The organism is Pseudomonas sp. SJZ103, from assembly GCF_007828335.1.
GTDB lineage: Bacteria > Pseudomonadota > Gammaproteobacteria > Pseudomonadales > Pseudomonadaceae > Aquipseudomonas.
Genome location: NZ_VIUN01000003.1, coordinates 172,440 through 287,782, shown reverse-complemented (window position 1 = coordinate 287,782; position 115,343 = coordinate 172,440). Strand labels below are relative to the sequence as shown.

Genomic DNA, 115,343 nt, shown 5'->3' with positions numbered 1-115,343 from the left:
CGATCTAGGCGAGCGCAGCTACCCGATCCATATTGGCGAAGGTCTGCTGGACCAGCCTGAATTGCTGGCACCGCATATTGCCGGGCGGCAAGTGGCAATCATCTCCAATGAAACGGTCGCGCCACTGTATCTTGAGCGTCTGAGCCGCAGCCTGGCGGCGTACTCAGTGATCTCCGTGATATTGCCCGATGGCGAAGCCCACAAGAACTGGGAAACCCTGCAACTGATCTTTGATGGCCTGCTGACCGCGCGCCATGACCGCCGAACCACCGTGATTGCTCTGGGCGGCGGTGTGATCGGCGACATGGCCGGCTTTGCAGCGGCCTGTTACCAGCGCGGCGTGGACTTTATCCAGGTGCCGACCACCCTGTTGTCCCAGGTCGATTCGTCGGTGGGCGGCAAGACCGGCATCAACCACCCGCTGGGCAAGAACATGGTCGGCGCGTTCTACCAGCCTCAGGCCGTGCTGATCGACACCGCAACCCTCAACACCTTGCCACCGCGCGAACTCTCGGCGGGGCTGGCGGAAGTCATCAAGTACGGGTTGATCTGCGACGAACCCTTCCTGACCTGGCTGGAAGAGCATGTGGACGCCCTGCGCGCACTCGACCAGGTGGCGCTCACCGAGGCGATTTCCCGCTCCTGCGCCGCCAAGGCGTTGGTGGTGAATGCCGACGAACGGGAGTCCGGTGTACGGGCCACGTTGAACCTGGGCCACACGTTCGGCCATGCGATCGAAACGCACATGGGCTATGGTGTGTGGTTGCATGGGGAGGCCGTAGCGGCTGGCACAGTGATGGCGTTGGAAATGTCGCAACGCCTGGGTTGGATCAGCGCCCAGGAGCGGGATCGCGGTATCCGCCTGTTCCAGCGTGCCGGTTTGCCGGTTATCCCGCCGGAAGAGATGACCGAGGCGGACTTCCTCGAACATATGGCAATAGACAAGAAAGTGATCGACGGTCGACTGCGACTGGTGCTGTTGCGCCATATGGGCGAAGCGGTAGTGACCGACGATTATCCGAAAGAGATTTTACAGGCCACGCTGGGAGCGGATTACCGCGCCCTGGCTCAGCTGAAAGGTTAATAAGATCCCGATGACTAGTTTGCATGCCGACGAGGCGTTCCTCGGCCATTACCAGTTAAGCCACGACCCTTTTGCTCCACGGGTGCCTGGTTTCAAATTTTTCCCGGCCCAGCGCAAGCCGGTGCTGGGGCAACTGCACCATCTCGCGCGCTACAGCCAACTGCTGCTGGTCGTCACGGGCCCGCTGGGCAGCGGCAAGACCTTGCTGCGCCAGGCCCTGGTGGCCAGCACCAACAAACAGTCCGTACAGAGCGTGGTGGTGTCTGCCCGTGGTGCCGGTGATGCGGCGGGCGTGCTGCGCCAGGTAGCCCAGGCGCTGGATGTCGCCACTGCCGAGCCGAATGCGATCCTCAAGCAGGTGGTGCAACTGGGTCTGACCGGCCAGGAAGTCTACCTGCTGGTGGATGACGCCGAGCAGCTCGACGAATCCGCCCTGGAAGCGCTGCTGGCGCTGGCGGCGGGCACGCCGGAAGGTCGCCCCCATGTGTTCCTGTTCGGTGAATCGTCGTTGATCGCCGATCTGGAGCAGATCAGCGGTGATCAGGAGCTGTTCCACGTCATCGAACTGCAGCCGTACGAAGAGGAAGAAACTCGCGAATACCTGGCCCAGCGCCTGGAAGGCGCAGGGCAGGGCATCGAACTTTTCTCCGCTGCGCAGATCTCTGATATTCACGAAAGCTCCGACGGCTGGCCTGGCACCATCAACCAGGTCGCCCGCGATGCCATGATCGAAGCCATGATTGCCAGCCGCTCTGCGGTCAAGCGTCCAAAGATGGGGTTCACTATGCCTAAGAAGCACGTATTGGCAATTTCCGCCGTTGTCGTGGTCGCTGTAGCCGCTGCCTGGTTGATTCCGGGTCGCAGCAAGGCACCGACCACTGCGGGCGCGCCAACCGAACAGGCGCAGTTGCCACTGGGCAAGCCCACGCCAAACGTTGAATTCGCGAACTCCGGTCAACCGACCAATCTGCCGATGGTCGGCCAGCCAGTGATGCGCGGCCCGCTCGCCGAAGAAGCCGGTGGTATCTCCGAAGGCGATGACGGCGTGCCGGTGGAAGGCTCCAGTGCCACACCGCCGACCGTGACGACTACTGCGCCACCTGCCGGCGTCCCCGCAGGTACGCCAGCAACTCCTGTTGCGCCAGCCGCCAAGCCGACCCCGGCACCGACCGTTGCCACCGCCAAGCCTGCGGCGCCAGTGGCCAAGCCGGCTCCAGCGCCAGCCGCCAAGCCGGCTGAAAAACCAGTCGCCACCGTTGCCAAGGCTGGCGCTGCCGGCAGCAGCTGGTACAGCAGCCAGCCCACCGGCAACTTCGTCGTGCAGATCCTCGGCACCAGCTCCGAAGCCAACGCTCAGGCGTTCGTGAAAGAGCAGGGCGGCGAATACCGTTATTTCAAGAAAGTGCTCAACGGCAAGCCTCTCTACGTGATCACCTACGGCAGCTTCCCGAGCCGTGCCGCAGCTGATTCCGCCATCAAAGCCTTGCCAGCGAAGGTTCAGGCTGGTAAACCTTGGCCTCGCACTGTCGCCAGCGTTCAACAAGAACTGGCAGCAACTCGCTGAAGATCCGGCGGCCTTACCCAGGCCGCCCTCCCGGCACCTCAAAAAAGATCGCAAGGCGTGCAGCCCCTCCAGGCCGCGCGCTTTGTGGTGTCTGCGTTACAGTAGCTTTTGAGTCGTAGCGGTCAGAATTAAAAAAGTTTTGACTAGCACAGCATATCGCTTTAAACCTTTCATAAATGCGACATAGATTTGCGACATTTCGTCGCTAAATTTGTGAGCGTCTGTGTCGGTGTGTACAATGACCTCCCTTTTGCCCCCGCTAAGTCGGCGTACGTTCGGCGTGGAAGGTAACCGGTTGAATTGAAAAGAAATTTGCCTCGATATAAGAGGCAGCCTGGTGAGAAAGTGTCTATGAAAGCAGGTCTGTACCAACCCGATGAATTCAAGGATAACTGCGGTTTCGGCCTGATAGCCCATATGCAGGGCGAGCCCAGTCATACCCTTTTGCAAACGGCCATCGAGGCCCTGACCTGCATGACCCACCGCGGTGGGATCAACGCCGACGGCAAGACCGGTGACGGTTGCGGCTTGCTGATTCAAAAGCCCGACCAGTTCCTGCGCGCAGTCGCCAAAGAGCATTTCGCTGTCGACCTGCCCAAGCAGTACGCCGTGGGCATGGTGTTTTTCAACCAGGACCCGGTCAAAGCCGAAGCCGCTCGCGAGAACATGAACCGCGAGATCGTCGCTGCCGGCCTGCAACTGGTCGGCTGGCGCAAAGTGCCGATCGACACCAGCGTGCTCGGCCGCCTGGCCCTGGAGCGCCTGCCGCAGATCGAACAAGTGTTCATCGCAGGCGACGGCCTGAGCGACCAGGACATGGCGATCAAGCTGTTCACGTCCCGTCGTCGCTCGTCCGTGTCCAACGCGGCGGATGCAGACCACTACATCTGCAGCTTTTCCCACAAGACCATCATTTATAAAGGCCTGATGATGCCGGCGGACTTGACCGCCTTCTATCCAGACCTGAGCGATGAGCGCCTGCAAACCGCCATTTGCGTGTTCCACCAGCGCTTCTCCACCAACACCTTGCCGAAATGGCCGCTGGCCCAGCCATTCCGCTTCCTCGCCCACAACGGCGAGATCAACACCATCACCGGCAACCGCAACTGGGCCGTGGCCCGTCGCACCAAGTTCGCCAACGATTTGATGGACCTGGAAGAGCTCGGCCCGTTGGTCAACCGCGTGGGTTCCGACTCCTCCAGCATGGACAACATGCTCGAACTGATGGTCACCGGCGGCATCGACCTGTTCCGTGGCGTGCGCATGATCATTCCGCCTGCGTGGCAGAACGTCGAGACCATGGACCCCGATCTGCGGGCGTTCTATGAGTACAACTCGATGCACATGGAACCGTGGGACGGCCCGGCCGGCGTGGTCATGACCGACGGTCGCTACGCGGTGTGCCTGCTCGACCGTAACGGTCTGCGCCCGGCACGTTGGGTCACCACCACCAACGGTTTCATCACCCTGGCGTCGGAAATCGGCGTGTGGGACTACAAGCCTGAAGACGTGATTGCCAAGGGCCGTGTAGGCCCTGGCCAGATCCTCGCCGTGGACACCGAAACCGGGCAGATCCTCGACACCGACGCCATCGACAACCGCTTGAAGTCCCGTCACCCGTACAAGCAATGGCTGCGCAAGAACGCCCTGCGCATCCAGGCGACCATGGAAGACAACGACCACGGTTCGGCTTTCTACGACATCGACCAACTCAAGCAGTACATGAAGATGTACCAGGTCACGTTCGAAGAGCGCGACCAGGTGCTGCGTCCACTCGGCGAGCAAGGCTACGAGGCCGTCGGTTCCATGGGCGACGACACGCCGATGGCCGTGCTGTCCCAGCGCGTGCGTACGCCGTACGACTATTTCCGCCAGCAGTTCGCCCAGGTGACCAACCCACCGATCGACCCGCTGCGCGAAGCCATCGTGATGTCCCTGGAAGTCTGCCTCGGTGCCGAGCGCAACATCTTCCAGGAGTCGCCTGAGCATGCCTCCCGCGTGATCCTCAGCTCGCCGGTCGTGTCTCCGGCCAAGTGGCGTTCGCTGATGACCCTGGAGCGCCCGGGTTTCGACCGCCAGATCATCGACCTGAACTACGACGAGAGCCTCGGCCTTGAAGCCGCTGTGCGCAACGTCGCCGACCAGGCCGAAGAAGCCGTGCGCGCCGGTCGTACCCAGATCGTGCTGACCGACCGTCATATCGCTCCAGGCAAGTTGCCGATCCACGCTTCGCTGGCCACCGGCGCGGTGCATCACCGCCTGACCGAAAAAGGCCTGCGCTGCGATTCCAACATTCTCGTGGAAACGGCCACCGCCCGCGACCCGCACCACTTTGCGGTGTTGATCGGCTTCGGCGCCTCGGCGGTGTACCCGTTCCTCGCCTATGAAGTGCTGGGTGACCTGATCCGTACCGGTGAAGTACTGGGCGACCTCTACGAGGTGTTCAAGAACTACCGCAAGGGCATCACCAAAGGCCTGCTGAAGATCCTGTCGAAGATGGGCATCTCCACCGTCACCTCCTACCGTGGCGCGCAGCTGTTCGAAGCCATCGGCCTGTCGGAAGAAGTTTGCGAGCTAAGCTTCCGTGGCGTGCCGAGCCGCATCAAGGGTGCGCGTTTCGTCGACATCGAAGCCGAACAGAAAGCCCTGGCCGCCGAAGCCTGGAGCGCGCGCAAGCCGATCCAGCAAGGTGGCCTGCTCAAGTTCGTGCACGGTGGCGAATATCACGCCTACAACCCGGACGTGGTGAGCACCCTGCAAGCCGCCGTGCAGCAGGGCGATTACGCCAAGTTCAAGGAATACACCGCGCTGGTGGATAACCGCCCGGTGTCGATGATCCGTGACCTGCTCAAGGTGAAGACCCTGGACACGCCGTTGGCCATCAGCGAAATCGAACCGCTGGAATCGATCCTCAAGCGCTTCGACTCTGCCGGTATTTCCCTGGGCGCCTTGTCGCCTGAGGCCCACGAAGCCCTGGCCGAAGCCATGAACCGCCTGGGTGCGCGTTCCAACTCCGGCGAAGGCGGTGAAGACCCGGCGCGCTACGGCACCATCAAGAGCTCGAAAATCAAGCAGGTTGCCACTGGCCGTTTCGGCGTGACCCCGGAATACCTGGTCAACGCCGAAGTGTTGCAGATCAAGGTTGCCCAGGGCGCCAAGCCCGGTGAGGGCGGCCAGCTGCCGGGCGGCAAGGTCAACGGCCTGATCGCCAAGCTGCGTTATGCGGTACCCGGCGTGACCCTGATTTCGCCACCGCCGCACCACGACATCTACTCGATTGAAGATTTGTCGCAGCTGATTTTCGACCTGAAACAGGTCAACCCGCAGGCCCTGGTCTCGGTGAAACTGGTAGCAGAAGCGGGCGTGGGCACCATCGCCGCCGGCGTGGCCAAGGCCTATGCCGACCTGATCACCATCTCCGGCTACGACGGCGGCACTGGCGCATCGCCGCTGACCTCGATCAAGTACGCCGGCGCGCCGTGGGAACTGGGCCTGGCGGAAACCCACCAGACTTTGCGCGGCAACGACCTGCGCGGCAAAGTGCGGGTGCAGACCGACGGCGGCCTGAAGACCGGCCTCGACGTGATCAAGGCCGCCATCCTCGGCGCCGAGAGCTTCGGTTTCGGCACCGCGCCGATGATCGCCCTGGGCTGCAAATACCTGCGCATCTGCCACCTGAACAACTGCGCTACCGGCGTCGCGACTCAGAACGAGAAGCTGCGCAAGGATCACTACATCGGCACCGTCGACATGGTGGTGAATTTCTTCACCTACGTCGCCGAAGAAACCCGTGAGTGGCTGGCCAAGCTGGGCGTGCGTTCGTTGGAAGAGCTGATCGGTCGCACCGATCTGCTGGACATCCTCGAAGGCCAGACCGCCAAGCAACAGCACCTGGACCTGACGCCATTGTTGGGCAGCGATCACATCCCGGCAGACAAGCCACAATTCTGCCAGGTGGATCGCAACCCGCCGTTCGACAAAGGCCTGCTGGCCGAGAAAATGGTCGAAATGGCCGGTTCCTCGATCAACGACGCCAGCGGTGGCGAATTCGCCCTGGATATCTGCAACTGCGACCGTTCCATCGGCGCACGCATCTCCGGCGAAATCGCACGCAAGCACGGCAACCAGGGCATGGCGAAGGCGCCAATCACCTTCCGCTTCAAAGGCACTGCGGGCCAGAGCTTCGGCGTCTGGAACGCCGGCGGCCTGCACATGTACCTGGAAGGCGACGCCAACGACTACGTAGGCAAGGGCATGACCGGCGGCAAGCTGGTCATCGTTCCGCCCAAGGGCAGCGTCTACAAGACCCAGGACAGTGCCATCATCGGCAACACCTGCTTGTACGGCGCCACCGGTGGCAAGCTGTTCGCCGCGGGTACGGCCGGTGAGCGTTTCGCCGTGCGTAACTCCGGTGCCCACACCGTGGTTGAAGGCACTGGCGATCACTGCTGCGAGTACATGACTGGGGGCTTTGTCGCGGTATTGGGCAAGACCGGTTACAACTTCGGTTCGGGCATGACCGGCGGTTTCGCCTACGTGCTCGACCAGGACAACACCTTCGTCGACCGGGTCAACCACGAGTTGGTCGAGATCCAGCGGATCAGCGGCGAAGCCATGGAGTCCTACCGGAACCACTTGCAGCACGTGCTGGACGAGTACGTCGAGGAGACCGGCAGCGAATGGGGTCGTAACCTCGCCGAAAACCTCGATGATTACCTGCGTCGTTTCTGGCTGGTCAAGCCCAAGGCTGCCAACCTGAAATCGTTGCTTTCCAGCATCCGTGCCAACCCGCAGTGATATGCGCCTGAAGAGTTTGATGAGGTTTTAACATGGCTGAACGTCTGAATAACGACTTCCAGTTCATCGATGTCGGGCGCAAAGATCCGAAGAAGAAACTGTTGCGTCAACGCAAGAAAGAGTTCGTGGAAATCTACGAGCCCTTCAAACCCCAGCACTCGGCCGACCAGGCCCACCGCTGCCTGGGTTGCGGTAACCCGTATTGCGAATGGAAGTGCCCGGTGCACAACTTCATTCCCAACTGGCTCAAGCTGGTGGCCGAGGGCAACATCCTCGCCGCCGCCGAGCTGTCGCACCAGACCAACACCCTGCCGGAAGTCTGCGGCCGGGTGTGCCCGCAGGACCGTCTGTGCGAGGGCGCGTGCACCCTTAACGACGGCTTCGGCGCGGTGACCATCGGTTCGGTGGAGAAGTACATCACCGACACCGCGTTTGCCATGGGCTGGCGTCCGGACATGTCCAAGGTCAAGCCGACCGGCAAGCGTGTGGCGATCATCGGTGCGGGCCCGGCGGGCCTGGGCTGTGCCGACGTGCTGGTGCGTGGTGGCGTGACCCCGGTGGTGTTCGACAAGAACCCGGAAATCGGCGGCCTGCTGACCTTCGGCATCCCCGAGTTCAAGCTGGAAAAAACCGTACTGAGCAACCGTCGTGAAGTGTTCACCGGCATGGGCATCGAGTTCCGCCTGAACACCGAAATCGGCAAAGACGTGACCATGGAGCAACTGCTCGCCGAATACGATGCCGTGTTCATGGGCATGGGCACCTACACCTACATGAAGGGTGGCTTTGCCGGTGAAGACCTGCCGGGCGTATATGACGCGCTGGATTTCCTGATTGCCAACGTCAACCGCAACCTGGGCTTTGAAAAGTCGCCGGAAGATTTCGTCGACATGAAAGGCAAGAAGGTCGTAGTACTCGGCGGTGGCGACACCGCGATGGACTGCAACCGTACCTCGATCCGCCAGGGCGCCAAGTCGGTGACCTGTGCGTATCGTCGTGACGAAGCCAACATGCCCGGTTCGCGCAAAGAGGTGAAGAACGCCAAGGAAGAAGGCGTGAAGTTCCTCTACAACCGCCAGCCGATCGCCATCGTTGGCGAAGACCGCGTCGAAGGCGTGAAGGTGGTCGAGACCCGTCTCGGCGAACCGGACGCCCGTGGCCGTCGCAGCCCCGAGCCGATCCCGGGCTCCGAAGAGATCATCCCGGCCGACGCCGTGGTCATCGCCTTCGGTTTCCGTCCAAGCCCGGCGCCGTGGTTCGAGCAGTTCGAGATCCAGACCGACAGCCAGGGCCGTGTCGTGGCCCCGGAACAAGGCCAGTACAAGCACCAGACCAGCAACCCGAAAATCTTCGCCGGTGGCGACATGGTGCGCGGGTCTGACCTGGTGGTGACGGCGATCTTCGAAGGCCGCAATGCCGCCGAAGGGATCCTGGACTACCTGAACGTCTAACCCTGATCCCAGGTTGAAATGGGATCAAAATGTGGGAGGGGCTTGCCCCCGATAGCGGTGGTTCAGTGACAGATTCTGAGACTGACACACTGCAATCGGGGGCAAGCCCCCTCCCACATTTGATTTGCGCAGGTTCAAGATATTGTCGTAAATCAACCCGATAGACAAAAGGCACCGCTCTTGCCGTGCCTTTTGCGTCGCGCTCTGAGAAAATGCCCGCACTTTTTTTGCGGATGCCGACATGACTGCCCTCAAGAACGACCGTTTCCTTCGTGCCCTGCTCAAGCAACCCGTGGACGTCACCCCCGTGTGGATGATGCGTCAAGCCGGTCGCTACCTGCCGGAATACCGCGCCAGTCGCGCCCACGCCGGCGACTTCATGAGCCTGTGCATGAACCCGGAGTTCGCCTGCGAAGTCACGATGCAGCCACTGGACCGCTACCCTCAACTGGACGCGGCCATCCTCTTCTCCGACATCCTCACAATCCCTGACGCCATGGGCCAAGGCCTGTACTTCGAGACCGGCGAAGGCCCGCGTTTCAAGAAAGTCGTCAGCACCCTGGCCGATATCGAAGCCCTGCCGATCCCCGATCCACACAAAGACCTCGGCTACGTGATGGACGCCGTGAGCACCATCCGCCGCGAGCTGAACGGCCGCGTGCCGCTGATCGGCTTCTCCGGCAGCCCATGGACCCTGGCCACCTACATGGTCGAAGGCGGCTCGTCGAAAGACTTCCGCAAGACCAAGGCCATGCTCTACGACAACCCGCAGGCCATGCACCTGTTGCTGGACAAGCTGGCCCAGTCGGTCACGTCCTACCTCAACGGGCAGATCATGGCCGGTGCGCAAGCCGTACAGATCTTCGATACCTGGGGCGGCAACCTGTCGGCGGCGGCGTACCAGGAGTTCTCCCTGGCCTACATGCGCAAGATCGTCAGCGGCCTGATCCGTGAACACGAAGGCCGTAAAGTGCCGGTCATCATGTTCACCAAGGGCGGTGGCCTGTGGCTGGAAAGCATCGCCGATGCTGGCGCAGATGCATTGGGCCTGGACTGGACCTGTGACATTGGCGACGCCCGTCGTCGTGTCGGTGACAAGGTCGCGCTGCAAGGCAACATGGACCCGACCGTGCTGTACGCAAAGCCGGAAGCGATCCGCACCGAAGTCGGTCGCATCCTGGCCAGCTACGGCAAAGGCAGCGGCCACGTGTTCAACCTCGGCCATGGCATCACTCCGGAAGTGAACCCGGAGCATGCCGGCGCGTTCCTGCGTGCGGTGCATGAGTTGTCGGCGCAGTATCACGAGTAATTGCAGCCCAATAAAAAACGCCCGGCTTATGCCGGGCGTTTTTGTTTGAGGTCAACGGATGAAGCGCAAGCCTGTTGCGAAAAAAACGCTGTGAAGCGGTTTTTTCAGCAGTACTTCAAGCTGCTGTTCGCCCCAACGGTGGCAACTTCGCCAGCTTCAACGCCACCAGCAACGCACCTATCAACAGCGCCACGATAAACGCGCCGATGCCGTTCCATCCACCGAAGTGCCAGAAGAACCCGCCCGCGGTGCCGGCGATGCTCGATCCCACGTAATAGCAAAACAGATACAGCGACGACGCCTGCCCCTTGGCTTTCACTGCGCGGCGCCCGATCCAGCTGCTGGCCACCGAGTGGGCGCCAAAGAAGCCGAAGGTGAAGATCAGCATGCCCGGCACCACCAGCCACAGCGGGGTGAACAGAGTCAGGGCCATGCCGGCGAGCATCAGCACAATGGTGGCCCACAGCACGCGGCGGCGGCCGAGGCGGTCGGCCAGGGAGCCGACTTTCGCCGAGCTGTAGATGCCCGAGAGGTACACCAGTGACAGCAGGCCCACCACGGCCTGGCTCAGATCGTACGGGTCCGCCAGCAGGCGATAGCCGATGTAGTTGAACATCGTCACGAACGCACCCATCAGCAGGAAAGCCTCAAGGAATAGCCACGGCAGGCCGGCGTCCTTGAAGTGCATAACGAAGCCATCTACCAGGCTGCGCGGCTTCAGGCTGCTGGCGCGGAAGTTGCGCGATTCGGGAAGGATCTTCCAGAACACCGTGGCGGCAATCAGCGCCAGGGCGCCGATGATCAGCATTGCGGTGTGCCAGCTGACGAAGTCGATCAGTACGCCGATGATCAGGCGCCCGCTCATGCCCCCGATGGCGTTGCCGCCGATGTACAGGCCCATGGCCAGGCCGATGTGCTGGGGGTGGATCTCTTCGCTCAGGTAAGTCATCGCCACGGCAGCCAGGCCGCTCAAGGACAGGCCCACCAGCGCACGCATCAGCAGGATCCCTTCCCAGGACGGCATCAAGCCACTGGCAATGGTCGCCAGCGCGGCGCAGAACAACGCGGCGACCATCACCGGCTTGCGCCCCAGGGTGTCGGAAATCGGCCCGGTAATCAGTAGACCCAGCGCCAGCATCGCCGTGGACACCGACAGGATCAGACTGCTCTGCGCCGCATTGATCGAGAACTCGTGGGACAGTGCCGGCATCATCGGTTGCACGCAATACAGCAGGGCGAACGTGGCGAAACCGCCGGAGAACAATGCCAGCACCGTGCGCATGAACATCGGCGTGCCTTTTTCGATATACGCGTCGTTGAGCTGCGCCACTACCTCATCCAGTGCGGTGGGTGGGACTTCTTGAGCGTATGGAGCGACAGCAGATTTCACGGGGACCTCGGGGAGGAAGGGCGTGCCAGGACCGGCAATGTGAAAAAGAATATAGCTGGCTAATGATTCTTTCCAATATATTGTTCGACCTGTTTGATAGCTTTTACGACCTAATGAGGCTGGTATGGAATTACGTCACCTGCGGTACTTCATCGCCGTCGCCGAAGAGCTGCACTTCGGCCGCGCCGCGCAGGTGCTGGGCATCTCGCAACCGCCGCTGAGCCAGCAGATCCAGGCGCTGGAGCAGGAGGTGGGCGCTCGGTTATTCGAGCGTACCAATCGTCGGGTCGAGCTGAGCGAGGCCGGGCGCCTGTTCCTGCACGAGGCGCGGCTGGTACTGGCCCAGGTCGACAAGGCGGCGGATGTGGCCCGCCGTGCACAGTTGGGTGAACTGGGCGAGTTGAAGATCGGCTTCACCTCGTCGGCGCCGTTCAACTCCAGCATCCCGCAGGCGATCTTTGCGTTTCGCCAGGCCTTCCCGGCCGTGCACCTGAACCTGCAGGAAATGAGCAGCACCGAAGTGGCCGAATCGCTGGTGGATGAGTCGATTCAGGTTGGGCTGATGCGCCCGTTGCCGTTGCCGGATTCATTGACCGTCATCGAGCTGATGCGTGAACCGCTGGTCGCTGTGTTGAATGCCGGTCATCCGTTGGTGGAGGGCAGCGAGAGCGGCCTGCACTTGGCGCAACTGGCGCAGGAGCCGTTTGTGTTTTTCCCGCGCACTTACGGCAGTGGCCTGTATGCCCAACTGCTGAACCTGGCCCGCGATGCCGGCTTCAGCCCGCACTTCGCCCAGGAAGCGGGGGAGGCGATGACCATTATCGGTTTGGTGGCGGCGGGCTTGGGTGTGTCGGTTTTGCCGGCGTCCTATCAACGGATACGGATCGATGGTGTGGTCTATCGCACGTTGCTGGATCAGGAGGCGGTGACGGCGGTATGGCTGGTGCAGCGCAAAGGCGCACAAACGCCGATGGCGAAGGCGTTTGTGGAGTTATTGACGCGCAAGGCGGTGCAATAACTCACCGTGAACGGGCACGCCACAGAGCTTGTGCCTGGCTTTGGTTTTACTTTGAGGTGCCCGTCTGCTCGAACAACTGCGCCGCCGACCCTGCCTCACCACTCACACCATTGCTGCGCAATCCCGCCATGATGTCGCTGTCCAGATTGTTCACCCAACGGTTGTAGTTGCGATGGATCTTGCCGTCCTTGTAGCCCAACTGGCGGCTGTCGCGGTAGGTGATGGCGTAGCTGTTGCGGGTGTAGCGGATGTCGATGGCCGCGTAGTACTGGTTGCGCACGGTGATCTCGGCCTGCACCAGCTGCGGGCTCAGGCGTTGCACCGTCCACTCGCGTTTTTGCAGGGCGTTGACGATCACCGTTTTCATTTTCTCTTCACTGACCTGGGCATCGGCCGGCAGGTCGTGCTGGGTGTTGAGGACCGGTTTGCTGGTACAGCCGGCGGTGGTCAGCAGGGCCAGGGTGATCAGCGTAGCGCGTAGCAAGGAAGACATTCCGTATTCTCCAATCGATTAAAAAGTCAGGACCAGCGGCGGAAGATCAGCGACGTATTGACGCCGCCAAAGGCAAAGTTGTTGTTCATCACGTAGTCGTGGTGCATCTCGCGAAATTCACCCTGCAGGTAATCCAGCGCGCCGCATTGCGGGTCGACGGAATCCAGGTTGAAGGTGTGCACGTACTGGTCGCGGTTCATCATCTCGATGCTGAACCATGACTCCAGCGCCCCGCAGGCGCCCAAGGTGTGACCGAGGAAGCTTTTCTGCGAGCTGATGGGCATGCGGCTGCCGAACAGGCTGCTGGTGGCCTGGGTTTCGGCGATGTCGCCCTGGTCGGTGGCGGTGCCGTGGCCGTTGACGTAGCCGATGGCGACAGGCTCCAGGCCCGCATCTTCCAGGGCCAGTTCCATGGCGCGGCGCATGGTTTTCTGTTCCGGGCGGGTGGTGTGCTGGCCGTCGGCATTGCTGCCAAAGCCGACGATCTCGGCATGGATATGCGCACCCCGCGCCAGTGCGTGTTCCAGCTCTTCGAGCACCAGCATGCCGCCACCTTCGCCGATCACCAGGCCATCGCGGCCGCTGTCGTAGGGGCGCGGGCTGGTCTGCGGCGCATCGTTCTTCAGGCTGGTGGCGTAGAGCGCATCAAACACCATGGCTTCGGTGGGGCACAGTTCCTCGGCGCCGCCGGCGAGCATCAACGGCAGGCGACCGAACTTGATCGCCTCATAGGCGTAGCCGATGCCCTGGCTGCCGCTGGTGCAGGCGCTGGACGTGGGGATCAGCCGCCCGGTGAGGCCAAAGAAAATGCTGATATTCGCCGCCGTGGTGTGCGGCATCATGCGCACGTAGGAATTGGCATTGAGCCCCTCGGCCACCGAGTTCAGCAGCATATTGCCGAACGCCTTGATCTCGTCGGTGCTGCCGGTGGATGAGCCGCAAGCGACGCCCATGCGCCCGTCCTTGATCGACTCGTCACCGAGTAAACCCGCGTCCTGCAACGCCTGCTCCGCGGCCCATACCGCCAGGCGCGAGACGCGGCCCATGCTGCGCAGCTGCTTGCGCGTCCAGTGGGCGGGCACGACGAAATCATCGATCGGCCCGGCCAGGCGCGTGTTCAATTCGGTAAAGCGATCCCACTCGTCCATGCGCCGGATGCCGCTGCGGTTGGCGCGAAAGTTGGCGGCGATGGTGTCCCAGTCGCTGCCCAGGGAGGTCACGCCGGCCATGCCGGTGACGACGACGCGCTTCATCAGCACAGGCCTCCATTCACGGCCAGGACCTGGCGCGTGATATAGCCGGCTTCGGCCGACATCAGGAAATTCACCGCACTGGCGACTTCTTCCGGGGTGCCCATGCGTTGCGCCGGGATCATCTTCATCAGTTCTTCCACTGGTACGTTTTCATCCAGCATGGCGGTGTCGATCAAGCCGGGCGCAACGCAGTTGACGGTGATCTTGCGCTTGCCCAGCTCGATGGCCAACGCCTTGGCCGCACCGATCAGGCCGGCCTTGGAGGCGCTGTAGTTGACCTGGCCACGGTTGCCGATCAGTCCCGAGACCGAGGTGATGCAGACGATACGCCCGGCCGCGCGACGCCGAATCATCGGCATCATCACCGGGTGCAGCACGTTGTAGAAACCATCGAGGTTGGTGCGCATCACCACGTCCCAATCGTCTTCCGACAAGGCCGGGAAGGCGCCGTCGCGGGTCAGGCCGGCGTTGAGCACCACGCCGTAATAAGCGCCGTGTTGCTCCACGTCGGCTTCAAGGATTTCCTTGCACGCGGCGCGGTCGGCCACATCGAATTGCAGCACCCGCGCCTGGCGGCCCAAGGCTTGAATCTCGAGCTGTACCGCGCAGGCTTCGGCCCGCCCGCTGCGGCAATGCAGCACGATGTCATGCCCGGCCTGGGCCAGGCGCAGGGCAATGGCGCGGCCGATGCCACGGCTGGAGCCGGTGACCAGTACGGATTCAGTCATGGCGTTTCGTCCTTCGAGTCATCTAAATAGTTGGCCGCCTGGGGCGGTCGAAATACGTTCAGGCGCGCGCTGGCCTGGATACCGTCACCGCTCAAGTGGCATTCGAACACACCCATGCCGTTGTCGTCTTCCAGGGAGCGCAGGCCGTGGATGTTCAACTCGGCGCCGGCCGGGAAGTGTTCCACGTTGCACTCGAACTTGCGTGTGCCGAGCAGGAAGCCCAGTTCCACCTCTTCACCCTTTTGACGGGCGCGACAGCCGGCGTAGGCGGCGACGCTTTGTGCCATCAGCTCGATACCGACCCAGGCCGGCAGGCTGCCGTCAGGGCGATTGAACAGGCCGACCGGCTTGACGGTGAGGCGGGTGTGGATCTGCTCTTCATCGAACGACAGCACCTGGTCGATCAGGATCATGTCGCCCGCGTGGGGCAACAGTTCGGCGAGTGGCCAATCGGTCATGGGGCGGCTCCGATTATCAGGCTGACGTTGTTACCGCCGAAGGCAAACGAGTTGCTCATCAGGCAGGGTTTATCCAGGGTTTCGTCGCTGAGAGCCCATTGCAAGGCGGGCAGTGTGGGGTCGGCCTGGCCGTCCCACACATGGGGCGGCACCCGGCCGTGGGCCAGGCTCAGCCAACAGAACGCGGCTTCCAGCGCACCGGCCGCGCCCAGGGTGTGGCCGCTCATGGGTTTGGTCGACGAGCAGGCCACGCCTTTGGGGAACAGGCTGGCGACGGCCAGGCTTTCCATGGCGTCGTTGTGTTGGGTGGCGGTGCCGTGCAGGTTCAGGTAGCCGATCTGCTCGGGTGCAAGCTTCGCGCTGGCCAGCGCCTTGCGCATCGCTTGCAACGCGCCTTTGCCGGTGGGTTCCGGCGCGGAGATATGGTGCGCATCGCTACTTGCACCGCAGCCCAGCAGGGCAATGGGCCCAGGGGCTTTGCTCATCACAAACAGCACCGCCGCTTCACCGATATTGATGCCGTTGCGGTTCACCGAAAATGGATTGCAGCGCTCGTTGGACACTGCTTCCAACGCGCTGAAGCCGTTGAGGGTCAGCTTGCACAGGCTGTCCACGCCGCCGCAGATCACCGCATCGCATACCCCCAGGTCGAGCAGGCGCTGGGCGCTCATCAGCGCGCGGGCGCTGGACGTACAGGCGGTGGAGATCACATAGGCCGGGCCGCTCAGTTGCAGCCAGTCGGCGAGGAAATTCGCCGGCGCGCTGAGTTCCTGTTGCTGGTAGTCATAGTCGCCGGGGAAGTGCTTGTCGCGTAAATACTGGGCGATGCCGCGGCTGGCTTCATCGATGCCCGAGGTGCTGGTGCCCAGCACAATGCCGACCCGTGAGGCGCCGTAGGTGTGGATGGCCTGGCGAATCTCGCTTTCGATCTGCAACGCCGCTTCCAGCAGCAACTGATTGTTGCGGCTGCTCTGCTGGCCGAGCTCCACCGGGATAATCGCCAACTCGCCGTGCACACCCGCCACCGGCAATACGCGCTCCGGCACCCAGCCACTTTCAGCGCGCATGCCTGAGCAATCACCGGCAAACAGGCTGCGGCTGACTTCAGCCGGGTTCCGACCGAGGGCGCAGATCACGCCGAGGGCGTTGAGGTAGGCGGTCATCGGGCGGCACCGAGTGGCGTAATACGGTAGCTCAGGGGCTGGCCTGCCATGTTCACGCTGAACACCTCTGAGGATTGATAGACGATTTGCCAATGGCCCGGCAGGGTGCGCGTGAGGCCCATCGCCTGGGCGCCGGGATAGAGTGCGCGGACCTCATCCGCCGAGCTCAAGGCAAACAACAGGGCGGCAAACAGCTCACGCGCCTGAGGATTGGGCGGCAGCAGACCATCGGCCTGCCACTGGCCATCGATCAGTTTTTGCCGAGCCTGGGGGATGCCCAGCGGGTCCATCATCGACCAGCGAATGCCAGCGCCTTCGCGTTGGATCACCAGCAGCCAGTCCTGGCTCTGGCCGCCTTCCAGGCGCTGCACATGCAATTGCAGCGGCAGGGTCAGGGCCGGGGTTTTTTCAGGCAGCGGCGGCTGGCTGGCGCAGGCACTCAGCAGCAACAGGCAACCCATCAACAGCAGGCGGATCATGGTGTGGTGCTCGCCAGGGGTTTGCGCGCCACGCAGTTGACCAGGGTTTCTTCGCGTTGGCCCACCGGCGGCGCCTTGCGCAACCCCCAGCGTTCCAACAGGCCGAAGTCGCTGGAGCGGCTCCACCACAGGTACGGGTACGAGATGTTCTGCGGGCCGAAGGTGAAGCCTTGCTCGCGGAGCATCTCCAGGTATTCTTCGGCGCTTTTTTGCACGTGCATCGGGTGGCGGAACAGCCAGCGGATCACCCAGGTGTCGATATAGGCTTCGGTGGATTCGGCAAACAACAGGTAACCGCCAGGCTTGAGCACCCGATAGAACTCGCTCAACGCACGTTTCTGTTCGACCAGATGATGGAAGGTCTGGTGACAGAACAGGATGTCGATACTGGCATCCGGCACGTCGAGGGTGGCGCAGTCACTGCCGATCAGCTCGACGTCCAGGCCTTGGCGAGCGGCTTCCTGGCGGCTCAGTTCCAGGCTGTGCGGGTCGGCATCCAGGCCGATCAGGCGGGAAGGCGCAAACACCTGCTGCAGCAACTTGAAGGATTTGCCCTGGCCGCAACCGGCGTCCAGCAACACCGGGGCCTCGGGCAGGGGTTCGCTGAAGCGGCTGCGCAAGTCATTGATCGCCACGCGCAACACATGGTGCTGCCACGTGTGGCTGCGTAGGAACCAGAAGCCGAACTTGGTTTCCTCAACATAGTTCTTACTTAAGTACCGACTGCTCACGCGGGATCCCCTGCACAAATTTCCGACAACATCCGCAACCGCCGCTTGGGCTCACTGACGAAGGGGTTGCGCTCGTCCCATGCATAGCCAGCGAGGATCGAGCTGATCATCCGGCGAATTTCCGGTGAGCTGCCGGCGTGGAAAATCACATCCTGGAACGTACCGGCGTACCAGCCTTCGACGTAGCAGCGGAAGGTGTCGACACCGCGCTTGAGCGGCTCGGCAAACTCGGTTTGCCAGTCTACGGTCTCGCCTTTGAGCTGACGATGCAGCACGCCAGCGGCCATGCTCGCCGAACGCATGGCGATGGTCACACCGGAGGAGAACACCGGGTCGAGGAATTCCGCCGCATTGCCCAGCAGCGCAAAGCCCGGGCCGTGCAGGGTTTTGACGTTGGCCGAGTAGCCGCCGATGGTGCGCGCTGGCGTGTCCCATACGGCGTTATGCAGCACGCCGGACAAGCTCGGGGTTTCGTCGATAAAGCCGCGCAGGCAGGCGTCGAGGTCAGCGTCGCGACCGTCGAAATGCTCCTTGGCCGCAACCACGCCCACCGAGCAGCGACCGTTGCTGAACGGGATGGTCCAGAACCAGATGTCGCGCTTCGTAGGGTGTGTGGTTATCAGGATCTTGGTGCGGTCGAAGCCTGGGTGTTCGATGCGGTCTTCAACGTGGGTGAACACCGCCTGGCGCAGCGGGAAATTCGACGGTGCCTCCAGGTCGAGCAGGCGCGGCAGCACACGGCCGTAGCCGCTGGCATCGAGCACGAACTTGGCCTTGATGTGGTACTCGCTGCCGTTCTCGCGGCGCACATGCAGGTAGCGGCACTCACCGGAGAAATCCACGCCGACGATGGTTTCGCCGTAGCGGATGTCGACGCCTTGCTGGGCTGCCTGATCGGCCAGCAACTTGTCGAACTCGCCGCGCTGCACCTGGAAGGTGGTCGGCTTGCCGTTGCTGAAGGTGTCACCGAAATCAAATGCGCTGTAACGCTCGCCCCAGGCAAACGCGGCACCGGTTTTTACCTGGAAACCCGCGGCCTGCACGGCGTCGAGCATGCCGGCTTCTTCGATGAAATCGATGCAGTGCGACAGCAGGCTTTCACCGATCGAGAAGCGCGGAAAATGCTGGCGCTCGATGATCAATACATCATGCCCTTTGCGCTTCAACAGCGCGGCGGCAATCGCGCCGGATGGCCCGGCACCAATCACCACCACCTGGCGACGTTCCATTTCAACTATGGGCACGAGGGCTCCTTGCCGCTTTGGCGATAACTACATTCATGAGGCATGTTTCCGTTGGCCGGCCCAGGGCGCCAGCATAAAGCTGAATGCCAGGCCCAGGCTGACCGACAGGCCGAAATTACTCACTGCGGGGGTGCTGGACACCGCCAGCAGGCCGAATGACAACCAGGTTGTCAGTGCCGCCAGCAGTGTGCCTAAAAGGCTGACAGCAGGGCCGCCGATCTGTTCGCGCATCAAAATCGCATAGTCGACACTGATGGCCGTGACCAGCAGCAACCCGAACAGGCTGAACAGGGTCAACGGCTGGCCCAGCCAACCCAGGCTGGCCAGGCTGCACAGCGCCGCCAGCAACGGCAGGGCGACGATGCGCAAGGCACCACCAACGCCGAACGGCAGGATCAGTAACAGCACGATCAGCACGCACGACATCAACTTCAATTCGGCGGCGCTGATCTGCGTGTCGGCGAATACACGGTTCAAATCACCGAGGCGATCCACCAACTGCACGCCGGGCAGATCCACGGCCTGCACCCGCAGCAGCGCCGGGTTGTTCAAGCCCTGCAGGCTGACCATGGCCGCCACACCGCCGTCCACCGGGCCGAGCCACAGCGTGCGCCAGGGTTCGGCCAACGGCCCCACCAGCGCAGCGTCGATGTCTTCGGTAGGTAGCGCTTGCAGTTGCGCGACTTCGGCTTGCAGGGCGCTGGCGGGCACGCCGAGGTCCAACAGTGGCTGCCAATGGTGTGGAAGTGCGCTCAGGGCATCGCGCAGCTGCTGTTGTTCGGCGGGCAGGCTGACCAGTTGGTTGAGCGCCAGGTAACCCTGGAGCTTGTCCATATTCACCAGTTGGTCCAGGCGTTGGCCCAGGGCGGCTTGCCGCTCCAGCAACTGCGGCTGGTTATCCGCACGTATCAGGAAAAACTGGCTGGTGGGCTGGAAACCGGTAATGCGTGCCACCGCCTGTGCCTCTTGCAGCAACAGCGGCGGCGCGCCGATCCACTGGCGAATATCGTTTTTGCTGTTCAGCTGCCACAGGCCACCGGCGCAGAACAACAGTACCCACGCCAGCAAAAATGGGCTCGGCACGCGCTTGAGCAAGGAAGCCCGCACCAGCCACAGGCACTCGGCGATGCGCAGCGGCCACTGCGCCGGGCGCAGTTCGACACCCTTGAGCAGTGCCGGCAGCAGGCACACCGCTGACAGGTAGGCGCCGATCAGACCCGCGGCGGAGAACACCGCGATTTGCGTCAAGGCCGGAAACGGCGTCCAGGCCAACGCCAGGTAGCCAATGCAACTGGTGGCCAGGCTCAGGCTCAGCCCTGGCAGCGTCAGGCGCAATGCCGGCCAACTGCGCCAGGGGTTCATGCTCCAGCTTTTCGACAGGTAGTGCAGCGGGTAATCCACCGCGACGCCGATCAGGCTGGAGCCGAGCACCAGGGTCATCACATGCATATGGCCGAACAGCGCCACGCAAGCGACGGCACCAAACAGCATGCCCACCAGCACCGGCACAAACGCCAGCAGCACTCGCCAGCGGCGGAACGCCAGCAACAGCAACAGCAGGATGCCGACGGTGGCGCCACCGCCAACCCAGGTGATTTCCCGCGTGGCCTGTTGCTGCCCATTGGCGGCGTAGAGCAAACCGCTGGCGGCGAGCAATTGCGCGCCGTGTTCGCTGGCCTGCGTGCGGCTGGCCTGGAGCAAATCCGCTACTTGCAGCGGCAGTTTCATGTCGAAGGCATTGCCGGTGGTGCGTGCGCGCAGCAGCACCCAGCTCTTGCCGTCGGCATCGGCGATCAAGGCGCCGCTGCCGATGTCCAGTTGCACCGAGCCGTGTTGCGGCTGGCTGTTCTGGATGCGCCCGGTCAGGCCGAGCCAGTCGTCCTGGCTCGGCACCAGGCTGAAGCCGGTAAAGGGGTCGAACAGCGACTGCACCCGTTGCTGGATGAACGCGTCGGGGTGGTCGATCAGTTGTTCGCGGTCCTTGGCCGAGAGCATCGCCAGCCGCCCGCGCAGCAACTGCTCACGCAGCGCCGGCAGGTCGGCTTGCAGGTTCCATTGGACCTTCTCGAACAAGCCGCTGGCCTGCCAGCGTTCGCCCAATTGCTGCGCCACGGCCACCGCTTGCTGGCGATCGGCGTGCCCCACCAATACCAGTATTTCGCGGTTGAGCGGCTCCTGCATGCGCTGTTCGGCTTGCAACTCCAAGGCGTCCGGCGTGCTGCCCGGCACCAGCTCCATCAGGTTGGCCGACAGCGGTGCGCCGTGGCGCCACTGCCAACCGGCCAGGGCCAGCACGGCCACCAGCAGGATCAGGAACAGGCGCGGCAATAGACGCTCACTGGGCAAAGTCGTGTTGCTCCGCGTCGCTCAATGGCTGGCCGGCGGTGCTGTCCTGCATGCGCAGTACGGTGCTGTCGCCTTGGGTTTCCAGCAGTTCGATGGTGTGTACCAGCTCACCGCCGTCGATATTGATCTGGGTGAATACCTGCTTGAGCAGCAGTGAGCGCGGGATCAGCGTGAGCTTCCATTGCCGGGCTTCGCCTTGCAGTTGCAGCTCGAAGTCACGCTGCAAGCCGCTGCTGTCGCCCTGGAGCACGGCGAGGAACAGACGGTTCTGTTCGGCACCGGCGCTCTTGTTCGGCAGCAGTTGCCAGCCGTTGGCGTCACGACGGGCGATGCCCTGGGCGCTGATGCGGTAGTCCTGTTGCAGCGGGGTTTTCAGCAGCCACAGCAGGCCGTGGTCCTTGGCCAGGACGAAGGTGCCCTTGCTGACCAACGGTTGCGGCAGCGCACGCAGGTGTTTTTCCTGGGTGAAGCTGCCGTGGATCACTGAGGGTTTGGCCAACTGGTCGCTGAGTTGTTGCAGGTCGAAGGCCTGGGCTTGAAGCGACAGCAGCAACGCGCCGAGGAAGGTGATCAGTTTCATGACAAGGCCCTGTCGACGGCGTCGGTGAATATTTTGGGCGAGGCCAATTGCATCTCGCGACTGGCGATTTCCACCGCTACCTGCACAGTGCTGGCGCGGGTCAGACGCTCGCCGCTGGCCAGGTCGGTGATCAGGTAGTTGACCTTCAAGCGGTTCTCCCACTCCACCAGGCTGGCGCGCACGTTGATCGTCTGGCCGAACACCGCACCGCGCACATAGCGCAGTTGCATGTCGATCACCGGCCAGGCGTAGCCGGCTTCGAGCATCGCCGTGTAGTTGTGGCCGATCTTGTCCAGCAGCGCGCAGCGTGCGACTTCCAGGTACTTCACGTAATGCCCGTGCCAGACGACGTTCATGGTGTCGACGTCAAAAAACGGCACGAGGATTTCGGTGTCGCTGTGCAATACGCCAGGGCTACGCATGCAGCCTCCAGTGTTGCTCGGCGATGCGTTGCAGGCACAGGCGCAGTTCGCCTTCGAGGGCGCGGTCTTCGATGACCGGCGGGAAGTCCTGGGCCAGCTCTGCATGCATGGCCGCCAGCGCCGGTGGCAACGGCCGTGCGTCGTCGGCCTGGGCACGCAGCCACACGCCCTGGTTGGCGGCGAGCAGAGTGGCGGCGGCGACCTGTTCGGTCAGTTCCAGCACGCGGATCGCATCGCGGGCGGCGATGGTGCCCATGCTCACCTTGTCCTGGTTGTGGCACTCGGTGGAGCGCGAGAACACGCTGGCCGGCATGGTGTTTTTCAGCGCTTCGGCGGTCCAGGCGCTGGTGCCGATCTGCACGGCCTTGAAGCCATGGTTGATCATCGCGCGGTCAGCCGGTGCGCCGGACAGGTTGCTCGGCAGACCGTGGTTGTAGCGCACATCCACCAGCAGCGCGAGCTGGCGGTCGAGCAGGTCGGCGACGTTGGCCACCAGGGTCTTGAGGCTGTCCATGGCAAAGGCGATATGCCCACCGTAGAAATGCCCGCCATGCAGCACGCGCTCTTCCTCAGCGTCGATGATCGGGTTGTCGTTGGCGCTGTTCAGCTCGATCTCGATAAACGAGCGCAGCCAGTTCAGGCTGTCCGCCAGCACGCCGAGGACGTGGGGCGCGCAGCGCAGCGAGTAGCGATCCTGCAGGCGATGCAGCGGCGCGGTCGGCGCGTCGATCGCCAGGTCCTTGCGCAGCCAGGCGGCGACTTGCATCTGCCCCGGATGTGGCTTGGCGGCGAACAGACGCTCGTCGAAGTGTTCCGGATTGCCTTGCAGCGCCACCACGTTCAGCGCGGTGATGCGTGTGGCCAGTTGCAGCAGGTAGTCGGCACGGGCAAAGGCCAGGCAAGCGATGCCGGTCATCACCGCGGTGCCGTTCATCAGCGCCAGGGCTTCCTTGGGACGCAGTACCAGCGGCTCCCAGCCGAGTTCGCGGTGCACGTCGGCGGCCAGGCGACGCTCGCCCCGGAACAGCACTTCGCGCTCGCCGGACAGGGTCGCGGCCACGTAGGACAACGGCGTCAGGTCACCGCTGGCGCCCACCGAGCCTTCTTCCGGGATCAGCGGCAGCACGTCGTGTTCGAGGAACCCATGCAGGCGCTCCAGCAGTTCCACGCGCACCCCGGAGACACCGTGGCACAACGACTGCAAGCGCGCCGCCAGCACCGCACGGGTGGCTTGGGCGTCGAGCAACTTGCCCAGGCCGCAACCGTGGAAGGTGTACAGGTGACGGGGCAGGGCCTCGACATGTTGCAACGGCACCGCGACCACGCAGGAGTCACCGTAGCCGGTGGTTACGCCGTAGATCACGCCTTCCTTGTCCAGCAGCGAGTCGAGGAACTGCGCGCCCTTGGCAATGCGTTGGCGATACGCGGCATCGCTTTGCAGCTGGGTAGGCACCTGACGGTTGGCCAGGGCCAGCACGTCTTCGATGCGCAGGGGGCGTTCGCCAAAGGTTACCGGCTCAAGATGCGTCGTCATCGGTCTTCCAGAAAGGGTAAAAGTTGAACCATTGTTGGGGCGCTTCCAGGCAGAACTGGCCCAGGCGTGCGGCGTAGCGCGCGGTCCACAGGGCGATGACCTGCTCGCGGGTGCTGCGTTTCCATTCGATCAATTGCGCGAAGGGCTCGATGGTCAGGCGATAGCGGCCCTGGTGTTTCAGGCACATCAGCAGGTTGACCGGGCATTTCAGCAGGCCCGCCAGCAGCCACGGGCCTTGGGGGAAGGCCGCGTCATGGCCGAGGAAATCCACGCGCACCGTGCGCCCGCCATGCAAGGGCACGCGGTCGCCGGCAATCGCCAGCCACTCGCCGTCGTCCAGGCGCTGGCTGAGCAGCAGCATGGTGGCAGGGTCCAGCTCACTGACCTGTATCAGGCGCAAGTGGGTGGCACCGGCTTCGCCCAGCAGGCGGTTGAAGCGTTCGGCGTGCTTGGTGTGCACCAGCACGTTCATGGTGACCTTTTCGCCGATTTCCGCCAGCGCGCGGCACACTTCGAGGTTGCCCAAATGTGCGCCGACCAGCATCTGGCCGCGCTCGCCGCGCAGTTGCCCGCGCAGTTTCGCCGGGTCGTTGATCTCGATCTGTTCCAGGCGCAGCTTGCCGTTCCACACGTCGAGTTTGTCGAGCAGGGCGTCGGCGAAGGCCATGAACTGGGCGAAGACTTTGCGCTGGCTGGGGCGCAGTTCGTCGCGCCCGCTCCAGTCGGCCAGGCGCTGCTGGTATTGCCAGGCGCTCTGGCGCGCGGTGCGGCCGAACAGGAAGAAGTACAACACGATGCCATACAGCACCGGGCTCAGCAGGCGGCGGCCGAGGACCTTGGCGGCGAGGGCGGTGAATTTCATCAGCCAGTAGCTGCCGCGCTCTTCGCGGTCGGCCCAGTGCTTGGTGCTGTCACTCATGCCTGCCACCGTCGCCACAGGATCAGCGGTGCACGCACCAGCATGCCGAAGAACAGTCGGGTGTGCATGGCGCTGATGCGTACGTTGTCGCGGAACAGGCGGAAGTGCGACAGGCCGTCGGCAGGGTAATGCACCTGGGTCGGCAGCCAGCGCATCGGCTGGTTACGCCAGGCCAGGCGCACCAGGATGTCGGAGTCGAAGTCCATGTGCGTGCCGATGTAGGCCGAGTCCATCAGGGCCAGCACCGGGGCCAGCGGGTACACACGAAAGCCGCACATCGAGTCGCGGATCTGCAGCGACAGGGTGTTGATCCACACCCACACGTGGGTCAGGTAACGCGCGTACAAACGGCCTTTGGGCACGCTTTCGTCGTATTCGGGGTAGCCGCAGATGATTGCGTTGGGCTGCCTGCGGGAAGCGTCGATAAACGTCTCGACTTCACGCAGGTCGTGCTGGCCGTCGGCGTCGACCTGCAAGGCGTGGCTGAAGCCCAGGCGTGCCGCTTCGCGAAACCCGGCCATCACCGCGCCGCCTTTGCCTTGATTGTTCGGCAGGGTCAGCAGGGTGACGTTATCCAGGTCCGCCAATTGCGCCAGTACCGCTGCGCAGGCTGGGCTGCTGCCGTCGTCGACCAACAGGCACGGCAGGCCGCTGCTCAACAGGCTGTGGACCACGGCGGGCACAGCGGCCTCGTGGTTGTAGACCGGGATCAGGGCGCAGGGGTTATGCATGGGCGGCTTCCAATTGGATCCGGCCGCTGGAGCAGGCCGCGACGCCGTTGCGATAGGCGAAATACAACTTGCTGCGTTCCTGGTCGAAGCGCAGGTGCAGTTCGATGCGGTCGCCGGGGCGTACCAGTTGCTGGAACTTGAGCACTTCCATGCCGGCAAAGGTCGCGGGCAGGTCGAGCAGTTGCTGGCCCAGGTTGAATGCCCATTCCACTTGCACCACGCCGGGCAGCACAGGTGTGACCGGAAAGTGCCCGCTGAAGTAGGCCAGGTCCGGCGGGACGATCATCTGCACGGTCCATTCGCCATCGACTTCGATTTGCTCCAGCACTTCCGGTGCTTTTGGCCGGGGCGCCAGCAGCAATGCGGCTACATCGGCCTGGGGCAGTTTGCCCTGGGCATTCAGCGGCAGCTGGCGCAGCAGCCGCCAGCGGCGCGGCAGCGCCAGGGCTTCGCAATGCTGGCTTAAATGTTGGCGCAGGGTCTGGGTGACGGTGCGTCGGCCCTGGTTGCGCAGGGCGTGCAGGCCGTCGGCACTGAGCACCACCAGCGCGCCGAGTGAGGCGCGGTTTTCCTGCACCACGCCCAGGCGCGTTTCGGCGACCCACGGGTGGGCCATCAGCGCCTGTTCGAGCATGGGCAGGGAGATGCGTTTTTCTTCCAGCTTGACGATACGGTCCAGGCGCCCGAGCAGCTCGAAGCGACCATCGGCATGGATGCGCGCCGCGTCAGCGGTTTGCTCTATATGCCCGACGGGCAAGTAAGGCGAAGCGATGCGCAGTGCACCGTCGGCATCCTGGCTCAGGTGTATATCGGCGAACGGCTGCCAGGGTTGCGCGCCCTGGCGCCAGGCGATGCCACCGGTTTCCGAGCTGCCGAGAATCTCTGTCGGCCATTGCTGCAAGCGCTCGTAAAGACTGCTGGCCGCCTCGATGGGCAAGGCACCGCCCGACGAGAACACCCGCGATACCTGGCTAAGCGCTGGCCAATCGAGGTTGTCGCCCATGCGCTTGAGCAGCGCCGGGCTGGCGACCCAGGCGAATTGCGGGTATTCGCGGCTGGCGCGTTGCATGTCTTCCGGAAAAGCCAGCTGGCGGCGCACAAAGCTGCGCCCGGCGCACAGCGGCCACAGCACGCGGAACAGCAAACCGTAGATGTGCTGGGTGGCGACGCTGCCGATGATGCAGGCGTCTTTAAGGTCTGCACCCCACAACGCTTCCAGGGCCTTGACCTCATTGGCCAGTTGGCGCAGGGTCTTGTCGATACGCTTGGGTTCGCCGCTGGAACCGGAGGTGCACAGGCTCAGTTGGCAGGTGTCCAGGTCGAGGGCGGCCGGGCTCAACGGCGCTTGATACAACGCGTCCAGGTCTGGCGCTTCAGTCAGCCAGGCGTCGACAACCGCGTCCCAGCGTTGGCGGGTCTGGGGTTGCAGATCGGCGGGCAGCAGCACGCTGGCCCCGGCGCGCCAGGCGCCCAGCAGTGCAATTGCCAGCAGGCCTGCGTCTTCCAGGTGCAGGGCCAGGCGCTGGATGCCACGCGCTTGCAACCCGGCCGCCAGGCTCAGGGAGTGTTCCCACAGCTGGGCGTGATTCATCGCAGGTTCGGTGGTCACCAAACGCTGTTCCAGCGGCTCGAGCAACAGGTGCTCAAGATTCAACCCATTCATACGCGGCCTCGAACCCTTTGTCGTACCAGCCATTCCACGGCAAACAACAGCCCCATCAGCCCATAGGCGATCAAGCCGTTGTACAACGTCCACCAGCTCAACGGCGCCCATAGGGTGAGGGCAGCGGCGAGCAGGCCATTACACAGAAAAAACACGCACCACACCACGGTGACCTGGCGCGTATACACAATCGCGTTTGGCGGCAGTACCGGGTCGGTCATGCGCGCCAGGCGCTCTACCATCGGCGGGCCGTATTTCAGGCTCAGGCCGAACAGCGCCAACATGAACGCACTGACCAGGCTCGGGTACCAGCGCAACAGGTGCGGGTTATCGAACCAGGCCAGGGCCAGGCAAAACACGATCACTGCCAACGCCATCCAGCGGCTGCCGGGGCGGCGGGCACCGGTAAACGCGCGGAGCAGCCACAGGCTGCCCAGCAGCAACCCGAACTGCCACGGCGCAAAGTGCTCGGTGCCGTAATACACCGCAAAGGGGTACAGCAGCCCCGCCAACAACAGGCCAAGGCCGATCAGCCGGCTCATGCGGCGGGTTGGACCAGACGGTACACCGCCTCAACCACGTCGTTCACGGTGCGCACGGCCTTGAACTCTTCGGCAGCGATCTTCTTGCCGGTCTGGCGCTTGATATGGTCAATCAGGTCCACGGCATCGATGCTGTCGATTTCCAGGTCCTGGTACAGGTTGGCGTCGAGGGTGACGCGTTCCGGCGGCAGTTCAAACAGTTCCACCAAGGCATCGCGCAGGGTGTTGAAAATATCGTCACGAGTTTGCATGGTCCGGTCTCAAGCTGCCTGTCTGGCCGTGACGAACGCCGCAAGGCTGGCCACGTTGGTGAAGTGATCGCGTGTGTCCTTGGCGTCGGCATCGATCTTGATGCCGTACGTTTTCTGGATCGCCAGGCCCAATTCCAGGGCGTCTACCGAATCCAGGCCCAGGCCTTCGCCGAACAGGGTCTGGTCGCTGCCGATGTCGTCGGCGCTGATGTCTTCCAGGCCCAGGGCCTCGATGATCAGTATCTTTATGTCGTGCTCAAGGCGTTGTTGGTCGCTCATCTTCGGCGAGCTCCTTAATGAAATAGTGGTGCAGGTAATCGTTGAGCTTGCGTGAGGCCTGGGGCGCGGGCCCCAGTGTTGCGAACGCCTGTGGTTCTATATCGGCACCCACCCGCAAACTGAAGTGAAAACGGCGTTTCGGGATGCGATACCAGGGTTCGGCCTTGGTCAGGGTGGTGGGGCTGACCTTGATCACCACCGGGGTGATGATTGTCGCACCACGCAGCGCAATGGCAGCGGCCCCGCGATGAAAGGCGGGCGCCACGCCGGGTGTGGTGCGGGTGCCCTCGGGAAAGATGATCAGCGTCTGGCCTTCTCGCAGGGCGTCGGCGGCGGCGTCGAGCATGTCCGCGCTGCCGTCGTTGCTTATATAGCTCGCGTCGCGCACCGGGCCACGGGTGAACGGGTTTTGAAACAGGCTCTGCTTGATCACGCAATTGGTCTGGCGCATCAGGCCGATCAGGAACACCACGTCAATCAGCGACGGGTGGTTGGCGATGATCATCTGGCCCGGCTGGCCGAGCCTTTCGGCGCCTTCGACGCTGTAGGTCAGCACCCCGGCGCGCTGCATCATGCGGATAAAGAACCAGAACAGCTTGCTGATGGTATGACGGGCGCGGCGCTGGTGTCTTTCGACGTTGCCCGGCAGGCAACTGAGCAAGGGAAACACCAGCAAACGCAGGCACAACCCGCCGACGCCAAACACGAAGAAGCTGGCGGCAGTGGCGAACAGGCGCCAGTAGTAGGCATCCCGTGGCTTTTCGTTCACGGCTTGCGTTGCCAGTTCCATACACGGTTCTTCCAGGCATGTTGGCAGGCGCCCTGTTCGGTGAGCAGGGTGCGCAGCAGGTTCAGGGCGTGGGGCCACTGGGTTTGAGTGAGTTGGACAGTGCTCGCGGTGAGTTCCAGTTGCCACTCGTCGCCTGGTGTCAGCAGCAGGCCGAGGGCGTAGGGGAAGGGCACGTCAACGATCCAACTGGCGTAGGCCTCGGGTGGCTGTTCTTCGGTGATCACGAGCAATACTGCCGGGGCGCCTTCATTGAGCAGCGCGGCGGCTTCGAGCATGCCGTGCTCCAGGCCATCGCCTGCAGCGGCGAGGGCCGTCATCTCGCTGGTTTCATTGCGCAGGATCGACCATAGGCCAATCACCGCGTTATGCACCGACAGGCTGAACTGGGTCGGCGACAGCGGCTGGTCGTTGGCCAGGTCACTGAGGATGTCCAGGGTGCGCGGGGTTTCGCCATGCCGGGAAATAAACACCAGCGGCAGGTCTTGCAGGCCTTCGGCCAACGGCCAGCCCACGCTGAATGCCATGCGTGCCAGGCGGCTCAGGCGGCGGCGCTGCATGGCCGGCAGGAATGACACGTCGGGGGACGCATCGCTGGCAGGCAGCAACACCGGGGCCTGGCACCAGGCGTGCCAGTCGTCCGTGCTTTCCAGGCCAGGAGCCCAGGCACGCCATTGGGCGATGTTGAAGTTGATCACTGAGAAGTTATCCCGCCCCTGCGGGCTTCCATGTGCGGCTTTTGGCCCCGAATACCGGGACAGGGAGCAATCGCCGAATGACGCGCATTATCCCGGTGCCGTGGGGTTCTAGCAAACTTTGGTAAAGAAATGTGCACGGCCGATTACAAATAGTGGGGAAGATTTACAGATTGTCCTTCAATGGGGGGCAAGTTGGATCGTCGGACACTTCCTTTTCACTTGTCCGCGACGTATGACAGGGCAGATGCGATGCAGCAATGCATCGATGAACGAGGTAGCTAACAGGCGCTTTTGCCCTCTACACTCGGACATTCATTGATACACGGAGGTTTTTCCATGCGGCGCGTGGTGTTCAATCAAAAAGGCGGTGTTGGTAAGTCCAGCATTGCCTGCAACCTGGCGGCGGTCAGCGCCAGCGAAGGCTATCGAACCCTGTTGGTGGACCTCGATGCACAAGCCAACTCGACCCAGTACCTCACCGGGCTGACCGGGGATGACATCCCTATGGGGATCGCGGACTTTTTCAAGCAAACCCTGTCTTCCGGGCCGTTTTCGAAGAAGAACAAGGTGGATATCTACGAAACACCCTTCGACAACCTGCACGTCATCACCGCGACCGCCGAACTCGCGGACTTGCAGCCCAAGCTTGAAGCCAAGCACAAGATCAACAAGCTGCGAAAGCTGCTGGATGAGCTGAGCGAGGATTACGACCGGATCTACCTGGATACCCCGCCAGCCCTGAACTTTTATGCGGTTTCGGCGCTGATTGCCGCTGATCGTGTGCTGATCCCCTTCGATTGCGACAGCTTCTCGCGCCAGGCACTGTATGGCCTGCTGGCCGAAATCGAAGAATTGAAGGAAGACCACAACGAAGGCCTGGAAGTCGAAGGTATCGTGGTCAACCAGTTCCAGGCGCGGGCGAGCCTGCCGCAGCAAATGCTCGATGAGTTGATTGCCGAAGGCTTGCCGGTGCTGCCGGTGTACCTGGCCAGCTCGGTGCGCATGCGCGAGTCGCACCAGGAGAACAAGCCGCTGATCCACCTGGACCCACGGCACAAGCTCACTCTGCAATTTGTGGAGTTGCATAACCTGCTGGAAAACGCCTGATTTTGCTGGCGACACAAAACCTCTGTGGGAGGGGGCTTGCTCCCGATGGCGGTGTATCAGTCACGAGTACTTTGACTGACTCACCGCCATCGGGAGCAAGCCCCCTCCCACATTTGAATTGCATTTCAGTCGGGGATTGGATTTTTCCCACAGAGGCTGTAGGAAGGGTCTGGCTAGAGGGGGTATGGCTTGTATCGTTGCCTACAGGTACGCCAGAATCCGCCGGCTTGTGCGTCTGGATGGGCATCTCTAAGGTTCTGCGGTCACCGAATGTTCAGTGATCGGGTTTAGTAGCCCGAGGTGAGACGTACGGCAATTCGTCGATCAGGAGCTTCCTGAATTTGATGGTGGCTGTACGGAGGGCGCTTTCGAGCGCGCCGGTTGCGTCTCCCCGGTCTACTAACCTGCGTACAGCTGCCACCCTCCGTTTAGTAGCGGCCGGTTGCGGCTCCACTACTCGGAGACGATCCATGGTTAACCTCTATACCGTTACAGCCAACCTCCCCACCGAAACCCTCATCCTCAACAGCTACGAAACCTTCTCCTCCGTCCGCACCCTGTTACTCAACCTGTCCAACGACCTCACCGGCGAACACCGCGACGTGGCCCTGGCTATCCACCAATTGAGCGAACTTGGCGTAATGCTGGTCGGCCAGATAATGGACCGCGAAGCCCCCGTGGCCTGAAGATAACACTCGGTCAAATGTGGGAGGGGCGGTGCGACGATTCGACTTGCCCCCTCCCACACTGTCCAGCCTTGTTCTCAAGGCCCGGTTACACCCCCTGGCTACGCAACCAGCTCATCAACTGCGGCAACGGAAACGCCCCGCTCTGGCGCGCCACTTCGCGGCCGTTCTTGAACAGAATCAGACTGGGGATCGACCGGATCCCCAGTTGCGCCGACAGCTGCTGGTTGGCCTCGCTGTCCAGCTTGGCCAACCGGCACTTGCCTTCCAACTGCCCGGCCGCCTGCTCGAACACCGGGGCAAACGACTTGCACGGCCCACACCAATCGGCCCACACGTCCACCAGCAACGGCAAGTCGCCCTTGATCTGACTGGCGTAGTCGCCTTGCTTCAGCTCGAAAGGCTTGCTCAGTAGAACCGGTTGCTTGCAACGCCCGCACTTGGGCGTATCACCCAGGCGTTCGCCGGGGATGCGGTTGAGGCCATTGCAATGGGGGCAGGGGATAACGAGAGGGTCGGACATGGTGGGCTCCTGAGTATGGCCAATAGTCTCTATTTGGAGTCAGCGCCGATAGTTATCAAGATAGATACATGACTGTGGCGAGCGGGCTTGCCCCGCGTTGGGCTGCGCAGCAGCCCTGCGGGAGTAAGCTCTCTCGCCACAGCCTCTCTGTCTTACGACGAACAACTGATCTCCAAATGCTTGCCCCAATCCGGCGGTCGTTGCGCGTACTGCTCCATTCCCGCCTGCTCCTCGAACGGTTTGGAAAGCACCTCATGCAACCGTCGCACTTCGCTGTAATCGCCTGATTCGGCGGCAGCGATAGCGTTCTGTGCGAGGTAGTTACGCAGGATGTACAGCGGGTTCACTGCGTGCATCCGCACACGGCGCTGTTCCTCGCTGTAATCCCCATCCCGCTCAATACGAGCCTTGTACAGTCCTGCCCAGGCATCAAAGCCGGCGAGGTCGACAAAATCATCGCGCAGCTTCGCCACCGCCAGCGCTGCCGGTTCATCCCCCAGCCGCCGGAAGAACAGCGTGTAATCCACACCGCTGTTCTGCATCAGCTTCAGCAACTGCTCGACCAGCTTCTGGTCCTCGTCTTCGGCAGTGGTCAGCCCCAATCGGCGGCGCATCAGGTCCAGGTAGTGGGCCTGGTACAGCGGCAGATACAGGCCAAGGGCTTCTTTCAAGGCGTCGACGCTGATAAAAGGCGTGAGCGCCTGGGCCAGCGCGCTGAGATTCCACTGGCCGATGGGCACTTGGTTACTGAAGGAATAGCGCCCTTCATGGTCCGAGTGGTTGCAGATGAAGTGCGCGTCAAAGTCGTCGAGAAACGCAAACGGCCCGAAGTCGAAGGTGATGCCGAGGATCGACATGTTGTCGGTGTTCATCACCCCGTGGCAGAAACCATAGGCCTGCCATTTGGCGATCATCTCGGCGTTGCGTTCGACGATTTCGCGGAACATCGCCAGGTAGGGCTCGGGCTGTTCCCGGCACTCGGGGTAGTGCAGGTTCAGCACGTGTTCGGCCAGCTCGGCCTGCTGTTCGGGCTTCTTGGTGTAGTAGAAATATTCGAAATGACCAAAGCGGACATGGCTGGGCGCCAAGCGTAGCACCATCGCCCCACGTTCCTGCTTCTCCCGCCAGACCGGGGTGCTGGAGCCGATCACGCACAACGCGCGGCTGCTGGGGATGCCCAATGCATGCAGCGCTTCGGAGGCCAAAAACTCCCGGATTGACGAGCGCAGCACCGCGCGGCCATCGCCCATGCGTGAGTAAGGTGTCATCCCGGCGCCCTTGAGGTGCAGGTCCCAATGTTCGCCGGCCGCGTTGTACACCTCGCCCAGCAGCAACCCGCGGCCATCGCCCAACTGCGGGGTGTAGCCGCCAAACTGATGCCCGGAGTAGACCATCGCCCGCGGCTCGGCTTCGGCCCACAGTTTGTGGCCGCTGAACAGCTCGGCGAATACCGGCGTGTCGGCCACTGCAGGGTCGAGGTCGAGCAGGGCCATGGCGGCATTGCTTGCCACCACCAGGCGCGGTTCGTCGAGGGGCTCGGGCAATACGTGGGTCGAGAACGCGTCGCCCAGGCGTGCGAAGCGGTTGTCGAAGGTCAGTTCGTCGAGGGCTTTCACCGGCCATCTCCAGCAGAATGTCCGAGCATTCTGCTGGGGATAGGGCATTTAGTCGAGTTTGCTCGGCGGTGGCTCGGGTGCATCCGCCACTTTGCCCGCCGGCGGCTCTGGCACATCTTGCGCCTCGGCCGGCCCGACGATGGTTCTCTTCTCGTCTTCCACCGGCACCAGCTTGTATTCCTGGCCGTGGAGGTTTTTGAGGTACACCTCCATCTGCCGGAAGGAGATGTTGATGTGGTGGTTCTTGAACTCGCGGTTGATAAAGCGGTTCACTTCGTCGATCACCGGGTTGCGGTCGCCGAGGTCGCGCACGTGCATGCGCAGTTCGTGGTCCAGTGTACTTTCGCCGAAGTTGAGGAAGTACACGTGGGGTTCCGGTTCCTTCAACACCCTCGGGTTTTCTCGCGCGGCCTTGAGCAACAATTCCTTCACCAGGTCCAGGTCGGAGCCGTAGTCCACGCCCAGCTTGAGGGTGACGCGGGTGATGGTGTCGGTCAGCGACCAGTTGATCAGTTGCCCGGTAATGAACGTCTTGTTGGGGACAATGATGTCCTTGCGGTCGAAGTCGGTGATGGTGGTGGCGCGGATGCGGATCTTGCTCACCGTGCCCGACAGGTTACCGATGGTGATGGTGTCGCCGATCCGCACCGGGCGTTCGAACAGGATCATGATGCCGGAGATGAAGTTGGCGAAGATCTCCTGCATCCCGAAGCCCAGGCCCACCGACAGCGCGGCGACCAGCCACTGCAACTTGTCCCAGCTGACGCCGAGGGTGGACAGTGTGGACACGAAGCCCACGCCGGCGATCACGTAAGACAGCAATGTGGTGGTGGCGTAGGCGCTGCCCTGGGCCAGGTCGAGCTTGGACAGTACGAGTACTTCCAGCAAACCCGGCAGGTTACGCGCCAGTGCGAAGGTGATGCCGATGATGATCAGCGCGCCAAGCAAGTCGCCGATGCTGATCGGCACCATGCTGATATTGGCACCGGTGCCGCTGGTGTATTCGTACAGGGTGACGTTATCCAGGTACGAAAACACCGAGATCAGGTCCGACCACACCCAGTACAGCGCGGCGATAAAACCGCCGAGCAGGGCCAGGCGAATCAGGCGCATGGACTGTTCGTTGACCTGCTCGATGTCCAGGGTCGGTTCTTCGATCACCGCTTCGCCGTCACCCGCTTCCTTGGCCGCCTGGCGTTTGGCCAGGGCGCGGGAATAGGCCAGGCGCCGGGCGGCAACGCCGAGGCCGCGGACGAAGGTGGCTTCGATCACCAGCCAGAACATCAGCAGGTACAGGGTGTTGATCAACCGGTCGCTGAGCTTGAGCGCGGTGTAGTAGTAGCCAAAGCACACGGCGATAAACAGCGCGATAGGCAGCGCGGTGAACACCAGGCCCATGGCTTTGCGGAACAGCGAGGCTTTTTCGTGGGTCGGGCTGTGGAGCAGCAGGCGCCCCAGCAACCAGGCCATCAGGGCGTAGCAGGTCAGGACCACGGCGATGCCCAGCACGTCGTCGGCCAGTGCTGCCGGTTGGTGCTCGGCGATGGCCACCACGGCCACCAGGGCCAGCACCACCAGCCCGAGTTTGCGCACCCAGCCTTGGAGGAATTCGACTTGGGGCTTTTCCCAGCGGAAGTGCAACTCGGCCACGCCGCCCGGCGCCAGGATGCGGTAGGCGGTGTAGAACACCAGCCACGCCTGGGCCAGTTGCAGCAGGGCTGAACCCAGGTTGGCGTTTTGCCCACGGGCGTCGATCTGCAGCGCGTAGCCGCACAGCGCCAGCCCCAACGATACGGGCATGGCCAGCAGGATATTGATCAAGATCGCTTGCGGTGTGTGCCACTGGCTGTCGCGCTTGAAGTGACCGATGTCCAGGTGGACCTTGTTCAGGCGTTGGTACAGGGCCTTGCGTCGCCACAGCAGCGCGCCGATCAACAGCAGCAACGGCAGGAACAGCAGCGGGCGCTGGGTCAGGCCGTCGTACAACTCGCTGACGCTGGAAGCCCAGGGCAGGGTGGCAACCTGCTTGCTCAGGTGCGCCGGCACGGTTTCCAGCCACTCGGTGTCCAGAGGCTTGTTGCTGGGGATCCAGAACATCTGTTCATCGAGCGTCGCGCGCAGGGTGGTGGCGGTGCTGAGCAGTTGTTTCTGGTTCAGTTGAAGGGTGATGGATTCGTTAAGCAGCGCGCTCAACTCTCGGCTCAGGCGCTCCAGCAGGTCGCTGCGGGTAATCGCCAGTTCCAGCAGCGTGCGCCGCAGTTGCGGGGTGACGTCGGCCGGCGGCTGGTTGGCCAGCAGGTTGTCCACATAGGTGCTGGGGGAGCTGATCAGCTCGCGCTGTTGGTTGACCTCAAACTGGTACAGGCGAATGTTGGCGATGTCGTCCGCCAGGTCGCGGTCCACGGTCAGGCGGGGCAGTGCTTGTTTCTGCTTATACAGAATCTTCGACAGCAGCAGGCTGCCCTTGAGCACGTTGATTTGCTCGTCCAGGGCCGAATCGCTCTGGGTCACTGTGTCCAGTTGCTGTTTGGTCTGCAGGTTCTTCTGGGTCAGGTCGTTGAGGCGGTCGGTGCTCTTGAGCAGGTAGTCGGACAGCTTCAGGTTGGCCGCGCTTTCCGTGGCCAACAGGCTGCTGCCGCCGGCCTTTTGCGCTTCGATGGACTGCTGGGTAACGGTCTGTTGGGACTGGGCCAGGCGTTTCTGGTTGATCAGGGTTTGCAGGTCCTGGATCTCTTGTTCCAGGCGCGCGGTCTTTTCCACCACCAGGTCGTGCTGGCTGTTGCCCAGGTCTTGCAGTTGGCTGTTGCCGGCCAGTTCCTGGCGGCGCAGGGGAATCAGGGCATTCAGTGCGGCAAGTTCGGCATTCAGCTGGTTGCGCTGGTCGCCGCTGAGGGCTTTGCCATTGTCCTTGCCGGCCTTGAGGGTCGAATTGATCTGCTGGATGCGCGTCTGGCTGCTGCTGATTTCGGTCTGGGCGCGCTCGGGGCGGGTCTGGGCCGCGATGGTCAGGCTGTTGGCTTCGGCCAGGTCTTTTTGCAGGTCGCCTTGCTGGGTGGTGCGCTGCACCAGCAGTTGCTCGAGCTGCGGTACCGGCAGGGTGGCGTAGCGCTGGGCGACCGGAATGATCTTGGTGGCCTTGAGCCGGGTCAGTTCGCGCTGGTTCTCGCTGGTCTGGCGCGGGGCGTCTTCCAACTGGCGTTTGAGGTCGACCAGACGCTGTTCGTAATCCTGCTTGTTGCCCAGGTAGGTCAGGGTCTGTTGCAGGATCGACTGCAGCGCCTTCATGTCGGCGTCGGGCAGCTTGCGATCAGGCAGCTTGTCCAGGGTTTGCTGGATGGCGTCGGCGCTGGGCGGGTCGGCGGCGTAGACGCTGCCGACACAAAGGGTCAGGCCCAGCAGGGCAGTGGCGAGAAAAGTGCGCAGGGTTGGCATAGAGACCGATCGAGCAAGGTGAAGAATCGGGGGCGTGCTGTCGCCCCGCAGTTTAGAGGAAGAGTCCGGGGGCCGGGCGACTTCCTTCGGGGAATCTGACGCCGACTTTGCCAATCTTGTTCCCGTCCATGACCGCGACGGTCCAGATGGTGTTGTTCCACTCCACCTGGTCGCCCACCACCGGCGCGCCGCCGACTTTCTGGGTGATGAAGCGGCTCAGCGGCATGTCCGGGTCGATCCCTTCGAGCTTGAGGCCATACAGCGCCGAAACCGCACCCAGCTGGGCGTCGCCTTCGAGCACGAAGTCGCCGAAGAAGCGCAAATCCAGGCCGCGTTGCGGGGCCTGGCTGAACAGCTTCCCCAGCGCCGGCAGGTTGTGTTCGTGGCCGATCACGCAGAGCAAATCGCCAACTTCCAGCACCGTACTACCCGACGGATGGAGCAGTTGCTGGCCACGGAACAGGGCAGCGATGCGCGTGCCTTCGGGCATTTTCAGCTCACGCAGGGCCGCGCCAATGCACCATTTTTCTGCGCCGAGGCGGTAGACGAACAGCTCCCATTCGCTGGTGACGTGCACTTCCAGGGCGGCGCGGGAGATCGGCGCCGGGTCCGGCGGAACGGTCACTTTCAGCAGCTTGGCCACCCACGGCAGGCTGGTGCCCTGTACCAGCAGCGACACCAGTACGATAAAGAACGCCAGGTTGAAGTACAGCTGCGCATGGGGCAGCCCCGCCATCAACGGGAACACCGCCAGGATGATGGGGACCGCGCCACGCAGGCCGACCCAGGCGATAAAGGCCTTTTCGCGGCCATGGAACGCCTTGAACGGCAGCAGACCGACCATCACCGACAGCGGCCGCGCGAACAGGATCATCCACAGCGCCAGGCCCAGGGCCGGCAGGGCAATCGGCAGCAAATCATGGGGCGTGACCAGTAGGCCCAGCACCAGGAACATACCGATCTGTGCCAGCCAGGCCATACCGTCGAGCATATGCAAAATGCCATGACGGCTACGCACCGGGCGATTGCCGATCACCAGGCCGCACAGGTACACGGCGAGGAAGCCGCTGCCATGCAGGGCGTTGGTCAGGGCGAAGACGAACAGGCCACCGGCGATCACCAGGATCGGGTACAGGCCGGTGGCCAGGTTGATGCGGTTGACCATCTGCAGCATCAACCAGCCGCCGCCGAGGCCGACGATGCCACCGATGCCGAACTCGCGCACCAGGTGGGTCAGCAGGCTCCAGTGCAGGCCGGTCTGGCCGCTGGCGAGCATGTCGATCAAGGTGACGGTGAGGAACACCGCCATCGGGTCGTTGCTGCCGGATTCGATCTCAAGGCTGGCGGTCACCCGTTCGTTCAAGCCCTTGCCGCCCAGCAGCGAGAATACGGCTGCGGCGTCGGTTGAGCCGACAATCGCACCGATCAGCAGGCCTTGAATAATATTGAGGTCAAACAGCCAGGCCGCCGCCATGCCGGTGAGGCCGGTGGTAATCAACACCCCCACCGTGGCCAGGGACAATGCCGGCCAGAGTGCCACGCGGAAACTCGCCACCCGCGTGCGCAAGCCGCCGTCGAGCAGGATCACTGCAAGGGCGAGGTTGCCCACTAGGTAGGCAGTCGGGTAATTGTCGAAGATGATGCCGCCGCCATCGACGCCGGCGACCATGCCCACGGCCAGGATGATCACCAGGATCGGGATGCCCAGGCGCGAGGAAAGAGAACTCACCAGAATGCTCGCACTCACCAGCAACGCGCCGATCAAGAACAGGCTGTTGATGGTCGTCGCATTCAAAGGCAGTACTCCATGAGCAAATAAGACGGGACGCAAACTGACCATGCAGTCTGCGTGCCAGGGATTCTAACCTGTTGAATTGCTGTGCTGTCAAAAAGCTTTTTCTGATTGGCGCATAACTAAATGTGGGAGGGGGCTTGCCCCCGATGGCGGTATGTCAGTCAGCTTATCTGTAACTGACCCACCGCTATCGGGGGCAAGCCCCCTCCCACATTTCAAGCCAGTGCAGGCAGTTAGAGGCGGAAGCGGCCAACCATCCCATTCAAATCCACCGCCAGGCGCGACAGCTCATTGCTCGCCGCACTGGTCTGGCTGGCACCGGTCGCCGACTGCACCGACAGGTCACGGATATTTACCAGGTTGCGGTCCACTTCCCGCGCTACCTGCGCCTGTTCTTCCGCTGCGCTGGCAATGACCAGGTTGCGCTCGTTGATCTCGACAATCGCCGTATTGATGGTATCCAACGACATTCCCGCGCCTTTGGCGATGTTCAGCGTCGATTCCGCCCGCTCGGTGCTGTTGCGCATCGAGTCCACCGCGTGCTCGGTGCCGGCCTGGATACTGCCGATCATCCGCTCGATCTCGCTGGTGGACTGCTGGGTGCGATGGGCCAACGCCCGCACTTCATCGGCAACCACCGCGAACCCACGCCCTGCTTCGCCGGCGCGCGCGGCTTCAATCGCCGCGTTCAGGGCCAGCAGGTTGGTCTGGTCGGCCAGGCCGCGAATCACGTCCAGTACTTTGCCGATATCGCGCGACTCATTGGCCAGTTCGCCAATCAGTGTGGCGGTCGCTTGCACATCGCCGCTCATGCGCTCGATGGCGCTGACGGTCTCTTGCACCAGATCACGGCCGTCACCGGCAGAGGTGGTGGCGTTGCGCGAAGCTTCAGAGGTGCTCACCGCATTGCGCGCGACTTCTTCGACGGCGCTGGTCATCTCGTTAACGGCGGTGGCCGCTTGTTCGATTTCGTTGTTCTGCCGGGTCAGGCCACGGGCGCTTTCGTCGGTGACGGCGTTCAGCTCCTCGGCGGCGGAGGCCAGCTGGGTGGCGGAGCCGGCGATGCGTTGCAACGTGTCGCGCAGCTTTTCCTGCATCTTGGCCATGGCGGCCAGCAGGCGTCCGGCTTCGTCGTTGCCGTCGACCTTGATCGGCCGCGTCAGGTTGCCTTCGGCGACTTCTTCCGCCGCTTCGAGCGCTTGGGAAATCGGCAGGGTGATGCTGCGGGTCAGCAGCCAGGCGAACAACATCGTCAGCGCCGTGGCGATCACCAGCAGGCCAATCACCCAGTCAAAGGCCATGTTGTACTGGTCTTCGGCCTGTTGATTGGTGGCCAGGGCGGCCTTGTTGTTGTAGTCCAGCAGGCGGTTGAGCACCATGTTGACCTGCTCGGAGTTGTTCAACAGTTCTGTGTTGAGAAGGTTGCGCAGCTCATCGATCTGGTTGGCGCTCGACAGGCTCTTCATACGCGCTTCAATCTGCTGGTACTGGGTAAGCAGGCGTATATATTCGTCGTAGATCGAGCGTTCTTCGCCGCTGTCGATCAGTTTCTCGTAGACGCCCTGGGCGGTGCGGATCTGCTGGTTGCGCAGTTCGAAGGCTTCCAGGGTCTTTTGCTGCACGTCCGGCTCGCGGTTGGTCAGCAAGCGGTACGACAGCACGCGCAGGCGCAGGGTCAGTTGGGTGAACTCATCCAAGGCGCGAATGCTTGGCACGCTGGACTGGGTGATGTCTTGGGTGGCGCCACGGATCTTGCTCATCTGGTTCAGGGCGAACACGCCTAGAAACAACATCAACGCGCCAATAAGCGAGAAGCCGAGGAAGGCCCTCGGAGCGATATTCATATTACGAAGCGACATGCGGAAATCCTGGGAGAGGCGCGATCCGTGCGGTCATGAGACGGGGTGTGCCTCTCTATCGGGCATACGACTAAAGTCTATAGGGGGCTGTGCGTTTTTGTCGCACCTGACGAGGGGTTGCGCGGATTCAGGAACCAGATGGGGGAAATGCAGTCACTAAGGCTCGAAAGCGTGGCCCGGCCCTTAAAAAACGGGCTGCGCGCCAGGGATAACCCTGGCATCCGAGGTGAATTTTCTTTATCGTCACCGCCCTTTGAAAAAGCCCGAGAAATCAAAATGTTAGAAGCATCCCTCAGCCAACTGGAACAACTGGTCAGCGACCTGGTACAGCAGAATCAGGAGCTACTGGGCAGCAACGAATCCCTCAAGGCCGAACTGGCTCGCGCCAAGGATGAGAACGACAGCCTGCAACTGAACCTGATGGAACAGGAAGAAAAGCACGGCGCGACGGCAGCGCGTATCCAGGCGCTGGTTGAGCGCGTGAGCGCAGGCCCTGTCAGCGCATGAATGAAGGGATAAAGGTCGTTTCGATTCTCGGAGAGGATTACTCGATCAAGGCCCCGGCCGGGGAAGATAAAACCCTGATGCACGCCGTGACCATGCTCAAGGCCTCCCTGGCCACCACCAAGAAAAAGTACCCGACCCTGATCGGTGACAAGCTACTGGTGCTGGCGGCGCTGAACCTGTGCGCCGAGCAGATCGAAATGCAGCAGGCTCACCAACAGGAACTCGACCGTTACCAAGAGCAAGTCAGCGCCACGGTCGAGGTGATTTCCAAGGCGATCCAGCCCTAGAACCACTCATCCTGCATCCCCAGGCACGTATCATCCCGTGCCTCCAGAATCGCCAGTTCATGATGGCAGCCCGGTACTTCCCAGGTCAGGAAATACCGGGCGGCCTGGAGCTTGCCTTTATAGAAGGCGACATCGGCCACATTGCCCTTGGCCAGCCCTTCTTCGGCGCGAATCGCCTGTTCCAGCCAGCGCCAGCCAATTACCGTGTGCCCGAATACCTTCAGGTACAGCGCCGAGTTCGCCAGGCTGCTGTTGACCTTGCCCTGGGCGAGATCCGTCAGCAGGCCGATCGTCACGCTTTGCAGACGGGCCACGAGGTGTTCCAGCGGTTCTCCTAACGCCGTCAGGCCTGGATATTCCTGTGCCCGCGAGCCCGTGTCGGCGATCAGCCGGATCAGTTGCTTGAGCCCCGCGCCGCCGTTCTGCGCCAATTTGCGCCCCAGCAAGTCCAGGGACTGGATGCCATGGGTGCCCTCGTGGATCGGGTTCAGGCGGTTGTCGCGGTAGTACTGCTCCACCGGGTATTCGCGGGTGTAGCCGTGGCCGCCGAGGATCTGGATTGCCAGCTCGTTGGCCTTGAGGCAGAACTCCGAGGGCCAGGATTTGACGATGGGCGTGAGCAGGTCCAGCAGTTCGTGGGCCTGTTTACGCTCTGCCTCGGTTTCCAGCGTCGTGGTGTCATCGAACAGGCGCGCGGCGTACAGGCCCAGGTCGAAGGCGCCTTCGACGTAGGCTTTTTGCGTTAGCAGCATGCGCTTGATATCGGCGTGCTGGATGATCGAGACCGGCGCGGTGGACGGGTCTTTGCTGTCGGGCAGGCGACCTTGCGGACGTTCGCGGGCGTATTCCAGCGAATAGAGATAGCCGGCGTAGCCGAGCATCACCGCGCCCATGCCCACACCGATGCGCGCCTCGTTCATCATCTGGAACATGCAGCTCAGGCCCTGGTGCGGCTTACCCACCAGATAGCCGACGCAGTTACCGTTATCGCCGAAATTCAGCGCCGTCGACGTGGTGCCCCGCCAGCCCATCTTGTGAAACAGCCCGGCCAGCAGGACATCGTTACGTTCGCCCAGGCTGCCATCATCGTTGACCAGGAACTTGGGCACGATAAACAGCGAAATGCCCTTCACCCCGGCCGGCGCGTCCGGCAGTTTGGCCAGCACCATGTGCACGATGTTTTCCGACAGCGGGTGGTCGCCTCCGGAGATAAAGATCTTGTTGCCCTTGAGTCGATAGCTGCCGTCAGCCGCTGGTTCGGCGCGGGTACGAATATCTGACAGCGATGAGCCGGCGTGGGGTTCGGTCAGGGCCATGGTGCCGAAGAAGCGGCCTTCGATCATCGGTTGCAGGAAGCGCTGTTTCTGCTCCTCGGTGCCGAAGCTTTCGATCAGGTTGGCGGCGCCCATGGTCAGGAACGGGTAGGACGTCGAGGCCGCGTTGGCGGATTGGAAGTGAGCGAAGCAGGCTTGAGACAGCAGGGTCGGCAACTGCATGCCACCGGCTTCGAAGCTGCGGGCCGCATTGAGGAAGCCGGCTTCAAGGAACGCATCCACCGCCGGTTTCACTTCCGGAATCAGAATCGCCTTACCGTCCTCAAAACGTGGTTCGTTCTCGTCGTTTTTGCGGTTGTGTGGCGCGAAGTACTTCTCTGCAATGTTGCGGGCCGTGCTGATGGCCGCATCGAAGGTTTCGCGATTGTGCTCGGCAAACCGCTCGCGCTGGGTCAGGCCCTCGGCATCGAGGACTTCGTACAGCTCGAAAGCCAGATTGCGGGAACTGAGCAGCGTCTCGGACATGGCGGCTTACCTTTGGAGGAATTGGCCTGAGTCTAAGTGCGCGAATAAAGACTGGATAGCAAGATTGATCTGGGTGATGAAGAGGCAGAACGAGGGGAGGGGAATTGAAATGCGATCAAATGTGGGAGGGGGCTTGCCCCCGATAGCAGTGTGTCAGTATCAGATGTACTGGTTGACACTCCGCTATCGGGGGCAAGCCCCCTTCCACAGGGTTACCGCATTTTCAGGGTTAGCCGATGGTCATCAGGCTGGCATTACCGCCGGCAGCTGCGGTGTTAACGCTCAACGCACGCTCGATCACCAGGCGCTCCAAGGCAATCGTGGTCTCGCCTTGGGACAAACCATGTACCCCGACAATCGCGCCACCACGCTGCGCCACTTGCTGGCACACCGCACGCAGTTGGTCGGAATCCCCGTGATGGAGAACGGCGTCAAACACCACCTCGTCCTTGGTCCAATCCGCCACGCGCTTGATCTTCGCCTGAATTTCCTTGGGCAAGCGTGGGAACACGGCTTTGGTCAGGTCGGTTTCCGGCCATACCGCCGAACCGCCGACGGCCAATACCGCCGCCAGTTGAGTCAACAGATCGCCTTCCACGTCCGCCAGGCACAGTACGTGCTCGCGAGGCAGGATGGCGTAGCTGTTGCGCTCGCCGGTCGGGCCAGCCAACTGACGGGTGATACCGCTTTGGGATTGCGCGGCGAACTGGCTGCACAGGGCACTCAGCTCGCTGAACTTATTGCTGTCGGCCCAGGTTTTCAGGGCGGTCAGCGGTTGACTCATGGCGTCGCGCAGACGTACATCCGGTGCCGCCAGTTTGTCGCCACGTACGAAGGATTGCTCGATCGCATCGGTAGGACGGGTCGACAGCAAGCGGTACAGGTACAGCGGACCACCGGCTTTCGGACCAGTGCCCGACAGGCCTTCACCGCCGAATGGCTGCACGCCGACCACGGCACCGACGATGTTGCGGTTCACATAGACGTTACCGGCATTGACGTTGTCGATCACCTTGGCGATGGTCTCGTCGATACGGGTATGCACGCCCAGGGTCAGGCCATAGCCGGAGGCGTTGATCTGGCCGATGAGCTGGTCGATCTCCTTGCGCTTGTAGCGCACCACGTGCAGCACCGGGCCGAAGATCTCCCGTTGCAGTTCGTCGAAGCTTTCCAGCTCGATCAGGGTGGGCATCACGAAGGTGCCGCGCTTGATTTCTTCACCGTCGGCAATCGCCACCTGGTACACATTGCGGCCTTTGTCGCGCATGGCCTGGATGTGTTTCTCGATGCCAGCCTTGGCTTCGGCGTCGATCACCGGACCGATGTCCACCGACAGGCGCTCCGGGTTGCCCAGGCGGCATTCAGCCATGGCGCCTTTGAGCATTTCGATCACGCGATCTGCCGAATCTTCCTGCAGGCACAACACGCGCAGGGCCGAGCAACGTTGACCGGCGCTGTCGAAGGCCGAGGACACCACGTCGATGACCACTTGTTCGGTGAGTGCCGAGGAGTCGACGATCATTGCGTTCTGGCCGCCGGTTTCGGCGATCAGCGGGATCGGACGGCCCTGGGCATCCAGGCGCCCGGCGACATTGCGTTGCAGCAGGCGCGCGACTTCGGTGGAGCCGGTGAACATCACGCCTTTGACGCGATCATCACCCACCATGCGGGCACCGACGCTTTCACCCTGGCCCGGCAGCAATTGCAACACGCCTTCCGGAATACCCGCTTCCAGCAGGATGCGCACGGCTTGGGCGGCGACCAACGGGGTTTGCTCGGCAGGCTTGGCCAATACCGGGTTACCGGCGGCCAGTGCGGCAGCCACTTGCCCACTGAAAATCGCCAGTGGGAAGTTCCACGGGCTGATGCACACCACAGGGCCCAATGGGCGGTGCGCGTCATTGGTGAAGTCGTTGCGGGCCTGCACCGCGTAGTAGCGCAGGAAGTCCACGGCTTCACGCACTTCGGCGATGGCGTTGGCGAAGGTCTTGCCGGCTTCGCGAGCCAGCAGGCCCATCAGTGGCTGGATCTCGCCCTCCATCAGGTCGGCGGCACGTTCCAGGATCGCGGCGCGTTCGGCGGGCGGAGTGGCCTGCCAGATCGGGCCTGCGCTGATGGCGCACTGGATCGCGTTGTCGACGTCTTCGACGGTGGCTTCTTGCACGTGGCCGACCACGTCACGCAGGTCGGACGGGTTCAATACCGGTGCCGCCGCTTGATCGCTGGCGGCGCAACCGAGCATCGGCGCGGCCTTCCAGTCGTTGTGCGCGGTGGCCAACAGGGCGCAGGACAGCGATGCCAGGCGGTGTTCGTTGGCCAGGTCGATACCGGCCGAGTTGGCGCGGTCGCTGCCGTACAGGTCACGCGGCAGCGGGATACGCGGGTGCGGCAGGCCGAAGCCGCCTTCCAGCGTCGCCATCTGCTCGATGCTGGCCACTGGATCGGCCACCAGCTCCTGGATCGATATGGACTGGTCGGCGATGCGGTTGACGAACGAGGTGTTGGCGCCGTTTTCCAGCAGGCGACGCACCAGGTAAGCCAGCAGTGTTTCGTGAGTGCCGACCGGTGCGTATACGCGGCATGGACGGTTGAGCTTGCCTTCGGAAACCTTGCCTACTACCTGCTCGTACAGCGGTTCACCCATGCCGTGCAGGCATTGGAACTCGTACTGGCCGGGGTAATAGTTCTGACCGGCGATATGGTAAATCGCAGACAAGGTATGGGCGTTGTGCGTAGCGAACTGCGGGTAGATGACTTCCGGTACCGACAGCAGTTTGCGTGCACAGGCAATGTAGGAAACGTCGGTGTACACCTTGCGGGTGTATACCGGGTAGCCTTCCAGGCCTTCGACCTGGGCGCGCTTGATCTCGCTGTCCCAGTACGCGCCTTTTACCAGGCGGATCATCAGGCGATGGCGGCTGCGGCGCGCCAGGTCGATTACGTAGTCGATCACATACGGGCAACGCTTCTGGTAGGCCTGGATCACGAAGCCAATACCGTTCCAGCCGGTCAGTTGTGGCTCGAAGCACAGGCGCTCGAGCAGATCCAGCGACAGCTCCAGGCGGTCGGCTTCCTCGGCGTCGATGTTCAGGCCGATGTCGTATTGCTTGGCCAGTAGGGTCAGGGACAGCAGGCGCGGGTACAGCTCATCCATCACCCGTTCGTACTGCGCACGGCTGTAACGCGGGTGCAGTGCCGACAGTTTGATGGAGATGCCCGGGCCTTCATAAATCCCACGGCCGTGGGAGGCTTTGCCGATGGAGTGAATGGCTTGTTCGTACGAGGCCAGGTATTTCTGCGCGTCGTGTTCGGTGAGTGCGGCTTCACCGAGCATGTCGTAGGAGTAGCGGAAACCCTTTGCTTCGAATTTGCTGGCGTTGGCCAGGGCTTCAGCGATGGTTTCGCCGGTCACGAACTGCTCGCCCATCAGGCGCATGGCCATGTCGACGCCCTTGCGGATCATCGGCTCGCCGCTTTTGCCGATGATGCGGCTCAGGGAGGAGGTGAGGCCGGCTTCGTTATGGGTGGCGACCAGTTTACCGGTCAGCAGCAGGCCCCAGGTGGCGGCGTTGACGAACAGCGACGGGCTGTTGCCCAGGTGCGGATGCCAGTTGCCGGTGCTGATCTTGTCGCGGATCAGGGCGTCGCGGGTGCCTTTGTCCGGGATCCGCAGCAGCGCTTCGGCCAGGCACATCAGGGCCACGCCTTCCTGGGACGACAGCGAGAATTCTTGCAGCAGGCCCTGAACAATACCGGCACGGCCGCCGGCACTCTTCTGATTGCGCAGTTTTTCGGCAATCGAAGCGGCGAGCTTGTTGGTGGCTTCGGCCATTTGCACCGGCAGGCGAGCCTGCTCGATCAGCATTGGCACCACTTCCGGCTCAGGGCGACGGTAAGCGGCGGTGATCGAAGCGCGCAGGACGGATTGCGGCAGGATGCTCTCGGCGAACTCAAGGAAGCACTGGTGGGCGTGGTCGGCCTGGACTTCGCCGGCGTCCTCAGCATCCTTGTTGCTCAAGCCATTGAGCTCGGTCAGGGTTGCGCCACCCTCCAGTTTCTCCAGGTAATTGAAAATCGCCTGCTTGATCAGCCAGTGCGGCGTGCGATCAATGGAGGTCGCGGCCGCCTTCAGGCGTTCGCGGGTCGGGTCGTCGAGTTTGACCCCAAGGGTGGTCGTAGCCATTTTCTTATCCTCATGGGTGCCACTACCGAGTGGCATCAGCTGGCGGCAAGATTAGCTTTGCGCAGGAAGAGGTGCAACCGGGTGCAACCCATTTTGTTCATGATTTTTTCGACAGTTGATCGGAAAAAAACCGGCCTTCGACGGAATCCGCTTTGCCTTGGTGCGTTTGCTTCTGAGATCGGCTGTTCTTGCTCCGAAAAGGAGCAAAAAAGCGGCGTTTTACGTGTTTTACACTTGGGTGCAACTTATTTCCAAGAAACTGGTTGCACCTTATTTGCTTTGTTGAATAGCATTCGCGCCCAAGGTGCAACCGACTGTGTGGTCTGGTTCATCGGCTGGCGGCTTTCCTGGGGAAACGTCAGTCATAAATGCGCGGCACTCAGTTACGTTTACCTACTTCCAGTAGGTGGCCTTCTGACAGACCGCCGCTACATAAAAACAAAGCCAGGGCGTCACTCATATGAGCGTTAGTAATCCAACCCTGATCACGTTCGTGATCTACATCGCAGCAATGGTGCTGATCGGCTTCATGGCCTATCGCTCCACCAACAACCTTTCCGATTACATCCTGGGCGGTCGCAGCCTTGGTAGCGTGGTGACTGCCTTGTCAGCCGGTGCTTCCGATATGAGCGGCTGGTTGTTGATGGGCCTGCCGGGCGCGATCTACATGTCCGGCCTGTCGGAAAGCTGGATCGCCATCGGCCTGATCGTCGGTGCCTACCTCAACTGGCTGTTCGTGGCCGGTCGCCTGCGGGTACAGACCGAGCACAACGGCGACGCCCTGACGCTGCCGGATTACTTTTCCAGCCGTTTCGAAGATAAAAGCGGCCTGCTGCGGATCATCTCTGCCGTAGTGATCCTGGTGTTCTTCACCATCTACTGCGCTTCCGGCATCGTGGCCGGTGCCCGCCTGTTCGAAAGCACCTTCGGCATGTCCTACGAGACCGCGCTGTGGGCCGGCGCTGCGGCGACGATTGCCTACACCTTTGTGGGTGGTTTCCTGGCAGTCAGCTGGACCGACACCGTACAAGCCACGCTGATGATCTTCGCGTTGATCCTCACGCCGATCATTGTGCTGCTGGCCACCGGTGGCGTCGACACCACCTTCCTGGCCATCGAAGCCAAGAACCCCGACAACTTCAACATGCTGAAAAACACCACCTTCATCGGCATCATCTCGCTGATGGGCTGGGGCCTGGGTTACTTCGGCCAACCGCACATCCTCGCGCGCTTCATGGCGGCGGATTCGGTGAAGTCGATCGCCAACGCGCGTCGCATCTCCATGACCTGGATGATCCTGTGCCTGGGCGGCACCGTGGCGGTGGGCTTCTTCGGTATTGCTTACTTCTCGGCGCACCCGGAAGTGGCAGGCCCGGTGACTGAAAACCCTGAGCGTGTGTTCATCGAGCTGGCCAAGATCCTGTTCAACCCATGGGTTGCTGGTGTCCTGCTGTCGGCCATCCTCGCGGCCGTCATGAGCACCCTGAGCTGCCAGTTGCTGGTATGTTCCAGCGCCCTGACCGAAGACTTCTACAAGACCTTCCTGCGCAAAAGCGCTTCCCAGGTTGAACTGGTGTGGGTCGGCCGCTTGATGGTACTGCTGGTGGCCTTGATCGCCATCGCCATGGCTGCCAACCCGAACAACCGTGTGCTGGGCCTGGTGAGCTACGCCTGGGCCGGTTTCGGCGCTGCGTTCGGCCCTGTGGTGCTGATCTCGGTGATCTGGAAAAACATGACCCGCAACGGCGCACTGGCCGGCATCCTGGTCGGCGCGATCACCGTGATCGTGTGGAAGCACTTCGAACTGCTGGGCCTGTACGAAATCATCCCAGGCTTCATCTTCGCCAGCCTGGCGATCTACGTCGTGAGCAAGCTGGGCGCGCCGACAGCCGGTATGGTCGAGCGCTTTGATGCGGCGGAAAAAGACTACAACCTCAATAAGTGATTCGCCGGGCGCTGAGCGCTCAATGAATTAAAAGAAGGCCCGCGTCCTACGGATGGCGGGCCTTTTTTTTGCGTGCGATTTGAGCTTGATTGAGTAGGACTCCTACGCTCGCGCGTAGGGTTTTACTGATTTGTTTGGGGCGCGCTCATCAGCGTGGAACGGTGGTGCAGAATCTCCCGCCCACCCCCTCGCAGAGAAACACCGGATGTTCGCTCCTGCCAATCAAAGTGCCTTTACCCTGACCCTTGACGGTGTGCCAAGTGAACTCAAGGTGTTTGAGTTCCAGGGCCGCGAAGCCATCAGCCAACCGTATCGTTTCGATCTTGAACTGGTCAGCGAACAGCCCGACCTGGACTTGGAAAACCTGCTGCATCGCCCGGTGTATCTGGGCTTTGATGCTCACGGCCATGGCGTCCACGGCTTGGTTTATCGGGTGGCGCAGGGCGACTCCGGGCGACGGCTGACGCGTTACCAGATCAGCCTTGTGCCGCAGTTGGCCTATCTCGCGCACAGCAGTCACCAGCGGATCTTCCAGCACAAGACGGTGCCGCAGATCATTGCGCAGGTGCTGGCGGAGCAGCGGCTCCATGCCGACCAATTCGAATTTCACCTCAGTGGTGCCTATCCTGAGCGCGAGTATTGCGTGCAGTTTGGCGAGAGCGACCTGGCCTTTATTCAGCGGCTGTGTGCCGAACAGGGGATTCACTATCACTTCCAGCATTTGCCCGGAGGACACCTGCTGGTGTTTGGCGATGACCAGACAGTTTTCGCCCGGCCCGATCAACCTACGCCCTATAAGCCGGGCTCCGGGATGGTGGCGGATACGCCGGCCATCAAGCGCTTTGCGCTGCGGTTGGAAACCCGCACCACAGCGGTCACTTTGCGTGACTACGACTTTCTCAAGCCGAGCCTGGTGCTGGAGAGTGGCGTGGTCGGTGAACAGCTTCCACGGTTTGAGGAGCAGGCCTACCCCGGTCATTTTTCCGATCGCCCCTACGGCAAATACCTCGCGCAACGTGGCTTGGAACGGCACCGTAGCGACTATCGAATAGCCCGTGGTAACGGTGATGACCCCGCAGTGACCAGCGGTCGGTTCCTCAAATTGACCGGACATCCGCGGGACGAATGGAATGACTTGTGGCTGGTGACGCAAGTTACCCACGAAGGCAGGCAGCCTCAGGTTTTGGAGGAGGCTGTCACCGAGGTTGGCGGTGGAGATTTTCTTCAGGGGTATCGCAATGAATGTGTGGTGACTCCGTGGGACGTGATCTTCCGCCCGCCCTTGCCTGAGCAGGCGCGGCCGGCGTTGTCGGGTTATCAAAACGCGGTGGTTACCGGCCCCGTCGACAGTGAAATCCACTGCGACGAATACGGTCGGGTCAAGGTGCAGTTGGCCTGGGATAGCGCTGGGGAGCATGACGATCATTCCAGCTGCTGGCTGCGGGTGGCCAGCGGTTGGGCCCATGACCGCTATGGCTCGGTGCTTATCCCGCGAGTGGGTATGGAAGTACTGGTGGGGTTCGTCAACGGGGATATGGACATGCCGCTGGTGATGGGCTGCCTGCCGAACGCGGCGACGCGGGTTCCCCTCGATCTGCCGGCAGACAAGACCCGCAGCATCTTCCGTAGCCAGAGCAGCCCCGGTGGTGGTGGCTACAACGAACTGCGCATCGAAGACCGCAAGGGCGCCGAGGAGATCTACCTGCGCGCCCAGCGGGATTGGACCCAGCATGTGCTGCATGACCAGCAGGTGCAGATCGACAATCAGCGCCGCATCAGGGTGGGCGGTGAGTCGCACCATGAATTGCAAGGCGAAGAGCAGCGCATCACCCATGGCAACCGTTTGACGGAACTCAAGCAGGACGACCATCTGGTGGTTGGCGGATCGCAGCAGATGCGCGCGGGGCGGACCATCCAGATTGGCGCCGGGCAGAGCGTCGTTATAGACGCGGGTGCGACCGTGACAATCCAGGCCGGTGGGCAGTCGATCACGCTGTCGGCAGAGGGGATTTTCAGTAGCACGCCCATTCAACTGGGAGGCGCGCCTGCTCCGGCGGCGTCACCCTTGATGCCTGGGGTGAAAGCGGCGTTGCTGGCGGTTATGCCCGCACCGCTGAGCCGGATACAGGTCGCCAGCCTGAAACGGAACGCGCCATTTTGTGAAGAGTGCCAACGCTGCAGTGATGGGCAGTGCGGTCTCCCGTTCCATTCAACCTTAAAAGGAATTTACCCTGATGTCCCAGCCCTTGACCCCCAATGACTGGCTAGCACAATGCCCTCTACTCCCCAATGAGCGGCTTTACGTGGTCCTTGGCCGTGCCAGTGACGCGAAGCCGCTGGCTGCGTGGCAAGTCTCGGCCATCGGGATGTCGCCTCAAGCGCTCTGGGCAGGCACGGCCTATGCCGGGTGGGATGAGGTGATGCCCTACGCAGGGGTTGTCGAACCCGACAGTGCCTTCCTCGATTGGATCGCAACCACTGACGCCTCGGATTGGGGTTGGCTGGCGGTATCGTCCAGCCCGTTGGAAGTCGTAGTTGCTCACCTGCAAAGCCTGACCAAAATACTGCTTCCCGATGAGCGGAGCGTGTTCCTGCGCTTCTGGGATGGCGCTCAGTTTCTGCCGATTGTGCAGAAGCTGGGTGATGAAATCGGCGCGGTGTTGCCGGTGTTCCAACGGTATCTGATCAACGGCCAGCCGCTGAGCGTTGCGACGCCGCCAGTCTCGGCGGCCAAAGCCAGTCCTTGGTGGCGAGTGCCCGAATCGCTATTGGAGCACTTGGCCGCGCAATCACCACAGACCCTGATCGACAACCTGCTGCAGTGGCTTGAAGAGCAGCGCCCCGACCTGTATGCCGCCTTTACGCCGGCGACCTTGCAGCACAAGGTCGCCTACTTCGTACGCAGCGCGGATATCAGCCCTGAAGCGCTGGCTGGCTACCTGGACTCAGAGTTGAGTTGAGGCCAGTGCCTGTTGCAGGTCGTCGATCAGGTCTTCAATCGCTTCGATACCCACCGACAGGCGAATCATCTCCGGCTTTACACCGGCCTTGGCCTGTTCCTGCTCGTTCATCTGCCGGTGAGTGGTGGAGGCCGGGTGGCAGGCCAGGGACTTGGCGTCGCCGATGTTGACCAGGCGCTTGAAGATTTGCAGCGCGTCGTAGAAGCGCACACCGGCATCAAAGCCGCCCTTCAAGCCGAAGGACAGGATCGCCGACGGTTTGCCCTGCATGTATTTCTGCGCCAATGCGTGGTGCGGGTGGTCCGGCAGGCCGGCGTAGCTGACCCACTCCACCTCGGCATGGCCTTGCAGGAACTGTGCGATTTTCAGGGCGTTTTCGGTGTGGCGCTCCATGCGCAAGGCCAGGGTTTCCAGGCCTTGCAGCAACAGGAAGGCATTCATCGGTGCCAATGCGGCGCCGGTGTTGCGCAGTGGCACGGTACGGGCACGGGCGATGAAGGCGGCGGGGCCGAATTTTTCGGTATAGACCACGCCGTGATAGGCCGGCTCGGGCTGGTTGAGGCCGGGGAATTTATCCGCGTATTTCGTCCACGGGAACGTGCCGCTGTCGACAATTACACCGCCCAGGGAGTTGCCATGGCCGCCGACGTATTTGGTCACCGAGTGCACCACGATGTCGGCGCCGAACTGGATCGGTTTGCACAGGATCGGCGTGGCCACGGTGTTGTCCACCACCAGCGGCACGCCACGGGCATGGGCAACGTCGGCCAGGGCCTCGATGTCGATGATATTGCCCGCCGGGTTGCCGATGCTTTCGCAGTACACCAGCTTGGTGTTGTCGTCGATCAGTTCGGCGATGGCTGCGGCGGAGTCATCGCGTGCGAAACGCACATCCACGCCAAAGCTCGGCAGCAGGTGGGCGAACAGCGTGTAGGTGCCGCCGTAGAGTTGCGGTGTGGTGACGATATTGTCGCCCGCCCGGGTCAACGTCTGGATGGCATAGTGGATCGCCGCGCTGCCGGCCGAGACGGCCAGGGCCGCGATACCGCCTTCAAGGGCGGCGATGCGCTGCTCCAGCACATCGTTGGTGGGGTTCATGATGCGCGTGTAGATATTGCCGGGCACGTCCAGGTTGAACAGGTCGGCGCCGTGTTGGGCGTTATCGAATTCGAAGGCGACGTTCTGGTAGATCGGTACGGCGACGGCCTTGGTAGTCGGGTCCGACTTGAAGCCGTGGTGCAGCGCGATGGTGGCGTCTTTCATGATTGTTATTGACCTCCCTGGAGTGGTGGAAGGCCACAATAAATCCACCCTGGCGGCGGCATTTAGATTTTTTTCAACTGGCCGCCTGCGCTTGCGACATAAGCACCGTCCGGCATGCGGCCCTGCACCTTTGCGCCCGTAGAAGGTAAACTTCGCCCCCTGCGCAGGAGCAACCATGAATTATCGTCACGCCTTTCACGCCGGCAACCACGCCGATGTCTTCAAACACCTGACCTTGACCCGCCTCATCGCCCTGATGTCGCGCAAGGAGCAGCCGTTCGCCTACCTCGACACCCACGCCGGGATTGGTCTGTACGACCTGCAAGGTGACCAGGCCAACCGCACGGGTGAGTACCTGGAAGGTATCGCGCGCTTGTGGGGCGCCGACGATCTGCCGCCGCTGACTGACGACTACATGCGCGTGCTGCATGAGATGAACCCCGATGGCCAGTTGCGCTACTACCCAGGCTCGCCGGAGCTTGCGCGCCGCCTCACGCGTCCCCAGGACCGCGTATTGCTCAATGAAAAACACCCGGAAGACGGCGTGCTGCTCAAGGACAACATGAAGGGTGATCGTCGGGTCAAGGTGCACTTGGGCGAAGGCTGGCATGTGCCGCGCGCGCTGTTACCGGTGCCGGAAAAACGTGCGTTGATGCTGATCGACCCACCGTTTGAAAAGCTCGACGAAATGCAGCGCTGCGCCGCGTCCCTGAAGGAAGCTGTCAGCCGTATGCGCCAGACCGTCGCGGCGATCTGGTACCCGGTGAAGGACCAGCGCATGCTGCGTCGCTTCTACCAGGACCTGGCCGGCACTGGCGCGCCGAAGTTGCTGCGGGTTGAGTTGCTGGTGCATCCGCTGGACACGCCCAACACCCTGACCGGCTCGGGCCTGGCGATTGCCAACCCGCCGTGGGGCCTGGAAGAGGAGTTGCGTGAGCTGTTGCCGTGGCTGTCCAGGAAGCTTGGCCAGACCCAGGGTGGGTGGCAGATGGATTGGCTTATTGCCGAGTAACCAAGTCTGGCGCCAACCCAATGTGGGAGGGGCGGTGCGCCCCTCCCACATTTTGATTCGCGTCGGTTTTAGATCGGGCAGGTCACACCGGTACCGCCGATCCCACAGTAGCCCTGCGGGTTCTTCGCCAGGTACTGCTGGTGATAAGCCTCGGCGAAGTACACCGTTGGCGCTTCTTCGATTTCGGTGGTGATGGTGCCCAGGCCGGCTTTTGACAATTCGGCTTGATAGGCATCGGCACTGGCCTGCGCCGCCGACAATTGCTCAGGCGTGGTCGCATAGATCACCGAGCGGTACTGGGTGCCGATGTCGTTACCCTGACGCATGCCTTGGGTCGGGTTGTGCAGCTCCCAGAACATCTTCAGCAGGTTTTCGTATTTCACCTTGGCCTGGTCGTAGACCACCAGCACCACTTCGCTGTGGCCGGTCAGGCCCGAGCAGACTTCTTCATAAGTCGGGTTCGGCGTGAAACCGCCGGCGTAGCCGACCACGGTGCTGACCACGCCATCGCGCTGCCAGAACTTGCGTTCGGCGCCCCAGAAACAACCCAGGCCGAAGATCGCGAAGCCAACGTCGTCGACGAACGGGCCCAGCAGCGGGTTGCCGTTGACGAAGTGCGCCTCCGGCAGGTTCATTGGGGTTTCACGACCAGGCAACGCTTGTTCTTGAGTAGGCAGCACGTTTTTGTTCACCAGAATTTCCGAGCGCAAGACCATGAGCAGTCCTCTCGTCAGGTTGAGTTAGCGGTAAATTTCAGACAGCCAGTGTGCCCGAGTGTTACAGCGCTGTCAGGCGATTGGCCCGCGCGGGTAGCGTCTAAGCTTCTCGAGCAGCTCTGCACCGGGGATCGGCCGGTCGAACAGGTAGCCCTGGCCAACGTCGCAACGGTGCCGACGCAGGAACGCCAGTTGTTCGGCGGTCTCGATGCCTTCGGCCACCACCTTGAGCTTGAGGTTGTGGGCCATGGCGATCACGGCTGAGGTGATTTCCATGTCGTCCTGGTTGTCCGGGATTTCGTGGATAAAGCTGCGGTCGATCTTGATGATGTCGATGGGGAATTTTTTCAGATAACTCAGCGACGAGTAACCGGTGCCGAAGTCATCCATGGCCAGGGTCAGGCCGAAGCTCTTCAACTGGTCCAGTTGCAGGCGCGTGTCTTCGGTCGCTTCCAGCAGCAGGCCTTCGGTCAGCTCCAGCTCCAGCAGGTTGGCCGGCAGCTGTTCTTCCTTGAGGATCGTGGCAATCGAGGCGACCAGGTCCGGGTCGGAAAACTGTTTGGGCGACAGGTTGATTGCTACCTGCAAATTGCCCATGCCAGCGGCGCTCAGTTGCCTGCTCATGCGGCAGGCCTGGCGCGCGATCCATTTGCCGATCGGGATGATCAAGCCGGTTTCTTCGGCGACGCTGATGAACTGATCGGGGCGGATCATGCCTTTTTCCGGATGGTTCCAGCGCAGCAGCGCTTCCATGCCCAGTAAACGGCCGCTGCGCAGGCACAGCTTGGGCTGGTAGAACACGTCCAGTTCGTTCTGGGTCAGGGCACGACGCAGGTTGTTCTCTACGAACAGCTTGTAGCTGGCCTCGGCGTTCAAGGCTTCGGTGAACACCTGTACCTGGTGTTTGCCGTTGGCCTTGGCTTTGTGCAGGGCCAGGCCGGCGTTGCGCATCAGGGTCTGCGGGTCGCGGCCGTGCAGCGGTGCACAGGCCAGGCCTACGGAGCCGGTGACGCTGATCAATTGGTTGTCGACGAACATCGGTTTGTCGAGCGTCGCCAGCAGCTGGCTGGCGACCTGCTGGCCGCTTTCCAGGTCAGTGTCGTCCAGCAGCACCGCGAATTCGTTACTGGCAAAGCGCGCCAGGCTGCCGCCGGTACTCAGGCTGTTGCGCAGGCGACGGGCCAGGCTGATCAGCAGCTTGTCGCCGGTCTGGTGGCCAAGGCTGTCGTTGATGCGCTTGAAGTTGTCGATGTCCACCAGCAACAGGCTGATCGGGCTGTCGCTGTCGCGGGCAAAGCGCTCGTCGAGGTTACGGATAAACGCCGGACGGTTGCCCAGGTTGGTCAGGTTGTCGGTATAGGCCAGGCGCTCAATGCGCTGCTGGGCCAGTTTGGTCTGGGTGATGTCTTCGTAGATGCCGATGTAGTGGGTCAGTTCACGATTATCGCCGTAGACCTTGGAGATCGACAGTTGGCCCCAGTAGGGTTCGAGGTTTTTGCGTCGGCTCTTGAACTCGCCCTGCCAGCTGTTGCTCTGGGCCAGGCTCGATGGTGCGTCGAACAGCAATTCGCTGAGGTTTTCCAGTGCTGGCAAATGTGCCAGGCGGTGGCCGTGGACTTCTTCGGCGCTGTATTGGGTGATCGCGGTAAAGCTTGGGTTGACGTACTCCACCACGCCGTCGCAGTTGACCAGCAGAAAGGCATTGGCGCTTTGCTCCACCGCGCGCTGGAACAGGTGCAGGGCGCTGGTGGCGGTACGGCGGTTGTGGTTGTTGATCACTTGCGCGAATTGGTCGGCCAGCTCGCCGGCAAAGGCAATTTCATCGGCCTGCCAGGCACGCGGGCTGCCGCCCTGTTCCAGGCACAGCACGCCGACCACCTGGCCATCGACACGGATACTCGCATCGAGCATCGCGTGGACGTCCCTGGCGCGCAGGTTTTCGACCATTTCACGGGTGCGGGGGTCGCGCATCGCGTTGGTGGCGTCGATGGCGCGGCTGGTGTGCAGGGCTTCCAGATAGTCCGGGAAGCAGCTTGCGTCGATCGGCTCAGGCAGGTGGTGCCGTTGGTCGTCGCGGTGGTAGGCCGAGATCGGCACCAGGCGCTGGCCTTCGAGGTTCCAGATGCTGGCGCAGTCGATCTGGTAGATATCGCAGGCGCTGCGGGTGATCAGCTCTGCGGCTTCCTGCAGCGAATTGTTGACGGTGTAGCGCTGGCGGGCCAGCAACAGGATCAACTCCTGCTGGGCACGCACCCGCTCCAGGTGCTGCAGCTGTTCCTGCTGGGCGCGCTGGTTGAGCTCCAGGGCGATCTGCAGGCGGCTGTTCTGGCTCTCCAGGTCCGCCGTGGGGGCGGGTGGGGGGATTTCACTGAACAGCCCGTCTACAACCATAAGGTAGCCGCGCAGCAGGTGGCGATTGTGCTGTTTGTAGGCTTCGCCCATTTCCAGCAGGCTCAGGGGGCCATCGTTGGTGTGCAGGGTATAGCGCACCAGGTAGTGAGGGCTCTCGCTCAGTTGCTGTTGGATGGTGTCGTGCAGTTGATAGCGTGCCTGAGGCTCCATCAGGCTGGCGAAGGGGGTGCCGAGCAGTGCACACAGCTCGACCGCCGACAGGCCGAATTGGCGCTCGCAGTTAGGGTCGAGGTACAGAAGGGCCCAGCTTGCCTCATTAAGCCGCTCGAAACGCAGCATACCGAGGCGCGAAGGCACCGGTAACTGCGTCACTACCTCGGCCGCCATACGGGCGACATCGGGTTGGCTTTTCATGGGGGGGGGAACTCACTTCAAATAACGCGTACGGCGCCGGGCTCACGCCCTCTTTACTGTTGCCTGCGGCAAGGTTGCATCATGCGGCGCGGGCTGACAAGAGAGGATGAAGGCTAAGTGCTATAAGGGGGTTATCGGCCGGGCGGGGGAATTCTTCAGTCAGGATGACAGAAGGTGTACAACCCTGTTCTGTCTGTAAAGAAAAGCAAAAAAAGCCCCGCCAAATTGACGGGGTTGAGGTACGAGCGTGGCGCTCGGAAATCGGTGCAACCAGGCCTCCCCGATGAAAGGGAGGCCGCTGTGGCTTACAGCAGGATGGTGCGGATGTCGTTCAGCAACTGGCTCAGGCGCTGGGTAAAGCGTGCAGCGGCCGCGCCGTTGATCACACGGTGATCGTAGGACAACGACAGTGGCAGCATCAGCTTCGGCTGGAACGCTTTACCGTCCCAGACTGGCTGGATGGTGGCCTTGGACACACCCAGGATCGCCACTTCCGGCGCGTTGACGATTGGCGTGAAGCCAGTGCCGCCAATGTGACCGAGGCTGGAGATGGTGAAGCATGCGCCTTGCATGTCGTCCGGGGTGAGCTTCTTGTCGCGGGCCTTTGCAGCCAGTGCAGCGGCTTCGGCAGCGAGTTGCAGCAGGCTCTTCTGGTCAACGTTCTTGATGACCGGCACCAGCAGGCCATCCGGGGTGTCGACCGCAAAACCGATGTGCACGTACTTCTTGCGGATGATCGCCTTGCCGCTTGGTGCCAGCGAGGCGTTGAAGTCCGGCAGTTCCTTGAGCAGGTGCGCGCACGCCTTGAGCAGCAGTGGCAGCACAGTCAGTTTCACGCCGGCCTTTTCGGCCACGGCTTTCTGCGCAACGCGGAAAGCTTCCAGATCGGTGATGTCGGCCTGGTCGAACTGGGTCACGTGCGGGATGTTCAGCCAGCTCGCGTGCAAGCCGGCCGCGCCGATTTGCATCAGGCGGGTCATCGGCACTTCTTCGATTTCGCCGAAGCGGCTGAAGTCCACGGTACGGATCGGCGGAATGCCCGAACCACCGGTAGCGCCACCGGCAGCCGGCGCTTCCTTGGCTTTCTGCATCATGGTCTTGACGTAGACCTGCACGTCTTCCTTCAGCACGCGACCGTGAGGGCCGGTGGCTGACACAGCATTGAGCTCAACGCCGAACTCACGGGCCAGTTGACGCACGGCAGGGCCGGCATGAACCTTGGCACCGCTTGGCGCAGGTGCGGCAGCAGCAGGGGCCGGTGCGGCCTCGGCTTTTGCAGCGGGCGCAGGGGCAGCAGCCGGAGCCGCTTCAGCCTTGGCGGCCGGAGCAGCAGCCGGTGCTGGAGCAGCGGCAGGCGCAGCGCCTTGTACTTTCAGCTTGAGGATGAAGTCGCCAGTGCCGACTTCGTCTTCCAGCTTGACCGCGATGCTTTCCACAACGCCGGCAGCCGGCGATGGGATTTCCATGGAGGCCTTGTCGGACTCCAGGGTGATCAGCGACTGGTCGGCTTCGACAGTGTCGCCGACCTTGACCAGCAGCTCGATGATCTTGGCCTTGCCCGACGAACCGATGTCCGGAACATGAATGTCCTGGACAGTCGCTGCGGCTGGAGCAGCAGCCGGGGCTGCAGGAGCCTCGGCAGCAGCGGCAGGTTTTTCCGCGGCAGGCGCCGGTGCAGCAGCGGCAGCAGGAGCCGCATCAGCGGCACCTTCGATTTCCAGTTCCAGCAGTTCGTCGCCTTCTTTCAGGCGGTCGCCCAGCTTCACTTTCAGGCTCTTGACCACGCCAGCCTTGGGAGCAGGGATTTCCATGCTCGCCTTGTCCGATTCCAGGGTCAGAATGCTCTGGTCGGCTTCGACGGTGTCGCCGACCTTCACAAACAGCTCGATTACTTCACCTTCACCGCTGCCGATGTCAGGTACGCGAATGAGTTCGCTCACAAAAAGTCTCCTCAGCAGTCCAGTGGGTTGCGTTTTTCCGGGTTGATCCCGAACTTGACGATAGCGTCAGCTACCACCTTGGGTTCGATCTCACCACGGTCAGCCAAGGCTTCCAGGGCTGCCAACACCACGAAGTGACGGTCGACTTCGAAGAAGTGACGCAGCTTCTTGCGGCTGTCACTGCGGCCGAAACCGTCGGTGCCCAGGACTTTGAATTCCTTGGACGGGACCCACTGGCGAATTTGTTCAGCAAACAGTTTCATGTAGTCGGTAGAGGCAATGACCGGGCCTTTACGGCCGGCCAGGCACTCTTCGACATAGCTCTGCGCAGGCTTCTGACCCGGGTGCAGGCGGTTGTTGCGCTCTACGGCCAGGCCATCACGACGCAGTTCGTTGAAGCTGGTAACGCTCCACACATCGGCGCCGACGTTGAACTCGTCACGCAGTATCTTCGCCGCTTCACGGACTTCGCGCAGGATGGTGCCGGAGCCCATCAGCTGCACGTGGTGCGCCGCTTCCTTGGTGTCTTCTTCGAGCAGGTACATGCCCTTGATGATGCCTTCCTCAACACCGGCCGGCATGGCGGGCTGCTGGTAGGACTCGTTCATCACGGTGATGTAGTAGAAAACGTCCTGCTGCTCTTCGGTCATCTTCTTCATGCCGTCCTGGATGATCACCGCCAGCTCATAGCCGTAGGTTGGATCAAAGGTGCGGCAGTTCGGGATGGTGGCAGCCAGGATGTGGCTGTGACCGTCTTCGTGTTGCAGGCCTTCGCCGTTCAGTGTGGTACGGCCGGCGGTACCGCCGATCAGGAAACCACGGGTACGGCTGTCGCCTGCTGCCCAAGCCAGGTCGCCGATACGCTGGAAACCAAACATCGAGTAGAAGATGTAGAACGGCAGCATCGGCTGGTTGTGGCTGGAGTACGAAGTACCGGCAGCGATGAAGGAGCTCATGGCGCCCGCTTCGTTGATGCCTTCTTCGAGGATCTGGCCCTTCTTGTCTTCCTTGTAGAACATCACCTGGTCTTTATCGACTGGCTCGTAGAGCTGGCCGACGGAGGAGTAGATGCCCAACTGACGGAACATGCCTTCCATACCGAAGGTACGGGCTTCGTCCGGGATGATCGGCACGATACGCGAACCGATTTCCTTGTCTTTGACCAGCTGCGCGAGGATCCGCACGAAGGCCATGGTGGTGGAGATTTCACGGTCGCCCGAGCCGTCCAGGATCGCCTTGAGGGTATCCAGCGGTGGTGTCGGGACGTTGAAGCTCTTGGCGCGGCGCTGTGGCACGAAACCGCCCAGTGCGGTACGACGTTCGCTCAGGTAGCGGGCTTCGGCGCTGTTCGGCTCCGGCTTGAAGAACGGCAGGTTCTCCAGCTCTTCGTCCTTGACCGGGATATCGAAGCGGTCGCGGAACAACTTCAGGCTGTCGACATCGACTTTCTTGGTGTTGTGCGCGGTGTTCTTCGCTTCGCCGGCACCGGTGCCATAACCCTTGATGGTCTTGGCCAGGATGACAGTCGGTTGTTCTTTGTGGTTGACCGCTTCGTGGTACGCCGCATAGACCTTGTACGGGTCGTGGCCGCCACGGTTGAGTTTCCAGATCTCGTCGTCGGACAGGTCGGCAACCATGGCCTTGAGTTCAGGCGTGTTGAAGAAGTGTTCACGCACGAACGCGCCGTCTTTGGCCTTGTAGTTCTGGTACTCGCCGTCGATGACTTCGTCCATGCGACGTTGCAGGATGCCGTCGACGTCCTTGGCCAGCAGTGGGTCCCAGAAACGGCCCCAGATGACCTTGGTCACGTTCCACTGGGCACCGCGGAACACGCCTTCGAGTTCCTGGATGATCTTGCCGTTGCCGCGAACCGGGCCGTCGAGGCGCTGCAGGTTGCAGTTGATGACGAAGATCAGGTTGTCCAGCTTCTCGCGGCCGGCCAGGGAGATGGCACCCAGGGATTCCGGCTCGTCGCACTCGCCGTCGCCCAGGAAGCACCAGACTTTCTGCTTGCCTTCCGGGATGAAGCCACGGGCTTCCAGGTACTTCATGAAACGTGCCTGGTAGATCGCCTGAATCGGGCCCAGGCCCATGGATACAGTCGGGAACTGCCAGAAATCAGGCATCAGCCAAGGGTGCGGGTAGGACGACAGGCCCTGACCGTCGACTTCCTGGCGGAAGTTGTTCATTTGTTCTTCGCTGATGCGACCTTCCATGAACGCACGGGCGTAGACGCCTGGCGAGGTGTGGCCCTGGAAGTAGATCAGGTCGCCGCCGTGTTCTTCGGTCGGGGCCTGGAAGAAGTAGTTGAAGCCGATGTCATACAGGGTTGCGCTGGAAGCGAAGCTGGAGATGTGACCGCCCAGGTCAGAATCTTTCAAGTTCGTGCGCATTACCATCGCCATGGCGTTCCAACGTACCAGCGAGCGAATGCGGCGTTCCATGAACAGGTCGCCAGGCATGCGTGCTTCGTGGGTAACGGGGATGGTGTTGCGGTATGGCGTGGTGATGGCGTAGGGCAGTTGCGAGCCGCTGCGGGTCGCGAGTTCGCCCATACGGGTCATCAGGTAGTGAGCACGGTCTTCGCCTTCTTTGTCGAGAACCGATTCCAGGGCGTCCAGCCATTCCTGGGTTTCGACGGGATCGAGGTCTTGCATGGCTTGCTCCAGGGCGGAAAGGCTACCAGAATCGGTTGCCTGAAGTTTGCGACTGGCCTTGTGGGCAGACGACATAAATTCTTGGATGGCCGAAGGTTGCTTCGGCGTCCTGTAGTTTTACTACAAATCGTCGGCCATTTCAGCCTTTCGAATGTATATACGAGTAGTAAAACTACACAAGACTGAGCGGATTGCTCGGTCTAGCTGGTGAGCATAATCGTTATTGTTGATCTTTTGCGAACAAGAAAAGGTAGAAGTTTAATGTTGCCTGCCAAAAATTACATATTTTCAGCTATTTATCACCTTTGTTCGACAGTCCTTCATCAAGCGCGGTACTCGCCTTCACAGCAGCAAGCCATTTACGCGCCGACCAAGGATAGACCATGAGCCTTCCAACGCTGGCCGAACTGCCGGCCATTCTGTTGCCAAAAGCCCAGCGGGCCGAGCAGTCATTTCGTGACGCCGTGGCCGCGCTGGACGCCGATCATGGCCTTTCTGCGTGGACGCCGCAACGGTGGGCCGACTTCGCCCGGGTGTGCGCCGCCAGTGATTTCGTCATTGAACAGAGTGTTCGTGACCCTTTGATGTTGCTCGAGTTGGCTGCCTGGGGCGAGCTGGACCGCGGCTTTGCGCCGGGTGAGCTGTGCGGGCAGATTGCCGGGGCCGTGCAACAGGCCGAAACAGAAGATGAGCTGGGCCGTGTACTGCGTCGCCAGCGTACGCGCCAGCAAGTGCGCATCATCTGGCGCGACCTGACCCGCCAGGCCGACCTGGTGCACACCTGTCGCGACCTTTCCGACATGGCCGACGCCAGCATCGACCAGGCCTATCAATGGTTGTACCAGCGCCACTGTGTGCAGTTCGGCACCCCGACCGGGCGGCGCAGCGGCGAGCCGCAGCACATGGTCATCCTCGGCATGGGCAAGCTCGGTGCGGTAGAGCTGAACCTGTCGTCGGATATCGACCTGATCTTCGCCTACCCCGAGGGCGGCGAAACGGTGGGCGTAAAGCGCTCCCTGGATAACCAGGAATTCTTTATTCGTCTTGGTCAAAAATTGATCAAGGCCCTCGACCCGATGACCGTCGACGGCTTTGTGTTCCGTGTCGACATGCGCCTGCGCCCCTACGGTTCGGCCGGTGCCCTGGTGCTCAGCTTCAATGCGCTGGAACAGTACTACCAGGACCAGGGCCGCGACTGGGAACGCTACGCCATGATCAAGGCGCGCGTGGTCGCCGGTGACCAGGTGGCCGGTGCGCAGTTGCTCGACATGCTCAGGCCATTCGTCTATCGCCGCTACCTGGACTTTTCCGCCATCGAAGCGCTGCGCACCATGAAGCAGCTGATCCAACAGGAAGTGCGGCGCAAAGGCATGGCCGACAATATCAAGCTGGGCTCGGGCGGCATCCGCGAAGTGGAATTTATCGCCCAGGCGTTCCAGCTGATCCATGGCGGCCGCGACCTTAGCCTGCAGCAACGGCCGCTGCTCAAGGTGCTCGGCACCCTGGAAGGCCAGGGTTACCTGCCGCCAGCGGTGATCGCCGAGTTGCGCAACGGCTATGAATTCCTGCGCTACACCGAACATGCGATCCAGGCGATTGCCGACCGCCAGACCCAAATGCTGCCGGACAGCCCTGAAGACCAGGCGCGCATTGCCTTTATGCTCGGCTTTGCCGACTGGGCGGCGTTCCACGAGCGCCTGATGTACTGGCGTGGTCGCGTGGACTGGCACTTCCGTCAGGTGATTGCTGACCCTGACGAGGAAGAAGGCGAAGAAAGCGAGTTAGTCGTAGGGGGCGAGTGGTTGCCCTTGTGGAAAGAATCCCAAGATGAAGACGCAGCCTGCCGCCAACTTGGGGAGGGCGGTTTCACCGACGCGCCCAAGGCCCTCAAGGCCCTGGCCAGCTTGCGCAGCAGTCCGCAACTGCGCGCCATGCAACGCCTGGGGCGCGAACGCCTGGATGCATTTATCCCGCGCCTGCTCGCCCAGGCCGTCGAACACGCCAACCCGGACCTGGTGCTGGAGCGCGTACTGCCGTTGGTGGAAGCTGTCGCCCGCCGTTCGGCCTATCTGGTGCTGCTGACGGAGAATCCCGACGCCCTGCGCCGCCTGCTGACCCTGTGCGCCGCCAGCCCGTGGATCGCCGAGCAGATCACGCGCTTCCCGCTGCTGCTGGATGAATTGCTCAACGAAGGCCGCCTGTTCAAGCCACCGCTGGCGCCGGAACTCGCCGCCGAGTTGCGCGAACGCCTCACGCGCATCCCCGAGGATGACCTGGAGCAGCAGATGGAAGCCCTGCGGCACTTCAAACTGGCCCACCGCCTGCGCGTGGCCGCTTCGGAAATCGCCGGCAGCCTGCCGTTGATGAAAGTCAGCGACTACCTGACCTGGCTCGCCGAAGCCATCCTCGAACAAGTGCTGGCCCTGGCCTGGCGCCAGACGGTCGCCCGGCACGGTTCGCCGCAGCGGTTGGACGGTACCCTGTGCGATCCTGGGTTCATCATTGTCGGTTATGGGAAAGTCGGCGGCATCGAATTGGGGCATGGTTCTGATCTGGACCTGGTGTTTATCCACGATGGCGATCCGCAGGCCGAGACCGACGGTGCCAAGCCGATCGACGGCGCGCAGTTCTTCACGCGCCTGGGCCAGCGGATCATTCACCTGCTGACCACCCAGACCAACTCCGGCCAGTTGTATGAAGTGGACATGCGTCTGCGACCTTCCGGCGCATCCGGGTTATTGGTCAGTTCCCTCGGGGCGTTTGACCGCTATCAACAAAATGAAGCATGGACCTGGGAACATCAGGCCCTGATCCGCGCGCGGGTGCTGGTGGGCAGCCAGGATGTGGGCCAGGCATTCGAGCAGGTACGGGCTAAAGTGTTGGGGCGTGAGCGCGACTTGGCGAAGTTGCGGCAGGAGGTCAGCGAGATGCGCGCCAAGATGCGCGACAACCTGGGTACCAAGGCCACGGCGGCCGGCACCGGCGCCAATGCCTTCGACGCCACGGCGCTGTTCGACCTCAAGCAGGACGCCGGAGGTATCGTCGATATTGAATTTATGGTGCAATACGCGGCTTTGGCGTGGTCTGCGCAACATCCATCGTTGCTGCGCTATACCGACAATATCCGCATTCTGGAAGGCCTGGAGCAGGTGGGGTTGATGCCCGCCGCCGATGCCCATCTGCTGCGCGAGGTGTATAAGGCCTACCGTTCCGCCGCGCATCGCCAGGCCTTGCAAAACGAGGCCGGTACGGTGCCCGGTGATCAGTTCGCTGACGAACGGCGCCAGGTGATGCGAGTCTGGCAGGCGCTGGGGTTGAGTTGAAACACTATTAGGGCGGGGAGGCATAAGCCTCCCCGCATCGTTTGTGGAAACTACATGAATATTCTGATCGTTGGGCCCAGTTGGGTCGGTGACATGGTGATGGCGCAGACACTGTTCCAGAGCCTGCGCGTGCGCAACCCAGACTGCCAGATCGACGTGCTCGCTCCTGAGTGGAGCCGACCAATCCTCGAGCGCATGCCCGAAGTGCGCAAGGCCTTGAGCTTTCCGCTCGGCCACGGTGCCCTGGAACTGGCGACCCGCCGTCGCATCGGTAAATCCCTGGCGGGCCAGTACGACCAGGCGATCCTGTTGCCCAACTCGCTGAAGTCGGCGCTGGTGCCGTATTTTGCCGGCATTCCCAAGCGCACCGGCTGGCGCGGCGAGTTTCGCTACGTCTTGCTCAACGACGTGCGCACGCTGGACAAGGCGCGCTACCCGCTGATGATCGAACGTTTCATGGCCCTGGCCTATGCGCCGGGTGCCGAGTTGCCCAAGCCATACCCGCGCCCCAGCCTGCAGATCGACCCGGTGACCCGCGATGCGGCACTCGCCAAATTCGGCCTGGCCCTTGATCGCCCGGTGTTGGCCCTGTGCCCCGGCGCCGAGTTTGGCGAGTCCAAGCGCTGGCCGTCGGAGCACTACGCCAAGGTTGCCGAGACCAAGATCCGTGAAGGCTGGCAGGTGTGGTTGTTTGGTTCGAAGAAGGATCACCCGGTAGGTGAGGACATTCGCCAGCGCCTGATCCCCGGCCTGCGCGAAGAAGCGGTGAACCTCAGTGGCGACACGTCCCTGGCCGAGGCCATCGACCTGCTGTCCTGCGCCGATTCGGTGGTGTCCAACGACTCCGGCCTGATGCACGTCGCCGCTGCGCTGAATCGCCCGTTGGTGGCGGTGTACGGTTCCACCTCGCCGGGCTTCACCCCGCCGTTGGCCGACCAGGTCGAAGTGGTGCGCCTGGGGCTGGATTGCAGCCCGTGTTTTGATCGCACCTGCCGTTTCGGCCATTACAACTGCATGCGCCAATTGCTGCCGCAGCCGGTAACCGATGCCTTGCAACGGTTGCAGGGCGACGTGGTCGAGGTTCACTGAGTTGCGGGTACTGGTAATCAAGACCTCATCCCTGGGCGACGTGATCCATGCCTTGCCGGCACTGACCGATGCGGCGCGGGCGATCCCTGGCATTCGCTTCGACTGGGTGGTGGAAGAAGGCTTCGCCGAAATCCCCACCTGGCACCCGGCCGTCGACAAGGTGATCCCGGTGGCGATCCGCCGCTGGCGCAAGAACCTCTGGCAAACCTTCAAGAGCGGCGAGTGGCGGCGCTTCAAGCAGCAAGTCCAGTCGACCAAATACGACCTGGTGATCGATGCCCAGGGCCTGTTCAAAAGTGCCTGGCTGACCCGCTACGTGCGTGCTCCGGTGGCCGGATTCGACCAGCACTCGGCCCGTGAGCCGATTGCGGCGCGCTTCTATTCGCGGCGCCTGGCCGTGGCCCGTGGGCAGCATGCGGTGGAGCGTTTGCGTCAACTGTTCGCCGTGGCCCTCGGCTATGACTTGCCCAAAGGCTTGGGTGACTACGGCCTCAGCACCGAAAAACTCCTCGGCCTGCCGCCGAAAAAGCCCTTCGTCCTGCTGCTGCACGGCACCACCTGGGACACCAAGCATTGGCCCGAAGCCTATTGGCGCGAGTTGGCTGAACGCATGGGCCGCCTGGGCGTGGACGTGAAGTTGCCCTGGGGCAACGCCGCTGAAAAGGCCCGGGCTGAGCGCTTGGCCCAAGGCCTGAACAACGCCGAAGTGCTGCCCAAGCTGAACCTGGCCGGTGTGGCCCGTGTATTGGCTGGCGCCCGCGCCTGTGTGGCGGTGGACACCGGATTGGGGCATCTGGCGGCGGCACTGGATGTGCCGACCATTTCCCTGTTCGGCCCCACCAACCCCGGCCTGACCGGCGCCTACGGCAAGGGCCAGATTCACCTGGCCAGCGACTTTCCGTGTGCGCCGTGCCTGCAAAAACAATGTACCTATCAACCGACAGCCGACGACCTGCGTCGGTTCGACATCAAGCGCGAGTCGCCCCTGTGTTTCACGCGCCTGAACCCTGAGCGTGTGGCAACCCGGCTGAGCACGTTGTTACTGGCTGAGGAGCTGCACTGATGCAACTGGCTTTTGTTCTGTACAAATATTTCCCCTTCGGCGGCCTGCAGCGCGACTTCATGCGCATCGCCCTGGAATGCCAGCAGCGCGGCCATCAGATTCGTGTCTACACGCTGATCTGGGAAGGTGACATTCCGCCCGGTTTCGAAGTGCTGGTGGCGCCGGTCAAGGCGTTCTTCAACCATAAGCGCAACGAAAAGCTCAGTGCGTGGATGGAGGCCGACCTGGCCAAGCGCCCGGTGGACCGTCTGATCGGCTTCAACAAGATGCCAGGCCTGGACGTGTACTACGCCGCCGATGGCTGCTTTGAAGACAAGGCGCAAAACCTGCGCCATTCGCTGTACCGCAGCTTTGGCCGCTACAAGCACTTTGCCGAATACGAGCGTGCGGTGTTTGCCAAGGACGCCAAGACCGAAGTCTTGATGATTTCCGAAGTGCAGCAACCGCTGTTCATCAAGCATTACGACACGCCGCTGGAGCGCTTTCACCTGCTGCCACCGGGCATTGCCCAGGACCGCCGCGCGCCGCCGAATGCGGCCGAGATTCGTGAAGGCTTCCGCAAGGAATTCAACCTCGGCGATGACGACCTGCTGCTGGTGCAAATCGGTTCCGGCTTCAAGACCAAGGGCGTCGACCGCAGTCTCAAGGCCGTCGCCGCGTTGCCGGCCGAGCTGAAAAAACGCACGCGCCTGTTTGTAATCGGCCAGGACGACCCCAAGGTATTCCAACTGCAAAGCGCCACCCTTGGGCTGGGCGATAACGTGCAGTTCCTCAAGGGGCGCAGCGATATCCCGCGTTTCCTGCTGGGCGCCGACCTGTTGATCCACCCGGCGTACAACGAAAACACCGGCACCGTATTGCTCGAAGCCCTGGTGGCCGGGTTGCCGGTGCTGGTCTCGGCCGTGTGTGGTTATGCCCATTACATCGCCGAAGCCGACAGCGGCCTGGTGCTGGACGAGCCGTTTGAACAGGCTCAGTTGAACCAGTACCTGGCGCAGATGTTGACCGATTCTGCACAGCGCGCGGCCTGGGGCCGCAATGGGTTGGCCTTCGCCGAGACGGCCGACCTCTACAGCATGCCGCAGCACGCTGCGGATGTGATTCTGGCGGAGCCAAAACGATGAAGTTGATTCTTGCCGAACCGTTCAAGACGCTATGGGCCGGGCGTGACGCCTTCGCCGAAGTCGAGAAACTGCAAGGCCAGGTATTCCGTGAACTGGCGGCGCGTCGCACGCTGCGCACCGAGGTGGATGGCCGCCCGTATTTCGTGAAAATCCACCGTGGCATCGGGTGGGCGGAAATCTTCAAGAACCTGATCACCGCCAAGCTGCCGGTGCTCGGCGCCGGCCTGGAATGGGATGCCATTCACCGCTTGCAGGAGATCGGCGTACCGACCATGACCGGCGTGGCCTTCGGCGAAAAAGGCAGCAACCCGGCGGACCAGCACTCGTTCATCATCACTGAAGAATTGGCGCCGACCATCAGCCTTGAAGACCTCACCGTCAACTGGGTCGCCGAACCGCCCACACCTGCACTGCGCCATGCGCTCACGGCCGAACTGGCGCGCATGGTCGGCGACATGCACCGGGGCGGCGTGAATCACCGCGATTGCTACCTGTGCCACTTCCTGCTGGACACGTCCAAGCCGATCGACGCACGCAACATCAAGCTCTCGGTGATCGACCTGCACCGGGCGCAGATGCGCGCCCATCTGCCAATGCGTTGGCGCGACAAGGACCTCGCCGCGCTGTACTACTCGGCGCTGGAAATCGGCCTGACCCGGCGCGATAAACTGCGCTTCCTCAAGGGCTATTTCCGCCAACCGCTGCGTCAGATCCTGGCCGAGCAATCGGCGTCCCTGAGCCTGATGCAACGCAAGGCCGACAAGTTGTACGCCCGCAAGCAACGTTACGGGGATGCGATCTGATGGCGGGTTGGAACCTGAAACCTGCCTACGCCGCCCTGGCGGATGATTTTGGAAGTCTCGAAGCGGTGTTTGCCCTGCAAGGCGAGCGGCTGACCCGCGACCCACTGTCGGAAGTAATCCGGGTGGAGCGTGACGGGGTCAATTACTACGTCAAGCGCTACACGGGCGCCGGCAAGGGCCTGCGGCGTTACCTGGGCAAGCCGCGGGTCAAGTCCGAATGGCAGAACCTCAAGCGCTTCGCCAAGTGGGGCATTCCCACTGCCGACGTGGTCGCCTGGGGCCTGGAGCGCAGCGGCCTGGCCTATGATCGTGGCGCGATGATCACCCGCGAGTTGCCGAGGACAGAAGACCTCTCGGTCCTGGCCGAACGTAAGGATGCGCGCCTGCGCGATCCCAGGTGGGTCAGCGCGGTCAGCCGCCAGCTCGCCGAATACACGCGCACCATGCACGATCATCGCTTTACCCATAACGACTTGAAGTGGCGCAACCTGCTGATCGACGACCAGGCCACCCTGTACCTGATCGATTGCCCCAACGGCGATTTCTGGCGCGGTTTCTGGCTCAAGTACCGCATTACCAAGGACCTGGCCTGCCTGGACAAGGTGGCCAAGTATCACTTGTCGGCCACCCAGCGCCTGCGCTTCTACATGCAGTACCGTCAGTGTCGGCACCTGAGTGAGTCGGACAAACGGCGGATTCGCCACGTAGTGAAGTTTTTCGAGGGACGTGAATGAGTGATTTCCTGGCGGCTGAAGATCGCGCCCTGCTGGAGCGCCACGGCCTTGCGACCTTCGACGCCCTGTGGGCCAAGCAACTGGACGCGGTGGACGAGCCGAACACCAGCCGTGGCGGCTGGAGCAGCGTGTTTCGCCTGGAGCTCGACGGCCACGGTTATTACCTCAAGCGCCAGAGCAACTACCTCACGCGCAGCTTGCACCGGCCCTTGGGCGAGCCGAGTTTTTCCCGCGAGTTCCGCAACATCAGCCGTTACCGCAAGCTCGGGATCCCGGCGCTGCAGGCGGCGTTCTACGGCGAGCGCAAAGTCGCCGGTGAACACCGCGCGATGCTGCTGACCCGTGCCCTGGACGGCTGGAATGACCTGGATTCGTTGCTGGAACAATGGGCGCAACTGAGCGACGCCCAGCACCGCGCAATCCTTCTGGCCTGCGGCCTGTTGGCGCGCCGGTTGCACAGCGTCGGCCAGGTGCATGGCTGTTTTTACCCCAAGCATATTTTCCTGCAGGCCACTGGTGACGGCTACGCTGCGCAGTTGATCGACCTGGAGAAAACCCGCCCGCTGCTGTTCGGCTGGCGGGACCGGGTCAAGGACCTGGAACCGTTGTTGCGCCGTGCGCCGCAGTGGTCGGACGCACAGGTGCGTCAGCTGCTGGCGGCTTACCTCGATCAGCCCGAGGGCAGCGCACTCGTCACCGCCTGGCTGCAACGCCTGACGAAGCGGCGTAGCCACAAGGAGAACCGCTGATGCGTCTGTCCGAGTTGAAACACGCCGGCCGCACGCCGCGCCTGCCCCTCACTATCGACCTGGCGGATGCCGCCGGCCCTGGCCAACTGCAGCTGCTGAGCCTGTTGCGGGTGTTGCCGGGCGAGCGCTACGTGGGCGCGGCGGTATGGCGCGGGCGTCCGGTGCTGGCCAAATTATTGGTGGGCAGCAAGGCCGCGCGGCATTTCCAGCGTGAACTCAGCGGCGTTCGCCTGCTGGCCGAGCAAGGCCTGACCACCCCGCTATTGCTCGCCGATGGCTTGCAGGAAGGCGAGGGCGGCTGGCTGCTGTTCGAGTTTATCGAAGGTGCCGAGAGCCTGGCTGATGCCTGGCAGGCAGTCGAAGCGCTGCCGCCCCTGGCCGACGAGCAAACCGCCGTGCTGGCCGAGGCGCTGGGTGCGATCGGGCAGATGCATGCCAAGGGCCTGTGGCAGGAAGACCTGCACCTGGACAACCTGCTGCGTCAGGACGGCAAGCTGTACCTGATCGATGGCGCCGGTATTCGCGTCGAAGAGGCCGGCAAGTCACTGTCGCGTAACCGCGTGCTGGAAAACCTCGGGGTATTTTTCGCCCAATTGCCGAAAAACCTCGAGCCGTTTACCGAAGAATTACTGGTGTACTACCTGCTGGGCAACGGCGAGCACGCCTTGCCCCTCGAAGCCCTGGAAAAGCAGGTGCGCAAGGTCAGCGCCTGGCGCCTGAAGGACTTCTTGAACAAGGTGGGCCGCGACTGCACGCTGTTCAGCGTGGTGCGTGGCGCCTTTGCCTTGCGCGCGATTCGTCGCGAAGAAGAGTCCGCGATGCTGCCGGTGCTGGCGCAGGCGGATGCGCTGCTGGATCAGGGCCACCTGTACAAGACCGGTGGTGCGGCCAGTGTGGCCAAGGTCGAAGTGGCCGGCCGGCCGCTGGTGATCAAGCGCTATAACATCAAGGGCTTCGCCCATTGGCTCAAGCGCTTCTGGCGCCCGAGCCGCGCCTGGCATTCCTGGCGCGAAGGCAATCGCCTGGCCTTCCTCGGCATCGCCACGCCCAAGCCGCTGGCCGTACTGGAAAAGCGTTTTTTCTGGCTGCGCAGCCGCGCTTACCTGGTCACCGAATACCTGCCGGGCCCGGACATCATCGAGCGTTTCGCGCCCTATATCGAACACGGTGACGCGCCGGAAGATGAACTGCTGGCGCTGGACCATTTGTTCGCCGAGCTGATTCGCGAGCGCATCAGCCATGGCGACTTCAAGGGCCATAACCTGTTCTGGGATAAGGATCGCTGGTCGCTGATCGACCTCGACGCGATGTGCCAACACAGCTCTGCCGCCAGCTTCGCCCCGGCGTATGCCAGGGACCGTGCGCGGTTTATGCGAAATTGGCCTGAGAGTAGTGCGTTGTATCAGATGATTGATCAGCGTTTGCCGAAGCAACCGACCTGATCGTTCCCACGCAGGGTGAACGATCAAGAACTGTTGCCTGAGCAACAGTTATCGGACAGTTATTGGCCCAGAACGACAGCCCGCCTTAACCCGCAAACGTTATGCCCTTGATTTGATGCAATAAAAATCCTGGCACGGGCTCTGCAATGCCTCCTGGTGAACCCTTTCACCGGTCGCAGCGGAGCCCTGTATGCCTTCCAGCCTTTCCTCGTTTTCCCGTTTGATCTGCCTTGGCGCCGTGCTGTTGCTGGGCCATGTCGTCAGTGTCCAGGCCGCCGAGGGCGATGATGCGGTGCCGTCCCTGGCCGGCAAGCGCATTGCAGTGAGCATGACCGGCACCAGTCACTATTTCGATATCAAGGCGTTCCAGGCCCAGGTCGATGAGATCAAGCGCCTGGGCGGCACGCCGATCACCCTCGATGCCGGGCGTAATGACAAGAACCTGGTGACCCAACTGCAAACGGTGGTCACCCAGAAACCCGACGCCGTGATCCAGACCCTCGGCACCCTCAGCGTGATCGACCCCTGGCTCAAGCGCATCAGCAAGGCCGGCATCCCGTTGTTCACCATCGATGCACCGTCCCAATACAGCCTCAACAACACCACCTCCGACAACGTCGCCACCGGCAAGGCCTTGGCCGATCAATTGATCAAGGACGCTGGCGGCAAAGGCAAGATCCTGGTGTTCAACGGCTTCTGCGGCGTGCCGGTGTGTGCGATCCGTTATGACCAGTTGAAGCTGGCGCTCAAGGATTACCCCCAGCTGGAAATCATCCAGCCGGAGCTTCGCGACGTGATCCCCAACACCGTGCAGGACGCCTATTCCCAAGTGTCGGCGCTGCTCAACAAATACCCGGCGGGCAGCGTCTCGGCGATCTGGTCGGCGTGGGATATTCCGCAACTGGGCGCGAGCAAGGCGCTGATCGATGCAAAGCGCACCGAGATCAAGACTTACGGCGTCGACGGTACGCCGGAAGTGCTGGCGCTGCTCGGCCAGGCGAATTCGCCGGTGGGGGCGGTGGTGGCGCAGCAACCGGCGTTGATCGGCAAGACCGCTGTGCAGAACGTGGCGCGTTACCTGGCCGGGCAACGTGACCTGCCCAAGGAAACCCATGTCGCCACGCTGCTGACCACCGCCGCCAACCTGGCGCAGGTTCAGCAACTGCGGGGTGACTGATGCCGGCATTGCACCTGCAACACCTGCATAAACGCTTTGGCGCCACCCTGGCGCTGGATGATGCGAGCCTTAAAGTCGAACGCGGCAGCATCCACGGTCTGGTCGGGGAGAACGGTGCGGGCAAGTCGACCTTGATCAAGATCCTGGCCGGCATCCACAAGGCGGACGCGGGGCAGGTGAGTATCGGTGGCCAGTCGTACGCCGCGCTTTCACCGCGTCAGGTGGATGCGCTGGGCGTGCAGTTCATCCATCAGGAGCGCCTGTTGCCGGCGAGTTTTACCGTGGGCGAAGCGCTGTTTTTCGGGCATGAGTTGCGGCGCGGGCCGTTTGTGGATCGACGCCGGCAGCAGCGTGAAGCCGAGCGCTTGCTGGCGGAATATTTTGATCTGCAATTGCCCGCCGGCGCGCTGGTGAGTGAGCTGAGCAGTGCCGAGCGCCAGGTGCTGCAAATCACCCGTGCGTTGATTCGCCAGCCCAAGATTCTGGTGTTCGACGAACCCAGCGTGGCGCTGGTCAAGCGCGAAGTCGACCAGTTGCTGCGCATCGTCAAACGCCTGCGCGACCAGGGTTTATCCATCCTGTACATCTCCCATTACCTGCAGGAAATCGACAGCCTGTGCGATGAAGTCACGGTGCTGCGCAATGGCCGGGACGTAGCGGTGGTGCAACCACGGCATACGTCCAGCGCCGAGATTGCGCGGCTGATGGTCAATCGCGAAGTGCAGGAGATGTACCCCAAGGCCAAGGTTGCGCTGGGGGCGCCGTTGTTGCAGGTGCGCGGGTTGAGATTGGCGCGGCGCTATCGGCAGATCGATCTGGACGTGCGGCGCGGAGAAATCGTCGGCCTGACCGGGCTGGTCGGCTCGGGAGCCAAGGAGTTGTTCAAGACACTCTTCGGTGTCGAGCGCGCCGACAGCGGCAGTGTGCATCTGGACGGGCGTCTACTGCGCCTGCGTTCGCCGGGCCAGGCGATTGCCGCGGGTATTGCGCTGGTGCCCGAAGAGCGGCGCAGCCAGGGAATTTCGCCAGTGCTTTCGGTGCTGGAAAACCTCACGCTGGCGGGGCTCGGGCGGTTCAGCCGCTGGGGGTTGTTAAGCCGTCGCAAGGAGCAGGCGGAATGCCTGCGGCTGATCGACGAATTGGCAATCAAGGCGCCTGGGCCCCAAGCGGCCGTCAGCCAGCTCAGTGGCGGCAACCAGCAGAAGGTCGCTCTGGGAAAATGGCTGAGCCGCCGCTCGGCGGTGTACCTGCTGGATGAACCCTGCGTGGGGGTGGATGTGGGCGCCAAGGTGGAGATCTATCGCTTGATCGGGCGCTTGGTGGAAGAGGGGGCGGCGGTGCTGGTGTTGTCTTCGGATTTGCCGGAGTTGTTGGGGATCAGTGATCGCATCCTGGTGTTGCATCGGGGGGAGATCGCCGGTGAATTCCGTGCGGGGGAAGCGGACAGCGATCAGTTGCTGGCCTGTGCGACGGGAGCCGTGGCTGCGGCGGCTTCAAACGTTCGCGAGGTGGAACATGCTTGACGCGGCGGCTCCTGGGTTATCGCAGCGCTTGTGGGTGCTGGTGCTGCGCCGTGGTTCGGTGGGCGTGTTTGTGGCGATCCTGCTGGGGTTTGCCGTGGCTGCGCCGAACTTTCTGTCGGTGGGTAATCTGGCCAATGTGTTCAGCCAGTCGGCGATCCTCGGTGTGCTGGCCTTCGGGCTCACCTGCGTGATTATCGGCGGCGGTTCTAACGTGGTGTCCGGAGGACTGGACCTGTCGCTGGCGGCCAACCTGGGGTTGTGCGCGGCGGTGTTCAGCCGCCTCAATAATGCCGGCCTGGATCTCGGGTTGACGTTGCTGCTGACCCTGGGCTGCGGCCTGGCGGTCGGCTTGCTCAATGGAATGGCCGTGGTGGTGCTGCGTTTGCCGCCGTTGCTGGCGACCCTGGCCAGCATGAATGTGTTGGCCGGGCTGGAGTTGGTGTTGACGGAGAACACGGTGGTCTCCACGGATTCGCCGTTACTGGACCTGCTCAGTGGCGGCGCCTGGTTGGGCGTACCGGCCCTGGCCTGGGTGTTGTTGCTGACAGCGGGGGCGCTGACATTGCTGATCCAGCATTCGGCCTACGGGCTGCGCCTGCATGCGGTGGGCGAATATCCCCAGGCGGCCGAAGCGGCGGGTATTGGCGTGTCCGCCTACGTGCTGTCGAGCTATTTACTGTCCGGCCTGTGCGCCGCCGTGGCTGCGCTGTGTTCGGCGGCGTTTTTCAGCGGCAGCACTACCGGTTCCGGCGACATGCTGCTGTCGGTGGTGGCGATCGCCTTTCTCGGCGTGGTGTTTTCCCGCCGGCTGGTGGCGAGTATTCCGGGGACTTTACTGGCGGCGTTGTTGATCGGTTTTCTGATCAATGGCTTTCAATTGCTTAACGTCTCCAGCTTTTGGGTCAATGGTGTGCAGGGCGTGTTGATCTTGCTGGTCGTCGCGGCGTCCAGTGCATTGAACCGAGGGGCGACGGCATGAACGCACGGGCCTTATTGCCGCTGACATTGCCACTGGTATTCACGCTGATTGTCGTGGTGTTTGCGCTGCAAGCGCCGGGCTTCCTCAGTGCAGGCAACCTGCAAAGCCTGGTGCTGAACAACTTCGTGCTGCTGGCGATTGTTGCCATCGGCATGACCTACGCGGTGGCGGCCGGTGGCATCGACCTGTCGGTGGGCACGGCGCTGGACTTTGCCAGTTTCAGTTTTGTCGTGCTGCTCAACGCCGGGCATGGCTGGGCGGTGGCCGTAACGGGCGCGCTGGCGGCGGCGCTGCTGGTGGGGCTGGTCAATGCGGGCTTGATTGCCGGGCTGCGGATCAGTCCGTTTCTGGCCACGCTTGGGACTTTGTTTATCGGCACCAGCGCCCAGCAATTGCTCTCGGACGGCGGCCAGCCGATCTATATCGTCCAAGGCTTGAAGCCTGAGCTGACGGGGCTGACACCGCTGCTGATCGTATTGGGGCTGGCGCTGTTCTATGGCCTGGCACTGGCGCGCGGACGCCTGGGTCGCGAATTGCTGGCCCAGGGCACCCAGCCGCTGCTGGCGTATTACTCGGGGTTGTCGGTGCGGCGCATCGTCACCGTCGTGGCCCTGGCTACCGCCCTGGCCTGTGGGGTGGCGGGCGTGTTGCTCGGTTCGACAGTCAGCGCCTATGTGCCGCTGTCCGGTAACGCGTTTTTGCTCAATGCGATTGGTGCGGTGTTTATCGGTACCACCTTGAGCAGACAGGGCCGGGCGAATATTCCCGGGACCCTGCTGGGCGTGTTGTTTATCAACGTGATCGCCAACGGCCTGCTGCTGATCGGCTGGAATTTCTACTGGCAGCAGGTGGCGACCGGGGTGCTGATCTTTATCGTGCTGAGCTTCAGTTTTGCCAGCCGGCGGATGCTGGAGCGCGTCTAGTGTTGCACCCCGAAAGCTGGACTCCATCCGACGCTTGGGGGGGCATGAGCAAGCTCCCCTTATTGCATAAACAATCAGGCGACCGAATTCCTGTGGCGAGCGGGCTTGCCACAGGGGTTCCGGTTTGCTGCGCGACAGCGCTATGTCGAAGAGGTAGCGGGGGCCTTCCACATTTAATGTGTGGGGCGTTCAGAATTGATACTCGGCACCCGCCCCGGCATACCACGAGCGTCCAGGCGCCGCCTCGTAGTAGCGGCCGTTGCCGTCGCCGACGATCACCGAGCCGACGTACTGGCGGTCCAGCAGGTTATCCAGGCGCAGGGTCTGGTGGAAGGTCCAGTGTTCGACCTTCTGCTCGAACCGTGCGCGCCAGTTGAACACGCTGTAGCCCGGCGCGGCGTGTTGGCTGTTGGTGTCTTCGACGTAGACCTTACTGCGGTACATGCCCTCGACAGCGGTGCTGACCCAGTCCCGGGGTTTCCAGTTCAGCTCGGCGAACAGCGTGGTTTGGGGTACGCCGGGAAGGTAGTTGCCTTTGTCCACGGGAGTTGTGCCACTTGTGAAGTCGCTGTCGTAGGTAGCTTGCAGGCGGGTGTAGGCGAGGTTGGTGCTCCAGTGTTCGGCGAGTTGGCTTTCGATACCCAGTTCGAAACCCCGGCGCAGGGTGCGGCCGGCGTTTTGGTAGGTGGTGCGCCCTCCGCTGGATTGCTGCACTACCAGTTCGTCCTCGGTGGTGATCTGAAAGAGGGCCGCATTCACGCGGGTGTCCTGGCCAATGCGAGCTTTCAGGCCAACTTCATACTGTTTGCTGACCGATGGCTTGAGCGCAAAGTTGAAGCCGTTCGCCGTGCTGGAATATGCGGACTCGGCCTGAGTTGGGGTTTCGAAGCCCCTGCCCGCGCTTACATAACCGTGCAAGTCAGGCGTGAAGGCGTACATGACGCTGACCGACGGCGTGTTCTTCTGGTAGGTCTTGCTGCCGCCGTCGTTGCCGTCGCTGAGGAAGTGATCGTCTACGTCCATTTCCATGGTGCTGTGGCGCAGGCCCGCTTGCAGGGTCCAGTCACCCAGCAGCCAGTTGGCTTGCACGAACGGGTCGAGGCTGGTGGCGGTATCGATTTCATCGCGGCCCAAGGCCCCTTTGACACCATGCACCCCATTGACGGTGTTGGAATAACCTTGGCGATCATCCTGGCTGCGGTCGTAGTCGAGGCCGGTGATCAGGGTCAGCTCGCCGGGTGCGCTGGTGATGGGTTGCAGCCAATGGAGGGAGCCGCCATAAAACTTGCGGTCGAAAGCCACCACACCGCCGCGAGCGTTAGCCGGATTGGCGGCTCCACTGCCGAACTTGTCCGGGATCGACAGATACTGAATCACACTCCGGCGCCCGGTATACCCGTTCACCTGCAGCGTCGCATCACCGAAGTACCGCTCATAATTCATGCCCAATTGCTGATGATCGATACTTTTGCGCGTGTTGTACGTCAGCGCATTGGTGCTTACCGAGCGCGGGTCGGCCTTGTAGGCGTCCCAGGTCTGTCCCAATGGATCCTGGGTGCCATTCTGCTCCAGGCTGCTGTAGATCAGCGCGAGCTTGCTGTCGTCATCCGGTTGGACATTGAGCTTGGCGAAGGTCTGGTCGCGACGGGCGCTGCTGTGGTCGCGGTAGCCGTTGGTGTCCATGCGCGAGGCGTCGAGTACAAAGCCTGCGCCATTCGCCGCGCCTTCGGCGTTCAGGTGGTTTTTGTTCAGGCCGTCGCTGCCCACCAGGGTTTCGGCGCCGATGCGCGGCGGGCCTTCGCCATCGCGGGAAAACATCTGGATCACGCCGCCGGCATTGCTGCCATACAGGGTGGCGGCCGGGCCGCGTAGCACTTCGATGCGCTCGGCGGTGTCGAGGTTGAACGTGGCGGCCTGGCCCTGGCCGTCCGGGGTGCTGGCGGGAATGCCGTCGGCGATCAGCTTGATGCCGCGCACACCGAAGGCCGAACGGGCGCCGAAGCCGCGGGAGGAAATCTGCAGGTCCTGGGCATAGTTCTGGCGGTTCTGCACCACCAGGCCTGGCACGCGGGACAGGGCTTCGGAGGCGTTGATGCCCAATTGGCCGTCGCTGATCTGCTCGCGGCTGATGCCGTCCACCGAGTACGGCAGGTCGAAGGTCGGGCTGGCGCTGCGCGAGCCGGTAACGACGCTGGGGTCGAGGATCAGGGCGGTGTCATCAGCCTGGACGACGCCGCACAGGGCGAGCAGGCTGGGCAGCAGCAGGTTGCAACGGGCGAGGGGGGTCATGAGTCAGCCGGAATCCGTGGCGCTTAGGGTGTAAACGCGCAAAAGGGCGCGAGTTTAGTGACTTGGAGGATTTTTATCATTCAGGAATCCGGCTGTGCGACCGATCAGCACGGTCGCACTGGGCGCACGCGGGGCGTGTCAGCGTGATCGGCCCTTGCGAACGGCGATGGCAGGCGACTCTTGCCGCTCGCCGCTAACAGCTTCCCACTGCTTTTGAGCTATAATCCCGCCCTTTAGCTGTTTCCTGCCCAGGCGGGAAGCACACTTTTTTCAGGCGCAACCCGCCTGCATGCAGACTAAAAGAGGCTAGACCCCTGTGGCATTGACGATTCTTGGCCTGTCCGGCGCCCTTAGCCATGATCCTTCCGCAGCCTTGTATATCGACGGCAAGCTGATCGCGGCCGCCGAAGAAGAGCGCTTCGTACGCGACAAACATGCAAAGAACCGCATGCCCTACGAGTCGGCGAAGTTCTGCCTGGAACAGGCCGGCATCAAGCCTTCCGACGTTGATGTGGTGGCGATCCCGTTCGCCCCGATCAGCCTGTTCGGCGAGGCGCGCTGGCACTACGCCAAGCGTTACTGGTACGCCCCGGACCGCGCACTCGATGCGATCCTGATGGGCAACCGTCGCTACAAGCGCTACCGCAACAAGATCGTCTGGTGCCTGGAACAGCTGGGCTTCGATCCGAAGAAAATCAAGATCGAACCGGTTGAGCACCACCTGGCCCACGCTTCCAGCGCCTATCACTGCTCCGGCTTCCAGGAGAAGACCGCGATCCTCGGGATCGACGGTAAGGGTGAGTACGCCACCACGTTCTTCGGCTACGGCGAGAACGGCAAGATCCACAAGATCAAGGAATTCTACGATCCGGACTCCCTCGGCGGCCTGTACGGCGCGATCACCGAGTTCCTCGGTTTCGAGATGCTCGACGGCGAGTTCAAGGTCATGGGCATGGCGCCTTACGGCGATGCCAGCAAATACGATTTCTCGCGCCTGGCTTCGTTTGAAAACGGCGAGCTGGTGATCAACACCGACTACGCCAACGTCATCGGCCTGCGCCGTTATAAAGAGAAGGGCAAGGGCTTCTACTTCTCGCCGAAACTGATCGAATGGCTGGGCCCCAAGCGCGAAGGCGACATCGCCGACGAGCCGTACATCCACTACGCCGCCAGCATGCAGGCGCTGTTCGAAAAACTGGCCCTGCAGATGATCGACCACTACCTGGGCGACATCCTCAAGGACACCGGCAAGCTGGCCTTCGCCGGCGGCTGTGCGCTGAACGTCAAGCTGAACCAGAAGATCATTGCCCGTGACGACGTGAAAGAGCTGTTCGTGCAGCCGGCGTCCGGCGATGCCGGCACCGCTGTCGGTGCCGCCGCCTACGTGTCCCACGCCCGTGGTGTACCGGTGGAGAAGATGGAACACGTCTACCTCGGCCCGTCCTACAGCAACGAAGACGTAATCGCCGCGTGCGCCAGGCACGAGAGCAAGCCGAACTGGCGCAAGATCGAGAACATGCCTGCGCGCATCGCCAAGATCATGGTCGACGGCAACCCGGTGGCCTGGTTCCAGGGCCGTATGGAGTTTGGCCCGCGCGCCCTGGGCGGTCGTTCCATCATCGGTTGCCCAAGTGCAACCGGCGTGGCAGACCGCATCAACCACCAGATCAAGTTCCGCGAGCGCTGGAGGCCTTTCTGCCCGTCGATGCTCGACACCGTGGCGCCGCAGATGATCAAGGTCGATCACCCGGCGCCGTTCATGACCTTCACCTTTGAAGTGTCGGAAGAGTGGAAGACCCGCGTGCCGGAAGTGGTCCATGAAGATGGCACCTCCCGCGCCCAGGTGCTCAAGCGCGAATACAACCCGCGCTACTACGACATGATGAAAGAGCTGGAAGTACTGACCGGCAATGGCGTGTCCCTGAACACCTCGCTCAACCGTCGTGGCGAAGCGATGATCTGCTCGCCGACCGACGCGCTGAACATGTTCTTCGGCTCCGACCTGCAATACCTGATCATGGAAGACATCCTGGTCGTCAAAGACGGCGTGGACCCTTATGACGCGCTCGGCTGAACGCCACGTCCTGCAGTTCTGCCATGGCTATGACGGGCCGTTCCTGGATTGCGCCCGGCAGTACGCCAGCTTGTTCGCAGGCTCCGGCTACAAGGTGACCACGGTGTTTCTCACCGGGGTCGCCGACCCGCAAGTGGCCGCCGGTTGTGCGTCCGATGAGGTGTTGTTCATGGAATTCAGCTCCAAGGCCATTCGTGGCCTGAAGCTGGGTGCCATCCGTGAACTGCGCAAGATCGCCGCGTCGCGCAACTTCAGTTTTTGTATCGCGCACCGTTTCAAGCCGATCTACATTGCCTTGCTCGGCACGCGGCTGCCGGTGATTGGCGTACATCACGCCTTTGGTGATTACCAGCGCCGCAGCCGCAAGCTGTTTGCCGGGATTTTCCGCAAACGCTTGAGCCTGCTGGGTGTTTCCGACGCGGTGCGTGATGACATGCGCCACTGCTTGCCGACCTGGCCTGCGGCACGTATCCAGACCTTGTATAACCGCATCGACGTTGACGCTTTGCAGGCCACCCAGGTGCCTGCGCATGAGGCGCGCGATGCGCTGGGGTTGTCGCCGGACGAGTGGGTGGTCGGCAATGTCGGCCGCCTGCACCCGGACAAGGACCAGGCCACGCTGCTCAAGGGCTTTGCCCTGGCGCTGCCGCACCTGCCGGCTGAAAGCCGCCTGGCGATCCTCGGCAGCGGGCGCCTGGAGCAGGACCTCAAGGCTCTCGCACACGAGCTGGGTATTGCCGACAAGGTGTTGTTCCTCGGCCAGGTGCCGGAGGCGCGCCGGTATTTCCGTGCATTCGATGTGTTTGCCCTGAGCTCCGACCACGAACCCTTTGGCATGGTGCTGCTGGAAGCCATGGCGGCCGGCGTCCCGCTGCTGGCCACGGCCTGTGGCGGCGCGAAGGAAGTGGTCGAAGGCGTGGGTATCCTGTTTCCCTTCGGCGATGCCGAACACCTCGCCCAGGGGCTGCGGCACCTGGCAGCGATGGATCAACACCAGCAACGGCAGTGCGCCGAGATGATGCTGGAGCGCCTGCGCGAGCGTTTCTCGGACCAGGCGGTACGCGATACCTTCTGGCAATTGCCGCACGTTATTGAACTGACTGCGGGGGCTTGATGCTCAATCGATTCCAAGGCTGGCGTGAGCGTGGCTGGTCCGTCGTCGACGCGCCGGTCTACAGCGATGCCTGGCAGCGTTTTGGCGGCAGTGTCGCGACCCATCCGCAAGTGATCGAACGTTTGGCCGGGCTGGCCGACATCCCGGTGCGTTACCTGGCCTGGGAGCAGGGTGGCGAGCTTCAGGCGTGCATCGCGACCTGGGGGCGCGACCTGGCCTTGTCCAAGGATGTGCTCAAGCAGCGCGGCAAAAAAGGCCTGTTCGACCTGGGTAACGCCGAGTTGATCCTGCCGGCCGCGCCTGCAGCCCAGGCGCCCTTGCGGCACCGCGCACGCTACTTGTCGGCGCTGAACGAAGGCCGTTTCAGCGGTCTCAAGCCCCAGGCCGAACAATTGGCCATGGCCCGCACCCCGGAAGAACTGTCGAAGAAGTTTCGCTACAACCAGCGTCGCGAGCTGCGCTTGCTCGAAGAGGCCGGGGGTGTGGTGCGGCCGGTGAGCGAGTTTTCCAGTGGGGAACTGGCTGCGATCTACTGCGACCTGTTCCTGCGTCGCTGGGGCTTTGTCGCCACGGGCGCCGAACGTATGTCCGAGGTGATCGAGCTGTTGCGCGAATGGCTGATCGGCTCGGTGATATTCCTCAATGACGCGCCCATCGCTATCCAGTTGGTGTACCGGGTCGAGTCACCGGAGTGGATCAGCGTGGAGTACGTCAATGGCGGCGTCGACCCGCAAACCCGTGCGTTCAGTCCGGGCAGTGTCCTGAGCTTCCTCAATACCCAGAGCGCCTGGGAACAGGCGCGTGAAGTCGGCAAGCCGCTGCGTTTTTCCTTTGGGCGTGCCGACCGCGAGTACAAGGACCGTTGGTGCAACCCTGTGCCGGTGCTGACCGTATGAGCCGCAAACAGCAATTGCTCAAGCGCCATCGGCGCAATAAACGGGTCGGCTTGCTGATCGGCCTGCTGTTGCTGGTGGTGATTGGCCTCTGGGTGGCCTGGTGGCTGCCGTTGGTGCTCGGTGTGCTGGCCTGGGTCGCCCATGAGGCATGGTTTGCCGACCATCTGTTTTATGCGCCCAACGAAGACTACCAATACCGGTTTTCGGCGGATGCCGAGGTGGCTGGGGTTCGCTTCGAAGGTAACCGGCTGCGGGTGGATTCGCCGCTGCAAGCCGAGGCGACGCTGGTGTTGGCTATCAAGGTCAAGGGCAGCTGGCTGGGACGTTTTCTCGACCCTGTGGTTGAAATTTCGGCGGGTGACAACACGGACCGGCAAGCTTTCGAGCGTGGGGTAAACGGTGTCCGTTATCTGAACCTCAGTGGCTGGGCACCGGCCCTGATGTCCGGTGAGCTGCGTTTACGCGGGCGCTTTTGCAGCCTGCAGGGCGCTCCTCGGCTGTGGGCCTGGGGTACGCCGGATTATTCGGCGCAACGGGTCATGGTTATCGCGCCTCACGCCGACGATGCCGAACTGGCTGCCTTTGGCCTTTACAGCCAGGCCGACAAGCCGTGGATCGTGACCCTCACCGCCGGTGAAATCGAAGCCGAGCACTATCAGCACATGGGCCTGGATCCGGTCGAGGCCGCGCGAATCAAAGGGCGCCTGCGTGCCTGGGACAGCATTGCCGTGCCGCTTTGGGCCGGGGTGCCACAGGCGCACTGCGTACAGCTGGGTTACTTCTGCCTGCAACTGCCGGCGATGCGCGCTGCGCCTGATCAGCCGATCGCTTCGCGCGAGGCCGACCTGTCGGATACCCGACTGTTCCGGCAATTCAATCCTTTCCCGTTGCCGGCGGATGCCGATGGCCTGCCGACCTGGCAGAACCTGCTCGCTGATCTGCGTCAGTTACTGCTGACCGCGCGCCCTGAAGTAATCGTCTTGCCCCATCCGATCCTGGATCCCCATCCTGATCACATCTGCGCGCAGCAAGCGGTGATCGAAGCCTTGCAAGGTTTGGAGTGGCAGCCGACCACCGTGCTCGGTTACGCCAACCACCTGCATGACAACGACCGCTGGCCCATGGGGGACGCGGGTGCCGGTATTGCCTTGCCGCCGCTGTTCGATGACGCGCAGGAACTGTGGCCGTGCAGCCTGTCGCTGTCGCCGGCACAGCAGCGCGACAAGGCCATGGCGCTGGGCATGATGCATGACCTGCAACCCGCCCCGCCGTTCAAGCGCCGTGTGCGGCGCTGGCTGCAGCGGGTCTTGGCGGGGCGGGCGCGGTCGCCTTATGGTGAGAACGAGTTTTTCCGCAAGGCCGTACGACGGCATGAGTTGTTCTGGCGTTTGTGAAAGGAAAGGTCATGAAAGTTTTGTTTCTGGTACAGAAAGAACAGCGCGCGATTCTGGATCGCCTGTACGAAGGCATCGCCGAGCACTGCGAGTGTGATACGCGTTGGCTGAGCAGCGCTGATCAGCGCAACCTGCGCGCTTACTTCAGGCGCGAAGTCGACGTGACCCGTTATGACCGCATCGTGTTTTTCCTGCGGTTCAAGCAGGAAATTCGCCAGGCCGGCTTTATCCGTACGATCCCGAACCTGGTGATCCTCGAACACGACGCCTACCAGAACTACATTCCCTGCAAGTACACGGGCAAGTTCAGTGCCCATTACCGTCGCTTGCCGTGGGCCCGGATCATCAGCTCGGGGTATATGGTGACCGAGCGCCTGCGCGCCGAGGGCTTTGATGCGGTGTTCGTGCCCAAGGGCTACGATCAGGCGCTGTTGCAGGCCCAGGGGTTGGAGCGCGACATTGAGCTGGCATTTGTCGGCAGCACCAACAGCGTGGCCTATAGCGGTCGCAAGGCGTTGCTCGATGAGTTGGCCCGCGTTGAACCTTTGGTGGTCACGCGCACCAAATCGGGTGAGGAATATTGCACGACCCTCAACCGGATTCGGTTTTTCGTCAGTGCCGACGTGGGCATGGGCGAGTATATGATCAAGAACTTCGAGGCCATGGCCTGTGGTTGTGTGCTGTTGGCGTTTGACCAGGGGGCCGGGGAAAACCAAGCCCTTGGCTTCAAGGACATGGTCAATGTGGTGTTCTACAAAGACATTCCCCAGTTGCAGGAAAAACTCGCCGCATTGCGATCAAATCCTCAACTGGCGGCTGAGATTGCGCGCAGCGGGCAAGACCTCGCGGTCAGCCAGTTCAGCTTTGCGCGCATCGGCCAGCGCATTGTCGAGGCCCTGGAGCCGCCGCTGCGTCCCCGAGCACCGTTGAGTTTGCTGGAAACATTGCGCTTGAAACTAGGCGTTTGATATCTGCCAGTGGCCGCGTCTGGTGGCCTTATGATATTTCGAGGCTTGAATGCAGTTCTCCCCTCAAAGCGATATAACGCTCGTCGTGACCAGTTGTGGTCGCTTCGATTTGCTGAAGCGCACGCTCGCGAGCTTCGATCTGTTCAACACAGCGACCATCCGCGAAGTCTTCATTACCGAAGACTCTGGCGATGACGCGGTACGCCTGGCGATTCCTGAGCATTGGCTCGGCCATTGTACGTTCTTGATCAACCGTCCGAAGCTGGGGCAATTGGCATCCATCGACTTGGCCTATGGGTTGGTCAAGACCCCGTACATATTCCATTGCGAAGATGATTGGGCGTTTTATCGACCCGGTTTTGTCGAGGATTCCAAGACGGTCCTGGAGCAACGCCCCGATATTCTGCAGGTCTGGTTGCGTAATTACGTTTACGATTTACAGGTGCACAGTCCCTATATCCATCTGGGGGCGCGTGAGGTGATTGGTGGGGTGCCTTGTTATCCCTTGCTGTCCGATAAGCCTGACTGGCAGGGGTTTTCGCTGAACCCGGGCCTGCGGCGTATCAAGGAATATTGGTTATGTGCGCCCTATGCCGGTTTTGAAGGTGAGAAGGGGCTTTCCAGGCGTTACGCGCAGTTGAACCTGCCCGCGGTTACCCTGGAAGGTGATGCCGTTTTGCACACCGGTTTTGGTTTGCATGTGGCGACGGCAGCAGAGCGCTTGACCAAGGCGCGGCGCAAGCGGCGAGAGCGGATCAAGCTGGTGCTCATGCTGATCCTGGGGGTTGGTATCGGCTGGTTGATCCACCAGTAAATACGACGAGCTCTACCAACGCCGCATAAGGTTTTTTCGATGAGTATTCTCAACATCATGTGGGCTGGTGGCTCTGCATTTGCTTCGGTGCAGAAGGTTCATCAGCAAATATTGTCCCATGCCGACGGCGACGTGCCGATTCACACCTGGTTGCTTCAGGGTAGTGCGGTTGGTAGCGATGGCCTGGTCGAACAGGCCGTCGAGTGGAACCTCTCGTCTGCCAGGCTCAAAGGGCGGCACCTGTGGAAGTGGCTGATGCCCTGGATGCGCGCGCGCTTCCAGAAGGCCCTGCCTGAAGATGTGCAGGTTGTGCTGCTTGATGGCATCGGTGTCGCGCGGGTGCTTCTACCGGTGCTCAAGCACCTGCCGCAGGTGCGGGCAGTGGTGATTTTTCATGGTGTCACGCGCTTGCGCAAAGCTGATCACAAGCTCTTCGAGCAGTTCCCAGCGTCGCAACTGACGCTGGCGGCCGTGTCGCAAACCCTCGCCAGCTCCCTTGAACGTTACCTGCAACGGCCCGTGGCGGTGTTGCGCAGTGCCTTCGATCCTGCTGTGTTTCGTGCCGCAGCGCTTTCCCGTGAGCAGGCTCGCTCCTGTCTGGACTTGCCGTTGGAGAGCTCACCGGTGGTGGGTGCGGTAGGTCGGTTGGTAGACGGCAAGGGGTTTGGCTGTTTGCTGGAAGCCTTTGCCAGTGCAACGGCCGATCAGCCGGGGGCGCGCCTGGTGATCGTCGGCGAGGGGCCGGCAAGACCCAGGCTTGAGGCGCGTATCGAGGCGCTTGGCTTGCGCGACAAGGTGTCCTTGCCGGGGCATCTTCCTGAGGCGGCGACCCTTTATCGGGCGTTTGACTGGGTCGCCATTCCGTCGACGGAAGAGGGCCTGGGGTTGATCCTGCAAGAGGCGGTGATGGCTGGCGTGCCGGTACTGACCAGTGAGCTGGCGGTGTTCCGTGAACAACTGGGTGATGCCGGCTGGTACGCGCCCGTAGACAGCACCGCGTCCTGGGCTGACCTCCTGACCCGTGCGTTCGTGAGTTCCGGCGAGCAGGTAGTCGAAGCTCAGTCGCGGGCGTTGGCGCCGGAGCAGGCCTGGAATGATTTCACTGAAACCACCCGGCGGCTGTTCTCATGCTGCTAGCAGCGCTTGCTCCAGTGCTTGCATTGGAAAGCGCTCGTTCAGCTTCTCGCGCGCAATATAGCGAGCGAAGTGTTGCAGGTTGCGCCTTGCCAATTCCGGGTTCAAGGGCGCGCGCAGGAAACGCATGTCGGCCACGTCGATCAGGCCCATTTCATTGTCCGGTGTCACGACAATATTGCCCAGGTGCAACGAGCGGAAGTAGATGCCCGCGCCATGCAGACGGCGAATAAGGGCCACGAGCGGGTCGAGGTTCGTGTGCCAGTCAAAGCCTTCACGATTGGAAATCTGGCGCAGCGTTTCGCCCGGCAAAGGACGGTAGAGTACGGCGGTCATGCCGGGCCTCGTCAGTTGAAAGAACGCGAGCACGGTCATGGTCGGGATGCCGCGCTGTTGCAACTGCGCCACATTGTCGATGAAACGCTTGGAGTACGGGCGAAACAGCGCGGACGAAAGCAGGCGCTTGCGACGAAACAGTTTGAGGATATTCCCGTCGGTCAGCAGGTAGACTTTGGGGCCATAGCTGTCCTGTTCCAGGATTTTGGCACCTTCAATCATCGCGGTTAAATCGGCTTGGGAAAGCCTTGAACATTGCATCGTCGGAAAGCCTTGTGGGAGTCGCGGGCACAGTGGTCGGTAATAATGCCGAAAGTTTTGGGTTTTAACCATGCCGGGTTGGCGGGTTGAACGTATTCAGGAGCGGGTGATGCAAGCAAGTCGTTGGGCGCAGGTATGGATGATTTTCGGGTTACTTTGGTTTTTGTTGGCGATTGCTTTTGCCCCGACCAATAAGATTTATCAACAGGGTTTGACACTGTTTCTGTGGTTGCCGGCGATGGTGTTTGCCTGGTCGGCCCGTGAGCGTCTCAAGGAAGTCTGGCGCGAACAGCGCTGGCTGTGCCTGATGGTCGCCGCGCTTGCCGTCTGGGGGGCGATCAGTCTGTTGTGGACCAACGCCCAAGACCCGTCGCGCGAGGCCAAGCGTCTGCTGTACATCGGCGTGTTCCTGCTGTTCTTCCCGGTGTTTGCGTGTGGTCGAACTGAAGGCGTCATTCGTGTGATGCAGTGGGGCGGCTTCGGGCTTGCCGTGTCGTCGCTGGTGGCGATCATCAAGTTCTATGGCTTTGAGCAGAATGCCTGGAATGCCCGCCTCGAAGGTTTAGGGCAGTTGTCCCACCCGATACTGGGCGCCTACGTGATTGGCCTGGCTGCAGTTTGGCTGTTGCACTGGTTGCCCCGTGGTCGTTGGATGCAAGTGGCGTGGGTGCTGTCTATCGGTTTTCTCGGGCTTTTCGTGGTGTTGAGCCAAAGCCGTGGTGCCGCACTGGCCTTGTTGCTGACTGTGGTGGCAATGCCCGCCTGGTGCCGTGACCGCCGTAGCACGGTGATTGCCATTGGCGCGGTCATCGCGGCGCTAGCGGTGTTCTTCGCCATGCAGTCCCTGATGCTGGCCCGTGGTGTGTCTTACCGCCCGCAGATCTTCATGGCCGCCGTGCAGATGATCAGCGAGCGCCCGTGGACCGGCCTGGGGCTGGGCGGGGACTACAAGGTATTTGCCGATAACCTCTTTTTTGATCACTCCCACAACCTGTTCACTCACGTGAGCATCGAGTTGGGCCTGCCGGGCCTGCTGCTGTGGAGCTGCCTGTGGTTCGGTGTGCTGTGGCAGGCCTGGAAGGCCCGCGACACGCTCTATGGCAAGGGCGTCATCGGCATGTGGGTGTTTTCGTTCCTGGCCATGCAGTTCGATGCCGCCAGCCTGACCGGCACGCCGCGGGCCGAGTGGTTTATCTCCTGGCTGCCGATTGCCATGTCCAGTGTTTTGGTCTGGGCTCGGGCCAAACCCGACGCGTGTGATAAAGTTCGCGTCCTACCCAACCAGTGAGCTCGACACATGAGTGACGCACCGCCCAAAGCGGACCAGGAATCCAGCCTGAAAATCTATTTCCGGTTGCTGGGCTATGTGAAACCGTACCTCGGCATGTTCCTGCTGAGTATCGTGGGCTTCGTGATCTTCGCTTCGACCCAGCCAATGCTTGCCGGGATTCTCAAGTACTTCGTCGATGGCTTGAGCAACCCCGATGTGGTGTTCCTGCCCAACATCCCGTTGTTCAAGGACCTGAAGTTGCTGATGGCCGTGCCGCTGCTGATCATCCTGATCGCCGCGTGGCAGGGGCTGGGGTCTTTCCTGGGCAACTACTACCTGGCCAAGGTTTCCCTGGGGCTGGTGCATGACCTGCGGGTCCAGCTGTTCAACAAGCTGCTGGTATTGCCTAACCGCTATTTCGATACCCACAACTCCGGGCACCTGATTTCCCGTATCACCTTCAACGTGACCATGGTCACCGGTGCGGCCACCGATGCAATCAAGGTGGTGATCCGCGAAGGCCTGACGGTGGTGTTCCTGTTCGGCTACCTGCTGTGGATGAACTGGAAGCTGACCTTGGTAATGCTGGCAATCCTGCCGCTGATCGCGATCATGGTCGGCAGCACCAGCAAGAAATTCCGCAAGCAGAGCAAGAAAATCCAGGTGGCAATGGGCGACGTTACCCATGTCGCCTCCGAGACCATCCAGGGCTACCGCGTGGTACGCAGCTTCGGTGGCGAAGGCTACGAGGAGCGTCGATTTGCCGCTGCCAGCCAGGGCAATACCGACAAGCAACTGCGCATGAACAAGACCGGTGCGGTCTATACGCCGATGCTGCAACTGGTGATCTACACGGCCATGGCCGCGTTGATGTTCCTGGTGCTGCTGTTGCGCGGTGAAGCCACCGCAGGTGACCTGGTGGCCTACATTACGGCTGCGGGCCTGCTGCCCAAGCCGATTCGCCAGCTGTCGGAAGTCAGCTCGACCATCCAGAAGGGCGTGGCCGGTGCCGAGAGTATCTTCGAACAGCTGGATGAAGAGCCCGAAGTCGACAGCGGCACTGTGGAGCGCGATCGCGTCAGCGGTCGCCTGGACGTGCGCAACCTGAGCTTCACCTACCCGGGTACGGAGCGTGAGGTGCTCAAGAACATCAGTTTCAGCGCAGCCCCCGGGCAGATGATCGCCCTGGTCGGGCGTTCGGGCAGCGGCAAGTCGACCCTGGCCAGCTTGATCCCGCGTTTCTACCATCACGAAACCGGGGAAATCCTGTTGGACGAGGTCGAGATCGAAGACTACCGCCTGCGTAACCTGCGTCGTCACGTCGCCCAGGTGACCCAGCATGTGACCTTGTTCAACGACACCGTGGCCAACAACATCGCTTACGGCGACCTCGCGGATGCACCGCGTGCCGACATCGAGAAAGCCGCCGCCGACGCGTACGCCATGGACTTCATCTCCGAGCTGCCAAAAGGCCTGGACACCGAAGTCGGTGAAAACGGCGTGCTGCTTTCCGGTGGTCAACGTCAGCGCCTGGCGATCGCCCGGGCCCTGCTGAAAAATGCCCCGCTGCTGATCCTCGATGAGGCGACTTCGGCCCTGGATACCGAGTCCGAGCGGCATATCCAGGCCGCGCTGGACAAGGTCATGAAAGGTCGCACCACCCTGGTGATTGCGCACCGCTTGTCCACCATCGAGAAAGCCGACCTGATTCTGGTGATGGACCACGGTGAAATTGTCGAACGCGGGACACATCTCGAACTGCTGGCCATGGGCGGCTACTACTCGCGCCTGCACGCCATGGGGCTGGACGAGCCGGTCACGGCGAACATCACCTGACCAGCCGGGGCGCGCAATGCGCCCCGGTGTTTGTATCGGGCCCGTTACAGGGCTTGACCAAAGCCAAATAATCCAGCGCCCATCGTTTGTTATGTTGGCCTTCTCGATTCGAATGACGAACGAGAGGGCTAACCTTCTTACGTGAGTATTGGGATGTTGCAACGTCTACTGTGGAAACTGCTTCCCAAACACCAGAGGGTGTTTCTGCTGGGGCGTCTGTCGGTGGTGGATCGCCAGGCGGTGAACAAATCCCTGTCTGGGGTGGCAACGCTTAACCCGGCTTTCGAACGACACCAGTGCGTGTTTATCCATGTGCCCAAATGCGCCGGCAGCAGCGTGTGTTCGGCACTTCTCGATGGGCGCTGGCCGGGGCATTTGCCGTATTACTGGTATGAGCAGCAATTTCCCCAGCACTGCGAGCGCAGCTTCAAATTTGCTTTCGTACGTGACCCGCTGGAGCGTGCCTACTCGGCCTATACCTATTTGCGCGGCAACGCCATGGGCCCTCGCGACCTGCAAGCCCAGGCGCTGGTTTCCAGCTACCGTGACTTCGACCATTTCGTTGCCGGCTGGCTGCACCCGGACAACCTGCGACGCCAATTGCACTTCGCTCCCCAGACGGACTTCCTGGTCGATCACATGGGCCAGATGGCCATGGAATTTCTCGGGCGCCAGGAGTCTTTGCAGCAAGACTTCCAGCACCTGTGCGAACGCCTCGGCGTGGACTCATCCCTGCCACATCTGAATGTTTCACTGGGGCGTCGCCACGAACCGGTCAGGGACTTTTGCTCCTCGCGTACGCGCCGTCTGGTCAGGCGTGCCTATCAACGTGATTACGAGGTGTTGGGTTATGAATAGCCAGTTGCTGACCGGCGGTTGCGGCGCCATCCGCCCCTTTGCCCTGTCCTTGTCGGCGACCGCACGGGCGGCGCTTAAGCACCAGCAGCCTTGCTGCGTATGGCTGACTGGGCTGTCCGGGTCCGGCAAATCGACCCTGGCCAATGCCCTGGAAGTGCAACTCAACGAGCAGGGGCGGCACACCTTCGTGCTTGATGGCGATAACTTGCGCGCGGGGCTGTGCAATGACCTGGGCATGAGCGATGCGGCGCGCAAAGAAAACATCCGGCGTATCGGCGAAGTGGCGCGGCTGATGGTGGACGCAGGTTTGATTGTCATTGTTTCGGCGATCTCGCCATTCAGTGTCGATCGGGCGACCGCCAGGGCTCTGTTCGGGCCGGAGCAATTCTTTGAGATTTACATCAGCACACCCTTTGACGTGTGTGCCCAGCGCGATCCCAAGGGCTTGTACCGCGCGGCACTGGACGGGCGCATCAAGGCGTTCACCGGCTTGGACAGCCCCTATGAGGTGCCGCTTGCGGCCGACTGCGAAATCAATACCGATGAGGTCGAGCTGGCCGAAGCCGTGGCGCAGATCCTGGCGGTTTTGTTTAAAAAATGATCAGTTTTTGTGCCTGATGCATCGCGGATAAAGCTCTCGAACTAGGCGGCGCTCACCCTGTGCTAATATCGCGCCCCTGTTCATTTTGTATGTGGGTTGCTCCATGAAGTTGTCCATGCCGCGATTCGATCAAGCCCCTGTCTTGGTGGTCGGCGATGTCATGCTCGACCGTTACTGGCATGGCGGTACCTCACGGATTTCCCCTGAGGCGCCGGTACCGGTAGTCAAGGTCGAGCAAATCGAAGACCGTCCAGGTGGCGCTGCCAACGTTGCCCTCAATATTGCCGCACTCGGCGCCCCGGCCTCCCTGGTCGGTGTGACCGGCGACGACGAAGCCGCCGACAGCCTGGCCAACAGCCTGCGCGGTGCCGGCGTGCGCGCGGTGTTCCAGCGCATTGCCCACCAGCCGACCATCGTCAAGCTGCGGGTCATGAGCCGTCACCAGCAATTGCTGCGTATCGATTTTGAAGAACCCTTCGCCACCGACGCCCTGGCCCTCAGCGGCCAGGTCGACGAACTGCTCGAAGGTATCAAGGTGCTGGTGTTGTCCGACTACGGCAAAGGCGCCCTGAAGAACCACCAGGAACTGATCCAGGCCGCCAAGGCGCGGAACATTCCGGTACTGGCCGATCCCAAGGGCAAGGACTTCTCGATTTATCGTGGAGCCAGCCTGATCACGCCCAATCTCAGCGAGTTCGAAGCCATCGTCGGCGGCTGCGCCGATGAGCACGAACTGGTGACCAAAGGCGCGGCGCTCATGGCCGATCTCGACCTGGGCGCCTTGCTGGTGACCCGTGGCGAGCACGGCATGACCCTGCTGCGCCCGGGCCACCCGGCGATGCACCTGCCGGCGCGTGCCCGTGAAGTGTTCGACGTCACCGGCGCCGGTGACACCGTGATTTCCACCCTGGCCGCGTCCATTGCGGCCGGCGAAGAGCTGCCCCACGCGGTGGCCCTGGCCAACCTGGCGGCGGGCATCGTGGTCGGCAAGCTGGGTACGGCCGCGATCAGCGCGCCTGAGCTGCGCCGCGCCATCCAGCGCTCCGAAGGGTCGGAACGTGGTGTTCTGAGCATCGAGCAATTGCTGCTGGCAATTGACGATGCTCGTGCCCATAACGAAAGCATTGTGTTCACCAACGGCTGCTTTGACATCCTGCACGCCGGCCATGTGACCTACCTGGAACAGGCTCGCGCCCAAGGTGATCGACTGATCGTCGCGGTCAACGATGACGCGTCGGTCAGTCGCCTGAAAGGCCCTGGCCGTCCGATCAACAGCGTCGACCGACGCATGGCGGTATTGGCGGGGTTGGGCGCGGTGGACTGGGTGATCAGCTTCCCTGAAGCAACCCCGGAAAACCTGCTGGCCCAGGTCAAGCCGGACGTGCTGGTCAAGGGTGGCGACTACTCCGTCGACCAGGTGGTCGGCGCCGACATCGTCAGCGCCTACGGCGGTAAGGTCAAAGTGCTGGGCCTGGTCGAGAACAGCTCGACCACCGCCATTGTCGAGAAGATCCGCAACAATGAGTAAGGCTGATCCGTTGGTCCTGATCACCGGTGGCGCGGGCTTTATTGGCTCGCACCTGGTCGATGCGCTGCTTGCCAAGGGCTACGCGGTGCGTGTACTGGATAACCTGTCCACAGGCAAGCGCAGCAACCTGCCGCTGGACAACCCGCGCGTCGAGCTGCTTGAGGGAGATGTCGCCGATGCCGGGCTGGTGGCGCGTGCCGCTGTCGGTGCCACAGCGGTGGTGCATCTGGCGGCGGTGGCCTCCGTGCAGGCTTCGGTAGATGATCCGGTCAGCACGCACCAGAGCAATTTCGTCGGCACCTTGAATGTCTGTGAAGCGATGCGCCAGGCGGGCGTCAAGCGTGTGGTGTTCGCTTCCAGCGCCGCGGTATATGGCAACAACGGCGAAGGCGCTTCGATTGACGAAGAGACCACCAAGGCGCCGTTGACGCCCTATGCGTCCGACAAGTTGGCCGGCGAGCATTACTTCGACTTCTACCGCCGCCAGCACGGCCTGGAACCGGTGATCTTCCGCTTCTTCAATATCTTCGGGCCACGCCAGGACCCGTCATCGCCGTATTCCGGCGTGATCAGTATCTTCTGCGAGCGTGCACAACAGGGTAGGCCGATCGCCGTATTCGGCGATGGCGAGCAGACCCGCGACTTCATGTATGTGGAAGACCTGGTGGACGTGCTGGTGCAGGCCATCGAAGCCCCGGAGCCGCCTTTGGGTGCGATCAACGTCGGCTGGAACCGCACTACTACCCTCAAGCAGGTGCTGCAGGCACTGGAAGAGGCAATTGGTACGTTGCCCGCCGTGACTTACGGGCCGGCACGCTCGGGAGACATTCGGCATTCGCGGGCGAATAACCAGCGTTTGCTGACCAGCTTCAAGTTGCCTGAGCCAACCCCGTTGGCGGTTGGCCTGGCGCGGTTGCTCAAGGGCTGACTGTTCACCTGTAGGAGCCAGCCCTTAGCGGCTGGCTTTTTTCTTCGGCACGATCTTGCGCAGCATCTGGCGCGCCTTGCCGGTCAGGCGCTTCAATTTCGAGTCTTTCTCAGGCTCCGCCAGGCCTTGCTGCCGGACCCAATCCTTCCAGCGAATGCGCTCATCTCGGACCAGCCAGCCTTCCTGCTGGGCAAAGCTTTCCGCCAGGTACAAGCCCCGTGTACTGGCCGGGTAAAGTTGGTCCTTCTTGACGGTGTACAACTCGGCGAGCGGCTGGCCATCTTTCAGCGGCATCAGGTACAGGTCCGGACGCTGGCGGTCCAGGCGTGCCACCAGTTGGTCGCCTTCCAGGCGCTCATCCACATGGAACAGGCTCAGGGATTTGGCTTCCTTCGGCACTTCCAGGCGCAAGTCATAAATCAGTTGCAGCGACGCTGTCGGCACATGCACATAGGCCCGTGGGCGCTCGATCAGTTGGGTGGTCGCGCAACGTACCGGGCGTGCGGCGCCAGACAAAGGGCTCAAGCGAAACGGCAAGGCTTCACGGTAATGCAGCGCAGCGGAGTAGGGGGCCGGCAGCCAAGTGTCGTTGAAGCGCCCGCTGAGCCAGCCTTCCGGCGTCTCCAGCAGGCATTCCTCGGCAATCTCCTGGATGGCGGTGTGCAGCGGCAGGTTCAGTTCGTGGGCGGGGACATAGCCGGAGATCAGCTTGAGCACCACATCGCCACGGTCCTGGCGACGTTGGCGCACCAGCACCCAGTAATCCTTGTTTTGCCAGTGCAGGGTCAGTCGCACCGACACTCCCAGGTTTGCCAGCTCCAGCGCGAAACGCTCGGCATCCGGCACGTCTACCGGCTTGCGCCGCTGCAGGGTCTGGGCGAAGTTGAGCGGCATGCCCACGCTCTGGTAGCTCAGGCCTTCGGGGGTGGCTTCGACGTGCAGCGGCAGTGTTTTGAAGTTGTTGGGGTTTTTTCTTATGAGCGTTCGCGGCATGTCGGCTCCTTCTTGCGACGGGGTCGGCCGCGTCGGCGGCATCAGAGTTGACGAATGACCTTGGCAGCGGTCGCCACGTTATGGGCCAGGTGCAGCGGATTAATGGTCCCGACAATAGCACTGGCGACGCCCGTTTGCGCAAACAACAGCATGAAACTGGCATGTATTGGATCCACTCCCGGCTCCAGGCACACGTGGCCGCTGGCCAGGGCCTTTTTGACCAGAATGCCCTTGCCATGGGTCGCCGCATAATCAATGACGGCTTTTCCCGCCTGTTCGTTCAGATTGTAGGTGACCATCGCGCAATCACCTTGTTCCAGAGCCTTCACGCCGCCTTCGACGGTTTTGCCGGAGAAGCCGAAACCGCGAATCTTACCCTCTTGCTTCAACTGCGCCAGGGTCTGGTAAACCTCACAGTCGTTGAGGATGTGCAGGTCGTTGCCGTCGGAGTGCACCAGCACCAGATCGATAAAATCCGTTTCAAGTCGTTTCAAGCTGCGCTCAATGGACAGGCGGGTATGGGTTGCGCTGAAATCGTGGCGCGACAGGCCCTCTTCGAACTCTTCACCGACCTTGCTGACAATCACCCAGTCCTTGCGCTGGCCGCGCAACAGCGGCCCCAGGCGTTCTTCACTGCGGCCATAGGCCGGTGCGGTATCGATCAGGTTGATACCCAGCTGGCGCGCCTGGCGCAGCAACATCCGAGCTTCGTCATCATCGGGGATGGTGAAACCGCTGGGGTATTTCACACCCTGGTCGCGGCCCAGCTTGACGGTGCCCAGGCCGAGTGGCGATACCACCAGGCCGGTGCTGCCCAGCGGGCGGTGCAGGTCGTGCAAGGTCGGCAGGCTCATGGCAACAGTTGCTCCCAGGCTGGTACGCCGATGGCGGGTTTTGGCAGGGCGGGCAAAGGCTCCATTGCGCTTGGGTGGATACCGTCGCGTTCGAGACTGTTGATCACTCGATCGGCGAAATCCGGCGCCAGCGCCAGCTTGGTCGGCCAGCCCACCAGCAGGCGGCCCTCTTCGGCGACAAAGGCATTGTCGGGACGGCTCAGGCCCGATTGCAGAGGCTCGGCACGGTCGACGCGCAGCGTAGCCCACCGGGTCTGGCTCATATCGATCCAGGGCAGCAGTTGCGCCAGCTCTTTCCGGGCGGTGGCGATCTGTTCTTCGGACGTGCGTGCCACGCCGTCGGCCTCGGCAATGTCGCCGCCCATGTACCACACCCAGTTGCCATCGGCAGCAGGGTGCGTGGTGACGGTGAGGCGCGGCTTGGTACCGCCGCCCAGGCAGTGTGCGTACAGCGGCTTCAAACCCGGGCCCTTGGCGATGACCATATGCAGCGGGCGCTTTTGCATGGCGGGCTGGCTCAGGCCCAGGGCGGCGAGCAGCTCGGCGGTACCGCCGCCTGCGCTCAAGACGATGCGCTGGGCGCGGATCTCGCGGCCATCGACCTTCAAGCCCACCAGGGTGTCGCCTTCGCGCAGGGGTTCTATGCGCTGCCCGGCGAGCAAGCCGTCACCGGCCAGTTGCGCCAGGCGCTCGATCACGCTGGGTACGTCCACCACCAGTTCGGCCAGTCGATAGACCTTGCCCTTGAAGCCACGGTCTTGCAGCGCCGGGGGCAGATCGTCGCCCTTGACCTGATCGACACGGCCGCGCACGGCCTTGCTGGCAAAAAAACTGGTGAGGTTGCCGGCGATCGTGCCAGGGGACCACAGGTAATGGGCCTGCGAGAGTACGCGCACGCCGGACAGGTCCAGTTCACCGTCACCGGCCAGGGCTTCACGCCAGCGGCGCGGCATATCGGCAATCGCTTCGGACGCGCCGGTGAGAGCGCCGTGCAGGGCGTATTTGGCACCGCCGTGGATAATCCCCTGGGATTTCACGCTTTGCCCGCCACCCAGGGTGGCGCTTTCCACCACTACCGTGGAAAAGCCCTGGCGGCGCAGGCGCGCATTCAGCCAGAGGCCAGCAACCCCGGCGCCGACAATCAATACGTCGGTGGAAATAACGGATGGCATGGGCGACCTCATTTTTAAACAAGGCCGCAAGTATACATTCTCACGCCATGCACACCGTAGGCGCTGTCGAGCTTTGGCGCGACTGCGAATGTTGGGTTCACTTGAGTCTCAAGTGAACACTCAATGCCCGGCGGTTTTCGAGAACAGCTGGATGACCACCACGCCCAGCACAATAAGACCCATGCCCAGCATTGCCGGGAGGTCCAGCTTCTGCCCGTAGATGAACAGCGCGGCAATGCTCACCATCACGATGCCCATCCCCGCCCATACCGCATAGGCCACGCCGACCGGCACGGTACGCACCACCAGGGTCAGCATCCAGAACGCCACGCCATAGCCGACGATTACCAGCAACAGAGGGATAGGAGTGCTCCAGCCCTTGATGGCTTTCATGGAAACGGTGGCGATCACTTCCGAGCAGATGGCGATGGCCAGGTAGCAGTAAGCGGCGTTCATGGGTGAGTCCTCGGTGTAAAGCAATCTGATAAGGCCGGCATTCTAGAGTTTTATCAGATGGGGTAAAGTCATTACCTATCCGAAATTAAGATGGGTTGTGGGATGAGCATGCAATGGAACCTGGAGCAGATGCGTTTGTTTGTCAGCGTCGCCGAGCAGCGTTCGTTTTCAGCGGTAGCGCGTGGGCAGCGCAAGGCGCAATCGGCAGTCAGCAACGCGATTGCGATGCTGGAGGCGGACCTCGGCGTGAGCCTGTTCGACCGTAGCAGCGGCCGCCAGCCCAGCCTGACCGAAGCCGGCAGCGCGTTGCTGGAGGAGGCGCGCGAAGTGCTGCGCCAGTGTGAGCGGCTCAATGGCCGGGCACTGTCACTGACCCGCGGTGAAGAAGCCTGCCTGCGCCTGGCCCAGGATGAAGCCATGCTGTTCCAGCCGGTGCTCGACAGTCTTGAGGCATTGGCGGGGCAGTACCCGCTGCTGGAAGTACAGCTGTCCAGCGCCGCCCAGGGCGATGTGGCGCGCAAGTTGGTGGAGCGCCAGGCCGACCTGGGTCTGCTGTTCTATCACGACCAGATCCCCGAGGCTCTGGAGCGGCGGGTGGTGGGCAGCGTGGAGATGGTCACCGTGTGCGGCGTGAACCACCCGTTGGCCAAGGAGAAGTACGTGACGTGCCAGCACCTGGCCCAGTTTCGCCAGTTGTTGATGTCGACCCAGACCAGCGTCTACCCCGGCAGCGAAGCGGCCAGCCCACTGGTGTGGCGCGCCGACAGTTTCTACGTGCTGGCCGAATGGCTGATGAGTGGCCTGGGCTGGGCGTGGTTGCCACGGCATATCGTGCAGTACCCGACCTATCAACAACAGATGGTGGAATTGGACAGCGAATGGACGCCGCCGGCCCTGGTGGTGGAGCTGGTATGGCGGCGCGACGAGCACCTGGGCCCCGCCGCGCGCTTTCTCGCCAAACGTTTTGCCGAGTGCTTGCAGGCGATCGACTGAAAAAGCCGATAAACTCCGCCGCCATGAATAGAACTCTCTACAGCTGTCTGTTTTACCTGGCGCTGCCGTTGGTGGCCTTACGTCTATGGTTGCGCGCACGCAAGGCGCCGGCCTATGCCCGGCGCGTCGGCGAGCGGTTTTCCTATGGCTTGCCGGTGATGCAACCGGGCGGGATCTGGGTGCACGCGGTGTCGGTGGGCGAAAGCATTGCCGCGGCGCCGATGATCCGCGGCTTGTTGGCGCGTTATCCAGACCTGCCGATCACGGTCACCTGTATGACGCCCACCGGTTCCGAGCGCATCCAGGCGTTGTTCGCCAACGAGCCGCGCATCCAGCATTGCTACCTGCCGTACGATTTGCCCTGTGCGGCCAAGCGTTTCCTTGATCGTGTACAGCCCAGGCTGGCGGTGATCATGGAGACCGAGTTGTGGCCCAACCATATCCACGCCTGCGCCCAGCGCGGTATTCCGGTGGCCTTGGCCAATGCGCGGCTTTCAGCGCGTTCGGCCAAGGGCTACGCACGTTTTGCCAAACTCACGGCGCCGATGCTGGCGCAAATGAGCCTGTTCGCGGTACAGACCGAGACCGAGGCCCAGCGTTTCCTGAGCCTGGGTGCGCGCCCGGAAACCGTCGAGGTTACCGGCTCGATCAAGTTCGACCTGACCATCGATCCCGAGCTGCCGGTGCGGGCTGCCGCCCTGCGCGAACAATGGGGCGCCGCTGAGCGTCCGGTGTGGATCGCTGCCAGTACCCACGAAGGCGAAGATGAAGTGGTGCTCGCGGCCCACCGCCAACTGCTCGAAAGCTACCCCAGCGCGTTGCTGATCCTGGTGCCGCGTCATCAAGAGCGCTTCGGCCCGATGTTCGAGCTGTGTACGCAACAAGGGTTTACCACGGTGCGTCGCTCAAGTGGCGAGGCCGTTACCGCACAAACGTCGGTGTTGCTCGGCGATACCATGGGCGAACTGCTGTTTCTCTATGCCTTGGCCGACAGCGCCTTTGTCGGCGGCAGCCTGGTGGCGACCGGTGGGCATAACCCGTTGGAACCGGCGGCGCTGGCCAAGCCGGTAATGATGGGCCCCCACGTGTTCAACTTCCTCGACATCACCGCGATGATGCGCGAAGCGGGTGCGTTGCGAGAGGTGGAGGACGCAGAAGGGTTGGCCGAGGCCGTACGACAGCTGTTCGAGCTGCCGCAGGATGCACGCCGGATGGCGCAGGCGGGGCTCAAGGTGATGCAGGCTAATCAGGGGGCGCTTAAGCGCTTGCTGGATGGCTTGGGCCGATTGATCTCTCACTGACCCAACACCGATCCAAATGTGGAGTGTTCAATAGCCCGGGCGGGCCTTGAGTTGCTCGGCGGCCGCCTTGGCCAGGTCCGGTGGCAGAAAGTCACGATCCGGGTTGTAGTCCGCCTTGAGGTAACGCGTCAGGTCTTGCAGGTCCCCTGGGTTCAAGGTGCCCGCTGCCTGCTTCAAGCGCAGGTTATCGAGGATGTAGTCGTAGCGGCTGTTGTTGTAGTTGCGCACCGACGAGTACAGCTGGCGTTGTGAATCCAGCACATCGACGATATTGCGCGTCCCCACCTGATAACCGATTTCCGTGGCTTCTACCGCGCTCTGGTTGGAGATGATCGACTGGCGGCGCGCCTGTACCTGCTCCACATCAGTGTTCACCGCACGGTGCAGGTTTCGTGTATTTTCCACCACCTGACGGCGCAGGCCTTCGCGTTGCTGCTCGGTCTGGCCCAGGCGCGAGTACGACTCACGCACTTGCGAGCTGGTGAGGCCGCCGCTGTAGAGGGGGATGTTCAGGCGCAGGCCGATGGTGCGCTGCTCGACATCGCCACGATACGGCGTGCCAAAGGCATTCGGGTTGCTGAAGCCAAGGGCGTCGTTGTCACCTTTTTCGTACTGCGCGACGGCGTCCAGGGTCGGCGCGTGGCCGGCCTTGCGCTGCTTGAGGGTCTCTTCGGCGGCCGTGACGGCGTAGTTGCTGGCCAGCAGGTTCAGGTTCTGACGGCCGGCCGTCTCGACCCAGGCCTTGGCGTCGTTGGGCAGCGGCGGCAACACCGGCAGCGTGTGGACAATGCCCTGGATCGAGTTGTACTGGCGGTTGGTCAGGGTAACCAGTGCTTCAAAGGCATCGTCCACCTGACGCTGGGCCAGGATCCGGTTCGCCCGTGCAGTGTCATAGCTGGCCTGGGATTGCAGCACATCGGTCTTGTCCGACAGGCCGACGTCGAAGCGCTCGTTGGATTGATCCAGCTGGCGCTTGAAGGCATTTTCCTCGGCCTTGGTGGAGGCCAGGTTGTCCTGGGCGCGCAGCACGGCAAAGTAGCTCTCGGCGCTTTGCAGGATCAGGTTCTGTTCAGTGGCCGAGAGTTGCAGCGCCGCCTGTTCATTGGTGGCCTCGGCGGCTTGCAGTTGGAACCAGCGATCGGCGCGGAACAGCGGCTGGCTCAAGGTCGCGCGCCAGGAGTGGGCGTCGCGGTTGGCCGTCGCCGCCGGTGTGTCGATCTGGGTGCGCACGTTATTGATGTCTGCACCGCCCGACAGGTTCGGCAGCAACCCCGCTCGAGCCTGGGGCACGACTTCTTTCTGCGCGCCGTATTGGGCGCGGGCGGCGGCCAGGTCGGCGTTGTTATCCACTGCTTCCTGATAGACGCTGACCAGGTCAGTTTTGGCGGACAAGGGCGCTTCAGCTGCCCAGACCATTCCGTTGGTCGCACAAGACACGGCGAGAGCCAGTGAAAGTTTGCGCAGCATGAGGCGATCCCTAGTGTGAATATTATGGTGATAATTTAGCGCTCAAGGCTACGGCTGGCCAATCCTGGCGTCAAGCAGTGAGGCGGCTCTCGAGTGTAGTGGCGAGATCCCCGGGCAACAATCCCGCAATCACGCCATTCATCACGCTGAATACACCGCTATTGGCAATTTGCCCGCGGCATGGTCTAGACTGGCCGCGTTCTTGTCGGGGTGCCTTGTTGGAAGGCTGAGATCGGTAAATACCGGATCCCGTTGAACCTGATCAGGTTAACGCCTGCGTAGGGAACAAGATTTCTCGTCACCCGGCGAGTCCTCTTGTGCTTCGTCCGGGATGTTGTTCGACCTTCGAACAACCCTCGTGCACCAAGCACAGCACTGCTTCCAGTGCGTCCATCCGTCACAGGTTCGCTCCGACAAAAATCCACCGCCTGGATAGTTGGAGAGCCCGTGATGAGTACAAAATTAAAAAACACCGTGCACTTGAGTGAATCGGCCAAGGTCGACTCCGGTTCCGTACAGCCGTTTACCCGCTCGCAAAAAATCTACGTGCAAGGCACCCGCCCGGACATTCGCGTGCCGATGCGTGAAATCAGCCTCGACGTGACCCCAACCGACTTCGGCGGTGAAATCAACGCGCCCGTGGTGGTCTACGACACCTCCGGCCCCTACACCGACCCCAACGTCATCATCGACGTACGCAAAGGTCTGGGCGATGTACGCTCGCCGTGGATCGAAGTCCGTGGCGACACCGAACGCCTGAGTGGCCTCAGCTCGCATTTCGGCCAGCAACGCCTGAGCGATGCCGAACTGACCGCGCTGCGCTTCGCCCACGTGAAAAACCCGCGCCGCGCCAAGGCCGGCGCCAATGTCACGCAGATGCACTACGCGCGCAAAGGCATCATCACCGCCGAGATGGAGTACGTCGCCATCCGCGAAAACATGAAGCTGGAAGAAGCCCGCGCCAGTGGCCTGCTCGACCAGCAACACGCCGGCCACAGCTTCGGCGCCAGCGTGCCGAAAATCATCACCCCTGAATTCGTCCGTGAAGAAATCGCCCGTGGCCGCGCGATCATCCCGGCCAACATCAACCACACCGAACTTGAACCGATGATCATCGGCCGTAACTTCCTGGTGAAGATCAACGGCAACATCGGCAACAGCGCCCTGGGTTCGTCCATCGAAGAAGAAGTGGCGAAACTCACCTGGGGCATTCGCTGGGGCTCGGACACGGTGATGGATCTGTCCACCGGTAAGCACATCCACGAAACCCGTGAGTGGATCATCCGCAACTCGCCGGTGCCGATCGGTACCGTGCCGATCTACCAGGCCCTGGAAAAAGTCGGCGGCGCGGCCGAAGACCTGACCTGGGAGCTGTTCCGCGACACCCTGATCGAACAGGCCGAGCAGGGCGTCGACTATTTCACCATCCACGCCGGTGTGCTGCTGCGCTACGTGCCGCTGACCGCCAAGCGCGTGACCGGCATCGTGTCCCGTGGCGGCTCGATCATGGCCAAGTGGTGCCTGGCGCACCACAAAGAGAACTTCACCTACACGCATTTCGACGAAATCTGCGAAATCATGAAGGCCTATGACGTCAGCTTCTCCCTCGGCGACGGCCTGCGCCCGGGCTCGATTGCCGACGCCAACGACGCCGCGCAGTTCGGCGAGCTGGAAACCCTCGGCGAACTGACCAAGACCGCCTGGAAGCACGACGTGCAAACCATGATCGAAGGCCCTGGCCACGTGCCGATGCAGTTGATCAAGGAGAACATGGACAAGCAGCTCGAATGCTGCGACGAAGCGCCGTTCTACACCCTCGGCCCATTGACCACCGACATCGCGCCGGGCTATGACCACATCACCTCCGGCATCGGTGCGGCGATGATCGGCTGGTTCGGTTGCGCCATGCTCTGCTACGTCACACCCAAGGAGCACCTGGGCCTGCCGAACAAGGATGACGTGAAGACCGGGATCATCACCTACAAGATCGCCGCCCACGCGGCGGACTTGGCCAAGGGGCATCCGGGCGCGCAGATCCGCGATAACGCCTTGAGCAAGGCGCGCTTCGAGTTCCGTTGGGAAGACCAGTTCAACCTTGGCCTGGACCCGGACACCGCGCGTTCCTACCACGACGAAACCCTGCCGAAAGACTCGGCCAAGGTCGCGCACTTCTGCTCGATGTGCGGGCCGAAGTTCTGCTCGATGAAAATCACCCAGGAAGTGCGCGAGTACGCGGCCAACCAGCGCATTGAAGCGGTGGATGTGGATGTGGCCAAGGGCTTGGCGGAGCAGGCGGAGCGGTTCAAGCAGGAAGGCAGTCAGCTGTACAAGAAGGTCTGATCCAGAGACGGCGGTGCCTGTACCGCCGTCATCGGGGCGGTGCGACGACTCGACAAGCCCCCTCCCACATTTTGACTGAGGTATGCACAGTTTTTGTGTTCACAGCAGATCCAATGTGGGAGGGGCTTGCCCCCGATAGCAATCTTTCAAACAAAAAATGCCCCTCAGAGATAACACCCTTGAGCATTCAACCCAGCACCTACTCCCCCGACATCGCGGTGCCTGCTGACAAACGCGTCTTCGGCGCCCGCGACCTGTTCTCCCTGTGGTTCTCCCTTGGCATCGGCCTGATGGTCCTGCAAACCGGCGCCTTGCTCGCGCCGGGCCTGGGCTTGTCCGGTTCATTGCTGGCGATTTTCCTCGGCACCCTGGTCGGCGTGCTGTTGCTGGCTGCCGTCGGCGTGATCGGCAGCGACACCGGCCTGTCCGCCATGGCCGCCCTCAAGCTCAGCCTCGGAGCCAAGGGCGCGAGCCTGCCGGCGTTGCTGAACCTGCTGCAACTGATCGGCTGGGGCTCGTTTGAAATCATCGTGATGCGCGATGCCGCCAGCCTGTTGGGCGCGCGGGCGTTGAGCGACGGCAGCCTATTGGCCAGCCCGTTGTTGTGGACACTGTTCTTCGGTGGCCTGGCGACCTTGCTGGCGGTCAGCGGGCCATTGACGTTCGTACGGCAGATCCTGCGCAAATGGGGGATCTGGCTGCTGCTGGCGGCCTGCCTGTGGCTGACCTGGAACCTGTTCGCCAAGGCTGACCTCGGCGCACTCTGGGCTCGGGCCGGTGACGGTTCGATGCCCTTTGCAGTCGGCTTTGATATCGCCATCGCCATGCCGCTGTCGTGGCTGCCGCTGATTGCCGATTACTCCCGCTTCGGCAAGCGCGCCAAAAACGTATTCGGCGGCACCGCCCTTGGCTTCTTTATCGGTAATTTCTGGCTGATGAGCCTGGGCGTGGCCTACACCCTGGCGTTTGCGCCCAGCGGTGAAGTGAATGCGCTGCTGCTGGCACTGGCCGGGGCCGGCCTGGGGATTCCGCTGCTGCTGATCCTGTTGGACGAGTCGGAAAACGCCTTTGCCGATATTCACTCGGCGGCGGTGTCCAGCGGGATTCTATTGCGCTTGAAGGTCGAGCACCTGGCCATGGCCATCGGTGTGATCTGCACCCTGATCGCCTGTTTTGCCCCGTTGGCGCAATACCAGAACTTCCTGCTGCTGATCGGCTCAGTGTTTGCGCCGTTGTTCGGCGTGGTGCTGGTGGATCATTTCATCCTGCGCCGTCGTGGTCAGGGTGTGATTGCCAGCCTGCGTTGGCCGGCACTGTTGGCCTGGCTGGGCGGTATCGGCACTTACCACCTGTTGGCCAACCTGTACCCGGATATCGGCGCAACCCTGCCGGCGCTGGCGCTGGCAGGGTTGTTGCAATTCATCCTGGGACGGGCCTTCAGCGGCGCGCGGGCACCAGCTCAGGCTTGAGGATGCCTTCCAGGCGCGAGTAGGGAATCTGCAACTCGACATGGCCCAGGGCGTACGGCGCGATGGTGCTGGTGGGGTACTTGAGGATCACGCCACCATTCGTCAGCGCCACATTCGGGGTTTTCTGGAACGGGTAGGTTTTCACGAACTCCGGTTCCAGGCTCAGGCGGGTGCTGATCAGCCAGCTGTTGTGCGCCACCTGGGCGGCTTTCCAGAACGCGTCTTCCTTGCCGGGCAGCAGCATGTCGCTCAGCCACAGGGCCTTTTGCTGCTGGCGCGAATAGTTGATGAACGCGCGGCCTGGCTCGCCGTGGGTGGCGCCCTGGTCCAGGTAGCTGGACAACTCGATGATTACCAAACCGTCATGCTGCTCCCGTACCTTGGCCTGCAAGTACATGCTGTTGCGTGGGGCTGCGGTGCTGAGGAATTGCTCGCGGTAAGACTCAAGGCTCGACGGCAGCGGGTCGCCCGCGTTGGTACGGGTCATTTCCAGCAGGCGTTGCTCGATCAAGGCATCCAGCTTGGGTTCCTTGGCAAAGTGCACGGTGTCGATATTCACCAGCGGGCAATCGCTGCTGGCGCAGCCTGGCTTGCTCTGCTCGGTGGCGTCGCGGGTGGCTTCCAGTGGAGTGCGATAGCTGGGTTGGAACAGGCTTTGGCAGGCGCCGAGGGTCAAGGCGATGCAGGCCACGGATGCGATTTTTAAAAGCGACATGGATGTCCTTCGTCTATCGATAAGAGCGAAATTTGTGGAGCTTCGACTACCGGCAGGGCAGTCAGTTCGCCACTAAGCTGATTGAGCGTGAGTTTGACCTCCTCCGTCTGGCCCGGCAACCGCAAAGGGGCTGCATCAATGGGCAGGAGCGCGTTAGGATGGCGCGAATTGCACCGGACATGATGAGGAAGGGTATGACGGACATTGCGAAATCGACGCCGAGTACGATCGAGATTGTTCAGCGCGACAATGCCTACAAGGGCTTCTACCAGCTCGATCGCGTGCAACTGCGTCATGAAAAGTTCGATGGCGGTATGAGCCGAGTGATCAACCGCGAAGTGTTCGTGCGCCATGACGCGGTCTGCGTGTTGCCCTACGACCCGCAGCGCGATGAAGTGGTGCTGATCGAGCAGTTTCGCGTGGGCGCCATGGGCCGCAGCAATAACCCTTGGCTGGTGGAAATGGTCGCGGGGCTGATCGACAAGGACGAAGAACCGGAGGAGGTTGCACACCGCGAGGCCGAGGAGGAAGCTGGGCTGACGTTCTCCGCACTGTGGCCGATCACCAAGTATTTCCCGTCGCCCGGTGGCAGTACCGAATTTGTCCACTTGTACCTGGGCCGCTGTGACAGCACGGGGGCGGGTGGTGTCCATGGACTGGAAGAAGAAGCAGAGGACATCCGCGTTACGGTCTGGGCATTTGAAGACGCCCTGCAAGCCGTTCGCGATGGCAAAATTTCCAACGCAGCCAGCATTATCGCCCTGCAATGGCTTGCGCTTAATCGCGCGGAAGTGAGGGGGTTATGGCAGTAAAGGCACGGGAACGATATCGAGTCGACCTGATCGGGCTGCAAGCCGCCTGCGAGGCCAACTATGCGCGGCTGATGCGCCTGCTGCCCGACATGCGCCACGCCCCGGAGGCGCGGCGCATCGGCGTGACCCATGGCGACCAGATGCTGGGCGTGCTGGCCCTGGAAGTCATCGTCAATTGCCCGTACACCACCACCCTGCGCGTACGCCAGGAACACAGCCTGCCGTGGCTGCCGGTGCCGCAACTGGAAGTGCAGGTGTACCACGATGCGCGAATGGCCGAAGTGATCAGCGCCGAACATGCGCGGCGCTTTCGCAGCATCTATCCTTACCCGAATGTGTTCATGCACCAGCCCGATGAGAAAGCACAGCTCAATGTGTTCCTCGGTGAATGGTTGAGTCATTGCCTGGCCCTGGGCCATGAGTTCGAAGTCGTGCGATAGATGTGAACTGCGTCGGCTTCCTGGGTTTCCTCTTTGCGTTCTGCCCCAGCATAATCGCTCCAACTCTATATTCCTGTGATTGCCTTGGGAGAGCGCCTTGCCGAGCGTATCCACCTTGAACCCCGATGCGCCGGCGTTGCTGGTGCAGCTGTCCGACAGCCACCTGTTTGCCGAGGCCGACGGCACGCTGTTGGGTATGAACACCTGCGAGAGCCTGCAGCGGGTGATCGAATTGGTGCGCGCGCAGCAGCCTCGGATCGATTTGCTGCTGGCCACAGGAGATTTGTCCCAGGACGGCACGCTTGAGTCTTATCAACAGTTTCGCGATATGACCCGGCAAATCGATGCTCCGGCACGCTGGATTCCCGGCAACCACGACGAACCGCAGATCATGGCGCACGCTGCCGCGCACAGTGACCTGCTGGAGCCCGTAGTGGACGTCGGCAACTGGCGTATCACCCTGCTCGACTCCGCCGTGCCCGGCTCGGTGCCGGGCTACCTGCAGGATTCGCAGCTGCAATTGCTGGCTCAAGCCTTGAGCGAAGCTCCGAACCGCCATCATCTGGTGTGTTTCCACCATCACCCGGTGCCCATCGGCTGTGCGTGGATGGAACCTATCGGCTTGCGCAACCCCGATGCGTTGTTTGCCGTGCTGGACCGTTTCCCGCAGGTGAGGGCAGTGCTCTGGGGCCACGTGCACCAGGAGATCGACCGCGAGCGCAACGGTGTGCGTCTGCTGGCTTCGCCGTCCACCTGCATCCAGTTCGCGCCGGGCAGCGAAGATTTCAAGGTCAGCGAGCAAGCACCGGGCTATCGTTGGTTGCGTTTGCATGCCGACGGACGGTTGGAGACCGGGGTGGAGCGGGTCGAAGGCTTCGCCTTCCAGGTGGACTACGGCAGTGACGGCTATTGACGTCTCGGCGGCTAAATATCCAGAACCTTCGCCAGCCTCACTACCGTAACCCCTGGACCCAACTGCCGCAGCGAGGGCTGGATCAACACGCAGTCGTCATGGGGTGTGACGATCTCGCGCCGGTCGTCCCGAGCGATCACTGTTCCAGCCTGGGCTATGCGCTCAAGGCCGCGGAAGTCATCGGTAAAACGGAAGTCCATGCTGTGGGCGATCACCGGTTCAGTGACTTGCAGGCATTGCTGGGGCCCCGGCTTTTCCTGGCTCAGGAGCTTCAAGACGTCGGCCTCGGCGACTGCATCAGTCGCCATCAGGAAGCGTGCGGCAATATCGAGGGCGACGTGTTGGCTTTTTTTAGAAAAATGTTGACCGGTCTCGATCAGCAGCGCGTTTTTTTGGCTGGCGGGATCGCCAAACCCACCATAGTCACGCATGCGCCGGCCATTGGCGTGGCCGGCGTCGACCACCACGGTTGCGGGTACGCCTAACGATTTTGCGAATTTCAGGCCTTTGGCGCAGGCCCCACACATCATCAGTGGTGGGGATTCTTCGTGCATCGAATGGATATCGAGCAGCAAGTCGACACTGTCGATCAGCGGTCGCAGCTCACGTGCGCGACGCAGTTCCACGGAGTCGCGGTCGCCGTCCAGTGTTGATGGTAGCCAGACACGGTTCATGTCCTCGTCGACAAAACGGGTGGCGTCAATGTCGTGCGGGTCGAAGCGGTGATAGGCCTCGATATTGCCGAACGCCAGTGACAAACGGCCTTTGCGAGGGCGCACGCCGCTGCGCAGCAAGGCGTCTACTGCGATTGCTCCGCTGACTTCATTGCCATGGGTCAGTGCCATGACCAGCACATGTGGTCCAGGCGTGCCGCTGTCAAAACTGTGGACATAGTCGATCCCGCAGTTGCCGGCTTTCCATTGGCTGAGATCGGGGAACTCGACTTCCACAGGGTACGGTGTCAGTGATGCACGAACCTGCTCAAGGGTTTTCATGTCTGCCTCCGAGGGCTCAAGGTGGGTACCTTGTCGCGGGAGCGAGCCGCGACAAGCAGGGGGAACTCGCGGCCCTTAACTGGCGCAGGGATGGGCGCTGCGCATGCGCCGGCCCAGGCAGGCGATCGCCAGTACGCTGATCAAAATGGTTGCCATCACATAAAAGCTCGGCGCCAGTTTGCTGCCGCTTGCCTCGATCATCCAGGTCACGATCAACGGGGCGAAACCACCAAACAGGGTCACGGAAAAGTTGTAGCTCAGCGCCAGCCCAGTACCGCGAATGCTGGTTGGGAAGATGTCGGCAAGCATTGCCGGGATTGGCCCCAGGCAGGCCGCAATCAATACGCCGACAAGCGCTTGCACGACGAGCAGCGTGGAGAAACTGGGAAAGATATTGAGCAGCAGGAACATCGGATAAGACGACAGTCCGGTAATCGACAAGGCGATGGTCAACACTCGGAATCGCCCGTGGCGATCGGAAAGCCCACCGAAAATCGGGGCCATGAGCATCAACGTAACGCCGGTCATCAGGGCCCCCAGGTAGGACGACGTGGCAGTGATGCTCAGTTGTTTAAAGGCGTAGATCGGCATGTACAGTTTATGCACGTAATTGAATGCGGTCGCGCCAGCCACCACGCCGATAGCCAGCAACAGGATGACGTGCCCTTTGATCAAGACATCCCGCAGTGGGGTCTTGACCGCTACGTTGGCTACGTTTTTCTTGAAGTCCGGCGTTTCATCGATTTGTGTGCGAATGTAAAAGCCTACCGGCCCGATCAGCAGGCCGAAGCCGAAGGCTACACGCCAGCCCCAATCGTTCAACTGCACATCCGATAGCGCATAGCTGAGGATCGCACTGACACCCGCCGCCAGCACAGTTGCCAGCCCCTGGGTAGACAATTGCCAGCTGGCAAAGAAACCCCGTCGCCCGGCGTCGGCGTGTTCGACCATGAACGCGGTCGCCGCGCCAAATTCGCCGCCCGTGGAAAACCCCTGGAGCATGCGGGCAACGATGATCAGCAGTGGCGCCGCCAGGCCGATCTGCTCGTAGGTCGGGGCGAACGTAATCATTGCGGTGCCGACCAGCATGATCATGATCGACAGCGTCAATGACGCCTTTCGTCCGGCTCTGTCGGTGTATGAACCGAGCACAATGGCGCCCAGCGGTCGCATCAGAAAGGAAATGCCGAACGAGCCTACGGCCAGCAGCAATGAGGTGGTTTCGTTATCGGACGGAAAAAACTGTTTGCCGATGACGACTGCAAAATAGCCATAGATCAGTAAGTCATAGAACTCCAGCGCGTTGCCGACGCTGGCAGCGATGATCTCTTTCCATGGGCCGCGCCGGGTGGGAGCTTGGGCCGATGATAAGGCGGATGATTGAGTTGTCATGAGTGTGCACCGGGTTTGTTTCACTGTTGGCCTACGGACTCTCCGAACCGCAGCGCGGCCTGGCGACATCGAAGGCGTTAATTGTTATGGGTGAAAGCCCGGATGAAAGTGAACCAAAGGCGGCAGAACGGCAATTGCTCTTTCGGCACAGATTTGAGCTGTTTCGGCACGACCCGGCAGGTTGTTGCCGGCAGCGGTGATAGAGCGCGTAAATCCGGCTACTGGGTGGCGGAGGGGGTCAAGGCTGTCCATATCCTCATCACCATCTCGCTCCGGTTGGCGCGCAGGCGATGCAGCGAAACGTCGAAACTGACGCAAAATTCGGCGCCACCCGCCATCAGCAGCTCGCCCGATGCCAGCGCGTCGTTGACGACCATGCGCGGCAACCACGCCAGCCCTCGGCCACGCTTGGCCATTTCCAGAATGGCGTCATAGGAGTCCGCTTGGTAAACCATTCGCAGCGGCAGGCGCTGCGGCAGTCGATCCAAATGCCGGGCCAGTACGCTGCGCAGTGTCAGAGTGGGTGAGAAGGCCAGCCAAGGAATAGGCAGGGCGTTGCTGTCGGCGAGTATCTGCAGTTGCGGCTGCCCAGGGGCGCTCGGTGCGCTGACCGGTAGCAGTTCCTCCTTGGCCAGTACTCGGGAGTCGAAATGCTCCGGGTCCAACAGCGTCTGGGTCAACGGGCTGGAAAAACTCAGCAGCAGATCAACCTCGCCGGCGGACAACCGGCTGATCGCTTCTTGCGCACCGCTAGTGAGCAATGACACCGCAAAGCTGCCCAGTTTCGGGTGCAATGACTCGTACCAATCGGGGAAAAAGTCACAGGCCAGGGTCCGGCCGGTGGCGATGCGCACCGGTTCGTCGCGGCTGAGGGTGTCATTTTTGAACTGCGCTCTAACAGTGCCCAGCAATTCCAGCGATTGAGTGGCGGCATCAAGGAACAGCAGGCCGCAGGGTGTCAGTGACAGGGGTTGCTTGCGCTCGATCAATGGCGTGCCGACCCATTCTTCCAGCGCCCGGATACGTCGACCGAACGCTGGATGCGTGACACAGCGATTTTCGGCGGCACGCGACAGGCTGCGAGTGCGCGCCAGTTCGACAAAATCCTCAAGCCATTCAAGTTGCATGGTGTTTCCCCGCTTGAATTCGGGCCACTGGCCTCCGGCCATATATCCGGGTTCCCGGGCCGCAGATAGTACCGTCAGCGGCGATCGGCTGCACCCACAAGCCCCTGTTCCCTGTAAACTGCGCCTCTTTGGCAGCCCCAGCGAGGCCCCGGCATGTCCGCTTCGATCCTGTATATCCACGGTTTCAACAGCGCGCCTGCGTCCAACAAGGCCAGCCAACTGATCACCGTGATGGATGCCCTCGGCCTGGCCGATCAATTGCGCGTGCCGGCCCTGCATCACCATCCGCGTCAGGCAATTCCTCAATTGGAGGAAGCCATTGCCCAGTTGGGACGGCCGCTGCTAGTCGGCAGCTCGCTCGGCGGCTACTATGCAACCCATCTTGCTGAGCACCATGGCCTCAAGGCGTTGCTGGTCAACCCGGCGGTCAGCCCCCATCGGATGTTCGACGGTTACCTGGGCACCCAGAAGAACCTCTACACCGATGAAACCTGGGAACTGACCCACGACCACGTCACGGCGCTGGCCGAGCTGGAAGTACCGGCTCCCCAGGACGCCGCGCGTTACCAGGTGTGGTTGCAGACGGGGGATGAAACCCTGGATTATCGCCTCGCCCAGCAGTATTACCGGGCCTGTGCCTTGCGCATCCAGGCCGGTGGCGACCATGGTTACCAGGGGTTCGCCCAGCAATTGCCGGCGTTGTTGAGTTTTGCCGGTATTGGCGCAGATCAGTATCAATCCTTCGATTTCTCGGCACTGTAATTGCCTTGGAAATCGCAGGTCACTTTTTAATCGAACGACTCACGACGAGACCCCATGGCCACTCCCAGCGCTAGCTCTTATAACGCCGACGCCATCGAAGTCCTCTCGGGCCTCGACCCGGTGCGCAAACGCCCCGGCATGTACACCGACACCAGTCGGCCGAACCACCTTGCCCAGGAAGTCATCGACAACAGCGTCGACGAAGCCTTGGCGGGGCACGCCAAGTCGGTGCACGTCATTCTCCACGCTGACCACTCGCTGGAAGTGTCCGACGATGGTCGCGGCATGCCGGTGGACATTCACCCGGAAGAGGGCGTGTCGGGCGTTGAGCTGATCCTCACCAAGCTGCACGCCGGCGGCAAGTTCTCCAACAAGAACTACCAGTTCTCCGGTGGCTTGCACGGTGTGGGTATTTCCGTGGTCAACGCCCTGTCCACGCTGGTACGGGTCAAGGTCAAGCGCGACGGCAACGAGTACGAGATGACCTTCGCCGATGGCTACAAAGCCACCGACCTGCAGGTGATCGGCACCGTTGGCAAACGCAACACCGGCACCAGCGTGTACTTCGCGCCGGACCCCAAATACTTCGACTCACCGAAATTTTCCATCAGCCGCCTCAAGCACGTGCTCAAGGCCAAGGCCGTGTTGTGCCCGGGCCTGTTGGTGACCTTTGAAGACAAAGGCACTGGCGAAAAGGTCGAGTGGCACTACGAAGACGGTCTGCGTTCCTACCTTGAAGACTCCGTCAGTGATTTCGAACGCCTGCCCAACGAGCCGTTCTGCGGCAGCCTGGCCGGCAACAAGGAAGCCGTCGACTGGGCGCTGCTGTGGTTGCCCGAAGGCGGCGACAGCGTGCAGGAAAGCTACGTCAACCTGATCCCCACCGCCCAGGGCGGCACCCACGTCAACGGTTTGCGCCAGGGCTTGCTGGATGCCATGCGCGAA

Annotated in this window: 92 protein-coding genes, 1 pseudogene and 1 riboswitch (2 of these 94 cut by a window edge); of the genes and pseudogenes, 48 read left to right on the top strand and 45 right to left on the bottom strand. The window is 62.0% G+C overall.

What is annotated here, in order from left to right; genetic code table 11:
• The 5 genes from aroB to hemE form a co-directional block, all read left to right on the top strand.
• On the top strand, window positions 1–1,084 hold the 3' portion of the coding sequence (gene aroB / locus FBY10_RS09390; protein WP_122673881.1) for a 3-dehydroquinate synthase. It extends 17 nt beyond the left edge of the window; 1,084 of the gene's 1,101 nt are visible here — the last part of the coding sequence; the start codon falls outside the window, past its left edge; its stop codon occupies window positions 1,082–1,084.
• Window positions 1,085–1,094: 10 nt separating this feature from the next.
• Window positions 1,095–2,648, top strand: coding sequence for an SPOR domain-containing protein (locus tag FBY10_RS09385; protein WP_131696860.1), 1,554 nt, complete (start codon window positions 1,095–1,097; stop codon window positions 2,646–2,648).
• A 351-nt stretch (window positions 2,649–2,999) separates the two neighbouring features.
• Window positions 3,000–7,445, top strand: a complete 4,446-nt coding sequence (gltB, locus tag FBY10_RS09375; RefSeq protein WP_145335923.1) for a glutamate synthase large subunit — start codon at window positions 3,000–3,002, stop codon at window positions 7,443–7,445.
• A gap of 32 nt (window positions 7,446–7,477) precedes the next feature.
• The gene (locus FBY10_RS09370) at window positions 7,478–8,896 is read left to right on the top strand and encodes an FAD-dependent oxidoreductase (protein WP_092489391.1); all 1,419 of its coding nucleotides are present in this window, start codon (window positions 7,478–7,480) and stop codon (window positions 8,894–8,896) included.
• Window positions 8,897–9,137: 241 nt separating this feature from the next.
• The gene (gene hemE / locus FBY10_RS09365; protein WP_131696858.1) at window positions 9,138–10,205 is read left to right on the top strand and encodes a uroporphyrinogen decarboxylase; all 1,068 of its coding nucleotides are present in this window, start codon (window positions 9,138–9,140) and stop codon (window positions 10,203–10,205) included.
• Window positions 10,206–10,320: 115 nt separating this feature from the next.
• Here hemE and FBY10_RS09360 read toward each other — a convergent pair whose 3' ends face one another.
• On the bottom strand, window positions 10,321–11,547 hold the full coding sequence (locus FBY10_RS09360; RefSeq protein ID WP_205885663.1) for an MFS transporter: 1,227 nt from the start codon (window positions 11,545–11,547) through the stop codon (window positions 10,321–10,323).
• Between the two features lie 172 nt (window positions 11,548–11,719).
• On the opposite strand from FBY10_RS09360, the gene FBY10_RS09355 reads away from it, so the two are divergent.
• Window positions 11,720–12,613, top strand: coding sequence for a LysR family transcriptional regulator (locus FBY10_RS09355; protein WP_145335925.1), 894 nt, complete (start codon window positions 11,720–11,722; stop codon window positions 12,611–12,613).
• A gap of 46 nt (window positions 12,614–12,659) precedes the next feature.
• On the opposite strand, the gene FBY10_RS09350 is transcribed toward FBY10_RS09355, so the two are convergent.
• The 20 genes from FBY10_RS09350 to FBY10_RS09255 are packed head-to-tail and all read right to left on the bottom strand — an operon-like array spanning window position 12,660 to window position 29,914.
• A complete protein-coding gene (locus FBY10_RS09350; protein ID WP_145335927.1) occupies window positions 12,660–13,106 on the bottom strand; it encodes a hypothetical protein in 447 nt (148 codons plus the stop codon).
• Between the two features lie 26 nt (window positions 13,107–13,132).
• A complete protein-coding gene (locus FBY10_RS09345; RefSeq protein WP_131696854.1) occupies window positions 13,133–14,359 on the bottom strand; it encodes a beta-ketoacyl-ACP synthase in 1,227 nt (408 codons plus the stop codon).
• A complete protein-coding gene (fabG, locus tag FBY10_RS09340) occupies window positions 14,359–15,087 on the bottom strand; it encodes a 3-oxoacyl-ACP reductase FabG (protein ID WP_145335929.1) in 729 nt (242 codons plus the stop codon). Before fabG ends, FBY10_RS09345 begins: the two co-directional genes overlap by 1 nt.
• Window positions 15,084–15,545 (bottom strand): hotdog family protein, encoded by a 462-nt coding sequence (locus tag FBY10_RS09335; RefSeq protein WP_131696852.1) that lies wholly within the window; start codon window positions 15,543–15,545, stop codon window positions 15,084–15,086. Before FBY10_RS09335 ends, fabG begins: the two co-directional genes overlap by 4 nt.
• Window positions 15,542–16,708, bottom strand: coding sequence for a beta-ketoacyl-[acyl-carrier-protein] synthase family protein (locus FBY10_RS09330; protein WP_145335931.1), 1,167 nt, complete (start codon window positions 16,706–16,708; stop codon window positions 15,542–15,544). Before FBY10_RS09330 ends, FBY10_RS09335 begins: the two co-directional genes overlap by 4 nt.
• Complete coding sequence (locus FBY10_RS09325; protein WP_131696850.1) at window positions 16,705–17,187, bottom strand: hypothetical protein; 483 nt, start codon at window positions 17,185–17,187, stop codon at window positions 16,705–16,707. The genes FBY10_RS09330 and FBY10_RS09325 overlap by 4 nt, the downstream gene beginning before the upstream one ends.
• Window positions 17,184–17,918 carry a class I SAM-dependent methyltransferase gene (locus FBY10_RS09320; RefSeq protein WP_145335932.1) on the bottom strand — a complete coding sequence of 245 codons (735 nt, stop codon included), beginning with the start codon at window positions 17,916–17,918 and terminating at the stop codon, window positions 17,184–17,186. Before FBY10_RS09320 ends, FBY10_RS09325 begins: the two co-directional genes overlap by 4 nt.
• Window positions 17,915–19,162, bottom strand: a complete 1,248-nt coding sequence (locus FBY10_RS09315; RefSeq protein ID WP_256663414.1) for an NAD(P)/FAD-dependent oxidoreductase — start codon at window positions 19,160–19,162, stop codon at window positions 17,915–17,917. Before FBY10_RS09315 ends, FBY10_RS09320 begins: the two co-directional genes overlap by 4 nt.
• Before the next feature lie 33 nt (window positions 19,163–19,195).
• On the bottom strand, window positions 19,196–21,508 hold the full coding sequence (locus FBY10_RS09310; RefSeq protein ID WP_145335934.1) for an MMPL family transporter: 2,313 nt from the start codon (window positions 21,506–21,508) through the stop codon (window positions 19,196–19,198).
• Entirely contained in the window at window positions 21,498–22,088 is a 591-nt protein-coding gene (locus FBY10_RS09305) for an outer membrane lipoprotein carrier protein LolA (protein WP_145335936.1), read from the bottom strand. The genes FBY10_RS09310 and FBY10_RS09305 overlap by 11 nt, the downstream gene beginning before the upstream one ends.
• The gene (locus FBY10_RS09300) at window positions 22,085–22,510 is read right to left on the bottom strand and encodes a thioesterase family protein (protein ID WP_145335938.1); all 426 of its coding nucleotides are present in this window, start codon (window positions 22,508–22,510) and stop codon (window positions 22,085–22,087) included. The genes FBY10_RS09305 and FBY10_RS09300 overlap by 4 nt, the downstream gene beginning before the upstream one ends.
• The gene (gene hutH, locus FBY10_RS09295) at window positions 22,503–24,044 is read right to left on the bottom strand and encodes a histidine ammonia-lyase (protein ID WP_131696845.1); all 1,542 of its coding nucleotides are present in this window, start codon (window positions 24,042–24,044) and stop codon (window positions 22,503–22,505) included. The genes FBY10_RS09300 and hutH overlap by 8 nt, the downstream gene beginning before the upstream one ends.
• Entirely contained in the window at window positions 24,028–24,963 is a 936-nt protein-coding gene (locus FBY10_RS09290) for a glycosyl transferase (RefSeq protein WP_131696844.1), read from the bottom strand. The genes hutH and FBY10_RS09290 overlap by 17 nt, the downstream gene beginning before the upstream one ends.
• Complete coding sequence (locus FBY10_RS09285) at window positions 24,960–25,694, bottom strand: glycosyltransferase family 2 protein (protein WP_131696843.1); 735 nt, start codon at window positions 25,692–25,694, stop codon at window positions 24,960–24,962. Before FBY10_RS09285 ends, FBY10_RS09290 begins: the two co-directional genes overlap by 4 nt.
• Window positions 25,687–27,357, bottom strand: coding sequence for an acyl-CoA synthetase family protein (locus FBY10_RS09280; RefSeq protein WP_145335940.1), 1,671 nt, complete (start codon window positions 27,355–27,357; stop codon window positions 25,687–25,689). The genes FBY10_RS09285 and FBY10_RS09280 overlap by 8 nt, the downstream gene beginning before the upstream one ends.
• Window positions 27,354–27,899 carry a hypothetical protein gene (locus tag FBY10_RS09275; protein ID WP_053139203.1) on the bottom strand — a complete coding sequence of 182 codons (546 nt, stop codon included), beginning with the start codon at window positions 27,897–27,899 and terminating at the stop codon, window positions 27,354–27,356. Before FBY10_RS09275 ends, FBY10_RS09280 begins: the two co-directional genes overlap by 4 nt.
• A complete protein-coding gene (locus FBY10_RS09270) occupies window positions 27,896–28,150 on the bottom strand; it encodes an acyl carrier protein (RefSeq protein ID WP_003187949.1) in 255 nt (84 codons plus the stop codon). The genes FBY10_RS09275 and FBY10_RS09270 overlap by 4 nt, the downstream gene beginning before the upstream one ends.
• Before the next feature lie 9 nt (window positions 28,151–28,159).
• On the bottom strand, window positions 28,160–28,429 hold the full coding sequence (locus FBY10_RS09265; protein ID WP_145335942.1) for a phosphopantetheine-binding protein: 270 nt from the start codon (window positions 28,427–28,429) through the stop codon (window positions 28,160–28,162).
• Window positions 28,407–29,219 (bottom strand): 1-acyl-sn-glycerol-3-phosphate acyltransferase, encoded by an 813-nt coding sequence (locus FBY10_RS09260; RefSeq protein WP_131696839.1) that lies wholly within the window; start codon window positions 29,217–29,219, stop codon window positions 28,407–28,409. The genes FBY10_RS09265 and FBY10_RS09260 overlap by 23 nt, the downstream gene beginning before the upstream one ends.
• On the bottom strand, window positions 29,195–29,914 hold the full coding sequence (locus tag FBY10_RS09255) for a beta-ketoacyl synthase chain length factor (RefSeq protein WP_131696838.1): 720 nt from the start codon (window positions 29,912–29,914) through the stop codon (window positions 29,195–29,197). The genes FBY10_RS09260 and FBY10_RS09255 overlap by 25 nt, the downstream gene beginning before the upstream one ends.
• 336 nt (window positions 29,915–30,250) lie before the next feature.
• On the opposite strand from FBY10_RS09255, the gene FBY10_RS09250 reads away from it, so the two are divergent.
• Both FBY10_RS09250 and FBY10_RS09245 read left to right on the top strand, forming a co-directional pair.
• Entirely contained in the window at window positions 30,251–31,021 is a 771-nt protein-coding gene (locus FBY10_RS09250) for a ParA family protein (RefSeq protein ID WP_053139210.1), read from the top strand.
• Between the two features lie 470 nt (window positions 31,022–31,491).
• Entirely contained in the window at window positions 31,492–31,707 is a 216-nt protein-coding gene (locus FBY10_RS09245) for a DUF6124 family protein (protein WP_145335944.1), read from the top strand.
• 88 nt (window positions 31,708–31,795) lie between these two features.
• On the opposite strand, the gene trxC is transcribed toward FBY10_RS09245, so the two are convergent.
• The 6 genes and pseudogenes from trxC to FBY10_RS32130 all read right to left on the bottom strand — a co-directional run.
• A complete protein-coding gene (gene trxC / locus FBY10_RS09240) occupies window positions 31,796–32,230 on the bottom strand; it encodes a thioredoxin TrxC (RefSeq protein WP_065925687.1) in 435 nt (144 codons plus the stop codon).
• A gap of 152 nt (window positions 32,231–32,382) precedes the next feature.
• Entirely contained in the window at window positions 32,383–33,846 is a 1,464-nt protein-coding gene (selO, locus tag FBY10_RS09235; RefSeq protein WP_131696836.1) for a protein adenylyltransferase SelO, read from the bottom strand.
• 48 nt (window positions 33,847–33,894) lie between these two features.
• Window positions 33,895–37,278 carry a mechanosensitive channel MscK gene (gene mscK, locus FBY10_RS09230; protein ID WP_131696835.1) on the bottom strand — a complete coding sequence of 1,128 codons (3,384 nt, stop codon included), beginning with the start codon at window positions 37,276–37,278 and terminating at the stop codon, window positions 33,895–33,897.
• Between the two features lie 52 nt (window positions 37,279–37,330).
• Window positions 37,331–39,073 (bottom strand): potassium/proton antiporter, encoded by a 1,743-nt coding sequence (locus FBY10_RS09225; protein WP_131696834.1) that lies wholly within the window; start codon window positions 39,071–39,073, stop codon window positions 37,331–37,333.
• A gap of 233 nt (window positions 39,074–39,306) precedes the next feature.
• A complete protein-coding gene (locus FBY10_RS32135; RefSeq protein WP_371920968.1) occupies window positions 39,307–40,170 on the bottom strand; it encodes a methyl-accepting chemotaxis protein in 864 nt (287 codons plus the stop codon).
• Window positions 40,162–40,917 (bottom strand): annotated as a pseudogene (locus FBY10_RS32130) (MCP four helix bundle domain-containing protein); the annotation flags it as partial. The pseudogene FBY10_RS32130 and the gene FBY10_RS32135, both read right to left, overlap by 9 nt.
• Window positions 40,918–41,208: 291 nt before the next feature.
• Here FBY10_RS32130 and FBY10_RS09215 point away from each other — a divergent pair.
• Window positions 41,209–41,439, top strand: coding sequence for a hypothetical protein (locus tag FBY10_RS09215; protein WP_003187970.1), 231 nt, complete (start codon window positions 41,209–41,211; stop codon window positions 41,437–41,439).
• Window positions 41,436–41,726, top strand: coding sequence for a cell division protein ZapA (locus FBY10_RS09210; RefSeq protein WP_017526490.1), 291 nt, complete (start codon window positions 41,436–41,438; stop codon window positions 41,724–41,726). The genes FBY10_RS09215 and FBY10_RS09210 overlap by 4 nt, the downstream gene beginning before the upstream one ends.
• On the opposite strand, the gene FBY10_RS09205 is transcribed toward FBY10_RS09210, so the two are convergent.
• The gene (locus tag FBY10_RS09205; RefSeq protein WP_131696832.1) at window positions 41,723–43,525 is read right to left on the bottom strand and encodes an acyl-CoA dehydrogenase; all 1,803 of its coding nucleotides are present in this window, start codon (window positions 43,523–43,525) and stop codon (window positions 41,723–41,725) included. The two genes, FBY10_RS09210 and FBY10_RS09205, sit on opposite strands and share 4 nt — an antisense overlap.
• A 229-nt stretch (window positions 43,526–43,754) precedes the next feature.
• A complete protein-coding gene (putA, locus tag FBY10_RS09200; RefSeq protein ID WP_145335947.1) occupies window positions 43,755–47,708 on the bottom strand; it encodes a trifunctional transcriptional regulator/proline dehydrogenase/L-glutamate gamma-semialdehyde dehydrogenase in 3,954 nt (1,317 codons plus the stop codon).
• A 460-nt stretch (window positions 47,709–48,168) separates the two neighbouring features.
• On the opposite strand from putA, the gene putP reads away from it, so the two are divergent.
• The 3 genes from putP (at window position 48,169) to FBY10_RS09185 (ending at window position 52,613) form a co-directional block, all read left to right on the top strand.
• A complete protein-coding gene (putP, locus tag FBY10_RS09195) occupies window positions 48,169–49,653 on the top strand; it encodes a sodium/proline symporter PutP (RefSeq protein WP_131696830.1) in 1,485 nt (494 codons plus the stop codon).
• A 205-nt stretch (window positions 49,654–49,858) separates the two neighbouring features.
• Window positions 49,859–51,913 (top strand): type VI secretion system tip protein VgrG, encoded by a 2,055-nt coding sequence (locus tag FBY10_RS09190; protein ID WP_145335949.1) that lies wholly within the window; start codon window positions 49,859–49,861, stop codon window positions 51,911–51,913.
• Window positions 51,888–52,613 carry a DUF4123 domain-containing protein gene (locus tag FBY10_RS09185; protein ID WP_145335951.1) on the top strand — a complete coding sequence of 242 codons (726 nt, stop codon included), beginning with the start codon at window positions 51,888–51,890 and terminating at the stop codon, window positions 52,611–52,613. The genes FBY10_RS09190 and FBY10_RS09185 overlap by 26 nt, the downstream gene beginning before the upstream one ends.
• On the opposite strand, the gene FBY10_RS09180 is transcribed toward FBY10_RS09185, so the two are convergent.
• Window positions 52,599–53,876 carry an O-acetylhomoserine aminocarboxypropyltransferase/cysteine synthase family protein gene (locus tag FBY10_RS09180; protein WP_145335953.1) on the bottom strand — a complete coding sequence of 426 codons (1,278 nt, stop codon included), beginning with the start codon at window positions 53,874–53,876 and terminating at the stop codon, window positions 52,599–52,601. The two genes, FBY10_RS09185 and FBY10_RS09180, sit on opposite strands and share 15 nt — an antisense overlap.
• Window positions 53,877–54,051: 175 nt before the next feature.
• Here FBY10_RS09180 and FBY10_RS09175 point away from each other — a divergent pair, with 175 nt between their 5' ends.
• Window positions 54,052–54,888, top strand: a complete 837-nt coding sequence (locus FBY10_RS09175; RefSeq protein WP_131696826.1) for a 23S rRNA (adenine(2030)-N(6))-methyltransferase RlmJ — start codon at window positions 54,052–54,054, stop codon at window positions 54,886–54,888.
• A 68-nt stretch (window positions 54,889–54,956) separates the two neighbouring features.
• Here the strand turns inward: FBY10_RS09175 and msrA are convergent, their stop codons facing one another.
• The 4 genes from msrA to aceE all read right to left on the bottom strand — a co-directional run bounded on the left by msrA (window position 54,957) and on the right by aceE (window position 62,967).
• Window positions 54,957–55,604, bottom strand: coding sequence for a peptide-methionine (S)-S-oxide reductase MsrA (gene msrA / locus FBY10_RS09170; protein WP_145335955.1), 648 nt, complete (start codon window positions 55,602–55,604; stop codon window positions 54,957–54,959).
• Between the two features lie 72 nt (window positions 55,605–55,676).
• Window positions 55,677–58,370: a bifunctional diguanylate cyclase/phosphodiesterase gene (locus FBY10_RS09165; protein WP_131696824.1), complete on the bottom strand. Its 2,694-nt coding sequence runs from the start codon at window positions 58,368–58,370 to the stop codon at window positions 55,677–55,679.
• Window positions 58,371–58,675: 305 nt separating this feature from the next.
• Window positions 58,676–60,310: a dihydrolipoyllysine-residue acetyltransferase gene (aceF, locus tag FBY10_RS09160; RefSeq protein WP_145335957.1), complete on the bottom strand. Its 1,635-nt coding sequence runs from the start codon at window positions 60,308–60,310 to the stop codon at window positions 58,676–58,678.
• A gap of 11 nt (window positions 60,311–60,321) precedes the next feature.
• The gene (gene aceE / locus FBY10_RS09155) at window positions 60,322–62,967 is read right to left on the bottom strand and encodes a pyruvate dehydrogenase (acetyl-transferring), homodimeric type (RefSeq protein ID WP_131696822.1); all 2,646 of its coding nucleotides are present in this window, start codon (window positions 62,965–62,967) and stop codon (window positions 60,322–60,324) included.
• A gap of 383 nt (window positions 62,968–63,350) precedes the next feature.
• Here aceE and glnE point away from each other — a divergent pair, with 383 nt between their 5' ends.
• From glnE to FBY10_RS09095, 12 genes are all read left to right on the top strand, one after another.
• The gene (glnE, locus tag FBY10_RS09150; RefSeq protein WP_145335959.1) at window positions 63,351–66,290 is read left to right on the top strand and encodes a bifunctional [glutamate--ammonia ligase]-adenylyl-L-tyrosine phosphorylase/[glutamate--ammonia-ligase] adenylyltransferase; all 2,940 of its coding nucleotides are present in this window, start codon (window positions 63,351–63,353) and stop codon (window positions 66,288–66,290) included.
• A 54-nt stretch (window positions 66,291–66,344) separates the two neighbouring features.
• Window positions 66,345–67,379 carry a lipopolysaccharide heptosyltransferase II gene (waaF, locus tag FBY10_RS09145; RefSeq protein ID WP_145335961.1) on the top strand — a complete coding sequence of 345 codons (1,035 nt, stop codon included), beginning with the start codon at window positions 66,345–66,347 and terminating at the stop codon, window positions 67,377–67,379.
• A gap of 1 nt (window position 67,380) precedes the next feature.
• The gene (gene waaC / locus FBY10_RS09140; protein ID WP_131696819.1) at window positions 67,381–68,442 is read left to right on the top strand and encodes a lipopolysaccharide heptosyltransferase I; all 1,062 of its coding nucleotides are present in this window, start codon (window positions 67,381–67,383) and stop codon (window positions 68,440–68,442) included.
• Window positions 68,442–69,566 (top strand): glycosyltransferase family 4 protein, encoded by a 1,125-nt coding sequence (locus FBY10_RS09135; protein WP_145335963.1) that lies wholly within the window; start codon window positions 68,442–68,444, stop codon window positions 69,564–69,566. Before waaC ends, FBY10_RS09135 begins: the two co-directional genes overlap by 1 nt.
• The gene (gene rfaP, locus FBY10_RS09130) at window positions 69,563–70,369 is read left to right on the top strand and encodes a lipopolysaccharide core heptose(I) kinase RfaP (protein WP_145335965.1); all 807 of its coding nucleotides are present in this window, start codon (window positions 69,563–69,565) and stop codon (window positions 70,367–70,369) included. Before FBY10_RS09135 ends, rfaP begins: the two co-directional genes overlap by 4 nt.
• Window positions 70,369–71,103: a lipopolysaccharide kinase InaA family protein gene (locus FBY10_RS09125; RefSeq protein ID WP_145335967.1), complete on the top strand. Its 735-nt coding sequence runs from the start codon at window positions 70,369–70,371 to the stop codon at window positions 71,101–71,103. The genes rfaP and FBY10_RS09125 overlap by 1 nt, the downstream gene beginning before the upstream one ends.
• Entirely contained in the window at window positions 71,100–71,852 is a 753-nt protein-coding gene (locus FBY10_RS09120) for a lipopolysaccharide kinase InaA family protein (protein WP_131696815.1), read from the top strand. The genes FBY10_RS09125 and FBY10_RS09120 overlap by 4 nt, the downstream gene beginning before the upstream one ends.
• Window positions 71,852–73,294: a lipopolysaccharide kinase InaA family protein gene (locus FBY10_RS09115; RefSeq protein WP_145335968.1), complete on the top strand. Its 1,443-nt coding sequence runs from the start codon at window positions 71,852–71,854 to the stop codon at window positions 73,292–73,294. The genes FBY10_RS09120 and FBY10_RS09115 overlap by 1 nt, the downstream gene beginning before the upstream one ends.
• A 190-nt stretch (window positions 73,295–73,484) precedes the next feature.
• The gene (locus tag FBY10_RS09110; protein ID WP_145335970.1) at window positions 73,485–74,471 is read left to right on the top strand and encodes a sugar ABC transporter substrate-binding protein; all 987 of its coding nucleotides are present in this window, start codon (window positions 73,485–73,487) and stop codon (window positions 74,469–74,471) included.
• The gene (locus FBY10_RS09105) at window positions 74,471–75,994 is read left to right on the top strand and encodes a sugar ABC transporter ATP-binding protein (RefSeq protein WP_145335972.1); all 1,524 of its coding nucleotides are present in this window, start codon (window positions 74,471–74,473) and stop codon (window positions 75,992–75,994) included. The genes FBY10_RS09110 and FBY10_RS09105 overlap by 1 nt, the downstream gene beginning before the upstream one ends.
• Window positions 75,987–76,973, top strand: coding sequence for an ABC transporter permease (locus tag FBY10_RS09100; RefSeq protein ID WP_145335974.1), 987 nt, complete (start codon window positions 75,987–75,989; stop codon window positions 76,971–76,973). Before FBY10_RS09105 ends, FBY10_RS09100 begins: the two co-directional genes overlap by 8 nt.
• Window positions 76,970–77,896 (top strand): ABC transporter permease, encoded by a 927-nt coding sequence (locus tag FBY10_RS09095; RefSeq protein ID WP_145335976.1) that lies wholly within the window; start codon window positions 76,970–76,972, stop codon window positions 77,894–77,896. Before FBY10_RS09100 ends, FBY10_RS09095 begins: the two co-directional genes overlap by 4 nt.
• A 189-nt stretch (window positions 77,897–78,085) precedes the next feature.
• On the opposite strand, the gene FBY10_RS09090 is transcribed toward FBY10_RS09095, so the two are convergent.
• Window positions 78,086–80,185: a TonB-dependent receptor gene (locus FBY10_RS09090; RefSeq protein WP_145335978.1), complete on the bottom strand. Its 2,100-nt coding sequence runs from the start codon at window positions 80,183–80,185 to the stop codon at window positions 78,086–78,088.
• Window positions 80,186–80,501: 316 nt separating this feature from the next.
• Between FBY10_RS09090 and FBY10_RS09085 the strand changes: the two genes are divergently transcribed.
• The 7 genes from FBY10_RS09085 to FBY10_RS09055 are packed head-to-tail and all read left to right on the top strand — an operon-like array spanning window position 80,502 to window position 88,582.
• Window positions 80,502–82,259, top strand: coding sequence for a carbamoyltransferase (locus tag FBY10_RS09085; protein ID WP_131696808.1), 1,758 nt, complete (start codon window positions 80,502–80,504; stop codon window positions 82,257–82,259).
• A complete protein-coding gene (locus FBY10_RS09080; protein WP_145335980.1) occupies window positions 82,243–83,373 on the top strand; it encodes a glycosyltransferase in 1,131 nt (376 codons plus the stop codon). The genes FBY10_RS09085 and FBY10_RS09080 overlap by 17 nt, the downstream gene beginning before the upstream one ends.
• Window positions 83,373–84,269: a GNAT family N-acetyltransferase gene (locus FBY10_RS09075; protein ID WP_145335982.1), complete on the top strand. Its 897-nt coding sequence runs from the start codon at window positions 83,373–83,375 to the stop codon at window positions 84,267–84,269. Before FBY10_RS09080 ends, FBY10_RS09075 begins: the two co-directional genes overlap by 1 nt.
• Window positions 84,266–85,663 carry a PIG-L deacetylase family protein gene (locus tag FBY10_RS09070; RefSeq protein WP_131696805.1) on the top strand — a complete coding sequence of 466 codons (1,398 nt, stop codon included), beginning with the start codon at window positions 84,266–84,268 and terminating at the stop codon, window positions 85,661–85,663. Before FBY10_RS09075 ends, FBY10_RS09070 begins: the two co-directional genes overlap by 4 nt.
• Before the next feature lie 11 nt (window positions 85,664–85,674).
• Entirely contained in the window at window positions 85,675–86,631 is a 957-nt protein-coding gene (locus FBY10_RS09065; RefSeq protein ID WP_145335984.1) for a glycosyltransferase, read from the top strand.
• Window positions 86,632–86,680: 49 nt separating this feature from the next.
• Entirely contained in the window at window positions 86,681–87,445 is a 765-nt protein-coding gene (locus tag FBY10_RS09060; protein WP_131696803.1) for a glycosyltransferase family 2 protein, read from the top strand.
• Between the two features lie 39 nt (window positions 87,446–87,484).
• On the top strand, window positions 87,485–88,582 hold the full coding sequence (locus tag FBY10_RS09055; RefSeq protein WP_131696802.1) for a glycosyltransferase: 1,098 nt from the start codon (window positions 87,485–87,487) through the stop codon (window positions 88,580–88,582).
• Here FBY10_RS09055 and FBY10_RS09050 read toward each other — a convergent pair.
• Window positions 88,571–89,137, bottom strand: a complete 567-nt coding sequence (locus FBY10_RS09050) for a toluene tolerance protein (protein ID WP_178116734.1) — start codon at window positions 89,135–89,137, stop codon at window positions 88,571–88,573. The genes FBY10_RS09055 and FBY10_RS09050 overlap by 12 nt on opposite strands.
• 148 nt (window positions 89,138–89,285) lie before the next feature.
• Here FBY10_RS09050 and FBY10_RS09045 point away from each other — a divergent pair, with 148 nt between their 5' ends.
• The 6 genes from FBY10_RS09045 to FBY10_RS09020 all read left to right on the top strand — a co-directional run bounded on the left by FBY10_RS09045 (window position 89,286) and on the right by FBY10_RS09020 (window position 96,197).
• The gene (locus FBY10_RS09045; RefSeq protein ID WP_131696801.1) at window positions 89,286–90,464 is read left to right on the top strand and encodes an O-antigen ligase; all 1,179 of its coding nucleotides are present in this window, start codon (window positions 89,286–89,288) and stop codon (window positions 90,462–90,464) included.
• A gap of 9 nt (window positions 90,465–90,473) precedes the next feature.
• The gene (gene msbA / locus FBY10_RS09040; protein ID WP_131696800.1) at window positions 90,474–92,282 is read left to right on the top strand and encodes a lipid A export permease/ATP-binding protein MsbA; all 1,809 of its coding nucleotides are present in this window, start codon (window positions 90,474–90,476) and stop codon (window positions 92,280–92,282) included.
• 153 nt (window positions 92,283–92,435) lie between these two features.
• Complete coding sequence (locus tag FBY10_RS09035) at window positions 92,436–93,140, top strand: sulfotransferase family 2 domain-containing protein (RefSeq protein ID WP_131696799.1); 705 nt, start codon at window positions 92,436–92,438, stop codon at window positions 93,138–93,140.
• On the top strand, window positions 93,133–93,741 hold the full coding sequence (gene cysC / locus FBY10_RS09030; RefSeq protein ID WP_145335986.1) for an adenylyl-sulfate kinase: 609 nt from the start codon (window positions 93,133–93,135) through the stop codon (window positions 93,739–93,741). Before FBY10_RS09035 ends, cysC begins: the two co-directional genes overlap by 8 nt.
• A gap of 103 nt (window positions 93,742–93,844) precedes the next feature.
• Window positions 93,845–95,269, top strand: a complete 1,425-nt coding sequence (gene hldE / locus FBY10_RS09025) for a bifunctional D-glycero-beta-D-manno-heptose-7-phosphate kinase/D-glycero-beta-D-manno-heptose 1-phosphate adenylyltransferase HldE (RefSeq protein ID WP_145335988.1) — start codon at window positions 93,845–93,847, stop codon at window positions 95,267–95,269.
• Window positions 95,262–96,197: an NAD-dependent epimerase/dehydratase family protein gene (locus FBY10_RS09020; protein WP_131696796.1), complete on the top strand. Its 936-nt coding sequence runs from the start codon at window positions 95,262–95,264 to the stop codon at window positions 96,195–96,197. Before hldE ends, FBY10_RS09020 begins: the two co-directional genes overlap by 8 nt.
• A gap of 24 nt (window positions 96,198–96,221) precedes the next feature.
• Here FBY10_RS09020 and FBY10_RS09015 read toward each other — a convergent pair whose 3' ends face one another.
• The 4 genes from FBY10_RS09015 to FBY10_RS09000 form a co-directional block, all read right to left on the bottom strand.
• Window positions 96,222–97,190, bottom strand: coding sequence for a metal ABC transporter ATPase (locus FBY10_RS09015; RefSeq protein ID WP_131696795.1), 969 nt, complete (start codon window positions 97,188–97,190; stop codon window positions 96,222–96,224).
• Between the two features lie 41 nt (window positions 97,191–97,231).
• Window positions 97,232–98,044, bottom strand: coding sequence for an aldo/keto reductase (locus FBY10_RS09010; protein WP_145335990.1), 813 nt, complete (start codon window positions 98,042–98,044; stop codon window positions 97,232–97,234).
• Complete coding sequence (locus tag FBY10_RS09005) at window positions 98,041–99,216, bottom strand: FAD-binding oxidoreductase (protein WP_145335992.1); 1,176 nt, start codon at window positions 99,214–99,216, stop codon at window positions 98,041–98,043. The genes FBY10_RS09010 and FBY10_RS09005 overlap by 4 nt, the downstream gene beginning before the upstream one ends.
• Before the next feature lie 120 nt (window positions 99,217–99,336).
• Window positions 99,337–99,672, bottom strand: a complete 336-nt coding sequence (locus tag FBY10_RS09000; protein WP_074848568.1) for a multidrug efflux SMR transporter — start codon at window positions 99,670–99,672, stop codon at window positions 99,337–99,339.
• A 102-nt stretch (window positions 99,673–99,774) separates the two neighbouring features.
• Here FBY10_RS09000 and FBY10_RS08995 point away from each other — a divergent pair, with 102 nt between their 5' ends.
• Window positions 99,775–100,665 carry a LysR family transcriptional regulator gene (locus tag FBY10_RS08995; protein ID WP_145335994.1) on the top strand — a complete coding sequence of 297 codons (891 nt, stop codon included), beginning with the start codon at window positions 99,775–99,777 and terminating at the stop codon, window positions 100,663–100,665.
• Window positions 100,666–100,688: 23 nt separating this feature from the next.
• Window positions 100,689–101,966 (top strand): lipid IV(A) 3-deoxy-D-manno-octulosonic acid transferase, encoded by a 1,278-nt coding sequence (gene waaA / locus FBY10_RS08990; protein ID WP_145335996.1) that lies wholly within the window; start codon window positions 100,689–100,691, stop codon window positions 101,964–101,966.
• A 27-nt stretch (window positions 101,967–101,993) separates the two neighbouring features.
• Here waaA and FBY10_RS08985 read toward each other — a convergent pair whose 3' ends face one another.
• A complete protein-coding gene (locus tag FBY10_RS08985; protein WP_131696790.1) occupies window positions 101,994–103,433 on the bottom strand; it encodes a TolC family outer membrane protein in 1,440 nt (479 codons plus the stop codon).
• Between the two features lie 196 nt (window positions 103,434–103,629).
• Window positions 103,630–103,735: riboswitch (TPP riboswitch) on the top strand.
• Between the two features lie 148 nt (window positions 103,736–103,883).
• On the opposite strand from FBY10_RS08985, the gene thiC reads away from it, so the two are divergent.
• Window positions 103,884–105,773, top strand: coding sequence for a phosphomethylpyrimidine synthase ThiC (thiC, locus tag FBY10_RS08980; protein WP_145335998.1), 1,890 nt, complete (start codon window positions 103,884–103,886; stop codon window positions 105,771–105,773).
• Between the two features lie 179 nt (window positions 105,774–105,952).
• Window positions 105,953–107,242, top strand: a complete 1,290-nt coding sequence (gene cytX / locus FBY10_RS08975; RefSeq protein ID WP_145336001.1) for a putative hydroxymethylpyrimidine transporter CytX — start codon at window positions 105,953–105,955, stop codon at window positions 107,240–107,242.
• Here cytX and FBY10_RS08970 read toward each other — a convergent pair.
• Window positions 107,211–107,957, bottom strand: a complete 747-nt coding sequence (locus FBY10_RS08970) for an RsiV family protein (protein WP_145336003.1) — start codon at window positions 107,955–107,957, stop codon at window positions 107,211–107,213. The two genes, cytX and FBY10_RS08970, sit on opposite strands and share 32 nt — an antisense overlap.
• Before the next feature lie 194 nt (window positions 107,958–108,151).
• On the opposite strand from FBY10_RS08970, the gene FBY10_RS08965 reads away from it, so the two are divergent.
• The 3 genes from FBY10_RS08965 (at window position 108,152) to cpdA (ending at window position 110,122) form a co-directional block, all read left to right on the top strand.
• Window positions 108,152–108,769 (top strand): NUDIX domain-containing protein, encoded by a 618-nt coding sequence (locus FBY10_RS08965; RefSeq protein ID WP_131696786.1) that lies wholly within the window; start codon window positions 108,152–108,154, stop codon window positions 108,767–108,769.
• The gene (locus FBY10_RS08960) at window positions 108,760–109,209 is read left to right on the top strand and encodes a DUF1249 domain-containing protein (protein WP_003171323.1); all 450 of its coding nucleotides are present in this window, start codon (window positions 108,760–108,762) and stop codon (window positions 109,207–109,209) included. The genes FBY10_RS08965 and FBY10_RS08960 overlap by 10 nt, the downstream gene beginning before the upstream one ends.
• A gap of 97 nt (window positions 109,210–109,306) precedes the next feature.
• Complete coding sequence (cpdA, locus tag FBY10_RS08955; RefSeq protein WP_131696785.1) at window positions 109,307–110,122, top strand: 3',5'-cyclic-AMP phosphodiesterase; 816 nt, start codon at window positions 109,307–109,309, stop codon at window positions 110,120–110,122.
• Window positions 110,123–110,133: 11 nt separating this feature from the next.
• Here cpdA and FBY10_RS08950 read toward each other — a convergent pair whose 3' ends face one another.
• From FBY10_RS08950 to FBY10_RS08940, 3 genes are all read right to left on the bottom strand, one after another.
• Window positions 110,134–111,117, bottom strand: coding sequence for a M14 family metallopeptidase (locus tag FBY10_RS08950; protein WP_065925641.1), 984 nt, complete (start codon window positions 111,115–111,117; stop codon window positions 110,134–110,136).
• A gap of 75 nt (window positions 111,118–111,192) precedes the next feature.
• The gene (locus FBY10_RS08945; protein WP_145336005.1) at window positions 111,193–112,509 is read right to left on the bottom strand and encodes an MFS transporter; all 1,317 of its coding nucleotides are present in this window, start codon (window positions 112,507–112,509) and stop codon (window positions 111,193–111,195) included.
• Between the two features lie 218 nt (window positions 112,510–112,727).
• A complete protein-coding gene (locus FBY10_RS08940; protein ID WP_131696783.1) occupies window positions 112,728–113,636 on the bottom strand; it encodes a LysR family transcriptional regulator in 909 nt (302 codons plus the stop codon).
• Between the two features lie 153 nt (window positions 113,637–113,789).
• On the opposite strand from FBY10_RS08940, the gene FBY10_RS08935 reads away from it, so the two are divergent.
• Window positions 113,790–114,398: a YqiA/YcfP family alpha/beta fold hydrolase gene (locus FBY10_RS08935; RefSeq protein ID WP_053139344.1), complete on the top strand. Its 609-nt coding sequence runs from the start codon at window positions 113,790–113,792 to the stop codon at window positions 114,396–114,398.
• 54 nt (window positions 114,399–114,452) lie between these two features.
• On the top strand, window positions 114,453–115,343 hold the beginning of the coding sequence (gene parE / locus FBY10_RS08930; RefSeq protein ID WP_027604917.1) for a DNA topoisomerase IV subunit B. 1,014 nt of this gene lie beyond the right edge of the window; the window shows 891 of its 1,905 coding nt (coding positions 1–891); it begins with the start codon at window positions 114,453–114,455; its stop codon lies off the right edge, out of view.

Bases quoted from the DNA above. Each gene is read 5' to 3' on its own strand.
- FBY10_RS09385 (WP_131696860.1), top strand. From the start codon at position 1,095: ATGACTAGTTTGCATGCCGACGAGGCGTTCCTCGGCCATTACCAGTTA.
- gltB (WP_145335923.1), top strand. From the start codon at position 3,000: ATGAAAGCAGGTCTGTACCAACCCGATGAATTCAAGGATAACTGCGGT.
- FBY10_RS09370 (WP_092489391.1), top strand. From the start codon at position 7,478: ATGGCTGAACGTCTGAATAACGACTTCCAGTTCATCGATGTCGGGCGC.
- hemE (WP_131696858.1), top strand. From the start codon at position 9,138: ATGACTGCCCTCAAGAACGACCGTTTCCTTCGTGCCCTGCTCAAGCAA.
- FBY10_RS09355 (WP_145335925.1), top strand. From the start codon at position 11,720: ATGGAATTACGTCACCTGCGGTACTTCATCGCCGTCGCCGAAGAGCTG.
- FBY10_RS09350 (WP_145335927.1), bottom strand. From the start codon at position 13,106: ATGTCTTCCTTGCTACGCGCTACGCTGATCACCCTGGCCCTGCTGACC.
- FBY10_RS09345 (WP_131696854.1), bottom strand. From the start codon at position 14,359: ATGAAGCGCGTCGTCGTCACCGGCATGGCCGGCGTGACCTCCCTGGGC.
- fabG (WP_145335929.1), bottom strand. From the start codon at position 15,087: ATGACTGAATCCGTACTGGTCACCGGCTCCAGCCGTGGCATCGGCCGC.
- FBY10_RS09335 (WP_131696852.1), bottom strand. From the start codon at position 15,545: ATGACCGATTGGCCACTCGCCGAACTGTTGCCCCACGCGGGCGACATG.
- FBY10_RS09330 (WP_145335931.1), bottom strand. From the start codon at position 16,708: ATGACCGCCTACCTCAACGCCCTCGGCGTGATCTGCGCCCTCGGTCGG.
- FBY10_RS09325 (WP_131696850.1), bottom strand. From the start codon at position 17,187: ATGATCCGCCTGCTGTTGATGGGTTGCCTGTTGCTGCTGAGTGCCTGC.
- FBY10_RS09305 (WP_145335936.1), bottom strand. From the start codon at position 22,088: ATGAAACTGATCACCTTCCTCGGCGCGTTGCTGCTGTCGCTTCAAGCC.
- FBY10_RS09300 (WP_145335938.1), bottom strand. From the start codon at position 22,510: ATGCGTAGCCCTGGCGTATTGCACAGCGACACCGAAATCCTCGTGCCG.
- hutH (WP_131696845.1), bottom strand. From the start codon at position 24,044: ATGACGACGCATCTTGAGCCGGTAACCTTTGGCGAACGCCCCCTGCGC.
- FBY10_RS09290 (WP_131696844.1), bottom strand. From the start codon at position 24,963: ATGAGTGACAGCACCAAGCACTGGGCCGACCGCGAAGAGCGCGGCAGC.
- FBY10_RS09285 (WP_131696843.1), bottom strand. From the start codon at position 25,694: ATGCATAACCCCTGCGCCCTGATCCCGGTCTACAACCACGAGGCCGCT.
- FBY10_RS09280 (WP_145335940.1), bottom strand. From the start codon at position 27,357: ATGAATGGGTTGAATCTTGAGCACCTGTTGCTCGAGCCGCTGGAACAG.
- FBY10_RS09275 (WP_053139203.1), bottom strand. From the start codon at position 27,899: ATGAGCCGGCTGATCGGCCTTGGCCTGTTGTTGGCGGGGCTGCTGTAC.
- FBY10_RS09270 (WP_003187949.1), bottom strand. From the start codon at position 28,150: ATGCAAACTCGTGACGATATTTTCAACACCCTGCGCGATGCCTTGGTG.
- FBY10_RS09265 (WP_145335942.1), bottom strand. From the start codon at position 28,429: ATGAGCGACCAACAACGCCTTGAGCACGACATAAAGATACTGATCATC.
- FBY10_RS09260 (WP_131696839.1), bottom strand. From the start codon at position 29,219: ATGGAACTGGCAACGCAAGCCGTGAACGAAAAGCCACGGGATGCCTAC.
- FBY10_RS09250 (WP_053139210.1), top strand. From the start codon at position 30,251: ATGCGGCGCGTGGTGTTCAATCAAAAAGGCGGTGTTGGTAAGTCCAGC.
- FBY10_RS09245 (WP_145335944.1), top strand. From the start codon at position 31,492: ATGGTTAACCTCTATACCGTTACAGCCAACCTCCCCACCGAAACCCTC.
- trxC (WP_065925687.1), bottom strand. From the start codon at position 32,230: ATGTCCGACCCTCTCGTTATCCCCTGCCCCCATTGCAATGGCCTCAAC.
- mscK (WP_131696835.1), bottom strand. From the start codon at position 37,278: ATGCCAACCCTGCGCACTTTTCTCGCCACTGCCCTGCTGGGCCTGACC.
- FBY10_RS32135 (WP_371920968.1), bottom strand. From the start codon at position 40,170: ATGCAGGAAAAGCTGCGCGACACGTTGCAACGCATCGCCGGCTCCGCC.
- FBY10_RS09215 (WP_003187970.1), top strand. From the start codon at position 41,209: ATGTTAGAAGCATCCCTCAGCCAACTGGAACAACTGGTCAGCGACCTG.
- FBY10_RS09210 (WP_017526490.1), top strand. From the start codon at position 41,436: ATGAATGAAGGGATAAAGGTCGTTTCGATTCTCGGAGAGGATTACTCG.
- FBY10_RS09205 (WP_131696832.1), bottom strand. From the start codon at position 43,525: ATGTCCGAGACGCTGCTCAGTTCCCGCAATCTGGCTTTCGAGCTGTAC.
- putA (WP_145335947.1), bottom strand. From the start codon at position 47,708: ATGGCTACGACCACCCTTGGGGTCAAACTCGACGACCCGACCCGCGAA.
- putP (WP_131696830.1), top strand. From the start codon at position 48,169: ATGAGCGTTAGTAATCCAACCCTGATCACGTTCGTGATCTACATCGCA.
- FBY10_RS09190 (WP_145335949.1), top strand. From the start codon at position 49,859: ATGTTCGCTCCTGCCAATCAAAGTGCCTTTACCCTGACCCTTGACGGT.
- FBY10_RS09185 (WP_145335951.1), top strand. From the start codon at position 51,888: ATGTCCCAGCCCTTGACCCCCAATGACTGGCTAGCACAATGCCCTCTA.
- FBY10_RS09180 (WP_145335953.1), bottom strand. From the start codon at position 53,876: ATGAAAGACGCCACCATCGCGCTGCACCACGGCTTCAAGTCGGACCCG.
- FBY10_RS09175 (WP_131696826.1), top strand. From the start codon at position 54,052: ATGAATTATCGTCACGCCTTTCACGCCGGCAACCACGCCGATGTCTTC.
- msrA (WP_145335955.1), bottom strand. From the start codon at position 55,604: ATGGTCTTGCGCTCGGAAATTCTGGTGAACAAAAACGTGCTGCCTACT.
- FBY10_RS09165 (WP_131696824.1), bottom strand. From the start codon at position 58,370: ATGAAAAGCCAACCCGATGTCGCCCGTATGGCGGCCGAGGTAGTGACG.
- aceE (WP_131696822.1), bottom strand. From the start codon at position 62,967: ATGCAAGACCTCGATCCCGTCGAAACCCAGGAATGGCTGGACGCCCTG.
- glnE (WP_145335959.1), top strand. From the start codon at position 63,351: ATGAGCCTTCCAACGCTGGCCGAACTGCCGGCCATTCTGTTGCCAAAA.
- waaF (WP_145335961.1), top strand. From the start codon at position 66,345: ATGAATATTCTGATCGTTGGGCCCAGTTGGGTCGGTGACATGGTGATG.
- FBY10_RS09135 (WP_145335963.1), top strand. From the start codon at position 68,442: ATGCAACTGGCTTTTGTTCTGTACAAATATTTCCCCTTCGGCGGCCTG.
- rfaP (WP_145335965.1), top strand. From the start codon at position 69,563: ATGAAGTTGATTCTTGCCGAACCGTTCAAGACGCTATGGGCCGGGCGT.
- FBY10_RS09125 (WP_145335967.1), top strand. From the start codon at position 70,369: ATGGCGGGTTGGAACCTGAAACCTGCCTACGCCGCCCTGGCGGATGAT.
- FBY10_RS09120 (WP_131696815.1), top strand. From the start codon at position 71,100: ATGAGTGATTTCCTGGCGGCTGAAGATCGCGCCCTGCTGGAGCGCCAC.
- FBY10_RS09115 (WP_145335968.1), top strand. From the start codon at position 71,852: ATGCGTCTGTCCGAGTTGAAACACGCCGGCCGCACGCCGCGCCTGCCC.
- FBY10_RS09110 (WP_145335970.1), top strand. From the start codon at position 73,485: ATGCCTTCCAGCCTTTCCTCGTTTTCCCGTTTGATCTGCCTTGGCGCC.
- FBY10_RS09105 (WP_145335972.1), top strand. From the start codon at position 74,471: ATGCCGGCATTGCACCTGCAACACCTGCATAAACGCTTTGGCGCCACC.
- FBY10_RS09100 (WP_145335974.1), top strand. From the start codon at position 75,987: ATGCTTGACGCGGCGGCTCCTGGGTTATCGCAGCGCTTGTGGGTGCTG.
- FBY10_RS09095 (WP_145335976.1), top strand. From the start codon at position 76,970: ATGAACGCACGGGCCTTATTGCCGCTGACATTGCCACTGGTATTCACG.
- FBY10_RS09090 (WP_145335978.1), bottom strand. From the start codon at position 80,185: ATGACCCCCCTCGCCCGTTGCAACCTGCTGCTGCCCAGCCTGCTCGCC.
- FBY10_RS09080 (WP_145335980.1), top strand. From the start codon at position 82,243: ATGACGCGCTCGGCTGAACGCCACGTCCTGCAGTTCTGCCATGGCTAT.
- FBY10_RS09075 (WP_145335982.1), top strand. From the start codon at position 83,373: ATGCTCAATCGATTCCAAGGCTGGCGTGAGCGTGGCTGGTCCGTCGTC.
- FBY10_RS09070 (WP_131696805.1), top strand. From the start codon at position 84,266: ATGAGCCGCAAACAGCAATTGCTCAAGCGCCATCGGCGCAATAAACGG.
- FBY10_RS09065 (WP_145335984.1), top strand. From the start codon at position 85,675: ATGAAAGTTTTGTTTCTGGTACAGAAAGAACAGCGCGCGATTCTGGAT.
- FBY10_RS09060 (WP_131696803.1), top strand. From the start codon at position 86,681: ATGCAGTTCTCCCCTCAAAGCGATATAACGCTCGTCGTGACCAGTTGT.
- FBY10_RS09055 (WP_131696802.1), top strand. From the start codon at position 87,485: ATGAGTATTCTCAACATCATGTGGGCTGGTGGCTCTGCATTTGCTTCG.
- FBY10_RS09050 (WP_178116734.1), bottom strand. From the start codon at position 89,137: ATGATTGAAGGTGCCAAAATCCTGGAACAGGACAGCTATGGCCCCAAA.
- FBY10_RS09045 (WP_131696801.1), top strand. From the start codon at position 89,286: ATGCAAGCAAGTCGTTGGGCGCAGGTATGGATGATTTTCGGGTTACTT.
- msbA (WP_131696800.1), top strand. From the start codon at position 90,474: ATGAGTGACGCACCGCCCAAAGCGGACCAGGAATCCAGCCTGAAAATC.
- FBY10_RS09035 (WP_131696799.1), top strand. From the start codon at position 92,436: ATGTTGCAACGTCTACTGTGGAAACTGCTTCCCAAACACCAGAGGGTG.
- cysC (WP_145335986.1), top strand. From the start codon at position 93,133: ATGAATAGCCAGTTGCTGACCGGCGGTTGCGGCGCCATCCGCCCCTTT.
- hldE (WP_145335988.1), top strand. From the start codon at position 93,845: ATGAAGTTGTCCATGCCGCGATTCGATCAAGCCCCTGTCTTGGTGGTC.
- FBY10_RS09020 (WP_131696796.1), top strand. From the start codon at position 95,262: ATGAGTAAGGCTGATCCGTTGGTCCTGATCACCGGTGGCGCGGGCTTT.
- FBY10_RS09015 (WP_131696795.1), bottom strand. From the start codon at position 97,190: ATGCCGCGAACGCTCATAAGAAAAAACCCCAACAACTTCAAAACACTG.
- FBY10_RS09010 (WP_145335990.1), bottom strand. From the start codon at position 98,044: ATGAGCCTGCCGACCTTGCACGACCTGCACCGCCCGCTGGGCAGCACC.
- FBY10_RS09005 (WP_145335992.1), bottom strand. From the start codon at position 99,216: ATGCCATCCGTTATTTCCACCGACGTATTGATTGTCGGCGCCGGGGTT.
- FBY10_RS09000 (WP_074848568.1), bottom strand. From the start codon at position 99,672: ATGAACGCCGCTTACTGCTACCTGGCCATCGCCATCTGCTCGGAAGTG.
- FBY10_RS08995 (WP_145335994.1), top strand. From the start codon at position 99,775: ATGAGCATGCAATGGAACCTGGAGCAGATGCGTTTGTTTGTCAGCGTC.
- waaA (WP_145335996.1), top strand. From the start codon at position 100,689: ATGAATAGAACTCTCTACAGCTGTCTGTTTTACCTGGCGCTGCCGTTG.
- FBY10_RS08985 (WP_131696790.1), bottom strand. From the start codon at position 103,433: ATGCTGCGCAAACTTTCACTGGCTCTCGCCGTGTCTTGTGCGACCAAC.
- thiC (WP_145335998.1), top strand. From the start codon at position 103,884: ATGAGTACAAAATTAAAAAACACCGTGCACTTGAGTGAATCGGCCAAG.
- FBY10_RS08970 (WP_145336003.1), bottom strand. From the start codon at position 107,957: ATGTCGCTTTTAAAAATCGCATCCGTGGCCTGCATCGCCTTGACCCTC.
- FBY10_RS08965 (WP_131696786.1), top strand. From the start codon at position 108,152: ATGACGGACATTGCGAAATCGACGCCGAGTACGATCGAGATTGTTCAG.
- FBY10_RS08960 (WP_003171323.1), top strand. From the start codon at position 108,760: ATGGCAGTAAAGGCACGGGAACGATATCGAGTCGACCTGATCGGGCTG.
- FBY10_RS08950 (WP_065925641.1), bottom strand. From the start codon at position 111,117: ATGAAAACCCTTGAGCAGGTTCGTGCATCACTGACACCGTACCCTGTG.
- FBY10_RS08945 (WP_145336005.1), bottom strand. From the start codon at position 112,509: ATGACAACTCAATCATCCGCCTTATCATCGGCCCAAGCTCCCACCCGG.
- FBY10_RS08940 (WP_131696783.1), bottom strand. From the start codon at position 113,636: ATGCAACTTGAATGGCTTGAGGATTTTGTCGAACTGGCGCGCACTCGC.
- FBY10_RS08935 (WP_053139344.1), top strand. From the start codon at position 113,790: ATGTCCGCTTCGATCCTGTATATCCACGGTTTCAACAGCGCGCCTGCG.